Origin of the sequence: Pseudomonas serbica, from assembly GCF_028823535.1 — a bacterium.
In the GTDB taxonomy this organism is placed as follows: Bacteria; Pseudomonadota; Gammaproteobacteria; order Pseudomonadales; family Pseudomonadaceae; genus Aquipseudomonas; species Aquipseudomonas serbica.
This window is the reverse complement of sequence record NZ_JAQIYM010000004.1, coordinates 168,292-282,263: the sequence shown is the minus strand read 5'-3', so window position 1 is coordinate 282,263 and position 113,972 is coordinate 168,292. Positions and strand designations below refer to the sequence as shown.

The window sequence follows — 113,972 nt, the reverse complement described above, 5'->3', positions numbered from 1 at the left end:
CCGGGGTGCAACTTCAGCACGATCTGGTTCAGCTCTTCCAGCGGCTTGATCTTGCCATCCTTGGCCAGCTGAGGGATCTGGTCTACGGGTACGTCTTTGGCCTGGGCCAGGCCCGCGGTGAGGGTCAGGGCGGCAGCAGTGAACAGAGCGGTCAGGGTTTTCATGAGGTTCTTTCCTTGGGTGAGCTGTCTAAGTGGGATCAGATTAATTGTGGCAACTTAATTCACGCTTAAATTCCCTTGAATCGAACAATCAATACCCATTATTGCGCAGCACCTGCGCCACACTCGCCGGCGCCGGACGCTTGTAGAACTTCAGCAATTCGCTGGCACGGTTGGTGAAAATGCCGTCGACGCCTGCCTCCATGACCTTCTGGTAATCCACCGCCTCATCAATGGTGTACGCGTGCACCAGCAGACCTTGATCGTGGGTGTACTGGTTCATCCACGGTTGCACCAGGTCGGCGTAGCTCTGATCGCCACCCTGGGTCAGCGCGGCGGACGGTCCGGTGCCGATTGCGCCCTGGGTCTTGGCGTAGTCGACCCAGCGCTGGAACTCGGCTTTATCCTTGGGTTGTTGTTTGGCGTAGTAAGCGGCTTTGTCCTTGGCGCCGGACTCGGCAAAGCTCACGGTCGATTGTGGCTCGATGTTGCCTTCGCCGACCCACAACAGCAGGATCTTCGGTACCTGTGGCATTTCCTTTTGCAGCAATTCGAGGCTGCTCTTGTCGAAGGTTTGCAGCACCACCTTGCCTTTGCCCTGGCCGACGCGCAGTTCGCTTTTGGCCAGTTTCGACCCCGCCGGGCTCAGCCAGCCTCGATCCTGGAGTTTTTCCTTGAGGTCATGCTCGATACCGGGAAACTGCTTGGGCTCCTTGGTTTCGATGTACAGGCCAGGCTTGTGCAGCGGATTGCCCTGGGCGATGTCGATGATTTCATCGAGGGTGAGGATTTTCAGGCCGGCAAACGCAGGCTGCCCGCGATCGGGGTAGGCCGCGTTGAACCAGCTGCCGGCATCCAGGGTTTTCAGTTCGGCCATGGTGAAGGCATTGGCGGGGCTGTCCTTGCGCTCGGGGAACTTGCTGGCGACATCGGTGGTGCGTTGCAGGTTATTGTCGTGCAGGGCGAACAGCACGCCATCCTTGCTGCGCTGCAGGTCGAGCTCCAGGTAATCGGCACCCACGTCGCGTGCCAGTCTGTAGGCGGCGGCGGTGGATTCCGGGGCATCGAAAGACGCGCCACGGTGAGCGATCACCGCCGGGTGTGGAATGCCCACACGGGTGGCCAGCGCGGCGGGGCCGGGCTCGCTGGCGGCCTGGGCCTGGCCGAGGCCAAGCAGCAAACTCAGGAGCAGGGCGCTTTGGGTGAAGGTGGCCGGCATGGTCGAGATCCTTTCGTGACAGGTTTCAAAGAGTCTCTTTTAACAACTGAGCGATGCCAGCGCTATCACGAGACCGACATAAACGTGTTGAAAGCTGATGCGGGTCAGCGCTTTTGTGCGCTTGTCTGCATTATTCTTGGCCCAGGCAAATTCCCCGGCAGAGGGAAAACCATTCGCTGGCCACGCGTGTAAACCATCGATCATTTATTGTGAGGTTTGCGTGCGCATCACTTCCCAGCTCATCTGCCAGGCCGCTGACCAACTCAACGGCTTCGTTGGCCTCAATCGCAAGACCGGCCACTACATCGTCCGCTTCAGCGAGGACGCCTTCGGCATGGACGTGGCTGACGACGGCATCATTCCCTCCAGCGAATTCGTCTGGGCTGCCGGCCCTGAGCAAACCATGACCCTCAAGCGCGAGTTGATTCAGCTGTTACTGGATCAGAACATCGACGACCGAATCAACATTACTGAACCGCTGCGGGTATACATGGACAGGCGGGAAGTGCCGGAGATTTCGGCGGTGAGGCGTTTGGTGCGAGGTTGATGGTCGTGCGGTGATGCACCGGCCTCTTCGCAGTGTAGGCGTCGGCTGCCTTAGGCTTTTCAGGTCTTTGGCCCGTCAATTTTTGCATCCATCCGGCAGGTCGTCCCATAAACACCTCGATCAAGGTGTTGCGACGACCGGTTGAATTCGCCCTATAGCCTCGGTGCGGGTTTCATTCTGAAACACATTTTCACCGTGCACATCAGAGCGACCAATCCTGCGACGCCGCCGTCGAGATTGTCGTTTATTGCACCTGATAGCAGGCCAGGAACATGTCCAGCGCCGACTCCACCACGGTACTTTGCATCTCGATCGACAAAGCCGGCAGCCCCATGGAAATCTGCGGCCAGAATGCAAAGGATTTGAGCAGGCCATGGACCTGTTGCGCGGCAAATTCCGGGGCGACCGCTTTCAGACGTCCATCAGCCTGGGCGGCACGAATCCACAGGGTCAGGTTTTCTTCACGCTCACCCATCCGGGCCACCATGCTTTGTGCGCGCTCGGGGGAGTGGATGGTGGCAGCGATAGCCACCCGCGCCAGATCGAGCAGGTTCTCATCGCTCAACATCTGCAGCTTTACCGTCAGCAGGTGCCGCATCTGGTCACGCAAGGGCAGGTCCGGACGGTAAGGCGCTTCCTGTTCCGCCGTTACCCGGACCCATAGTTGATTGAGAATTTCGGCGAACAATTCTTCCTTGCTGGGGAAGTGGTTGTACACCGTGCGCTTCGACACACCGGCGGTGGCAGCAATCCTGTCCATGCTGGTGATGTCGAATCCATTGGCACGAAATTCGACAATCGCCGCCTGAATGATCGCTTCGCGTTTACGGTCGGTGAGGCGCTGTGGAGCTGTCATAAATACGCTTCGGCAAGAAGAAAGGAAAATTACACTTGGTAGTTTACTTGTGATCGGCTTTGCTGCAACCTTGAAACTACACTGTGCAGTGTAATGTTTTGTTAATCCTGCCCGGTAAAACTAGAGTGCTCGGCTGATGCGTGCGTGTCTCGGCCATTTATCGTCACTGGACGGAGAATCGTGAAGCGGTTTTCCCGGAGTCTTGCCCATGGCCAAATCAACTTCCGCGACGAACAGCGCCTCCAAGCCCGAAGCTTCCCGACAGGCTCAAGGACAGTTTCAAAACCATCGGCCGATCCAGCGTCTAAGCGTTGGCAAAACCTTGCGTATCCTCTGGAGCGCGATGTTTCACAAACCCCGCGACACCCGTCCGACGGCACCTGTACCCGTGCAGTCGCTGACGCAAGCGGCGTTGATGGCTGCGCCGAACCACAGCGTCTATCGCCTTGGTCATTCAACGGTATTACTCAAACTGCGCGACAGATTCTGGATCACTGACCCGGTCTTCGCCGAACGCGCCTCCCCCGTGCAATGGGCCGGCCCCAAGCGTTTTCACCAGCCGCCGATCAGCCTCGATCAATTGCCTCCGATAGAAGCCGTGATCCTGTCTCACGATCACTACGATCACCTGGACTATCGGGCGGTGCTCAAGCTTGCCGACAAGGCCAAGTACTTCCTCACCCCGTTAGGGGTGGGCGATACCCTGATCAAGTGGGGTATCGACCCCAGTAAAATCCGTCAACTGGACTGGTGGCAGTGCACTGAGGTCGAGGGCATCCAGTTCGTCGCCACGCCATCGCAGCACTTTTCCGGTCGTGGCCTATTCGACGGCAACAGCACCCTGTGGGCCTCGTGGGTAATGATCGATGGCGATACGCGCATCTTCTTCAGTGGCGACAGCGGCTACTTCGACGGCTTCAAACACATCGGCGAACAATACGGCCCCTTCGACCTGACACTCATGGAAACCGGCGCCTATAACGTCGACTGGCCCCATGTGCACATGCAACCTGAGCAAACCCTGCAGGCTCACCTCGACCTCAAGGGGCGCTGGTTGCTGCCGATTCACAACGGCACCTTCGATTTGTCGATGCATGCCTGGTACGAACCCTTCGACCGTATCCTGGCCCTGGCCTGGGAGCGCAATGTCTCGATCACCACGCCGCGCATGGGCGAGGCGTTCAATGTGCTGGCTGCGCAGCGCGGTACGGCGTGGTGGTATGAAGTCGAACAGCAGGTTTACCAGGAGCAGCAAAGTCTCGGGTGAAACAACTACAGGACGAAGCGAGTTTTCCTATGTGATTCGGGGGCAAGTGATGACGGACATTTCCGGCCGCGTCTGTAGGCTGGAGAGCGAGTGAACTCATTCACTCGCTACCATAAGGATGTCATTCACATGGATGTAAAGATGAAAGGCTGCATGACGCGGCTGGCCCAGATTGTTCTGCTGTCGATCGCAAGCTGCGCCAATGGGCAAGCCTTGGAGTACTTGAGTGTCGATGAAATCAGCAAGGAAATGGAGCGCGGCCAACTGAGCGCCGAGGCGCTGGTACAACATCTGCTGCAACGCGTCGACAGACTCGATAAAAACGGACCCGGGATCAATGCGATCATTGAGCTGAACCCCGATGCGCTGGCGATTGCCAGGTCGCTGGATCGTGAGCGCGAAACCGGGCATGTTCGCGGCCCCTTGCACGGAATTCCACTGTTGTTGAAAGACAATATCGATACATCAGACCAGATGCAGACCAGCGCCGGGTCAATGGCCATGATCGGGCAACCCGCCGCCAAGGATGCCTTTATCGTGCAACGGCTGAGGGCCGCTGGCGCGATCATTCTGGGCAAGACCAATCTCAGCGAGTGGGCGAACTTTCGTGATGCAGCGCTTCCCGATGGCTGGAGCGGCCGAGGCGGACAAACCAGGAATCCACATCTGTTAAGCCAGACCCCTTGCGGTTCGAGCTCAGGGTCCGGCGCGGCAGTAGCCGCAGGTTTCGCACCCTTGAGTGTAGGGACGGAAACCGCCGGCTCGATTGTCTGTCCGGCATCGCTCAATGGGGTGGTGGGGCTCAAGCCCACGGTGGGGTTGTTGAGTCGCAGTGGCATTGTTCCGGTAACACACAAACTCGACACCCCTGGGCCGATGGCACGCACCGTTCGCGATGCGGCCTTGCTGCTAAACGCCATGACGGGTAATGACGCCGCCGATCCGGTCAGCAAACCGCGAGCCCTCAATGGCTTGGATTACACGGCATTGCTCAGGCCCGGTTCGCTGGTTGGACGGCGCCTCGGTTATCCACTCAAGTTCGATGTGAGTGGTGAGGCAGCTCAGGGCGATCCCCAGTTTTCCCGTGCGCTGGAAGTCATGCAGGCCGCCGGGGCAACAATGATACCCATCGAGCTCAATGACCCTCAGTCGGCGCAGGTGGACGAGGCTCTTTCCATGGGCATCAAAATCCACCTGCCTGACTACCTCGCGAAACGGACCGGTCTGGCAATTCAGAGCCTCGATGACCTTGTGCGTTTCAATCAACACACACCCGGCGTCGAAGGTCATGGGCAAAGCGTCTTGATCGCTGCCAATGACGTGGCGTTTGACCAACGTACCTACGAGCAACTGTGGCAGACAATCCAGCGTGAAAACGCCGCGGTCATCGATGACGTCCTGGCTCGGCACCAACTGGATGCCGTGGTGCTGGATGTTGGCTCACCGGGGTTGAACATCGTTCCGCTGGCGGGATACCCCAGCGTCATGATGCCTACCGGAGCAGACGAGGAAGGGCTGCCCACATCAGCATTGTTCTTCGGTGCACGCTGGAGCGAAGCCAGTCTCCTGGCCTTGGCCTATGGCTATGAACAGGCGTCCCATGCACGGCCAATACCTGCATTCAGGCCGTAGTTTCAGTTCGCTGCAAATCTGGTCGTAACTCGCAAGGTGGAGTTGCGACCTCATTCAACCATCGCAAAATCCGCCCTCGCCATTGGATTGGGCGTAGACCCTTTCACGTTCATCCCTCTGCCCGGCGCAAACCCGGGGAAGAACACCAGCCCTTCCGCTTCAAGCCGGTACGCCAATGCCAGGCGAGTGACATCCAGCACATCCTGCCGCGCCTCGAAGCGCTCGATGGCCTGCACCGAAACCCCGGCTTCGCGGGACAAGGTTTCCACGCTCCAGCCCAGCATCGCTCGGGCCTGGGCGCAGTGGGCCGGGGTGAATTGGAAGAGGGCGATACGTTCCAGGGTGATTTTCATCGCTTGAGAGGCCATGGGGGTTCTCCGGGCTCGAGAGTACTGGTTTTAAATTCACTGTGTTTTTGTACAGTGGTTTTCGATCCGGATCAAACGCATTTTTCGATTTTTGCCGATTCGTACCCCTTGGCCAGACAGAAGGTCAGTGTCTGTGCGGGACGGATGACTAGCCCTCCAGTCCCGGCGCCTCGCGCACGATCAAGTGGTCCAGATTCTCGATATTGGCGCTGAACACTCCGAACGTCTGCTCGGGATTTTTTTTGCTGGGCACCTGCTGCAGCGCCGGCTGGACGCCATAAAAGAAGCAATACAACGGCCGCCCGCTCTCGATGGCGTGCTTGATCTGCGCCAGGAACGCCGTGCGTTTGCGGTAGCTATCGATCAGCTTCTTGTTAAGGTAAACGTTGACTGAGTAGGGTTTTTTCTCGAACCAGACCTTCTTCTCGAAATCGATGCGAAAGCTTTGGGTGTAGTCCTTGATCTGCTTGATCTTGCCCCAGTAGACCAGCCCCTTGTTGTCTTGCAGGTATTCGATCTTCTTGAAAAACGAGGCATACGGCGCCGTGTGCTCGCCAATCTTCAGCGGCATGCGCTTGAGCAGCGCCTTGTCCTCGAAATTCGACACGAAGCACTCCACCGGGTGGGCGAAGACACTGGTCTTGTCCGGTGCCGATTCCCGCCCGGGCTGCTCGACACTGTTGGCTGTCGGAGCCGCTGCTGGTTCAGCTCCTTGCAGATCGGCAGCCACAATCGGGTGCGATGGCTTGCGCAGGTATTCACGCCTGCTCAGTAACAATTCCGACGGGAAATGTTCCTCACGACTGTCATCCGTTTCCTCGCCGGTCGAGGCCGGGGCCTTCAGGCTCACATAAGGACAACCGGCGACATGCCGCGTGCTCGGCAGGTTCTTGAAATGCGGCGTGCGCACATAGTTGACGTTCTTGGCGTTGAACGTGCCCAGCCCGTTCGCCACATCGAACGCCAGGCGACAGGCGTCATTGGGGCATTGGAAATGTTCTTTCGCGGAATCGAACGCCATCGTCTCGTCGAAATTCAGATCGCGCACGTCGTAGATCGACAGTTTTTCATCGAGGCCGAGGCAATAGGCGAGGTCGAATTTCATGGGCTACCACTGCGCACGATGTGAACCCAGTTCAGACGCCGCAAGCGTCCACTGCACGGGTGTCCCGGTGATCTTCAGCGGGACGTGCAGGCGATGTGCCGGGCCCCATGGCGTTTGCTCGACGAGCATCCCCTGGTCCTGTTCATCTTCGGCCCGCAACGGTTCGTCGCTCCCGCGACCCTGGTCGATCAACAGTTTCGCCGTGCGCGCCAGCGACAGCCGCGCCGAACCACCCTGGCCGTTGTTCAAGCGTCCAGCTAACAACTTGATCGCACTGGCCGCCATCAGATACCCGGTGGCGTGATCGAGCGCCTGCAGGGGCAAAGGTGCCGGTTTATCCGCCTGCTGGCTGATCATGCCGGCATGTGCGATGCCGCTGCTCATCTGCACCAGGCTGTCGAAGCCGCGACGGTTCTGCCACGGGCCGCTCCAGCCGTAGGCGTTGAGGCAAACGTCGATCAGGCCTGGGATCCGTCGGTGCCGTTCTGCGGCACCATATCCCAGGCGTTCCAGGGCATCGGCGCGATAACCGTGCAGGACGATGTCGGCGTCCTTGAGCAGGCTTTCGAATACCTCGCGATCGGTTTTGTCGTGCAGGTCCAGGCGTGCGCAACGCTTGCCCAGCGTCATCTCCGGCACCACGCCGGGCTCGTTCCAGGTGGGTGGGTCAATGCGCAGTACGTTGGCGCCAAGGCCAGCGAGAAAGCGGCTGGCGACAGGGCCTGCCAGCACGCGGGTCAGGTCCAGCACCTTGATGCCGGCCAGGGGCTGCGCCACCGATCCCTGCCAGGCGGTGCTGTGCCGGTGGTTGCCGGTGGTGAACTGAACCAGCGGTTCGGCATTGACCGCAAGCCCTTGCGGATGGGCCTGCCACTGTTCCCAACTGCGCATTTGGGCGGCACAGCCCCCGGCATCGACCACGGCCTGCTCCAGGTCGCTCTTGGCCCATCGCACCACTTTACTGGCCATTGCCTTGCGGTCGGCGCAGGCGCCCAGCACCGATTCAGCGGCGGCGCGGTGATGGGGCGCATTGGTGTGCAGGCGGATCCAGCCATCCTTTGTGGCGTAGTCACCTGCGATCGGGTCCCACAGCGGCGGAACCTTCCAGCCAACCGGGCGAATAGAACCGGAGAACCAGAAGGAGGCCAGGCGTCGGTCGACTTCAAGGCCGGGCAAGCGTCCGGTTTGCTGGTGCAGCAATTCGCTGACAGCCTGGCCGGCGGCGGCGATGCTGGCGCACGCCAGGTCGGTGACGGCAAACGCCGAGGGCAGGGCGCCGCTGGAGGTGAACGCAATGGGCGTGTGCGGCATGCCGAGTTCGGCTTGAATGGACGTGAGTAAATCAGTCATCGAAGGGCCCTCCGGAACGAGAGCCCGATTGTAGGAGCGAGACGGGATGAATTACACCCGGAACTGATCCATCAGTTTCATCTGCTGGGTGGTCAGGGCATTGAGCTGGCTGCTGATCTGCGCCGATTCGGTGGCTTGCCCGGTCAGGGTTTCGGTGACGGTGCGGATCGCCGATACGTTGCGGTTGACCTCTTCGGCCACGGCGCTTTGCTGTTCGGCGGCGCTGGCGATCTGCAGGTTCATGTCGCTGATCACCGTGACCGCGTCGCTGATTTTGCCCAAGGCCTGGACCGCTTGCTGGATTTGTCCGGCGTTGCTGTGGGCCTGGGTCTGGCTCGAGTGCATGGTGGCGACCACACCGCGGGTTCCGGTCTGGATGCGCTCGATCACCAGGCGAATTTCTTCCACCGAATCCTGGGTGCGTTTGGCCAGGTTGCGCACTTCGTCGGCGACCACCGCAAAGCCGCGACCGCTCTCGCCGGCACGGGCGGCTTCAATCGCCGCGTTGAGGGCCAACAGGTTGGTCTGTTCGGCGATGCTGCGGATCACCTCCAGTACCGAACCGATCTGCTCGCTGTTGACCGCCAGTGCCTCGACTTCCGTCACGGCCTTGCTGACTTCGTCGGCCAGCTGATTGATGTCACGAGTGCTGCGCTCGATGATCTGCATGCCGTCGCGGGCCGACTGATCGGCACCCTTGGCCGCACTGGCGGCGTTCGACGCGCTGTTGGCGACGTCGTGGGCGGTGGCGCTCATTTCATTGGACGCGGTGGCGACCTGGTCGATTTCACGAAATTGCACCTGCATGCCTTCGCTGGTCTGGCGGGCGATTTCCGAGGACTGGTCAGCGGTGCCGCGGGCATCGGTAATGCTCTGCTTGATCTGTGCGATGGTCGGCTGCAGCTTGTCGAGGAAGCGGTTGAACCAGCTGACCAGTTCGCCCAGTTCATCCTTCTTGCTGTAGTGCAGGCGCTGGGTCAGGTCGCCGTCGCCGCTGGCAATCGCCTTGAGCATCACGGCCACGCTGTTGATCGGCCGGGTCACGCCGGAAGCAGTCAGCCACATCAGCAACAGGCCGAGCAGGCCGGCAACGACGGCGACCAGTATCGCCTTGAGCGTGCCGCTTTGCTGGGCATCGTCGAGCACTGCTTGCAGCTTCACCGAATCGGCCAGCAGCACTTGTTTGGGCAAGTCGATCACCACGCCCCAGGGCTTGGCGTCGGCAATCGGGCTGACCGGGTACACGGCGCGGATCAGGTCGCCCTGTTGGAGAATTTTCGGCGCACCGCTACCCAGCGATTGCTGGATGTCTTTACCTTCGGCGCCCAGGGTGTCGCCGATGCTCTTGCCAACCTTGCCGGCGTCGACACTGTAGGCGGCGAGCACGCCGCTGCCGGAGACGATCAGCATGTGCCCGGCGTTGTTGAACAGCTCGCGCTGGGAGTCGACGGCGGCGGCCTGCAAGGTGTCGAGGGCGATATCGATACCGACGACGCCGATGGCCTTGCCGTCCACCAGCAGCGGTATGGAAATGGTGGTCATCAACACTTCCTTGTCCGCGACGGTGTCGGCGTACGGGTCCAGCAGGCAGGTCCGCTTGCTGTCCCGGGGGCAGGTGTACCACACGTTGTAAGGCGTGCCGCTGAGGTTCAGGGTAGTCTTGGTCATGTCTTCTTCGACCATGATCGTGTTCAGCGCGGTCCCTGCGGCACGGCTCCAGTAGGTGGCGAAACGACCGGCTTCGTTGGACTGGCGCGCGGCGTCACCGACGAATTCGCTGTCCTTGCCATCCAGGCCGTCGGGTTCGAACGCCAGCCAGATCCCCAGCACCTTGCTGTTGCGCTCGAAGGCGGTTTTCAGGCTCTGGTTGAGCTCCTCGCGCAGGGTGCCGGCCTCCAGCGAACGCTTGGCGGCCATGGTGCGCATGTCCTTGATCTGGTCCGCCAGGGCGGTCACCACCGTCAGGGTTTCACCGAACGTCTTCTGCACCCGCACCGCTTGCTCGGCCGCCTTGGCCTGGAGCAGGTCCTGCACACTGTCGGTAAGCATTCTGCTGCTGGAGGCGCTGACCAGTTCATCGTTCTGATTGGTCTGGTAGAGGTTCATGCCTACGATCGATGCGACCACGCCAAGCAGGCAAAGGCCGGACAACAGGACGATTTTCAGGCGGATGGACAGTGAGTCGAACATGGGGCGAGCTCGCGAATGGATGAGGGGTGGCTGTGAGCCATTGCGGCTCGACACGCCAAATCCATTTAGCGCCATTCCAGCTCATCGGCGCGGGGCACAGAATGCATGAGGGGGCTGCCGACGAACGGTCATGTTTAAACGTTTGCGCGGGAAAAAGTGCCGGAAAGCGGATGAAAAACGGGGAAGTTTATCGGCGTTGCGCCAGGGATTCCGGTCGCGACCAGATCCACAAGTTGCCCAGGCCCATGCCAGCAATCGCCAGGTAGATCGGCCAGCCGTGATCAAGCATCACCAACATGAGTCCGGCGCATGACAGCATGCTGACAGTGGCGCTGATTTTTGCCCGGCGCGCGATGATCTTGCCGTTGCGCCAGTTACTGAGAATGGGGCCGAACAGCCGATGGTTTTCCAGCCAGGCGCTCAGGCGCGGCGAACTTCTCGTGGCAGCCCACGCGGCCAGGAGGATGAATTCGGTGGTCGGCAGGCCGGGTATGACGATGGCGACCAGGCCGATGCCGAGGCTGACGTAGGCCAGCAGGCCGAAGAGGAGGCGGGCGAGTTTGGAGGAGGTGGGCATGGGCTCAAAGTAAACTGGCGATCTTGCGGGCACAATCGGCCCCTTGTAGGAGCGAGCTTGCTCGCGAAGACGGCGGCACATTCAAAAACAATGTGCCTGACACACCTTCGCGAGCAAGCTCGCTCCTACAAAGGGCGGTGGGGTGTCAGGCGGTTTCCGGGGTGCTGGCGTAAGCCTGTTCCAGCAACACCGTGAAGCGGTTGAAGGCGTCGATGGCGCCTTTATCCAGCTCGGCTTCTTCCTCGGCGCTGAGTTCCAGTTCATCGAGGGTCTTGACGAAATTTTTCCAGCCTTGCGCGCGGCCACCTTCAGGTTCGCCAAGATGGCGGGCGCCGAAGGTTTCGCTCAGGCCCAGGCCCACGGCACGCTTGATCAGGAACGCCGCACCCAGCTTCGAGCCTTCGGAGACGAAGATCCAGCCCAGGGCCCGGGCTTTGCCTGGGTTCTGCAGCGCACCGGCAACCGGCGCCGGCACTTCGCTGTCGAGGTCCGCGAGGTCTGCCTTGGCCGCATCGGCACGGCAGCGCGCCGGCAGGTCCGGGACGATGGCCGTCAGTTCGGCATCGTTGTACAGCGCCACCAGTTCCGACTGGAACAGGTATTGCGCCACCACGAACCGGGCAAAGCTGGCCTGGGTTTCAAAGGGGGCATGGGCCTTGACCAGTGCATCGAGCTTGCTGTGCGGCTCGTTGGTGACCTGGTTCAAGCGTTGTGAACGCAGGGTGGGGCGTTGGGCGGTGTCCTGGGTGGTCATGGCAAATCCTTGGAAAAGAAGAGGCGCTTGGTAACGAGACGAATGAGCAGGCGCATGACAGTAAAAAAACCTCACCGGGCGGCTGTTACAGCAACGCGCGGCGAGGTGCTCAGGTTCAGATGTCCCAGACCAGGTTGATCGCGAAGTTGCGTCCAGGCTGAGTCAGGCGATCGAGGTTGGCTGGCTGCGTTACCGAGGCTTCGCCGACGCTGTCATAGCCGCGTACGTCATCCCACTGCCAGTATTTCTTGTCGGTCAGGTTGTACAGGCCGGCGTTGACGGTCAGGTCGTCGCTTACCTTGTAGAAACCGGCCAGATCAAGCACACCGTAACCCGGTGTCTTGAATTGGGTGCTGGTGCCGTCCGGCGTGTTGAAGCTGGTGCTGTCGACGCGGGTCTTGCGCTTGACCAGGGTCCAGTTCAGCAACGCGCCGTATTGGTCCTGGTCATAACCGAGGCCGAACACGCCGGTCAGCGGATTGACGCTATTGAGCGGCTCACCGCTGTCATCGTTGCGACCATACAGGTAGGCCACGGAACCCTGGGTGTACAGTCCGTTTGGCGCACCGAAGCTATCCAGGTTCAAGCGGCCCTTGAGTTCCAGGCCCTTGATGGTGGCGTGCTTGATGTTGTTACTCTGGAAGGTCGTCTCGGTGTAGCCGGGGGTAATGGCGTTCTCGTCGATGAAGTCGCGGTATTTGTTGTAGAAAACAGCGACATCGAAGGTGCCGGCCTCGAACTGCCCACGCAGGCCGGTTTCATAGCTTTTGCTCTTTTCCGGTTCGAGATCGGGGTTGGGCGCGACCTGATAGCCACCCGCCAGGTTTTCGAAGCGGCCATACAGGGCCTTGGCGGACGGTGTGCGGAAGCCCTCGGCGTACTGGCCATACCAGGTGTAGTTGTCGTCGAAGCGGTAAGTGGTGCCGAACTTCGGCGACAGGCGATGCCAGGTCTTGGTGTCCTCGTTGACCTCGCCGTTACCACTCTGGTCGGCCGTCACCAGGAACTCATCGGTCAGGTGCGGCTTGAGCTGGGTGTAGTCGTAGCGCAGGCCGGGCACGAAGGTCCAGTCGTTCCAGGCGATCTGGTCCTGGGCGAACAGGCTGTAGGTGTTGATGGTCGGGTCCGGGAAGTCGCTGGCCGGGGTCAAGGTGTCGGCAGGGCTGGCGGCGCCGACGACACGGCACGTACCGGCCACGGTCAGGCAGGTACCGCTACCGGTGCGTAGGCCGGTGACTTTGTCCTGCTTGATGGTGGTGCCGTAAGTGACGACATGGTCGGTGTCGGCAATGGCAAACGCCTTGTCAGCCTGGGCATCGAATACCCATTGGCGGTCCTTGTAGGTGGTATCGCGGTTACGCAGCACCGTGCGCGACGGCGCATAGATTTCTTCCGTGCTCTGGTCGGTCTTGGCGATCTGGTAATTCAGTGTCCACTTGATGTTGTCGGCCAGCAGGCTGTCCAGGGCGAAGCGGTGTTCCAGGCCAAAGCGCTCGCGGGTAATGGTGTCGTTGCCGGTGCGCGATTGGTAGAAACCGAAGCCGCGTCCCGCGTTGAAGGGTCCACCCACGGCGCTCAGTTGATTGGTATCGCGATCGTCCTTGTAGTGCTCGTAAGTCAAGCCGAAGCGCGCATCGTCAGCGTAGTTCCAGCCCAACTTGGCCAGCACGTTGGTGGTGCGCACGTCCTCGGGGTTGGCTTCAGTGCGGTTCAGGCCGGTTCCACCGGTCTCGCCGTAGGACTCGGTTTCATGACCATTGCGCTGGCTGAGGTGCAACAAACCGTCGAAGTCGCCGGTGCGCCCGGCCACGGTGCCTGAGGTGAGCCAGCTATCATCGGCCGAACTGTAGCCGGTCTTCAGGCGGGCACCGACGTCCTGGCCTGGTTTGATGATGTCGTCCGGGTCCAGGGTGTAGTAGCTGACGGCGCCGCCAATGGCGTTGCTGCCGTACAGCACCGACGCCGGGCCACGGAGGATTTCCACGCGTTTGACGATTTCCGGGTCGACGTAATTGCGGTTGGTCTGGGCGTACGGGCCATTGAAAAAGCCGTCGGGCACTTGCACGCCGTCGACCTGGGTCAACACACGGTCGCCGTCGATGCCGCGGATGTTGTAGCCGGAAAGCCCCGCGCGTGTACCGGCACCGCCCACCGAAACGCCTGGCTCGTAACGCACCAGATCCTTGATGCTGTTGACGTTGTTGCGGTCGAGCTCTTCGCGGGTGTGGACGGTGACAGTGCTGGGCACGCTGCTCACGTCCTGCTCCTGACGCGTGGCGCTGATGGTGACCTGTTGCAGGTTGAGCGTGCCGGAGTTAATGCGAGGCTCGAGGATGATGTTGTTGCTGCTCAGTTTGCGATAGTTCAGGTGGGTCCCCACCAACAGGCGCTCGAGGGCTTTTTCCGGTGTCAACGATCCGCGCACGCCCGGCGACTCCATGCCTTGAGCCAGTTCGGCGGAAAAGCCGACCTGCCAGCCGGTCACAGCGGTAAAGGCATTGAGCGCCGACACCAGCGACTGCGGCGCAATGGTGAATGCGTAATCGCCCATTTTGCGCGCCGGCTGCTCGGCGGCAGTGGCGGCCATGACCGGTGCAGTACCGGCCATCAAAATGGCGGCGGTCAGCAGCGACAGAACGCGGGAGGGTGAAGAGGCTGGGCGGGTAAGGCGAGAGGACATCGATAGCGCTCCGTGTCGCACGAATCTTTATAGGTGCTGATTGGCATATAGAGATGCGAATCAATTGCATTGGCTATAACGAGACGTACGAGCTTTGGCTATCGAGTAAAAATAATTCTCATTTAGTTCAAGATCACCAGCGCCGGGTATTCCTTGAGCTGTGCCGAGGTGATGTGTGCCAGCGAACGGATCACGTCCAGCGGCTGGTCGAGACGATAATTCCCGGTCACGGCAACATCGGCCAATCGCTCGTTGTTGTTGATGATCCAGCCCGGATAATAGCGGCGCAGCTCCGCCAGCACCTGGCTCAGCGGGCAGTTTTCAAACACCAGGCGACCCTGGACCCAGGCCAGGTCGGTGGCCGCATCCAGTTTGGCCGGGCGGTCGAAACCGTTGGGGCCGATACGGATGCTTTCCCCGGCTGTCAGGCGTACCCGGGCGTCGCCGCCGGTGGCGCGCAAGTCGACATCCCCGCGCTGCACCCGAACCTGAGTCACGCCATCGAGATAACGCACGGCAAACGCGGTATCGCGGACACTCGCCGTGACCCGCCCTGCGTCGATTTCCAGCGGCAGGCCGCGATGGGGCTGCACGTCGAAAAACGCCTCGCCCTGATACAGGCGGGCCATGCGCTTGTGCTCGTTGATGGTGCTGGAGAAGGCCGAGTTGGTGTTGAGCAGCACTTGCGAGCCATCCTCCAGTTGCAGGCGCTGGCGCTCGCCAACCACGGTCAGGTGATCGGCCTGCAGGCGCAGGGGCAGATTACTGAAACTGAACAAACCGAGGATCAGCACGGCGGCAGTGGCCAGGGGTTTGCAGTGCGGACGCAGGCGCGACAGAACGCTGACTTTCGCGGGCTGCGTCGCCAGGCTCTGCGCGCATTGGGTGACGGGTGCACCGTTCCAGATCGCCTGGGCCCTGGCGAACGCTTCGGCGTGCGCCGGGTCGGCCGCGAGCCATTGGTGGAACTGGCGAGTCTGTTCTTCGCTCGGGCTGTCCAGCACGATCAGCCAGTCCAGGGCCTGGTCCATCGCCTCGGCTGTGGCCGGCGCCTGGGCAGGCGAAGGGGCGCGGTGGGTGTCCGTCACGGTGTTTCCTCGGCAGTGTCTGTGCACGGCTGTTTTTTTAGTGAAGCGCAAAAGAGGGCCAAGGGTAGCCCTGATGACCAGGTGCGTCGAGCCAGCGGCGATTCAGTGGTCGTTCAACCGGTCGGCGAGGCCGATACAGATCGTCATGATCAGTTTCAGCTCCTTCTGCACGGTACTGAGCGAGACGTCGAGTTTCTCGGCAATCTCCAGGTAGCTGTGGCCGTGCAGGCGGCTGAGGATGAAAATCTGCTGCTGGCGGGCACTGAGTTGACTGAGGCGCACGTTCAGACGCTCGAGCAATTGTTCGGCATGGGCGGCGTCCTCGGCACTGCTGGCGGGGGCGGCGACGCTTTCCACCACGTCCAGTGGTACGTCATCGACCATGGTCCGCGAGTGGATGCGTCGGGCACGCAAATGGTCCAGTGCCAGGTTGCGGGCCGTCTGGAAAACAAAGGGCTCCAGGTGATCGATGGCCCGCTCGCTGAGCGCTCGGGTCACGCGCAGGTAGGTTTCCTGCAAGAGGTCTTCGGCGGTGCTGTGGTTATTGACCATCCGCTCCAGCGTGCGCAGCAGGGACACTCGCTGGGTGATGAAGACGTCGTTGAAGCGCGATTGACTCACGGGAGGACCTGATCCATTTCGAGTAGATGATAATGCTTATCATCTACTCGAATGGTCAAGTATTGAATTGTGAAGGTTTACGCGCGGCCTTGCAGGTACGTCGCGTAATCCGGAATCCGATGTGGATGCGCCTGATCCATCAGCGGGCTACTGAGCAGGTAGTCGGCGCTGCATTCGTTGCATGCCACCGGGATGTTCCACACCGCAGCAACCCGCAGCAATGCCTTGATGTCGGGATCGTGGGGTTGTGGTTCGAACGGGTCCCAGAAAAATACCAGCATGTCGACCCGTTGCTCGGCGATGCGCGCGCCGAGCTGTTGGTCTCCGCCGAGCGGGCCACTGATCATGCTTTCCACCGGCAGGTCCAGGCGTTGTTGCAACAACAACCCCGTGGTGCCGGTGGCGACCAGTTCATGCCGGGCCAGGCGGTCTTTCTGGCGTTCTGCCCAGTCCAGCAAAAACACTTTGCAGTGGTCGTGAGCGACCAGGGCGATGCGCTTGCGCGCTGTCATGGTCTTTTGGGTGAAGCTGATACCGATCATGGGTTGTTCCATAAACAACGGGGGGCGTCTGGCATGCTGGCGATGGCGATCTCGAGGATGCCTTCGCTGGCAAGTCGGATCGCCGCATCGCAGCGCCTACAAGTAAGCTTCGCTTACTCTGCGTGGCACAGCGCCAGGCAGTTATCGAGCATGCGGTTGGAGAAGCCCCATTCGTTGTCGTACCAGGCCAGCACCTTGAGCAGCTTGCCGCTGGATTTGGTGTGGTTGGCGTCGAAGATCGACGACAGCGGGTTGTGGTTGAAGTCGCTGGAAACCAGCGGCAAGGTGTTGTAGCCGAGGATCTTCGAATGCTGGCTGGCCTGCTTGAGCAGCGCGTTGACCTCTTCAGCCGTGGCTTCTTTTTTCAGCTGCACGGTCAGGTCCACCAGCGAGACGTTGATCACCGGCACGCGCACCGCCATGCCGGTCAGTTTGCCCGCCAGTTCCGGCAGCACCAGGCCGACCGCTTCGGCTGCCCCGGTCTTGCTCGGGATCATGTTCTGGGTGGCCGAACGGGCGCGGTACGGGTCGCTGTGGTAGACGTCGGTCAGGTTCTGATCGTTGGTGTAGGCATGGATGGTGGTCATCAGGCCGCTTTCGATGCCCAGTTCGCGGTGCAGCACCTGGGCCACCGGGGCCAGGCAGTTGGTGGTGCACGAGGCGTTGGAAATGATCTGGTGCGACTGGCGCAGAATGTCGTGGTTGACCCCGTACACCACGGTGGCGTCGGCACCTGATGCTGGCGCGGAGATAATCACTTTGCGTGCGCCGGCCGTAATATGCGCGGCGGCTTTGGTGCGGTCGGTGAACAGACCGGTGCACTCGAACACCACATCGATCTTTTCCGCAGCCCAGGGCAGTTCGGCCGGATTGCGAATGGCGCTCACCGAAATTCGATCGCCGTTGACGGTGAGACTTTCCTGATCATGCTGGACATCGGCTTCAAACGTGCCGTGAACCGTGTCGTACTTGAGCAAATGCGCATTGATAGCGCTGTCTCCCAAGTCGTTGATGGCGACGATCTGCAAATCCTGGCGATAGCCTTGGGTATAGAGTGCTCGAAGGACGTTACGACCAATTCGGCCAAAACCATTGATTGCGATTCGTAGAGTCATTTGTCAGCGCCGCCGTCGTTTTGTTGTTGGAATTACAAGATTATTCGCAAAAAAATAGAAAACAAGCCTTTTTAATGGCAATATTTTATTCAATCTACAACGAGTGACCTGAATCAACTGGTCCAACCGATCAAGAAAACCGTCTGTCATCCCATCGACACCGGCCTTTGATCAGCATAGACAATCAGGTCGCCACATCCGTTAGCCTGGAGTTCTACACATGCATCCCCGCGTCCTTGAGGTCACCGAACGGCTTATCGCCCGCAGCCGCGCCACGCGTCAGGCTTACCTTGCACTGATTCGCGATGCCGCCAGCGACGGTCCGATGCGCGGCAAGCTGCAATGCGCCAACTTTGCCCACGGCGTGGCCGGTTGTGGCAGCGACGACAAGAACAGCCTGCGGATGATGAACTCCGCCAACATCGCAATTGTTTCGTCATATAACGACATGCTCTCGGCGCACCAGCCGTACGAAGTCTTCCCCGAGCTGATCAAAAAAGCCTTGCGCGAAATCGGCTCCGTCGGCCAGTTCGCCGGCGGCACCCCGGCCATGTGCGATGGCGTGACCCAGGGCGAGCCCGGCATGGAGCTGAGCCTGCCGAGCCGTGAAGTGATCGCGCTGTCCACCGCCGTGGCGCTGTCCCACAACATGTTCGATGGCGCGCTGATGCTCGGCATCTGCGACAAGATCGTCCCGGGCCTGATGATGGGCGCGCTGCGGTTCGGCCATTTGCCGATGATCTTCGTCCCGGGCGGGCCGATGGTGTCGGGCATTTCCAACAAGCAGAAAGCCGACGTGCGTCAGCGCTACGCCGAAGGCAAGGCCAGCCGCGAAGAGCTGCTGGAGTCGGAAATGAACTCCTACCACAGCCCCGGTACCTGCACCTTCTACGGCACCGCCAACACCAACCAGCTGCTGATGGAAGTCATGGGCCTGCACTTGCCGGGCGCCTCCTTTGTCAACCCGAACACACCGTTGCGCGACGCGCTCACTCGCGAAGCGGCGCACCAGGTGACGCGCATTACCAAGCAGAATGGCGATTACCTGCCGATCGGCGAAATCGTCGACGAGCGTTCGCTGGTCAACTCCATCGTCGCCCTGCATGCCACCGGCGGCTCGACCAACCACACCTTGCACATGCCGGCCATTGCCATGGCCGCAGGTATCCAGCTGACCTGGCAGGACATGGCCGACCTCTCCGAGGTAGTGCCGACCCTGAGCCACGTCTACCCGAACGGCAAGGCCGACATCAACCACTTCCAGGCCGCGGGCGGCATGTCGTTCCTGATCCGCGAACTGCTGGAAGCCGGGCTGCTCCACGAAAACGTCAACACCGTGCTGGGCCATGGCCTGAGCCGCTACACCCAGGAACCGTTTCTCGACAATGGCGAGCTGGTCTGGCGCGAAGGCATCACCGAAAGCCTTGATGAAAGCATCCTGCGTCCGGTCGCCCGCGCATTCTCGCCAGAGGGCGGCTTGCGGGTGATGGAAGGCAATCTTGGTCGCGGGGTGATGAAGGTTTCTGCGGTGGCCCTGGAAAACCAGATCGTCGAAGCGCCCGCCATGGTATTCCAGGATCAGCAGGACCTGGCCGATGCGTTCAAGGCTGGTTTGCTGGAGAAGGATTTTGTCGCGGTGATGCGCTTCCAGGGCCCGCGCTCCAACGGCATGCCGGAACTGCACAAGATGACGCCGTTCCTTGGCGTGCTGCAGGATCGCGGCTTCAAGGTGGCCCTGGTCACCGACGGGCGCATGTCCGGTGCGTCGGGGAAAATCCCCGCGGCCATTCACGTCAGCCCTGAAGCTTATGTGGGCGGCGCTTTGGCGCGGGTGCAAGAGGGCGATATCATCCGCGTCGATGGCGTCAAAGGCACCCTGGAGCTTAAGGTGGACGCCGAAGAATTTGCAGCGCGCACGCCGGCCAAGGGCCTGTTGGGCAACAACATCGGCACCGGTCGCGAACTGTTTGGTTTCATGCGCATGGCCTTCAGCTCGGCAGAGCAGGGGGCCAGCGCCTTCACTTCTGCCCTGGAGACGCTTAATTGAAACTGGCTTTGGTCGGTGACATCGGAGGCACCAACGCACGTTTCGCGTTGTGGAAGAACCAGCAACTGGAATCGGTCCAGGTGCTGGCGACGGCCGACCACGCCAGCCCGGAAGAGGCGATTGCCCTCTATCTGAGCGGGCTGGGCCTGGCGCCGGGTTCGATCGGCTCGGTGTGCCTGTCGGTGGCAGGCCCGGTGAGCGGCGACGAATTCAAGTTCACCAACAACCACTGGCGCCTGAGTCGCCGGGGGTTCTGCCAGACCTTGCAGGTGGACCGGTTGCTGCTGGTCAACGATTTTTCGGCCATGGCCCTGGGCATGACCCGCCTGCAACCCGGCGAGTTTCGCGTGGTGTGCGAAGGCACGCCGGAGCCGTTGCGCCCGGCGGTGGTGATTGGCCCGGGGACGGGGCTGGGTGTCGGCACCTTGCTTGATCTCGGTGAAGGCCGTTTTGCCGCGTTGCCGGGGGAGGGCGGTCACGTCGACCTGCCGCTGAGCAGCCCGCGCGAGACTCAATTGTGGCAGCACATCTTCAACGAGATCGGGCACGTGAGCGCTGAAACGGCGTTGAGTGGCAGCGGCTTGCCCCGGGTCTATCGGGCGATCTGTGCGGTGGACGGCCACAGGCCGGTGCTCGACACCCCGGAGGCGATTACGGCTGCCGGGTTGGCGGGCGACCCGATTGCCCTGGAAGTGCTCGAGCAATTCTGCTGCTGGCTCGGCCGCGTGGCCGGCAACAATGTGCTGACCACCGGTGCGCGCGGTGGCGTGTACATCGTTGGCGGGGTGATCCCGCGCTTCGCCGATTTCTTCCTCGAAAGCGGCTTCGCCCGGTGCTTTGCCGACAAGGGCTGCATGAGCGATTACTTCAAGGGTATCCCGGTGTGGCTGGTGACGGCGCCGTATTCCGGGCTTGTTGGCGCGGGTGTGGCGCTGGAGCAATCCATTCCGGTTTGAAAATGCGATCAAAATGTGGGAGCGAGCCTGCTCGCGAATGCAGTGTGTCAGTCAACGAATGTGTTGAATGTAAAACCGCTTTCGCGAGCAGGCTCGCTCCCACAGTTATTTCTGTGGTGTTTGCAGTTTCAGTGCTTAAGGCATAATCCGCCCAATTCAAATAACAAGGACGCCTTCCTGTGAGCTCAGTCAACAAGTCGATTTTGTTGGTCGATGACGATCAAGAGATACGCGAGTTGCTGGACACCTACCTGACCCGCGCCGGTTTCCAGGTACGGACCACGCCCGATGGTGCAGGCTTTCGCCAGGCCCTCAACGATGCGCCCAGCGACCTGGTGATCCTTGACGTGATGCTGCCGGACGAAGACGGTTTCAGCCTGTGCCGCTGGATTCGCCAGCACCCGCGTCAGTCACAGGTGCCGATCATCATGCTCACCGCCAGCTCCGACGAGGCCGATCGGGTCATCGGCCTGGAACTGGGGGCCGACGACTACCTGGGCAAGCCCTTCAGCCCACGGGAATTGCAGGCGCGCATCAAGGCCTTGCTGCGCCGGGCCCAGTTCGGCCAGGGCTCCGGCGGCGAAGTGCTGGCCTTCGATGACTGGCGTCTGGATATGGTCAGTCATCGCCTGTTTCACATTGACGGTGAAGAGGTGATTCTGTCCGGTGCCGATTTCGCCCTGTTGAAGCTGTTCCTCGACCACCCCCAGGAAATCCTTGACCGCGACACGATCGGCAACGCCACCCGCGGCCGGGATCTGATGCCCCTCGACCGCATCGTCGACATGGCGGTCAGTCGTCTGCGCCAGCGTCTGCGCGATACGGAAAAACCACCGCGACTGATTCGCACCGTACGGGGCAGCGGCTATCAGCTGGCAGCCAGTGTGGTTGCCGCCAATGGTCACTGATTTCCTGCGCAAACTGGCCGGCCGCGTGCCGGTGCCGCGCTCGTTGCTCGGGCGCATGTTGCTGCTGACCTTGCTCGCGGTGTTGTTCGCCCAGACCTTGTCGAGCGTGATCTGGGTCTCTCAATTGCGTGCGACCCAACTGGAAGGCCTGGTCACCAGTGCGCGCAGCCTCGCTCACTCGATGAACGCCAGCGTCAGTTACCTGCGCTCGTTGCCGGTGGCGTATCGCCCGTTGGTGCTCGACCAGTTGCGCAGCATGGGCGGCACACGGTTCGTGGTGACGCTCAATGACAAACCCCTGGGTATGGAAGTGTTGCCGATCACGCCACGCAAGGAGGCGGTGATCAAGGCCGTGGATCAGGTGCTGCGCCAGTCCCTGGGCCAGGACACCGACATCTCGGTGACCTTTGTCAGTCCCGAAGACCTGCGCATCTTCAACGGCGGTCTCAAGCTCGACGAATTGCCGCGTTCCTGGGCGCACTACGCCCTGACCCTGGAGCCGGTGAACCCGCCGGTGCTGGTCACGCAGATCCAGATGGCGCCAGGTGAATGGCTGTACATCGCCTCGCTATTGCCTGAGCCTTACACCAGCCTTGAAGAACAAGGCCTGCCGGCCCAGCAAGTGTGGTTCATCGTCCTCACCAGCGGCTTTTTGCTGTTGTTCATCGGTCTGCTGGTGCACTGGCAAAGCCGGCCGCTCAAGCGCCTGGCGCGGGCGGCGCGGGACCTGTCGCTGGGCGCCGACGTCGAGCCGGTGGCCGAAGGCGGCGGCAGTGAAGTGGTCGAAGTCGGCCGCGCCTTCAACACCATGCGCGAGCGCATCAGTCGTTACCTGACCGAGCGCAGCCAGTTGTTCAGCGCGATTTCCCACGATTTGCGCACGCCGATCACCCGGCTGCGGCTGCGTGTCGAACTGCTCGAAGACGAAAAGATACAAGCCAAGTTCAGTCGCGATCTGGATGAGCTGGAGTTGCTGGTCAAGGGCGCGCTGCAATGTGTGAAAGACACCGACATCCATGAAAACATCGAGCAAGTGGATCTCAATCATGTGCTGGAGTGCCTGGTCGAGCCGTACCTGTCACCCACCGGCAACGGCCGCGTAACCCAGCACGGACGCGCGCTGGCGGCTTATCCGGGCAAGCCGCTGGCGCTCAAGCGGTGCATCGGCAACCTGATCGACAACGCCCTGAAATACGGCCAGAACGCCCACCTGCACATCGATGACGACGACAGCGCGTTTGTCCTGCATGTCGACGATGAAGGACCTGGGGTTCCCGAGCAACGGCTGGAGCAGGTGTTCGAACCGCACTTCCGCCTGGCCGGGCAGCAGCAGGGGTATGGGTTGGGGTTGGGGATTGCGCGCAATATTGCCCATAGTCATGGCGGTGAGGTGAGTTTGCAGAATTTGCGTGAGGGCGGGTTGCGGGTGACCCTGCAGTTGCCCCGCAGCATTGATTAGCGATACCGCGTTATCGTTCTTCGCGAGCAAGCCCGCTCCCACAGTTGGAATGCATTCCCATGTGGGAGCGGGCTTGCTCGCGAAGTCGTGAGATCATTCAACACAATTCCAAACGATAAATGTCACAACTCGGTGACATAACTCGCCCCCTTCGTTACAAGCTCGCCTCCGCCCGTTGTTTAGACTGCCCCACAGTCATAACAACAAAAAAGGCACCCCATGGACTCCTTTCAACCCGCCTTCAGCAGCTGGCTGAACGCCCCCGCCCATCAGCAATGGCTCGCCGCCGAAGGCTTGCGCCTGCTGGCGTTTGCCAAGGCCTCGAAGCTCCCTGAAGGCTTCGGCAATCTCGACGAGCGCGGTCACCTGCCGGCCGATGCGCAAGCACAAACCATGAACACCGCGCGCATGACCCACAGCTTCGCCATGGCCCACATCCAGGGCCTGCCGGGTTTTGCCGAGCTGGTGGATCACGGCATCCAGGCCCTGCGCGGGCCGTTGCGCGATGCCGTGCACGGTGGCTGGTTCGCGATGGCCGAGCACCGCGACGGCAACACCGGCAAGAACGCTTACCTGCATGCCTTCGTGGCCCTGGCCGCGAGTTCCGCGGTGGTCGCGCAACGGCCCGGCGCGCAGGCCTTGCTCGACAACGCGATCGACATCATCGACAGCTATTTCTGGAGCGAAGACGAAGGCGCCATGCGCGAATCCTTCAACCGCGACTGGAGCGAGGAGGAGGCGTACCGAGGCGCCAACAGCAACATGCACGCCACCGAAGCCTTCCTCGCCCTGGCCGATGTCACCGACGACAATCGCTGGTTGTGCCGCGCCCAGCGCATCGTCGAGCGGGTGATTCATGCTCATGCCGCGGCCAATGACTACCTGGTGGTCGAGCATTTCGACCGCGCCTGGCAACCGCTGCGCGAGTACAACCGCGACAACCCGGCCGACGGTTTCCGTCCCTACGGCACCACGCCGGGCCACGGTTTCGAATGGGCCCGATTGCTGTTGCATCTCGAAGCGGCGCGGGTGCGCGCCGGCATGCTTACGCCGGGCTGGTTGGCCACCGACGCGCAAAAACTCTTCGAGCACAACTGCCGCCACGGCTGGAACATCGATGGGGCGCCGGGCCTGGTCTACACCCTCGACTGGGATAACCAGGCAGTGGTTCGTCATCGCCTGCACTGGACCCATTGCGAAGCCAGCGCCGCCGCCAGTGCCTTGCTCAGGCGCACGGGCGATGAGCAATACGAACACTGGTACCGACAGTTCTGGGAATTCTGCGACAGTCATTTCATCGACCGCGAAAACGGCAGCTGGCACCACGAACTCGACCCGTTGAACCGCCCGAGCGGCGATATCTGGGCCGGCAAACCCGACCTCTATCATGCCTGGCAAGCGCTGCTGATCCCGCGCCTGCCGCTGGCGCCGAGCATGGCCAGTGCGCTGGCGGCGTCGTCCCAGAGCGGTTCTATGTAACCATGCGGTGACATTCGCGCGTCCCTTCGTTACCTGCGAAGGGCCGTCCCCTGTTTAAAATCTTCTGCAGCGCAAGCACCAGACTTGCATGCATAACAACAAGAAAGGTACTTCTCGATGAATGCGATTTCTCGCCTCGCTACTGTCATTTCTCTCGCCTCCCTGTCTGCGCTTCCTCTCAGTGTGCTTGCCGCCGAATCCAAAGGTTCCGTGGAAGTCGTTCACTGGTGGACCTCGGGTGGTGAGAAAGCAGCGGTCGATGTGCTCAAGGCTCAAGTCGAAAAAGACGGTTTCACCTGGAAGGACGGCGCAGTCGCCGGTGGTGGCGGTTCCACGGCCATGACCGTACTCAAGAGCCGCGCCGTGGCGGGTAACCCGCCGGGCGTCGCGCAAATCAAAGGACCGGACATCCAGGAGTGGGGCAGCACGGGCTTGCTCGCCACCGACACGCTGACAGATGTCGCCAAGTCGGAAAACTGGGATGGCCTGCTGTCGAAAAAAGTCTCCGACACCGTGAAGTACGAAGGCGACTACGTGGCCGTGCCGGTGAACATCCACCGCGTCAACTGGCTGTGGATCAACCCTGAAGTGTTCAAGAAAGCCGGGATCGACAAGGCCCCGACCACCCTCGAAGAATTCTATGCCGCTGGCGACAAGCTCAAGGCAGCAGGCTTCATTGCGCTTGCCCACGGCGGCCAGCCTTGGCAGGACAGCACCGTGTTCGAAGACGTAGTGCTGTCGGTCATGGGCGCTGACGGTTACAAGAAAGCCCTGGTCGACCTGGACCAGAAAACCCTCTCCGGGCCGGAAATGACCAAGTCGTTCGCCGAGCTGAAAAAGATCACCGGCTACATGGACCCGAACCGCGCCGGTCGTGACTGGAACATCGCCGCCGCCGACGTCATCAACGGCAAGGCCGGCATGCAGATGATGGGCGACTGGGCGAAAAGCGAGTGGACCGCGGCGAAGAAAGTCGCCGGCAAGGACTACCAGTGCGTGGCGTTCCCGGGCACCGAAAAAGCCTTCACCTACAACATCGACTCCCTGGCGGTGTTCAAGTTGAAAGCCGATCGCAAGGGTGACATCGCTGCCCAGCAAGACCTGGCCAAGGTCGCCTTGGGTACCGACTTCCAGAAAGTCTTCAGCATCAACAAGGGTTCGATCCCGGTACGCACTGACATGCTGAACGAGATGGACAAGCTCGGCTTCGATTCCTGCGCGCAAACCGCGGCCAAGGACTTCCTGGCGGACGACAAGACCGGCGGCCTGCAACCGAGCATGGCGCACAACATGGCCACCTCCCTGGCCGTTCAGGGCGCGATCTTCGACGTGGTCACCAACTTCATGAACGACAAGGACGCAGACCCGGCCAAGGCCAGCGCCCAACTGGCGTCGGCGGTCAAAGCGGCCCAATAACTCCTGACACAGCCTGACCCCATGTGGGATCGGGCTTGCTGGCGAAAGCGGTGTATCAATCGACATTGATGTTGAATGTCAGTCCGCATTCGCGAGCAAGCCCGCTCCCACAGGGGATCACCGTGTCGATTCAATTCTCTTCACTGGATTATCCCGATGAGCTCTGTGGCGGTTTTCAGCAAAGCCTCACCGTTCGATGCGCTGCAACGCTGGTTACCCAAGTTGGTACTCGCGCCGAGCATGCTGATCGTGTTGGTTGGCTTCTACGGTTACATCATCTGGACATTCATACTGTCCTTCACCAATTCCAGCTTCATGCCGAGCTACAAGTGGGTCGGCCTGCAGCAATACATGCGCCTGATGGATAACGACCGCTGGTGGGTCGCGAGCAAGAACCTGGCGCTGTTCGGTGGCATGTTCATCGGCATCAGCCTGGTGCTGGGTGTGTTCCTCGCCGTGCTGCTGGACCAGCGCATTCGCAAGGAAGGCTTCATTCGCACCGTCTACCTGTACCCGATGGCACTGTCGATGATCGTCACCGGTACCGCGTGGAAGTGGCTGCTCAACCCCGGCCTGGGCCTGGACAAGATGCTGCGTGACTGGGGCTGGGAAGGCTTTCGTCTGGACTGGCTGGTGGATCAGGATCGCGTGGTCTACTGCCTGGTGATCGCCGCCGTGTGGCAAGCCTCGGGGTTTGTCATGGCGATGTTCCTCGCCGGCCTGCGCGGTGTCGATCAGTCGATCATCCGTGCCGCGCAAGTCGACGGTGCGAGCCTGCCGACCATCTACCTCAAGATCGTGCTGCCGAGCTTGCGCCCGGTGTTCTTCAGCGCCTTCATGATCCTCGCGCACATCGCGATCAAGAGCTTCGACCTGGTGGCGGCGATGACCGCGGGCGGTCCCGGTTATTCGTCCGACCTGCCGGCAATGTTCATGTACTCCTTCACCTTCAGCCGTGGCCAGATGGGCATCGGTTCGGCCAGCGCCATGCTGATGCTCGGCGCCGTGCTGACCATTCTCGTGCCGTACCTGTACTCCGAGCTGCGAGGCAAGCGCCATGACTAATCAACTCGGCAAACCAACCCTGAGCTTCAGCCGCGTGGCGATCTACGCCACCCTCCTGCTGGCAGCGGCGGTGTACCTGATCCCGCTGATCGTGATGCTGCTGACCAGCTTCAAATCTCCGGAAGACATCCGCACCGGCAACCTGCTGAGTTGGCCGACCGTGATTGACGGCATCGGCTGGATCAAGGCCTGGGACGTGGTCGGCGGCTACTTCTGGAACTCGGTGAAGATCACCGTGCCAGCGGTTCTGATCTCCACGTTTATCGGTGCAATGAACGGCTACGTGCTGTCGATGTGGCGCTTCCGCGGCTCGCAACTGTTCTTCGGCCTGCTGCTGTTCGGTTGCTTCCTGCCGTTCCAGACCGTGCTGTTACCGGCCTCGTTCACCCTCGGCAAGTTCGGCCTGGCCAACACCACGACCGGCCTGGTGCTGGTGCACGTGGTCTATGGCCTGGCGTTCACCACGCTGTTCTTCCGCAACTACTACGTGAGCATTCCGGATGCGCTGGTGAAGGCCGCGCGGCTCGATGGCGCGGGCTTCTTCACGATCTTCTGGAAGATCCTGCTGCCGATGTCGATCCCGATCGTGATGGTCTGCCTGATCTGGCAGTTCACCCAGATCTGGAATGACTTCCTGTTCGGCGTGGTCTTCGCCAGTGGCGATGCCCAGCCAATTACCGTGGCCCTGAACAACCTGGTCAACACCAGCACCGGGGCCAAGGAATACAACGTTGATATGGCCGCCGCGATGATCGCCGGGCTGCCGACACTGCTGGTCTACATATTCGCTGGCAAGTATTTCCTGCGTGGGCTGACGTCCGGCGCGGTCAAGGGGTAGAAGATGGCAACTCTCGAATTACGCAACGTCAACAAGACTTACGGCGCCGGTTTGCCGGACACCCTGAAAAACATCGAGTTGAAGATCGATGATGGGGAATTCCTGATCCTGGTCGGCCCCTCGGGCTGCGGTAAATCCACGCTGATGAACTGCATCGCCGGCCTGGAAACCATCAGCGGCGGGGCGATCCTGGTGGACGACGCCGACATCAGCGGCATGAGCCCGAAAGATCGCGACATCGCCATGGTGTTCCAGTCCTACGCGCTGTACCCGACCATGAGCGTGCGCGACAACATCGCCTTCGGCCTGAAGATCCGCAAAATGCCGACCGCCGAAATCGACGAAGAAGTCGCCCGGGTGTCCAAGTTGCTGCAGATCGAACACCTGCTCGGCCGCAAGCCCGGGCAACTCTCCGGTGGCCAGCAACAGCGCGTGGCGATGGGCCGTGCGCTGGCGCGGCGGCCGAAGATCTATCTGTTCGACGAACCGCTGTCCAACCTCGACGCCAAGCTGCGGGTCGAGATGCGCACCGAAATGAAACTGATGCACCAGCGCCTGAAAACCACCACGGTCTACGTGACCCACGACCAGATCGAAGCCATGACCCTGGGGGACAAGGTGGCGGTGATGAAGGACGGGATCATCCAGCAGTTCGGCACGCCGAAGGACATCTACAACAACCCGGCCAACCTGTTCGTGGCGAGCTTCATCGGCTCGCCGCCGATGAACTTCATCCCCCTGCGCCTGCAGCGCAAGGACGGTCGCCTGCTGGCGCTGCTCGACAGCGGCCAGGCCCGTTGCGAGCTGCCGCTGGGCATGCAGGACGCAGGCCTTGAAGACCGCGAAGTGATCCTCGGCATGCGTCCGGAGCAGATCGTGCTGGCCAATGGCGAGCCCAACGGCCTGCCGAGCATTCGCGCCGAAGTGCAGGTCACCGAGCCGACCGGGCCGGACACCCTGGTGTTCGTCAATCTCAACGACACCAAGGTCTGCTGCCGCCTGGCGCCGGACGTGGCGCCGCAAGTGGGCGAGACCCTGACGTTGCAATTCGATCCGGCGAAAGTGCTGCTGTTCGATGCCAAGACCGGGGAGCGCCTGGGGGTGGCTGGCGCGCCGAAAACCGAATTACACAGCGCCAACGTAGCCCAGTTCAAAGGCCGCTGAAGATCATTGTAGGAGCCGGCTTGCCGGCGAAGGCGGTGTGCCTGATACGCCGCGTCGCCTGCTTCGCTGGCAAGCCAGCTCCTACAGGGGGTAACCGTCGTAACCGCGTTAGAAAAACAAAAGTTAATAACAATAAGACGAGGATGTAGGGATGAAAAAGAACAACAACGCTCAGCGAATCTGCCGGTTGTCAGCGATTGCTGCGCTGAGCCTGGCCGGTAGCGTGCACGCGGCTGAAGCGTTTAGCCCGGATTCGGAGTGGATGACGGGCGACTGGGGTGGCGAGCGGACCAAGCTGATCGAGCAGGGCATCGACATCAAGATGGACTACGTCGGTGAAGTGGGCGGTAACCTCCACGGCGGCTTCAACGATGACAAGACCGCTCGCTACAGCGACCAGTTTGGCCTGGGCGCGGCACTGGACCTGGAGAAACTGTTCGGCTGGGACAACACCCAGGCCAAGATCCAGCTCACCAACCGTAACGGCGAGAACATCTCCAATGATCGTATCGGCGACCCGCGTGCCGGCACGTTGAGCTCCTCCCAGGAAGTCTACGGCCGTGGGCACATGGTCCGGCTGACCCAACTGTGGATCAAGCACCAGTTCTTCGACAACAAGCTCGACATCAAGGCCGGTTACTTCGGTGAAGGTGAAGACTTCAACACCTTCCCGTGCGAATTCCAGAACCTGGCGTTCTGCGGCTCCCAGGTGGGCAACTGGGCCACCAACATCTGGTACAACTGGCCGGTCAGCCAGGCCGCGATCCGCGTGAAGTACAACTTCTCGCCTGAGTGGTATGCGCAGATTGGCGCGTACAACCAGAACCCGAGCCAACTGGAGCACGGCAACGGCTTCAAGCTTAGCGGTAGCGGTACCGAAGGCACCGTGCTGCCGGTGGAGTTGGTCTGGTTGCCTAACCCCAACAAACTGCCGGGCGAATACCGTGTCGGTTACTACAAAAGCACGGCCAGCGCCGACGATGTCCTTGAAGACGACAACGGCAACAATGCGGCCACCAGCGGTAACGCCTATCGCAGCCACAGCAGCAAGCACGGCTACTGGTTCGTGGCGCAACAGCAACTCACCAGCCACAACGGTGATGCCACCCGCGGTCTGAACATCGCCGCCAACGCCACGTTCCACGACAAGGACACCAACATCGTCGACAACTACCAGTCGCTGATGTTTGTGTACAAAGGCCCGTTCGATGCGCGTCCGAAAGATGACATGGGGATCGGTTTCGCCCGTATCCATGTCAACGACGACGTGAAGAAAAACGCCCAATTGGTCAACGCCTCCAATGGCGTCAGCGACTACAACGATCCGCTGTTCTCGCCGCTGCGCGACACCGAATACAACTACGAACTCAACTACGGCTTCCACGTGACCAACTGGCTGACCGTGCGTCCCAACCTGCAGTACATCACTCACCCAGGTGGCGTGGATGAAGTCGATGACGCTTTGGTCGCCGGCCTGAAAATTCAGTCGGTGTTCTAACGCGACTGCGATAAGCTCCTCTCCCTGTGCGCATTTTGCGGACGGCCATGGCTGTCCGCTTTTTTTTGCGGGCCGCGCACCCCGGTAACAGATGATTTTCAGGACCGTGGCACATGCTTGAGCATCCGCTACAACGCTTCTTCAAATCCTTGCGTGAACGGCCGGTGTTTGCGTGGGAGCGCTATCAGAAGCGCGACGTGTTGGTGATCGATCATCCGCTGTGTCAGGCGGTGTTCAGTCGCCAGGGCGCGCAGTTGCTGCACTTTCAGCCCAAGGGCCAGAAACCCTGGCTGTGGTGCGCGGCGAAGTGGCCGCAGGTCGGGGCCATTCGCGGTGGCGTGCCGGTGTGCTGGCCATGGTACGGCCGTCATCCGAGCGAAAACGCCTGGCCGTCCCACGGGTGGGCGCGTTTGCTCGACTGGAAATTGATCGACAGCCGTAGCGATGACGATGGCGTGCGCCTGCATTGGCAGCTGGAGCTGTGCGACTGGCAGGTAGACCTGCACGCGCTCCTGGGTGAGCGCATGGATCTGCGCCTGAGCACCGAGCATCAGGACGACATGCCGTGCCAGTTGAGCCAGGCTTTGCACGCTTACTGGCGTATTGGTGACGTCGGTGAGGTAGCGCTGTCTGGGCTCGATGGCGCGCAAGGTTACGACCAGTTGAACCGGCAGGTTTGCCAGCAGGAAGGCGAGTTGCGCGTCGACGGCGGCTGCCAGCGGGTGTTCCAGCATGACGGCGAATTGCAGCTCAACGATCACGCCTGGGAGCGGGCGTTGTGCATCGATACGGGCGCCAGCGCCGACACCGTAGTCTGGCATCCGGGCTCACGGCCACTGTTGGGCGTGAGCTGGAACGAGATATCCGAATTCGTTTGCGTGGAGGCTGCGAGTGGTGGCACCGATAGCCTGTGCCTGAAGCCAGGGGAGCGGGCGCATTTGAGTTTGCAGGCGCGAGTGGGGGTTTAGCTCTGGATCTTGGGGTGTCCGGGCTGGCCCCCTCGCTGGCAAGCCAGCTCCTACAGTGTCCATGTCGGGCACAAAAACTGCGACCGACGCTGAACCTGTAGGAGCGGGCTTGCCAGCGATGAGGCCAGGTCCGGCAATAGGGATCTAATTGAACTCGTCACCTACCGGATACCGGCTGGCATTCAAGCTCTCCTTGATCTTGCGCAAATGCGGCTGGAAATCCACTCCGCGACGCAAGGTCATGCCTGTGGCGAGCACGTCCAGCACGGTCAGCTGAATGATCCGCGAAGTCATCGGCATGTAGATGTCAGTGTCTTCCGGCAGCGGGATGTTCAGGCTCAAGGTACTGGCCTTGGCCAGGGGCGAGTTCTCGGCAGTCAGGCCCAGCACCGAAGCGCCGTTTTCCCGAGCGATGCGCGCCACTTCCACCAGTTCGCGGGTGCGGCCGGTGTAGGAAATGATCACGAACAACTCGCCCGTGTGCGCCACCGAGGCAATCATGCGCTGCATGAGCACATCGGCATGGGCGGTCACGGCCAGGTTGAAGCGGAAGAACTTGTGCTGTGCGTCCAGCGCCACCGGGGCCGAGGCGCCGAGGCCGAAGAAGTGGATCTGCCGGGCCTGGATCAACAGGTCGACGGCGCGGCTGATCAGGTTCGGGTCCAGCGCCTGCAGGGCACTGTCCAGGGAGGCGATGGCGCTGCCGAAAATCTTCTTGGTATAGGCTTCAGGATTGTCATCAGCCTCGACCGCACGGCTGACATAGGCCGCGCCACTGGCCAGGCTTTGGGCCAACTGAAGCTTGAGCTCGGGGTAACCGCTGACGCCGAACGAACGGCAGAAACGGTTGACCGTCGGTTCGCTGACGGACGCCGCCTGGGCGAGGGCGGCGATGCTGAAGCGGGTGGCCTGCTGTGGATTGAGCAGGATCACCTCGGCCACTTTGCGTTCGGCCTTGTTCAGCTCTTCAAGGCGACTCTGGATTTGCTCCAGCAAATTTCGCACGCGGTCCATATAAGTATCCTTTACACCTGCGCCGATAAGCGCGCGGCTAATGCAAAAAGGGCCTTTGGTGAGGCCCGTAACGGTGGCCTATCCTACTGATGGCTCCGACCGACCACCACACGGAATCTGTATTTTGCGAAAATGTTGTGGTTATTACTACATTTTCCCTTGAGTGATGCCTTGAAAAAAGGTATTTGTAGCTTAACTTGATAAAAGAACAAACATCATGCCTTCGATTACGGTTGAACCGTGCACCTTCGCCTTGTTCGGCGCCCTGGGCGATCTGGCCCTGCGAAAGTTGTTTCCTGCCCTCTATCAACTCGATGGCGCAGGCCTCTTGCACGAGGACACGCGGATCATCGCGCTGGCCCGGGAGCCTGGCAGCGAGCAGGAGCACCTGGCGTTCATCACGTCCGAACTGCGCCGCTACGTCGGTGCTAAGGAGCTGGACGAAGCCGTGCTCGAGCGCTTCCTCGCACGCCTGAGCTACCTGCACGTCGATTTCCTCAAGTCCGAAGACTACGTGGCCCTGGCTGAAGCAGCCGGCAGCGCACAACGGGTCATTGCCTATTTCGCCACGCCGGCAGCGGTCTACGGCGCGATTTGCGAAAACCTGGCCAAGGTCGGCCTGGCGGAAAACACCCGCGTGGTGCTGGAAAAACCCATCGGTTCGGACCTGGAATCCTCGCGCAAGGTCAATGACGCCGTGGCGCAGTTCTTCCCGGAGAACCGCACCTATCGCATCGACCACTACCTGGGTAAAGAGACCGTCCAGAACCTGATCGCCCTGCGTTTTGCCAACAGCCTGTTCGAAACCCAGTGGAACCAGAACTACATCTCCCACGTGGAAATCACTGTGGCCGAGAAGGTCGGTATCGAAGGCCGCTGGGGTTACTTCGACAAGGCCGGCCAACTGCGGGACATGATCCAGAATCACCTGCTGCAGCTGCTCTGCCTGATCGCCATGGACCCGCCGGCCGACCTGTCCGCCGACAGCATCCGCGACGAGAAAGTCAAAGTGCTCAAGGCGCTGGCACCGATCAGCCCGGAAGGCCTGACCACCCAAGTGGTGCGCGGCCAGTACATCGCCGGCTACAGCGAAGGCAAACCGGTACCCGGTTACCTGGAAGAACCCAATTCCAACACCCAGAGCGACACTGAAACCTTCGTCGCCCTGCGTGCCGACATTCGCAACTGGCGCTGGGCCGGCGTGCCGTTTTACCTGCGTACCGGCAAGCGCATGCCGCAGAAACTGTCGCAGATCGTCATCCACTTCAAGGAACCGTCGCACTACATTTTCGCTCCCGAGCAGCGCCTGCAGATCAGCAACAAGCTGATTATCCGCCTGCAACCGGACGAAGGCATTTCCTTGCGCGTGATGACCAAGGAGCAAGGCCTGGACAAGGGCATGCAGCTGCGCAGCGGTCCGTTGCAGCTGAATTTTTCCGACACCTGGCGCAGCGCACGGATTCCCGATGCCTACGAGCGGTTGTTGCTGGAAGTGATGCGCGGCAATCAGAACCTGTTTGTCCGTAAAGATGAAATCGAAGCCGCGTGGAAGTGGTGTGACCAGTTGATCGCCGGGTGGAAAAAATCCGGTGATGCGCCCAAGCCGTACGCGGCCGGGTCCTGGGGGCCGATGAGCTCCATTGCTCTGATCACGCGGGACGGGAGGTCGTGGTATGGCGATATCTGATTTGAAACTGCCCCAGGGCGTCAGCGGGCATGCGTTCAAGAGCCCGGTGCTGCTGGCCGAAAGCCTGGCGCTGAATGTGGCCAAGCACTTGGGTGATGCCATTGAAGCCCAAGGCACGGCGACCCTGGTGGTCTCCGGTGGCCGCAGCCCAGTGGCTTTTTTCCAGCATCTGGCCAAACAGCCGCTAGACTGGTCGAACGTGGTGGTCAGCCTGGCCGATGAGCGCTGGGTGCCGGTCGAGCACGCCGACAGCAATGCCGGTTTGCTGAAGAAATACCTGTTGCAGGGGCCGGCGGCCAAGGCTCAGTTCCTGAGTTTGTACAGCGCCAGCGCCAACCTTGAACAAGCCGCCGATCACGCCGACCGCTTGCTGTCCGAGCTGCCGGTGATTGACGTGCTGGTGCTGGGCATGGGTGACGATGGCCACACGGCGTCGCTGTTCCCCGGCAGTCCGAACCTGGCCGAAGCCCTGCAGGCGGACGGCAGCCGGCGCTGCTACCCGATGCTGGCGCCAACCGTGCCGCGTCAGCGCCTGACCATGAGCCGTGCGCTGCTGGCTTCGGCCAAACACAAGATCCTGTCGATTTCCGGTCAGTCCAAGCTGACCACCCTCGATGAGGCACTGGCCGGTGATGATGTCGCCGCATTGCCGATTCGCGCCTTTCTGCAACCCACGTTAGAGATTTACTGGTGCCCATGAGCCAAGGAACAGCCGCTATGACAAACCCATCCCCGACCGTTTCCATGGCGGACAAAGTTGCCCTGATCGACAGCCTCTGCGCCAAAGCGCGGATCCTGCCGGTCATTACCATTGCTCGCGAGCAGGACATCCTGCCGCTGGCCGACGCCCTCGCCGCCGGTGGCCTGACCGCCCTGGAAGTCACCCTGCGTTCGCAGTTCGGCCTCAAGGCTATCCAGGTCCTGCGTGAACAGCGTCCGGAGCTGGTGACCGGTGCCGGCACCGTGCTGGATCGGCACATGCTGGCGGCAGCGGAAGCAGCGGGCTCGCAGTTCATCGTCACGCCAGGCATCACCCGTGACCTGCTCGAAGCCAGCGTCGCCAGCCCGATTCCACTGTTGCCAGGCATCAGCAATGCCTCGGGCATCATGGAAGGCTACGGCCTGGGCTATCGCCGCTTCAAGCTGTTCCCGGCGGAAGTCAGCGGCGGCGTCGCGGCCATCAAGGCCCTGGGTGGCCCGTTCGGCGAAGTGAAATTCTGCCCAACCGGCGGCGTGGGTCCGGCTAACATCAAGAGCTACATGGCATTGAAAAACGTCATGTGCGTGGGCGGTAGCTGGATGCTTGATCCGGAGTGGATCAAGAACGGCGACTGGTCCCGCATTCAGGAATGCACCGCCGAGGCTTTGGCGCTGCTGGACTGATCCGCTTCAACTGACACTTCGTTGTGTGCTTTACGGCTTTACGGTGCGCTTGGTCGGTGCACCGTTTTTTTTTGCCCGCAAAAAAACGTGTGGGAGATTCTATGCTGCGGGCTCGCTCCCACAGTAATCTCAGCGCAATTGCGTCAACGCCGACGTCAACACCATCATATCCGCCGCCGTAGTCGTCAGCCCCGGCGTGATACGGATACACGGCCCACAGGCCGCACCGCTGCGCACCACGGTGAACAGGTTGTAGTCGTTGAGCAGGCGTTCGACCAGCGGCTGTTGGTCGGCGTGTGCGTTAAAACGCATCGAGGTGATGCCGCAGTACAACCGTGGGTCATCCGGCGTCATGACTTCGATGCCCGGCAGCTCGCGTGCAGGCTTCACCCACAGGTTGCGCAAGTAATTGAGTCGCGCACCCTTGGCGGCGGATCCGCCCATCGCATGATGTTCCTCGATGACCAGCGGCAGGGTCAGCAAGGCCGGTATGTTCGGCGTGCTGTGCGGCGTGCGGGCGCGGATGTCGGTGACCGGGAAATGCATTTCGCCCATGTCCGGGTCGATGTCGGCAAGGCGCTCTGGAGCGATATGGATGAAGCCCAGGGTCAGCGGCGCACCGATCCACTTGTGCAGGTTATAGGCGGCGAAGTCGATGCCCAGCTCTTTGAGGTCGAACTCGAACTGACCCAGCGCATGGGCACCGTCGAGGATCACGTCGATGCCGTGTTCCCTGGCGGCGCCGGCAATCGCCTGGACCGGCATCACCAGGCCAGTGCGGTGGGTGACGTGGGTCAGGGCCATCAGCTTGAGTCGCGGGTAACGCTTGAAGGCTTCGCGGTAGGTGCCCAGCAGGCTGTCGAAACTGGCGGGATGCCGGTGTTCGATCTCGATGACTTCAACGCCGCGGTAGCGCGCCAGCCAGCGCATGGCGCTCTTGACCGTGTCGTATTCCAGATCGCTGAACAGCACCTGGTCACCCGGTTGTAAAAGGTTGTAGTTGCGGATCAACGATTGCAATCCGTCCGTCGCGTTGCGGGTGAGGGCGACGCTTTCTGCGGCAACGCCGATCAACCCGGCCACCAGCGCGCTGATCTTCTGGCTCTCGCCCTGTTCGAAACGCTGGCGCACGTAGACCGAGTTGCTGCGGTTGATCAGCTCGATGTTGCGTTGATATTCCTCGACCACCGTGCGCGACATGCGCCCGAAGTAACCGTTTTCCAGGTTGATCGGGCCAGGCTGGACAGCGTAGCGGTCGGCGAAGGTGCGCCAAAAGGCTTCATCACGGGCGCGGCGGGTGTTATCGGGCATGGGTTACTCGTTCAATGACGGGGTGCAGGTTTGCCGTGTTTGGCGCGCAAGGGTTCGAGCAGCTCGGACAAGCCGTTGTGATCGATTTCCTGCATCAGGGCCAGTAACCCGCCCAACTCGCCGTGGGGAAAACCCTCCCGGGCGAACCAGTTGAGGTAGGGACCTGGCAGGTCGGCGATGATTCGCCCCTTGTATTTGCCGAAGGGCATCTGGCGGGTAATCAATAGTTCGAGCTTTTCAGGGTTCATCAATCGGCCGTCTTGAATCAATCAGTCTGGAAAATACAGGCATTCTGCATGCAGGCCAAATGACAGATCATGCAAATAAAACGGATACAGATTTTTGCCTTAATTATAAGTTATTGAAAAATAACGAATTAATAATGAATTCCAAGCTGGCATGACCAGTGCAATACCTATTGCATCTTTCATCAACCCGCGAGGAATTGAAAATGACCGACATGAATAAAGAAGCGATTTCTGTACTCAACGACCTGATCGAAACCTGCAAGGACGGTCAGGAGGGGTTCAAGACTTGCGCTGAAGACATCAAGCACCCTGAACTCAAAACCCTGTTCGTGCAACGTTCGGCCGATTGCGCAAGCGCGGCTGCTGAATTGCAGGGCCTTGTTCGCTCGATGGGTGGCGATCCGGAAACGTCCACCAGTGTCAGCGGTGATCTGCACCGTCGCTGGGTCGACGTGAAGTCGATGTTCACCGGCAAGGACGAAGAGGCTGTACTGAACGAAGCCGAGCGTGGTGAAGACCATGCGATGAAGGCTTACAGAGACGCCATGGAAAAGATCAACAAGCACAACCTGGTGGGCATTCGCGATGTCGTTGAGCGTCAGTACCACGGCGTACAGCGCAATCACGATCAGGTAAAAGCCCTGCGTAACCAGGCTCGCGCACGCTCTTAAGCGTTCGTTAGCTGTCAAAAACGCCAGCCAGCCTGGCGTTTTTTTGTGCCGGGGATTTATTGCTGGACGGGAGATAGATAGCTAGCTAATAATTTGTTTTTTCAAGTTGCCCGGCGTAAGCCGTCTATCGTTAAACCGTCTTATCAAGAGTCCAATTCGTGCCTATCACCCTGCAGGCTTTGTTCGCGCCTGACCGTCGCGCCGTGCAATTCGCGATCAAGACCCTGATCGGCGGGGGCGTTGCGCTGTGGCTCGCGTTGCGCTGGGGCCTGGAGCAGCCGGCATGGGCGTTGATGACAGCTTTCATCGTGGCCCAGCCGTTGTCCGGGATGGTCCTGCAAAAAGGCCTGGCGCGGCTGCTGGGCACACTGGTCGGGACCATCATGTCGGTGGTGTTCATGGGCGTCTTCGCCCAGACACCCTGGCTATTCCTGTTAGCCCTGGCGTTGTGGCTGGGGCTGTGTACCGCCAGTTCAACGTTGTTGCGCAGCGCCTGGTCCTATTCATTTGTGCTGGCCGGCTACACGGTGGCGATCATTGCCTTGCCGGCCATCAATCATCCACTGACAGTGTTCGATCAGGCGGTGGCGCGATGCACGGAAATCAGCCTGGGGATTATCTGCGCCACGGCCAGCAGTGCCTTGCTCTGGCCCCTGCGGGTCGAACGCCAGTTGGCGGACCAGGCCCGGGCAGCCTGGCAAAGCGGCATCAATGCCGCGCGGGCGACACTGGCCGGCGATGGTCAGGCGCGCAAGGGCTTGTTGGAAATTCTCGGTAGAATCGTCGCGGTGGACGCCCAGCGTGAACACGCCTGGTTCGAAGGCGGCCGAGGCCGGCAGCGCGCGCGGGCCATCAGCGGCCTGAGCCAGAAACTGTTGATGCTGTTGCGCATTGCCCGTTCGGTGCGCCGGCAGTGGAAGCAGTTGGAGCCCCAGGAGTCCGAGCAATTATTGCCGTGGATGAACGAGGTGCAGGAGGCGCTGGGCAGTGCCGATGGCGCGACCCTGCAAGCCTTGCGCCCGCGGTTGCTCGATGCCTCCCATGATCCGCACATCAGTTCTGCGCAGAGCTACTGCCTGGTCCGTTTCACCTTGTTGATGGATACCGCCATGGCGGCGAACGCGGCGTTGAAAGCGGTGGAGCAGGGCAGTGAAACACTCGACCCGCCAAGAACCCTGGCACCGCATCGCGATCTGTCCCTGGCCCTGGTCTTCGGTGCCCGCAGCGCCTTGGCTTTCCTGGTGGTGTCGTGCTTCTGGCTGGCCACCGCCTGGCCCGCCGCGGCCGGTGCCCTGGTGTTGACCTGCGTGGTCTGCAGCTTGTTTGCCAGTCGTGAGAACGGTGCGCAGATCGGCATGAGTTTCATGCGGGGTATTTTCCTGGCCATTCCGGCGGCGTTTATCGTCGGGCAGATTCTGCTGCCGCAATGGAGCAGTTTCGCCATGCTCTGCCTGGGCATGGGGGTGCCGCTGTTTTTCGGCGCGCTGGGCATGGCCAAGCCGCAGATTGGCGCCACGGCCACTTCGTTCTGCCTGCATTTCATTGTGCTCGTGGCACCGCTGAACCAGATGCAGTTCGACGTCGCGACCTTCTTCAACAGCGCCCAGGCCATGGTGATCGGCGTTGGTGCGGCGGTATTGGCGTTCCATTTGCTGATCCTGCGCAACCCGACCTGGCATGGTCGACGTCTGCTGGCGGCTACGCTTGACGACCTGGTACGCCTGACAAGGCGCAACCTGGCCGGCGCCGAAAGCTGGTTCGGCGGGCGCATGGCCGACCGTTTGCTGCAGCTGGCCCGGCACTATCCGGAGCTGCCGGAACCGGCCCGCAGTCGTTGGGACGACGGCTTGCTCGGCCTGGACATCGGCGACGAATTGCTGCATCTGCGCTTGAGTCTGGCGGTGGCGCAGGTACCGGTCACGGCGCCACAGCGGCGGTATCTCGACGATCTGGAAAATGTCCTGCGCCAAGGTCCGGCGGGCAGTCGCGCCGAGGCCTTGGCCGAACCCAGCGAAGCGTTGCTGCAAACCCTGTACGCGTTGCCCCCCAGCGATGCGGTGAAGCTGGCCCAGGGCGCGGTGCTGCAATTGCAAAACAGCTGGCGTGCCTGGTGCCGCCAGCAGGAGGAACTTCATGGGCTTGCGTGAGTGGTCGGTGGGCGGCGTGCTGCTCAGTCCGTTCCTGATTTACCTGGTGCTGGCACTGCTGGTGACTGGCGCCTTGCGCCTGTTGTTGCGCCTGACCCCGGTGAGCCGCTGGATCTGGCATGAAGCGTTATTCGATTGTGCCTTGTACGTCTGTGTATTGACCGTGATCACCGTCGTCCTCGGACCTTTATAAGGAGTTGAACATGCGTACCCCCGTACGTGTCGCCGTCACCCTGTGCCTGGTGGCCGTGGCGATTTTTGCCGGCATCCATTTGTGGCAGTACTACATGCTGACCCCCTGGACCCGCGACGCGCGCATCCGCGCCGATGTGGTGGTGATTTCCCCGGATGTGTCGGGGTGGGTGCGTGAGCTCAAGGCTTACGACAACCAAGAGGTCAAGGCTGGCGATCTGTTGCTGAGCATCGACCGCGACCGCTTCGAGGCCGCGCTGGAGAAGGCCCAGGCGGTGGTGCAGACGCGCCAGCAGCAACTCAATCTACGCGAGCGCGAAGCCAGCCGACGCGCCAGCCTCGGGCCGCAGGCGATCAGTGCCGAGCTGCGGGAAAACGCGCAGATCAACGCCGGTATCGCCCGGGGTGAATTGCGTGAAGCCCAGGCCGAAGCCAAGGCCGCGCAAATCAACCTGGATCGCAGCCAGGTCCACGCCCCGCGCAACGGGCACATCACCAACCTGCGCCTGGCCCAGGGCAACTATGTGAATGCCGGGCAGTCGGTCATGGCCTTGATCGACGACTCGACCTTCTATGTGCAGGCGTATTTCGAAGAAACCAAGCTGCCACGGATTCGCGTCGGCGACCCGGTGAAAGTCTGGTTGATGAGCGCCGGGGATGCCTTGCAGGGGACGGTGGAAAGCATCAGCCGGGGGATTACCGACCGCAACACCACGCCGGATGGGCAGCTGCTGGCGGAAGTCGAGCCGACGTTCAACTGGGTTCGGCTGGCGCAACGGATTCCGGTGCGAATCAAGCTGGACAAGGTGCCCGAAGGGCTCAACCTGAGTGCAGGGATGACGGCGAGTGTGCAGGTGCAGGAGTGATCGTTCCCACGCTCTGCGTGGGAATGCAGCCCGGGATGCTCCGCGTCCCTTCAACAGCCGAACGCGGAGCGTCCGTTGAGGCATTCCCACGCGGAGCGTGGGAATGATCACTCTTAACCGATGCTGATGGGCGGCAACTCGGTCAAGGTCACCGACTGTTGCTTGCGTGGCGCCAGGATCTCTGCCTCGCCATCCACCACCAGCTCATCGCGCTGGTTGAACACGCGAGTGGCAATGCGCACACGAAACTTCGGCAGCTTCTCGAGGATTTCCAGGCGCACCGTCAGGGTGTCGCCAATCTTCACCGGCTTCTGGAAGCTCATCTGCTGACCGATGTAGATGGTGCCCGGCCCAGGCAGCTCGCAGGCGACCGCGGCACTGATCAGCGCGCCGCTGAACATGCCGTGGGCGATACGCTCCTTGAACATGGTGCTGGCGGCGTATTCAGCGTCCAGGTGCACCGGGTTGTGGTCGCCGGACATCGCGGCGAACAGCTGGATGTCGCGCTCCTCGACGGTTTTGCTGAAGCTGGCGGTCTGGCCGATTTCGAGGGCTTCGTAAGGGGTGTTGGTAACCTGGGTCATGTGTCTGGATTCCTGTGACGAATTAAAAAATTCACAAAAAACTATTCGGTTCGGTGTGGTCGCGGGTTGCTCAACGTCTGGTTGAGCCAGGCCAACACGTCGCTCGTCACTTCATCGCGGTTGATGTCGTTGAACAATTCGTGCCGTGCCTGCGGGTAAACGGTCAGTTGCAGGTTCTGGCTGCCAGCCTCGCGCAGCGCGTTGGCCAGATCATTCAGACGTTTGCCTTCACTCACCGGATCACATTCGCCGCCAATCACCAGCAACGGCAGGCCCGGATCAATCTGGGCGAGATTGGACGCTTTGCTGATTTGCTGCAAGCCGCCGAGTAAATCGATCCACAGTTGGTTGGTGCAGCGAAAGCCACACAGCGGGTCGTTGGCGTACAGGTCGACCTCTGCCGGGTCACGGCTGAGCCAGTCGAAGCGGGTGCGCGCCGGTTTGAATTTTTTGTTGAACGAGCCGAAGGACAGCCATTCGATCAGGGCGCTGCGGCCCTTGGGGCCCTGGCGCAGGCATTCGATACGCGCGATCTGGCGGGCTGCACGATACAGGGCCACGGGCTGGAAGTTCGAACCGCTGAGGATGGCCCCGTGCAGGCTGGCGCTGTGGTGCAACAGATACGCCTGGGCGATGTAGCTGCCCATGCTGTGTCCCAGCAATACGATGGGGACGCCGGTGTGCTGCTGTCCGATGTGCTGGTTGAGGCACGCCAGGTCGCCCACCACCTTGGCCCAGCCGTCGCTGTCGGCGAAATGGCCGAGCGTCCCGTTTTCGGCAGTTTTGCCATGTCCACGCAAGTCCGGCGCGTAGACGCCGTAACCCTGCTCGCAAAGTCTTTCCGCCAGGCGCGCGTAGCGGCCGCTGTGTTCCGCCATGCCGTGGGCCAGCAGGATCACGGCCTTTAGCCTGCCAGCAGGGAGCCATTGGTTGACGAAGAGCCGGCTGCGGTCACTGGCGGTCAGCCAGAACGTATCGTGGATCATGGCGATTCCTTTCCATGCAGGGGGGCACGAGGTGTTGCATTGTATAGCGCATTACGACGTTGGCATCAGCCCACGCCACGGCGGGAAGATTCACACGGTCTATGACGCCTTTGCTCATATTTGCCTGATTCGCCATAGCTGCTAGTGTCCGTGAAGCTCCGTGGTCTGTTATTGAGAAATGACAGATCAGCGGCCCCGGATAGGTTCAGGTAAAGAGGACAAGAACAATGCAACCTGATTTCTGGAATGACAAACGCCCGGCCGGCGTACCCCTGGACATTGATGTCGCTGAATACAAGTCGGTCATCGAGGTGTTCGAGCGTTCCTGCAAGAAGTTCGCTGATCGCCCGGCATTCACCAATATGGGCGTCACCCTTACCTACGCTGAACTGGAACGCTACAGCGCGGCGTTCGCCGGTTTCCTGCAGGCCCATACCGACCTGGTACCGGGAGATCGCATTGCGGTGCAGATGCCCAACGTCCTGCAATACCCCATCGCCGTGTTCGGCGCCTTGCGTGCCGGGCTGATCGTGGTCAACACCAACCCGCTGTACACCGCGCGGGAGATGCGTCACCAGTTCAAGGACTCCGGTGCCCGGGCACTGGTGTACCTGAACATGTTCGGGCAGAAAGTCCAGGAAGTGCTGGCCGACACCGATATCCAGTACCTGATCGAAGCGAAGATGGGCGACCTGATGCCGGCCGCCAAGGGCTGGCTGGTCAATACGATGGTGAGCAAGGTCAAGAAGATGGTCCCGGCCTATTCCTTGCCCCAGGCGATCTCTTTCAAGACGGCGTTGCGCCAGGGCCGAGGCCTGGGCATCAAGGGGTTGAAGGCGGACCTCAATGACATCGCCGTGCTGCAATATACCGGTGGCACCACCGGCCTGGCCAAGGGCGCGATGCTGACCCACGGCAACCTGGTGGCCAACATGCAGCAGGCCCGGGCCTGCCTCGGCCAGTTTGGTGCCGACGGCCGGCCGCTGCTGCGCGAAGGCCAGGAGGTGATGATCGCACCGCTGCCGCTGTATCACATCTATGCGTTCACGGCCAATTGCATGTGCATGATGGTGACCGGCAATCACAACGTGCTGATCACCAATCCCCGGGACATCGGCGGATTCATCAAGGAGCTGAAAAACTGGCGGTTCTCGGCACTGCTGGGGCTCAACACGCTGTTCGTCGCGCTGATGGATCACCCGGACTTCAAGACCCTGGACTTCTCCAGCCTCAAGCTCACCAACTCCGGCGGCACCGCGCTGGTCAAGGCCACGGCCGAGCGCTGGGAGCAGATGACCGGTTGCCGCATCACCGAAGGCTACGGCCTGACCGAAACCTCGCCGGTGGCCTGCACCAACCCCTATGGCGACCAGTCGCGCATCGGCACGGTGGGCTTGCCGGTGCCGGGCACCACGCTGAAGGTCATCAACGACGAGGGCGTCGAGCAGCCCTTGGGCGAGCGTGGCGAGTTGTGCATCAAGGGCCCGCAGATCATGAAGGGCTACTGGCAGAAACCCGAGGCGACCAACGAAGTGCTGGATACCGAGGGCTGGTTCAAATCCGGCGACATCGCGGTGATCGACCCGGACGGCTTCGTGCGTATCGTCGATCGCAAGAAGGACATGATCATCGTCTCGGGTTTCAACGTGTACCCGAACGAAATCGAAGACGTGGTCATGGCTCACCCGAAGGTCGCCAACTGCGCGGTGATCGGTGTGCCGGACGAGCGTTCGGGCGAGGCGGTGAAATTGTTCGTGGTGGCCCGCGAGGCGGGGGTCAGCCTTGAAGAACTGAAAGCCTACTGCAAGGAAAACTTCACGGCGTACAAAGTGCCCAAGCACATTGTCTTGCGTGAGTCGTTGCCGATGACACCGGTGGGCAAGATTCTGCGGCGGGAGTTGCGGGATATCGCCTGATGGGTGAATAGCCGCGCTTCGCGCGGATCGCGAGCAGGCTCGCTCTCAAGGTTCAGTGGTGAACCTGTGGTAGCGAGCCTGCTTGCGTTTTTTTTGCAGAATCCCCCCGAATTACAAGGCTCTCAGGGCTTTATAGAATTTTTACTCTAAAATGACCGGTTTGTATTCTTGAGTCACAATTGTGACTGTAGAGGCCGCTTTTGGCTCTAGGCGACCCTAGGCAAAGCTGCTACTCTCGGCGCGTTTTGTGCTTCTCGGCCTGTATGAAAGCCCAGATTCACCAATAACCAAACACCAATAATAATCGCATCAAATGCGGTGTTGAATTCGCGTTGCTGAGGAGTGGGCTTCCATGATCGAAGACTTTTGGAAGGATAAGTACCCAGCTGGAATTGCTGCCGACATCAATCCAGACGAATACCCGAATATTCAGGCAGTGTTGAAGCAGTCCTGCCAACGCTTCGCCAACAAACCGGCATTCAGCAACCTGGGCAGGACCATCACCTACGGTGAGCTGTATGAACTGTCCGGTGCCTTTGCCGCGTACCTGCAACAGCATACCGATTTGCAGCCCGGCGATCGAATCGCCGTGCAACTGCCTAACGTGTTGCAGTACCCGGTCGCCGTCTTCGGTGCCATTCGCGCCGGGTTGATCGTGGTCAACACCAACCCGCTGTACACCGCGCGGGAAATGGAACACCAGTTCAACGATTCCGGTGCCAAGGCCCTGGTTTGCCTGGCCAATATGGCGCACCTGGCTGAAACCGTGGTGCCCAAGACCGGGGTCAAGCATGTCATCGTCACGGAAGTGGCCGACCTGTTGCCACCGCTCAAGCGTCTGCTGATCAACAGCGTGATCAAGTACGTCAAGAAGATGGTGCCGGCCTACCACTTGCCAAAAGCCGTAAAGTTCAACGACGTGTTGAGCAAGGGCCATGGCCAGCCCGTGACTGAAGCCAGCCCCGCCAGCAGCGACGTTGCGGTGTTGCAATACACCGGCGGCACCACTGGTGTGGCCAAGGGGGCGATGCTGACCCATCGCAACCTGGTGGCGAACATGCTGCAGTGCAAGGCACTGATGGGTTCCAACCTCAATGAAGGTTGCGAGATCCTGATCACGCCGCTGCCGCTGTACCACATCTATGCGTTCACCTTTCATTGCATGGCGATGATGCTGATCGGCAACCACAACATTCTGATCAGCAACCCGCGCGACCTGCCGGCGATGGTCAAGGAACTGTCGAAGTGGAAGTTCAGCGGTTTCGTCGGCCTCAACACCCTGTTTGTGGCCCTGTGCAACAACGAAGGCTTCCGCAAGCTGGATTTCTCGGCGTTGAAAGTCACCCTGTCCGGCGGCATGGCCCTGCAACTGGCGGCGGCGGAGCGCTGGAAAGCGGTCACCGGTTGCGCGATCTGCGAAGGCTACGGCATGACCGAAACCAGCCCGGTGGCCACGGTCAATCCGATCCAGAACATCCAGATCGGCACCATCGGCATTCCGGTGCCGTCGACCCTGTGCAAAATCGTCGATGATGCCGGCGTCGAACAGCCAATGGGCGAAATCGGCGAGCTCTGTGTGAAAGGCCCGCAAGTCATGAAGGGCTACTGGCAGCGCCAGGATGCCACCGATGAAATCCTCGACAGCGAAGGCTGGTTGAAGACCGGTGACATCGCGCTGATCCAGCCTGATGGTTACATGCGCATTGTCGATCGCAAGAAGGACATGATCCTGGTCTCCGGTTTCAACGTGTACCCGAACGAGCTGGAAGACGTGCTGGCGACCCTGCCGGGCGTGCTGCAATGCGCGGCCATCGGTGTGCCGGACGAGAAGTCGGGGGAGGCGATCAAGATTTTCATCGTCGCCAAGCCGGGCGTGACCCTGACCAAGGAACAGGTGATGGAGCACATGCGCGCCAACGTCACCGGCTACAAGGTCCCGCGTTCCGTGGAGTTCCGCGATGCGCTGCCGACCACCAACGTCGGCAAGATCCTGCGTCGGGAATTGCGCGATGAAGAGTTGAAGAAGATCAAGGCGAAGAACGCCGCGTAAAACAAAAAGCCCCGCAGATGCGGGGCTTTTTGTTGGGGTGCTTTTATTGGCGGAACGGCGCGAAATTGACGTTGGTGCCCGCCGGGCGCATGTCCTGCAGGAACGAGTCCTTGTCGGCGCTAAGTTCCAGGCTCAACGCCGCCTTGCGCTTGCCTTCGTTGCGCACCACCAGGCCTTCGAGCTTCTCGCGCAGGAACACGGTCGGCACCTTCAGGTGCAGCAATTCGTCGGTGTCTGGGGTGTGCATCAGCAGGTGAATCCACTCGTACTGACCCACGGCCAGGCGCGCCACCGGGATATCGAACCACCAGATGTTGCGGTTGCGGTTCAGTTCGGTGAAGTGGCAGTTGTTGACGCCAAGCACAGCACCGCCGAGTTCCAGGTTTCTGCGGGCAATGGCCTGCTTTTTATCGAGTTTCATAACATTCCTACAAAATTGGATCTTCAGCGCCAGGGCCTGAATACGTTGCGCATTCTCGGGGGTTGGCCGGTAAACATAAAGCCCAACCTGCTCGGATCGATGAAATGTCGTGGTAAAAATAAATGAAACTCTGCGCAAAGGCCTCCGGTCAACCTTGTGTAACGACTTTTCTCACCTAGATGTTCACAGGAGAAAGACCATGGGTAGCACTGGCGATAAAGTAAAAGGCATGGCCAACGAAGCAGCCGGCAACGTCAAGCAAGGCGTCGGCAAGGCCACCGGTAACGACAAGATGCGCGCCGAAGGCGTGGTGCAGGAAAAGAAAGGCGAAGCCCAGCAAGCGGTCGGCAAAGCCAAGGATGCCGTCAAGAAAGGTGTCGACAAGGCTTGATTCGGCCTTTGCTGAACTCAAGAGCGGCCATCCACAGATGGCCGTTTTTGTGTCAGCTTGAACTAGATTGCTGAAATTGTTTCAAAGTCGCCAGGTAGACGACTTTACTGAATGAAAGCGACCCCAGGGCCGCCACGATTATTACTCGCTTTTGTTTGCGGCGGACGGAGACGCTAATGATATTCCCGGACATGAGAGGTCTGCCCCTGCACCGTGTGATCATGCGCACGGTCACTGAGTTCGTCGACGACGAAATGTCGACCTATGCCTCGGCGCTGGCTTATCAGATGCTGTTTTCGTTGTTCCCCTTCATTCTCTTCCTGATCGCCCTGATCGGTTTCCTGCACCTGCCTGACTTCTTTTCCTGGCTGCGCCTGCAGTCGGAACTGGTGCTGCCGCCCCAGGCGCTTGAGCAGGTCAATCCGGTGATCGACCAGCTCCAGCAATCCAAGGGGGGGCTGTTGTCGGTGGGTATCGTGATTGCCCTGTGGACTGCTTCGGCCGGTGTGCGGCTGATGATGAGTGCCATGAACGCCGCCTACGATGTGGTCGAAGGCCGTCCGGCGTGGAAACGTTTTCCATTGTCGATCATCTACACCGTCGGCATCGCCGGCATGCTGTTGATCGCTGCCGCGCTGATGGTGCTCGGCCCGCAGGTGATGAGCTGGATCGCGGCGCAAGTCGGTCTCGAGTATTTCATCGTCACCCTCTGGACCATCGCACGCTGGCCGGTGATCGTGATCCTGCTGATGGTCGCCGTGGCGCTGATCTATTACGTCATGCCTGACGTCAAGCAAGAGTTCCGCTTCATCACGCCCGGCTCGGTCCTGGCGGTGGTGGTGTGGATCATCGCGTCGCTGGGCTTCGGTCTGTACGTCAAGGAGTTCGCCAACTACAACGCCATGTATGGCAGTATCGGCGCGATCATTGTGCTATTGCTGTACTTCTACATCTCCGCCGCGGTGTTGCTGCTGGGCGCGGAGATGAATGCGGTGATCGAGCACATGTCGCGAGAGGGCAAGGACCCTGGCGAAAAGGTCGCTGGCGAGCATGGCCCCGTCCATGAGGAAAAACACCACGTATCGGGACTGGGCCGCGATCATTCACAACCGAAACCGACCATTGACGAAACCTGACCATGATTCGTGAAATTCTGAAAATGGGCGATGAGCGCTTGTTGCGCATTGCCCCGCCGGTGCCAGCCGAGATGTTCGACAGCTCCGAGTTGTGGCAACTGATCGACGATATGTTCCAGACCATGGAAAGCGTCGGCGGAGTCGGCCTAGCCGCGCCACAGATCGGCGTCGACCTGCAACTGGTGATCTTCGGCTTCGAGCACAGCGAACGTTACCCGGAAGCCGAAGCGGTGCCGCAGACCATCCTGATCAATCCGCTGATCACGCCGCTCAGTCCGACCCTGGAAGAAGGTTTCGAAGGGTGCCTGTCGGTGCCTGGGCTGCGTGGTGCGGTGGATCGCTATCAACATATCCGCTACGAAGGCGTCGACCCCAAGGGCGAGCCGATCGTGCGTATCGCTTCGGGCTTTCATGCTCGGGTGGTGCAGCATGAGTGCGATCACTTGATCGGTCGGTTGTACCCGTCGCGCATCAGCGATTTCAGCAAGTTCGGGTTTACCGAAGTGATGTTCCCGGATCTCGATCCCAACGCAGACGACTGACCGGTCTACCGCTCCAGGCCCATGGCAATCATCGGCTTGCTGCGCGCGTATCGACTCAGGCGCTCGACCATGGCGTAGGGCATCGGCGGATCGAAGACAAAACCACGACGCTGATAAAAATCACGCAAGTCCGGATGGCAGAACAGCCATACCGGGCTTTCAATGTGGCCGGTGGCGGCTGCGATCAACGCGGCGGCGACTCCCTGTTCGCGACAGGTCGGCGCGACGAACAGCCCGGTCAACCAAAGCCCTCCCGATACCGGCCGCAAACACAGCGCACCGACGATCTCGTCGCGCCGTGCTACCCACAATTGTGCCTCACGGACCGCTTTCATCGACGATTGGTGGGCGCGATAAAACTTGTTCATCAATGGCCATAAGGGCTCGTCGAGCCGGGTGTACTGGGTGTCGGGCATGGTCAGGGACTGTCGGTGTGCAAAGCCTGCGATTATAAAAGAACACGCCGGCGGCGATAGGTGTATACCTGATCTCACATCCCAATCAGTGGAGTACGCATCATGTCCAAAGGTATGGATTCAAAGAAAGCAGCGAAGAAAAAACCGCTGAAATCCGCGATCGAAAAGCGCACGGAAAAGAAAGCGAAGAAGGTGGGTGTTTTCGGTCATTGATCTGGTGCTGACGTGCAGCTCCCAGGCAGGATGGGAGCTGCATTGCTGCCGATCAGTCGATCAAGCGCCGTGGCACTTCTTGAACTTCTTGCCGTTGCCGCAGGGGCAAGGATCGTTGCGGCCAACGTCTTTCAAGGCGTTGCGCACCGGCTCCTGGTGGGCGTGGCCGCAGTTCGGGCCGTGAACATGGCCATGGTCGTGATCATGCTGGTGATGATCATGATCGTGGTTGCAGTCTGGGCCATGGACATGGGGTTGCTGGGTCATCGAGGTTACTCCGGAATTAGATCGGCGGGGATTATCACGCCATTACGCGCCAGGTGCACGTAGTGGGCGATGAATAAACCGGTTTCCATCTCACCTTCCAGTCGATACGGAACGGCCTGCTCGGGGTTTTTCAGCTGTTTGACCAGGTCCTTGACCTTGGGCCACAGGTTGGTGCGGATCGGCACCTTGTAAAAGCGGCTGCTCTTGGGATTGACGGTGATCCAGTGCTCATGCTCGCCTTCGGCCAGCAGGATATCGCCCAAGTGGATGCGATACTCCAGGCCGCGCACGGTCAGTTCGCTGTCGTTGCGGTTGTCGATGCGAAAATGCAGGACAAACCGTTGCTCCATCAGCTTGGCCCGTACCACCTCGACCCGAACCAGATGCACTTCGGGGTCCGGCTCGTCGGTGCTGAACCAGGACGTGCAGCCACCGAGCCCCAGGCAAAGGGCCAGGGTGAGCAGAAAGCGTTCGAGTCTCTGGGTGATCATCGTACTTCTCCCCTGTAGGAGCTGGCTTGCCAGCGAAGGCGGCGTGGCTGGCATACCGCATCGTATGGTTCGCCGGCAAGCCGGCTCCTACAGATCGGGGTCAGCTACCGAAATACCCCGAACAGCACTTCTTGAATTTGTGCCCGCTGGCGCAAGGGCAGGCGTCGTTGCGTCCGATGTCCAGTTGCACGGTAGGGTCGATGAAGTACCAGCGCCCCGCGTTCTGCACGAACGACGAGCGTTCGCGGTGGCTGTGTTCGCCGCTGCCGTCATGCCAGCGGGCGGTGAAGGTGACGAAGGCATGCTCCGGCTGGCCGCCGAGGACTTCGGAGCTCTCGACTTCAAGGCCCAGCCAGGTGCTCTGGGCGCTCCAGTCGGTGATCGATTGACGGTCGAGCCCGGCCTGCTGGGCGGGCAGGGTGGTTGCCACCAGATAATCGATCAGGCCCAGCACGTAGGCGCTGTAGCGCGAGCGCATCAGGGCTTCGGCGCAGGGCGCCGGATGTCCGGCATGGTAATGGCCGCAGCAGGCGTCGAGCAGGGTGCCGCTGCCGCAAGGGCAAATGGATGTACTCATTGCGTTACCACCAATATTTCCCGAAATTTTCCGGATTGGCCCAGAAACGCGAATTGAGCCAGTCGGGTACTTGTTTGTAGTCAAGCAGATCATAGGTGAACAGGGTCAACACCTGTTCGTCACGCTGGAAGCGTTCGCTGGCTTGCAAAGCCAGGGAGAAAAAATCCGTTTCCTGCCAGCCGCTCGCCGGCAAGTCGGCCAGCACCGCGATGCGGCTGGCGTTGAGGTTGCGAATGCCGCCGAGCAGGTTCAGGCCGTCACGCTTGGGCAAGTGCTCGAGGCAGTCGACCACCAGCGCCAGGTCAAAGCGCCGTGCCGCCAGCTCCGCGGGCAACGCCCCGGGCGCTGCGTGCGCCACACTGCTGTCTGGATGCGCCAGCTTGAAGGCCTCCAGCGCAGGGAATTCGCTGGCGCCTATCAACAACAGGCGCGCGGGGGCGTAACGGTCGAGCAGGGCGGCCAGCGCCTGCTGCGGTGTGCGCGAAGAAATACCGGCAATCATCGAAGTTCCTCTATGAGATTTGCCAAGACTAGCCTGCCCGCCAGTTCGATCCTAGAGCGCGTTTGCCGCAAAAATCACGATCCCCCCCAATCAGCAGACAAAACTGCTATGGCCTATTGCTGGCGGAGATTAAAACTCCGGTCTTTACTCCCTGAATCGGTTCTAAGCCGATCCTTCAGGAGAAAACTAGATGAGCATAGTTCGGACAGCATTACCCCTGGTTCTGCTAACCAGTGTGTTGACTGGTTGCGCAGGTTTGCAGAAAACCGACTGGCCGACCTGTGCGGCGGTCGGTGGTGTCGTAGGTGCGGGTCTCGGTGCAACCGAGAGTTCATCATGGGCCGGTTATGGCGCCTTGGTAGTCGGTGCTACGGCGGCAGCCTATTGCTGGGTTCACGGTGATGGTGACGAAGACGGTGACGGTGTGCTCGACAGTCGCGACAAGTGCCCGGGCACGCCAAAAGGCGTACGGGTCGATGCCGATGGCTGCCCACCACCTGCACCTGCTCCAGTGGTTGAAGAAGCCGTGGTGGTCAAGGAAGAAACCATCGTCATTCGCGATGTCAACTTCCAGTTCGACTCGGCCAAGCTGACAGCCGCCGACAAAGACAAGCTCAACACCATTGCCACTCGCTTGAAACAGGAAGCCGCCAGCGCCCGCCTGACCGTGACCGGTCACACCGACAGTGTGGGCAGCGATGCCTACAACCAGAAACTGTCGGATAGACGCGCCCACTCGGTGGTGGAATACCTGATCGAAAGTGGTGTACCTCGCAGCAGCTTCGTGTCGGTCACCGGTGCCGGTGAAAGCCAGCCGGTTGCAGACAACAAAACCGCTGACGGCCGCGCGATGAACCGTCGTACGGAAATCAAAATCAACCGCTAGACCCCACGCATCCGCGGCTTGTGCAGTCGTGGATGCGGGTCTTTACTCCTGTGTAACCGGCATTGGCCGGTGACACAGGAGCTTTCAGAAATGAGCAATCTCACACGGACCGTCTTGCCGGTTCTGCTGCTTGGCAGCCTGTTGACCGGTTGCGCTACTCACAGCGATGGCACTGCCCCCCTCAATCAACGTACCTGGCCGATCTGCAGCCTTATTGGCGGACTCGTCGGCGGAGGTTTGGGTGCTCTCGAAAGTGGCGGTTGGGCGGCCGGTGGAGCGGCGCTGGGTGTCCTGACCGGTGGCTTGATCTGTTATGCCCAGGACGGCGACGAAGACGACGATGGCGTCTTCGACCGTCGTGATCGCTGCCCGGATACCCCCGCCAATACCCCTGTGGAACATCATGGTTGCCCGCTGCCGCAATACCCGGCGAGCGCGAAGCCTGAACCTGTGCAAGCCGAAGTCATCACCCTGAGCGATGCCGATGATGTGCTGTTTGCCTTCAATAGCGCTGACTTGACCCCTTCCATGCAAAGCAGGCTGGATTCGGTCATGGGCAAACTGCAGGACCCCAACGTCGCGAGCATCAAGGTGGTCGGTCATACCGACAGCGTCGGTTCGGATGAGTACAACCTGGAACTGTCGCAAAAACGTGCGAGCAGCGTCGCCGAATATTTGCTGAGCCAGGGCGTCACGCCGAACAAGGTCACCAGCGAAGGCAAGGGTGAAAGTGAGCCCGTTGCCGATAATGAAACCGAAGAAGGTCGCGCGAAAAACCGCCGTGTGGAATTGAATATCAACCGCTGAACCGCGCAATAGAGCCGTCGGGCGACGATTTACGTCGTTCCGTCGGCATTTGCCGATCTTCATGAAGAATTTTCGGTTGCCCTCTGGCTTATCCCGCGTGGAAGCCGTTACTGTGCGAGCAAATAATAATTCTGGTCGGGGGCGCGTATGAAGGTGATATGGGGGCTGGGGAAGCTGTTGACCCTGGTGTTCTGGCTGGTGGTGCTGGTCAATCAGCTCACGCCATTCATCTATCCGCTGCACCTGCTGGTCAATCTGGCCGGCTGCCTGCTGGCGGGGCTTCACCTGCTGGAGGCGATGTTCTGCTTCCGCACGCTCAGGGGCCGTGCCCACCCTTGGCTCGATCGCCTGAAAATCCTCTTTTTTGGCGTCTTCCACCTGCAAACCATCCCGGCTCCCACTGTGCCTAAGGCTTCCCATGCGTAAACTCTGTCTGCTCGCCGCACTCATCAGCCCATTGGCCTGCGCCCAGGTGGTGAGCGTTGAAACCAACTCGCTGATGCGCCTGCCCAACACCGCCAGCACCCTGCAGCTTGAACGGTTGGAAGTAGCTGACTATGGCACCTTGCTGATTCCCTCGAACGTAACCGAGGTCACCGTCGGAGAACTGCACCTGGGCCGTGACGCGCGAATCACCATCGTCCCCGGCGAACAGGCGCTGGAGCTCAAGGTCAATCGCGCCGAGTTGTCCGAGGGTAGCCAGATTACCGCGCGCGGTGCCCCGGGGACTTACCAGAAAGCCGCCCGTTCCGGGCGCAACCTGAACATGCAGATCAAGGCGCTGAGAGCGCCACAACTACTGGTGGATGCTCGCGGTGGCGCGGGTGCGCCGGGGTTTATCGGCCTCGACGGAGCCAACGGCCAGGCACCGGGTTGCGCCTGGGGCCAGGCGGGTCGCGGTGCCGATGGCAGCGACGGCAGTGATGGCCAGGCAGGTGCGCCTGGCGCGGCGGTCAGGCTGGCCGTACCGCGCGATTACCCGGCAGACAGGATCAAGGTTCAAGTGGCCGGCGGTCCTGGTGGCATGGCCGGACCTGGTGGCAAGCCAGGGGCAGGCGGTAAGGCCAAGGGCTGCCTGGTCTACAAGGCCGATGGCGGCAAGAGCGGCAAGCCTGGTATTGATGGGCAACCGGGGGTGGAGGGGGCTGCGGGGTCGGTGACGGTGCAGCGGTTGTAATCCCCCACAGACTGATCGTTCCCACGCAGAGCGTGGGAACGATCACATCACAACACCGGCCGAACTGCAGCAATCGCCACCAACACCAACCCCACCATCAAATTGATCCCCACCAAGCGGCGAATCCTTCCCAGTACCGCAGCCCCCGCCGGCCAATCCTGGGCCGTCACCGCGGTACGCAGTTCGGGCAACATCAATGCCTGGATCCGGATGAACAACGCGGTCATCACCACATACAACCCCATCATCACCTGCACATACCGCGGGGCGCTTTCAAAGCCGGCGAACTGCAGATGAATCATGCCAACGCCGCTGATCGGCAGCAGCACCACCGCGACCCAGACCCAGCGGAAAAAACCTTGAAACACTTCCAGCCACAGCTTCAGCCGGGCAGGGCCCTCCAGGGCCTTCAAGGCCGCAGGGCGCAAGACCATCCAGGCGAAAAACATGCCGCCGACCCAGACCAGGGCTGCCAGTACATGCAGGCTATAAATGAGGCTAAAAAGTGTCATCGGGTTACTCCGTTCTGCGCGGGATTAATTAGCGGGGTATGATAGCGGCCGAACCGAACCACTGAAAATTTATCCAGCGTTTTTTGCGCCCGACAATCCATGATCAGCACCGAACTCAAAACCACGATCCAGGGCGCCTATTCGCGTTTTCTCGAAGCCAAGAGCCTCAAGCCGCGCTACGGCCAACGCCTGATGATCGCCGAAATAGCCAAGGTCCTCGGTGACATCGACACCGACGACGAAGGCCGGCGCAGTGGCGACCCCGCGATAGTTGCGGTGGAAGCCGGCACCGGTACCGGCAAGACCGTGGCCTACAGCCTGGCCGCCATCCCCACGGCCAAGGCTGCCGGCAAACGCCTGGTGATCGCCACGGCCACCGTCGCCTTGCAAGAGCAGATCGTCTACAAGGATTTGCCCGACCTGATGCGCAACAGCGGGCTGAATTTCAGTTTTGCGCTGGCCAAGGGCCGTGGGCGCTACATGTGCCTGTCCAAGCTCGACATGTTGCTCCAGGAAGGACACGCACAAACCGCCACCGCCCAGTTGTTCGAAGAAGAAGGCTTCAAGATCGAGGTCGATGAGGCCAGTCAGAAGCTGTTCACCAGCATGATCGAGAAGCTCGCCGGCAATAAATGGGACGGTGACCGCGACAGCTGGTCCACCGCCCTGGAAGACGCCGACTGGGCGCGCCTGACCACCGATCACAGCCAGTGCACCAATCGTCATTGCCCGAACTTCGGCCAGTGCGCCTTCTACAAGGCCCGCGAAGGCATGGGCAAGGTCGATGTGATCGTCACCAACCACGACATGGTCCTGGCCGACCTGGCACTGGGCGGCGGTGCCGTGCTGCCCGATCCGCGCGACACCATCTACGTGTTCGACGAAGGCCATCACCTGCCGGACAAGGCCATCGGTCACTTCGCCCACTACACGCGCCTGCGTTCCACCGCCGACTGGCTGGAAACCACTGCCAAGAACCTCACCAAGCTGCTGGCCCAGCACCCGTTGCCGGGTGATCTGGGCAAGCTGATCGAGCAGGTGCCGGAGCTGGCGCGGGAGATCAAGACCCAGCAACAGTTCATGTTCACCGCCTGTGAGCAGATCGCCGACTTCAAGCCCGGCGAAGATGTCGAAGGCCGCGAACGCCCGCGCCACCGTTTCGTCGGAGGGGTGATTCCCGAGCACATGCGCGAAATGGGCAGCGAGCTGAAAAAAGGCTACGCGCGCCTGACCGACCTGTTTACCCGCCTCACTGAATTGCTCAAGGAAGGCATGGACGGCGAGGTCAATATCGGGATCGCCAGCAACCAGGCCGAAGAGTGGTATCCGCTGTTCGGCAGTCTGTTGTCGCGCTCATCCGGCAACTGGGAGTTGTGGGTCGCGTTCACTGCTGAAGACCCGGAAGACAACCCACCCATGGCGCGCTGGTTGACCTTGGCGGAAAGCGGCTCGCTGTTCGATATCGAGGTCAATGCCAGTCCGATCCTGGCGGCGGAAATGCTCCGGCGCAACCTGTGGAACGTCGCCTATGGCGCACTGGTGACGTCGGCCACCTTGACCGCCCTGGGCACCTTCGACCGCTTCCGCATGCGCGCCGGCTTGCCGAAAAAAGCCGTGACCGCCGTGGTGCCCAGCCCGTTTCATCACGCCGACGCCGGCGTGTTGCGGGTGCCGAACCTGAACGCCGATCCGCGGGATGCGGCGGCCCATACCGCTGCAATCATCCGCGATCTGCCGGACCTGGTAGAAGGCTCAAGGGGCACGCTGGTGCTGTTTTCCTCGCGCAAGCAGATGCAGGACGTGTTCGACGGCCTGGACCGCGACTGGCGCAAGCAAGTGTTCATTCAAGGCAACCTGTCGAAACAGGAAACCCTGAACAAGCACAAGGCGCGAGTCGATGGCGGTGATTCCAGCGTGCTGTTCGGCTTGGCGAGTTTTGCCGAAGGGGTCGACTTGCCCGGTGCGTACTGCGAGCACGTGGTGATCGCCAAGATTCCGTTCTCGGTCCCTGATGACCCGGTAGAAGCGGCGCTGGCCGAATGGATCGAGGCCCGTGGCGGCAATCCGTTCATGGAAATTTCCGTGCCGGACGCCTCGCTGAAACTGGTCCAGGCCTGCGGGCGCCTGCTGCGCACCGAAGAGGACCGCGGCACCATCACCTTGCTTGATCGGCGCCTGGTCACCCAGCGCTATGGCAAGGCAATCCTCAATGCGTTACCTCCTTTCCGACGTGAAATTTCCTGATAAACCGGTGGGCAGTTTTGCCCACCGCGTTGTCTATCTCTCTACCATTGCTTTTCCATTGGCCCATTCGGGTCGCCAGGGAGAATTCCGTTCTCATGATTCGCTGTTCGCTACCTGCCGTTCTTGCCCTGATGTTCGCAACGCCCTTGCTGGCCGCACCCGCCGGGCAGCAGACGCTGTTCAACTTTGTACGCCCCGCCGATGTGGTCCAGGTGGCGACCCAGGACGCCAGCCTGCCGCAGTCCAACGCCGAACAGACCCCCGAAGGCGAAGTGCTGCGCCGGGTTACCTTCAACCCGGTTGCCCGACCAACCCTGCGCCTGTCCCCGCAGACCGGCGTCTGGGACTGGTCCCAGTCGGGCGTCATGAGCCTGCGGATCCAGAGCGCCATGAACTGGGCCTTGACCCTGTACGTGACCATCCAGAGCAATGACGGCAAGACCTTGGTCAGTCGCGTCGATCTTCCAGCCGGCCCGGCGCAGACCCTGTTGGTGCCGTTGCTGCCGACTTCACCGCTGAGCCAGGGCCTGAAGGCTGGCCCGCCAATGCCGATGACGGTCGATGGCCAGCGCGTTTTGCTGGCCAGCAGTGCCGGTGAGCTGGACCGCAGCCACGTGGTGTCGGTCAGCTTGTCCATGGATCAACCGAAAGTCGCCCAGAGCATCCTGCTGGAGCGCTTCGGCGTGCAGGACGGTGAAGGTGTGACCCAAACGGTCTATGGCGGTCTGGTGGACGCCTATGGTCAATCGACCCGGGCCAAATGGCCAGAAAAGATCAGCAGCGACGAACAACTGAAAAGCGCCGCCGCCAAGGAACAACAGCAGCTGAAAACCTGGCTGGGTGAGCGCGAAAAGTCCCCCCTGGACACGTTCGGCGGCTGGACCAACGGACCGACGTTCAAGGCCAGCGGCTTCTTCCGCACCGAGAAACGCGACGGTCGCTGGTACCTGGTGACGCCCCAAGGGCATCCGTTCTACTCCCTGGGGGTCAATACCGTTGCCGCGGACGTCAACCAGACTTATGTCGCCGGTCGTGAATGGATGTTCGAATCCCTGCCCAAGACTGACGAACCGCTGGCCAATCACTTCGGTGAAGGCGATAACCGCGGTGGCAACGGCGTCGATCAGGGCCGGGGTTTCAATTCTGGAAGGTGGTATGACTTCTACGGCGCCAACTTGCAGCGCCTGAACGGCGACCCTTGTGCATTGGGTAGCAATACCAAGGCCGGCGTTGCCGAAGCGGCCAAGGCCGATGCGGTAGAGGCGACGGCCGAGAAGGCGGCCGAGACCGCCGTTGTGCCATCAACGGCCGAATCCGGTGTCGCCGAAGCCGCCAAGGCTGGTGCCGTCGATGCGACGGTGGCGAAAGCGGCTGAGCCGGTACCTGCCGAGTCGTGCAAAACGACCTTCGATGAGCAGCGCTGGACCGACCATACCCTGGCGCGCCTGCAAGCGTGGGGGTTCAACACCCTCGGCAACTGGAGCGCACCGGCACTGGGCGAGGCGCAGCGCATGCCGTACACCTTGCCACTGTCGATCGTCGGCGATTATGCCAGCATCAGCACCGGCAGAGACTGGTGGGGCGCGATGCCCGACCCGTTCGACCCACGTTTCGCCATGGCGACGGAGCGCGCGGTGGCCATTGCCGCCCGCGACCACCGCGACGATCCTTGGCTGATCGGTTACTTCGCCGACAACGAACTGGCCTGGGCCGGTCCCGGCGATGACCCGAAAGACCGTTACGCGCTCGCGTACGGCACCTTGAAAATGACCACCGACGTGCCGGCCAAGCGCGCGTTCCTCAAGCAATTGCGCGACAAATACCGTAACCAGGCAGGCTTGTCGAAGGCCTGGGGTATTGATCTGCCAGCCTGGGAGCTGATGGAAGACCCGGGCTTCGTGCCGCCGCTGCCTAGCGCCGAGCACCCGGAAATCGAGGCTGACTTCAAATACTTCCAGAAGGTCTTTGCCGATACCTACTTCAAGACCATTTCCGACTCGCTAGAGTGGCATGCACCGAACCAGCTGTTGCTCGGCGGCCGGTTTGCCATCAGCACCCCGGAGGCCGTCGAGGCCTGTGCGCAGTACTGCGACGTCCTGAGCTTCAACATGTACACCTTGCAACCCCAGGACGGTTACGACTTCGCCAAATTGCGCGGCCTGGACAAACCGGTACTGGTCACCGAATTCAATTTCGGCTCCACCGATCGCGGCCCGTTCTGGGGCGGCGTGACGCAACTGGCGAAGGAAGAAGACCGTGGCCCAGCCTACGCGAACTTCCTGAAACAGGCGCTTGCCGAACCGTCGATTGTCGGTGTGCACTGGTTCCAATACCTCGACCAACCCGTAACCGGGCGCCTGCTGGATGGCGAAAATGGTCACTTCGGTCTGGTGGGCATTACCGATCTGCCGTTCCAGGGTTTTGTCGACAGTGTGCGCAAGAGCAATCTGGCGACAGTCGATCAATTGGCTAAAGAGGCCCAGAAGGCCGCATCCGAGCTCGACAAGGCCAGCCACGACGCCGAGGGCGGGCGCAAGGCCGACGCCGGCAAAGGCCCGGGGAAGGGCGCCGGTGGGCATTCCGGCGAAGGTCATTGAGCCTCGATACGACTGAAATTCAATGTGGGAGCGGGCTTGCCCGCGAGGGCCTCATTACAGACACAAATAATTCTGATCAGTTTTAACGGGCGATTGACCGCCCAGCCCGCCCCTGTTCCCAAAACCCTCAAGGGCTGGAACAATGCGGCCCACTTTATACAAGGTTTTTCCGGGGAGTTGCGGGTGCAGATTCAGGGTCATTACGAGCTTAAGTTCGAGGCAGTGCGTGAAGCGTTCGCGGCGCTGTTCGACGATCCTCAGGAACGTGGCGCCGCATTATGCATCCAGATCGGCGGCCAAACCGTCGTCGACTTGTGGTCCGGCACCGCCGACAAGGACGGGACTGAAGCCTGGCACAGCGACACCATCGCCAACCTCTTTTCCTGCACCAAGACCTTCACTGCCGTCACCGCCCTGCAACTGGTGGCCGAAGGCAAGCTGCAACTGGACACCCCGGTGGCCCGCTATTGGCCGGAATTCGCCGCAGCTGGCAAAGAATCGGTCACCCTGCGCCAGCTGCTGTGCCATCAGGCCGGTCTGCCGGCATTGCGCGAGTTGTTGGCTCCCGAAGCGCTTTACGACTGGCAAACCATGGTCAACGCCCTGGCCGCTGAAGCGCCTTGGTGGACGCCAGGCGAAGGCCACGGTTATGCGGCCATCACCTATGGCTGGCTGATCGGCGAGCTGCTGCGCCGTGCGGACGGTCGTGGCCCCGGTGAATCCATCGTGGCGCGAGTTGCCAAACCCTTGGGCCTGGATTTTCACGTCGGCCTGGCCGATGAAGAGTTTCCTCGCGTGGCGCACATTGCCCGCGGCAAGGGCAATGTCGGCGATGCTGCGGCCCAGCGCCTGCTGCAAGTGACCATGCGCGAGCCAACGGCCATGACCACCCGCGCGTTCACCAATCCGCCCTCGGTGCTGACCAGCACCAACAAGCCGGAGTGGCGGCGCATGCAGCAGCCGGCGGCCAATGGCCACGGCAATGCCCGTAGCCTGGCCGGGTTCTACGCCGGATTACTCGATGGCAGCCTGCTGGAAGGTGAGTTGCTCGATGAACTGACCCGTGAGCACAGCCTTGGCGAGGACAAGACACTGTTGACGCGAACCCGCTTCGGCCTGGGATGCATGCTCGACCAACCGGACGTGCCCAATGCGACCTTCGGCCTGGGCGCGCGCGCGTTCGGTCATCCGGGCGCCGGCGGTTCCGTTGGTTTTGCTGACCCGGAACATGATGTGGCGTTTGGTTTTGTGACAAATACCCTGGGGCCGTACGTCTTGATGGATCCGCGTGCACAAAAGCTTGTGCGGGTACTGGCCACTTGTCTGTAAATCACGCTCAAGGGTTCCGGAACTGGAACCCGACAGCCTTTTCAGTTTCCAAGCGTCTGTTTATGTGGGCCGACCCAGCCTGATTTTCATTACTTCATTTTTTGTGGATATCCAATGTCAACCAAACCAACCCTCGCCTTGGCACTGTGCTTCGCTATTACCGGTTGCGCCCAGAATCCGAAAAGTGATGCAGACGGCGGCAGCTGGTGGCCGTTCGGCTCTTCAGACAAAGTCGCCGCCAAAGACCCGGCTCCGGCCCCGGCCCCGTTGAAGCCTGTTGCAACCGCTCCGGTGGCCAAAGCTGAAAGCTCCAACCCTTGGTACTGGCCGTTCGGCTCCGAAGAAATGCTCGATAAAAAGCCAGAGGTAAAACCTGAGGCCAAGCCGGTCGAAGTGGCCAAGGCCAAGGCCGAGGCCGATGCGGGTGGCAAGTGGTGGTGGCCGTTCGGCGGCAAAGAGCAGAGCACTGCCAAAGTCGTGCCGATGCCGGATCCCAAAGTCACTCAGGCCTGGCTTGACGACTACGAACCTCGCCTGCGTACAGCGATCAAGGACAGCAACCTGCAACTCGAACGCCGTGAAAACGTCCTGGTGGTGACCGCGCCGGTAGAAGGCTCGTTCAACCCGGACCGCCCGGCCATGCTACTGCCGGTCACCCTCGGCCCGTTCACTCGCGTTGCGAAAATCCTTGAAGCCGACCCGAAGACTGCGGTACTGGTACTCGGCCACAGCGATACCTCGGGCGCAGCCCCTGCCAACGTCAAGTTGAGCCAGGAACGTGCCCAGTCGGTAGCTGCGATCTTCCGACTCAGCGGCCTGCAGCGCGATCGCCTGATGCTGCGTGGCATGGGCGGTGAAGCCCCGCGTGCAGCCAATGACAGCGTCGAAGGGCGTTCCCTGAACCGCCGCGTGGAGCTGCTGGTGACCCCGCAAAACACCATGGTCGCGTTGTTGAGCAAGTACAACATGCCAGCCCCGGCGCCCGTGCGCATGGTTGCAGCCCAGGACATCAAGCCGGTTGCCAAGCCTGTGACTCCCGCACCTGCCGATGCGAAGAAAGCGGCTGCACCGGTCGCGAAAAAAGCGCCGGCCAAGAAAGCCGCTGCGAAAAAGACCCCGGCTAAAACGGCAACGCCGGCGAAGAAAACGGCACCGGCCAAAGCCGCCGCCGACAGCAAAAAAGTCGCCGCTGCGGATGCTACAAAGAAGTAATTCGTCAATCATAAGGAATGCGCCATGACCAAGGCCCTGGCTGATATGCGCCGCGACTACACCCGTGATGGCCTGACCGAGGCACAAGCCCCGGCCGAGCCCTTTGCGCTGTTCCACCAATGGTTTGCCGATGCGGTGAAAACCGAGCAGGCACCGGTGGAGGCCAATGCCATGACCTTGGCCACTGTCGACCAGGAGGGGCGGCCGCACTGCCGCATCCTGCTGCTCAAGGGCCTGGACGCCCAGGGCTTCACCTTCTTCACCAACTACGACAGTGCCAAGGGCCAGCATTTGGTTGCGAATCCCTTCGCAGCCATGACGTTTTTCTGGCCGACACTTGAGCGTCAGGTACGGATTGAAGGTCGGGTGGTGAAAGTCACGCCCGAGGAATCCGACGCGTACTATCAGGTGCGCCCGCTGGGTAGCCGCCTGGGTGCCTGGGCTTCGCCGCAGAGCCGGGTGATTGCCGATCGTGGTGAACTGGAGTCACTGCTCAAGGATACCGAGCAACGTTTCAGCGATACCCAACCTCACTGCCCTGAGCACTGGGGCGGTTATCGTCTTCTGCCAGAGCGCATCGAGTTCTGGCAGGGTCGTCCAAGCCGTCTCCATGACCGGCTTAACTATCGCCTGCAGGGCGCCAGCTGGATTCTTGAACGCCTGGCGCCTTAAGCAGTCTACCGCTCCGGATAGCCTGCCGCTGCGGCCTCGAGCCACTGTGGCAGGTCTCGACGCCTGATTTTCTGCGCCTGAGCACTCGCCAGCCGTTCGAGCATGAACGCTTGTTTGCGCTCATCCTTACCGGCCAGCGCCAACGCCAGGTCGCGGTCCATCCAGCGTCTGATCCGCACGTACAGCCACCCATGGAAGTACAGTCCGGCAACCGTAGTAACGAAAATGATAAAGTAATCCATCTGGATTCCCTGGTCAGTGGCGCTGTCTTGCGAGTAGGCCGCCGCTGTTTGGCGAACGTATGGACGGGCCTGTACGAAGGCTGAATCGAAACATTTTTATCCGGGCAATGCCGTGACAGGCGTCAAGCTGCGGAGTTTAATGATTACTTGTCCTTTGGAGTTGATGCTATGCGTAAGTCTGTTCTGCTGGTTGCTTCCTTTTCCACGATGGCGATGTTGCTCACTGGCTGCCAATCGAGTTTGACCGGTGACTCCTATTCCCGTGACGAGGCGCGTCGCGTGCAGACAATTCGCATGGGCACCATCGAAGCCCTGCGTCCGGTGAAAATCGAAGGTACCAAGACGCCAATTGGCGGCGCTGCAGGTGCAGTCGTCGGCGGTGTCGGCGGCAGCGCCATTGGTGGCGGTAAAGGCAGCATCGTCGCCGCGGTCATTGGTGCCGTCGCTGGTGGCCTGGTAGGTTCGGCAGCCGAAGAAGGCCTGACCCGCACCCAAGGCGTGGAAATCACCGTGCGCGAAGACGACGGCAGCATGCGCGCCTACGTGCAACAGGTTCAGGAAAACGAAGTGTTCCGTGTCGGCGAGCGCGTACGCATTTCAACGGTTGATGGTACCAGCCGCGTTTCCCACTAAACGGGAACACGGGAAAAAGAAAACCCCGACCAGGTGACTGGCCGGGGTTTTTCTTTATCGCATCATGTTCCCTACGCGGCTTGCAGCGCAGGCTTGCGACTCGCCGCCGCCGTCACGGCATAACCTATCAAGGCCGCCAGAATCGAACCGGTCAGAATGCCCATGCGATCCATGCCCGCGTAGTCACTGACGCCTGGCTCAAAGGCCAGCGACCCGACAAACAGGCTCATGGTGAAACCAATGCCGCAGAGAATCGCCACGCCCAGTACCTGGCCCCAGTTGGCACCCTGGGGCAGGGCGGCAATCCCGATTTTTACCGCCAGCCAGGTCAGGCCGAACACGCCGACGGTCTTGCCCAGCAACAGGCCAACCGCGATGCCCATTGGCACTGCATGGGTGAAGCTCTCGGCGGTCACGCCACTCAGGGACAGGCCAGCGTTGGCGAAGGCGAACAGGGGGAGGATGCCGTAGGCCACCCACGGGTGCAGGGCGTGTTCCAGTGCCAGCAGGGGAGAGGGTTCGGCGTTTTTCGTGCGCAACGGGATGCAGAAGGCCAGGGTTACACCGGCCAGCGTGGCATGCACACCGCTCTTGAGCACGCAGACCCAGAGGATCAGGCCAATGATCATGTAGGGCCCGAGCTTTACCACGCCGAGCCGGTTCATCCCGATCAGCGCCGCGATGCAGGCGGCGGCCAGTGCCAGGGACAGGGTCGACAGCGCGCCGGAATAGAAAATCGCGATGATGATGATCGCGCCGAGGTCGTCGATGATCGCCAGGGTCATCAGGAACAACTTCAGCGACACCGGCACGCGTTTGCCCAACAGTGCCAGCACACCCAGTGCGAAAGCGATGTCGGTGGCCGTTGGGATCGCCCAGCCGTCCAGGGCCGGTGGGTTGTCACGGTTGAGGAACCAGTAGATCAGCGCTGGTACTACCATGCCGCCAATGGCGGCCGCGCCGGGCAGGACGATCTGCGACGGCCTGGACAGTTGCCCGTCGAGGACCTCGCGCTTGACCTCCAGCCCGATCAACAGGAAGAACAGCGCCATCAGGCCGTCGTTGATCCACAACAGCAGCGGCTTGGCGATTTTCAACGCGCCGATCTGAGCGACGACGGGGGTATCCAGCAGGCCATTGTAGAGCCACGACAGTGGCGAGTTGTTGATGATCAACGCCAGGATAGCGGCGGCGATCAGTAACAGACCGCTGGCAGCTTCCAGCTGAAAGAAACGCGTGAACGTGCTACGCAGAGGCAAAGTCGCTCTCCATCGATAAAGTCAAAAGGTGGCACACCCTAACCCGTACCGTTAGTTGTTAAAACAAAAGTTATATTCTTTTTTGTTATATGTCGTAACAACGCGATTTCCCGGCAAGGACCTGAGCCTAGCAGTTGTCCGGCGGATTGGAACTCAGCTGTACCTGTGTTTGATGTAGGATTTTTCCTAAGCTTGCAGGTTGAGGCTTGTGACAGGGCCGCCTATTGCCTGATCCATCGAGATAACCACCATGAGCAACAACCGACAGTGGTCCCGCGAAGCCATCCGGATCATCGAAGCCGACTTCCAGCGCAGCGCCGACACTCACCTGATCCCCTTGTCGCTGCCAGGTTTTGCGGGCATCGAGCTGTACTTCAAGGATGAGTCGAGCCATCCCACCGGCAGCCTGAAACACCGCCTGGCGCGCTCGCTGTTCCTGTATGCGTTGTGCAATGGCTGGCTCAAGCCCGGCGCGCCGGTGATCGAGGCATCCAGCGGTTCGACGGCGATTTCCGAAGCGTACTTCGCGCGATTGCTGGGGGTGCCGTTCATTGCCGTGGTGCCGGCCAGCACGTCGAGGGAAAAGATCGCTCAAATCGCCTTTTATGGCGGGCAGACACACCTGGTGGCTGATCCGACGCAGATCTACGCCGAGTCCGAACGCCTGGCGCGCGAGCACGACGGCCACTTCATCGACCAGTTCACCTATGCCGAGCGCGCCACCGACTGGCGGGCGAACAACAACATCGCCGAATCGATCTTCCAGCAGATGCGTTTCGAAAAGTACCCGGAGCCGAGTTGGTTGGTGTCCAGCCCCGGCACCGGGGGCACGACGGCGACCCTGGGGCGTTACGTGCGTTATCGCCAGCACGCTACTCGCGTGTTGTGTGCCGATGCCGAGCGTTCGGTTTTTTTCGATTACTACCAGACCGGCGACGCCAGCCTGCGCCTGGATCACGGCTCGCGGGTTGAAGGCATTGGCCGGCCCCGGGTGGAAGCGTCATTCCTGCCCAAGGTCATCGATGCGATGGTCAAGGTGCCGGACGCGTTGTCGTTGGCCGCCATGCATTACCTGGCCGAGCGTTTGGGGCGTCATGTCGGCGGATCGAGCGGGACCAACCTGATCGGCGCCTTGATGGCAGCGCAGCAGATGGCGGCGGCGGGGGAGGAAGGGTCGATCGTGGCGATCTTGTGTGACAGCGGCGAGCGTTATGCGACGACCTATTACGATCAGGCGTGGCTGAAGGCCGAGGGCTTTGAGTTGAGCGGGTTGATCGATGCGGTGGCCGCGACGGTCGAGCGTGGTGAGCCGCTGCCGGCGAGCGTGTTGCGCGCCAATATCTGACCCCCTGCACCTGTAGGAGCTGGCTTGCCAGCGAAGACGAAAGCACATTCAACATTAATGTTGACTGATCCGCCACCTTCGCGGGCAAGCCCGTTCCTACAGTATTACGGTCAGGCTTCGAGGCCGAGGATATCCCGTGCCACCGCTTCCGCAATGCGAATCCCATCGACACCCGCCGACAGAATCCCGCCCGCATAACCCGCGCCTTCACCCGCCGGGAACAGGCCTTTCACGTTCAGGCTTTGCATCGACTCGTTACGCGTAATGCGCAGCGGCGACGAGGTGCGGGTCTCGATCCCGGTCAGCACGGCATCGTGCAGCGAGTACCCGCGAATCTGCTTCTCGAACGCCGGCAAGGCCTCGCGAATCGCTTCAATGGCGAAGGCCGGCAAGGCCAGCGCCAGGTCACCCAGGGCAACGCCCGGTTTGTAGGACGGTTCAACGCTGCCCAACGCCGTGGACGGCTTGCCAGCGATAAAGTCGCCGACCAGTTGCGCCGGTGCTTCGTAGTTGCTGCCACCGAGCACAAAAGCGTGGGACTCCAGGCGTTCCTGCAACTCGATACCGGCCAGCGGACCGCCCGGATAATCGACTTCCGGGGTAATCCCGACAACGATCCCGGAGTTGGCGTTGCGCTCGTTCCGCGAGTACTGGCTCATGCCATTGGTGACCACTCGGTTCGGCTCCGAGGTCGCCGCTACCACCGTGCCGCCCGGGCACATGCAGAAGCTGTAGACCGAGCGGCCGTTCTTGGCGTGGTGCACCAGTTTGTAGTCGGCGGCGCCGAGTTTCGGGTGGCCGGCGTACTTGCCCAGGCGCGCGCGGTCGATCAGCGACTGCGGGTGCTCGATGCGGAAACCTACCGAGAACGGCTTGGCTTCCATGTACACGCCGCGGCCGTGGAGCATGCGGAAGGTGTCCCGGGCACTGTGGCCGAGGGCCAGGATCACGTGTTTCGAATGGATCTGCTCGCCGCCATCGAGTTCGACGCCGACCAGTTGGCCGTCCTCGATCAGCACGTCAGTTACCCGCTGCTGGAAGCGCACTTCGCCGCCCATGGCGCGAATCTGCTCACGCATGTTTTCCACAACGCCGGTCAGGCGGAACGTACCGATGTGCGGTTTGCTGACGTAGAGGATTTCTTCCGGGGCGCCGGCCTTGACGAACTCATTGAGCACTTTGCGCCCGATGAACTTCGGATCCTTGATCTGGCTGTAGAGCTTGCCGTCGGAGAATGTCCCCGCGCCGCCCTCGCCGAATTGCACGTTGGATTCGGGGTTGAGCACGCTTTTACGCCACAGGCCCCAAGTGTCCTTGGTGCGCTGGCGCACTTCGGTGCCGCGTTCGAGGATGATCGGCTTGAAGCCCATTTGCGCAAGCAACAGCCCGGCGAAGATCCCGCACGGCCCGAAGCCGACGACGACAGGGCGTACGCTCAGATCGGCCGGTGCCTGGCCAACCATTTTGTAGCTGACATCCGGTGCCACATTGACGTTACGGTCATCGGCGAACTTGCGCAGTACCGAGGCCTCATCGCGAACATCAAGGTCGATGGTGTAGATGAAGCACAGCTCGGAGGACTTTTTGCGCGCATCGTAGCTGCGCTTGAACAAGGTGAAATCGAGCAAGTCTTCGCTGCTGATGCCCAGGCGCTGCAGGATGGCAGGGCGCAGGTCTTCATCGGGATGGTCGATCGGCAGCTTGAGTTCGGTGATTCGTAACATGGCGGGATCCGGTTCGCGGGGCGCACAACTGCGCCAGGGCGTTTGAAACCGGCGATTATAAGCCCCAAAGGCGCAGGCCCGTGAGGCTTAAACGATCAGTCGTCGCGCGAACCGCCGAAATACCCGCAACCGCGCTGTACCTTGCCATCGATGCGCAGTTCGGCACTCATGTGCTGCAGGCCGCCCGTGCTGGCGTCGATGCAGCGTTGTGGCGCGACCCACAGTTCGATGTGCTGGTTATTGGTTTCGGTGCTGAGGTTGAAGCGACCCTCACCCAGCTGCTCTTCGACGTAGGGCACGGCCAACGGTGGCTGGCCGGCGCGTTCGAGGACCATGCCTTTGCCGGTGACTTTCACGCTCCATTCGGGGGCATGGCCGGCGGCGCGCAGGATCAGCGGCTTGAAGTTCGGATCGGCGCACGCGGTGCCGGAGCGCTCGACGCGGTACAGCGTTTCCACGTCGAGCTGGTCTTCGCCGTTACCCGGAACGATGCGCCCACGTACATCGGCAAACAGCTTGCCCTGGGCATCGGCGAGACCCGCGGCCTGTTGCAGGACGCTGGTGCCACCCGAATCGTTGACCACGTAACGGCGTTGTTCACCGCACGGCTGGAACAGCAGTTTGCCGTCGGCAGCGCTTAACTGGCCCTGCATGCGGGTCTGCCCGACGTGGGAGGCACTTTCACGCGAACCGTCGAACAATTGGCAGGCTGCGAACAGGGGGAGCAGGGCAACAATGACTAAGGAACGGGCAACACGCATCTTGGGGTCTCCTGACAAGTGCCGCCACGTTACGCAGCCTGACCGTTCATCACAAGGTTTTAGCCCACGTGAAAGGTCTGACCTGTCTGCAAGCCTTCGACGCTTTTGGCGTAGGCCAATGCCACATCCTCGGCAGGAACCGGCTTGAAGCCACGGAAATAGGGGGCATAGCTGCCCATGGCTTCGACCAGGACGGTCGGGCTGATCGAGTTCACGCGCAAGCCGCGTGGCAATTCAATGGCGGCGGCGCGGACGAAGCTGTCCAGCGCACCGTTGACCAGCGCTGCCGATGCGCCACTGCGGATCGGGTCGTGGCTGAGTACGCCGGTGGTGAGCGTGAACGATGCACCCTCATTGGCGAACTCACGGCCAATCAGTACCAGGTTGACCTGGCCCATCAGTTTGTCCTTGAGGCCCAGGGCAAAGCTCTCTTCGCTCATTTCGGCCAGTGGCGCGAAGGTCACGTTGCCGGCAGCGCACACCAGTGCATCGAATTTGCCGGTCTGTTCGAACAGTCGGCGAATCGACGTGCTGTCACTGATATCTACCTGAAAATCACCCCTGCTGCGGCCGATGCGGACGATCTCATGGCGCTGGGACAGTTCCTTGTCGACGGCCGAACCGATGGTGCCGCCTGCGCCAATCAAAAGAATTTTCATACTGGCTGATCCTCGATGGTTTGAATGAGGCTTCAGTTTAGAGTGGTTTTTTCTACGGATAAGCGCGCTAATAGGCAACCTTTGGTTTTCAAATGGAAACAATCCGTGAGCGAGATGGATGACCTGGCCGCGTTTGCGGTACTGATCGAAGCGGGGAGTTTTACCTTGGCTGCGCAGCAATTGGGCTGCAGCAAGGGCCAACTGTCCAAGCGCATCAGTCAGTTGGAAGCGCAGTTTTCCGTGGTCTTGTTGCAGCGCACCACGCGACGCTTGAGCCTGACGGCGGCGGGCGCGGCGTTATTGCCCCAGGCCCAGGCGCTGGTGGTGCAGGTCGAGCGCGCGCGCCAGGCCCTGGCACGCCTGAAGGACGACATGGCCGGCCCGGTGCGGATGACGGTTCCGGTGTCGCTCGGGGAAACCTTTTTCGATGGATTGTTGCTGGAGTTCTCCGCCCAGTATCCCGAGGTGCAGATCGAGCTGGAACTCAACAACAGTTACCGTGATCTGTCCCGCGACGGTTTCGATTTGGCAATCCGCTCCGATGTGGCGATTGACCAGCGCCTGGTGGCGCGCCCGTTATTGGCGTGGCGGGAATTGACCTGCGCCAGCCCCGCCTATCTGGAGCAATACGGTGAGCCGCAGACGCCTCAGGCGCTGGCCGAACACCGGTGCCTGCTCAACAGCCACTACAGTGGTCGCGAGGAGTGGTTGTATCACCAACAACACGAGCTGTTGCGGGTGCGGGTTTCCGGTCCCTTCGCCAGCAACCATTACAATCTGTTGAAAAAAGCCGCACTGGCTGGCGCCGGCATTGCTCGTTTACCGTCCTACGCGTTGCCGGAGGAACTGGCCGACGGGCGTTTGCGCTGGCTCCTGCGTGATTATCAGACCCGCAGCATGCCAATGTACCTGGTGCATCCGTACCAGGGGGGGCTGCCGAAACGCACGCAGGTGCTGGCGGATTACTTGATCGGTTGGTTCAAGCGCAGCGGCGAGGCGCTGGATCGACTTTGAATCTTCACACGGACCCGGTAGGCGCTGGCTTGCCAGCGAAAGGGGCATAACATTCAACGACCATGTTGACGGGTACACCGCTATCGCTGGCAAGCCAGCTCCTACAAAGGAAATGCGGTGTTAAGGCAGGCATAAAAAAACGGCCCGCAAAGGCCGTTTTTTGGTTACCGCAAAGGCTTAGCCGCCGAGGTACGCATCGCGCACTTTCGGATCGGTCAGCAACGCTTCACCGGTGCCGGTCATCACTACCCGGCCGTTCTCCAGAACGTAGGCGCGGTCAGCGATTTTCAGGGCCTGGTTAGCATTCTGTTCGACCAGGAACACCGTCACACCGTCCTTGCGCAGCTGTTCGATGATATCGAAGATCTGCTGGATGATGATCGGGGCCAGGCCCAGCGAAGGCTCGTCGAGCAGCAGCAGCTTGGGCTTGCTCATCAGCGCGCGGCCGATGGCGAGCATTTGCTGTTCGCCGCCGGACATGGTGCCGCCACGCTGGCTGAAGCGCTCTTTCAGGCGTGGGAAAAGTCCGAGGACCTTGTCCATCTGTTCCTGATAGTCGCCCTTGGCGGTGAAGAAACCACCCATGGACAGGTTTTCTTCCACGGTCAGGCGGGAAAACACCCGACGACCTTCCGGCACCACGGCAATGCTCTTGCGCATGATCTGCGAAGAATCCTGGCCAACCAGTTCCTCACCCATGTAGCGGATGCTGCCGCTGTGGGCCCGAGGCGAACCGCACAGGGTCATCAGGAGCGTGGATTTGCCGGCACCGTTGGCGCCGATCAGGGTGACGATTTCGCCTTGACGGACTTCGACGTTGACGCTGTGCAGGGCCTGGATCTTGCCGTAGAAAGTGGAAACGTTTTCGAACTGCAGCATTTACGCTTCCCCCAGGTAGGCTTTGATCACTTCAGGATTGTCGCGGATCTGTTCCGGCGTACCGTTGGCCAGGGGCGTGCCCTGGTTGATCACGACGATGTGGTCGGAAATGCTCATGACCAGTTTCATGTCATGTTCGATAAGCAGCACGGTGACGTTGTGCTCCTCACGCAGCACGCTGATCAGCGCCTTCAGGTCTTCGGTTTCCTTCGGGTTCAGGCCGGCGGCCGGTTCGTCGAGCATGAGGATCCGCGGACGGGTCATCATGCAGCGGGCGATTTCCAGGCGCCGTTGCTGACCGTAGGCCAGGGTACCGGCCGGACGGTTGGCGAACTCCTTGAGGTTGACCTTTTCCAGCCAGTACTCGGCGAACTCCATGGCCTCGCGTTCGCTCTTGCGAAACCCCGGGGTCTTGAACAAGCCGGACAGGAAGTTGGTGTTCAGGTGGCGATGCTGGGCGATCAAGAGGTTCTCGACCGCAGTCATGTCCTTGAACAACCGCACGTTCTGGAAGGTACGCACCACGCCCTTGAGTGCGATCTTGTGGCCCGGCAGGCCCTCGATCGGCTCACCATCGAGCAGGATGCTGCCGCCGCTCGGCTTGTAGAAGCCGGTCAGGCAGTTGAACACGGTGGTCTTGCCGGCGCCGTTGGGGCCGATCAGTGCAACCACTTGTTTCTCTTTCACGCTCAAGGCAACGCCGTTGACTGCCAGCAAGCCGCCGAAGCGCATGCTCAGGTTTTCTACTTTAAGGATCTCGCGGCTCATTTGCGCAGCTCCATGTGAGGACGTTGCATGGGCAGCAGACCCTGAGGGCGCCAGATCATCATCAGTACCATCAAGGCACCGAACATCAACATGCGGTATTCACTGAACTCACGCATCATTTCCGGCAGCAGGATCATCACCACCGCCGCCAGGATCACGCCCAGCTGCGAGCCCATGCCACCCAGCACCACGATGGCGAGGATGATCGCCGACTCGATGAAGGTGAAGGACTCCGGCGTCACCAGCCCCTGGCGGGCAGCGAAGAAGCTACCGGCGAAACCGGCGAAGCTTGCGCCCAGGGTGAAGGCCGACAGCTTGATGATGGTCGGGTTCAGGCCCAGTGCGCGGCAGGCGATTTCGTCTTCACGCAACGCTTCCCAGGCGCGGCCCAGGGGCATGCGCAGCAAGCGGTTGATGACGAACAGCGCAGCCAGTGCCAGGAACAGCGCAACCAGGTAAAGGAAGATCACCTTGTTGATCGAGTTGTATTGCAGGCCGAAGTACTCGTGGAAGGTTTGCATGCCTTCCGCGGCTTTACGTTCGAAGGTCAGGCCGAAGAACGTTGGCTTCTCGATGTTGCTGATGCCGTTCGGGCCGCCGGTGATGTCCGTCAGGTTACGCAGGAACAGACGGATGATCTCACCGAAGCCCAGGGTCACGATCGCCAGGTAGTCACCGCGCAGACGCAGTACCGGGAAGCCCAGCAGGAAGCCGAAGGTGGCCGCCATCAGGCCGGCGATCGGCAGGCAGATCCAGAAGCTCAGGCCGTAGTAGTGCGACAGCAGCGCGTAGCTGTAGGCGCCGACGGCGTAGAAGCCGACGTAACCGAGGTCGAGCAGACCGGCCAGGCCGACCACGATGTTCAGGCCCAGGCCCAGCATCACGTAGATCAGTACCAGCGTCGCGATATCCACCGCACCGCGAGAACCGAAGAACGGCCAGACCAGCGCGCCAGCGATCAGCGCGATGATGATCCAGCGTTGTGTGGTCGGCAGGGTCAGGAAGTTGCTGGCCTTGGCCGGAATCAGCGGCATGCCTGGCGAAGAACGCCAGGCCGAGCTGATCTGCTGGTCGAACAAGACACGCAGGAACATCAGCACCGAGCACACCGCGATGGTGATGAGGGTGGCGTCGCTGGTGCCATGAACTTCGAGGTTGATGCCGACGATGGTCAGCTTCAGACCGAGTACCGGGTAGGCCACGGCCCACACCAGCAAGGCGCTGAACAGCGCCTGTTTAAGATTCCTAGTCATACCTTCTCAACCTCCGGACGGCCCAGCAGGCCGGTTGGCCGGAACAACAGCACCAGAACCAGCAGGCCGAACGCCACGACGTCCTTGTACTGGTCGCCGAAGATATCGGCACCAAAGGCTTCCGCCACACCCAATACGAGCCCGCCGAGCATGGCGCCCGGAATGCTGCCGATACCGCCCAGTACCGCTGCGGTGAAGGCCTTGAGGCCGACGAGGAAACCGGCGTTCGGGTTGATCACGCCGTATTGCATGCTCAGCAGCACGGCCGCGATGGCCGCCAGCGCGGCACCGATGACGAAGGTCAGGGCGATGATGTTGTTGGTGTTGATACCCAGCAGGTTGGCCATCTTGATGTCTTCGGCGCAGGCGCGGCAGGCGCGACCCAGGCGAGAGCGGGAGATGAACAGCGTCAGGCCGAGCATGGCGACCAGGGTCACCACGAACACCACGATTTGCATGTAGGAAATCAGCACTTCATGTGCGCCACCTGGCCCAAAGGCAAAATTGCCCGGAATCAGGTTGGGGATGGATTTGTCCTTGGAGTCTTGCGCCAGCAGAACGGTGTTCTGCAGGAAGATCGACATGCCGATGGCGGAGATCAGCGGGATCAGACGGTTGCTGCCGCGCAAGGGGCGGTAGGCGATCCGTTCGATGCTGTAGCCGTAGGCACTGGTGACGACGATGGTTGCCAGGAAAGCGGCGGTCATCAACAGCGGAACGCTGTCGAGTCCCAGCATGGCCAGCCCGGCGATGGCGATGAACGCCACGTAGGAGCCGATCATGTACACCTCGCCGTGGGCGAAGTTGATCATTCCAATGATGCCGTAAACCATCGTATAGCCGATGGCGATCAGGGCATACGTGCTGCCAATGGTCAGGCCATTAACCAGCTGTTGGAAAAAGTGATAGATGTCAGGCATTACAGCGCTCCTAAAAACCTGATACGCATTTCACTGGTGGAGTCATTTTCCCGCCCGGGCCCCGTGGATCTGCATCCACTTCGAATCCGGGGTTTGCCAGCGAACCGCTGATGACGGTTTTGAGATTTTCAGGTGGGGAGACTGGCGGATCACGCCAGCGCGGCCCAGATACGATCGTAAAACAAAGCCCACGGCACGCCGTGGGCTTTGTTGGCAGTCAGTCAGGCAACGCCTTACTGAGGCTTGGCTTCAGTTTTTGGTTTGCCGAAGTGCCACTCGTAAACCACGAATTTGAAGTCTTTCAGGTCGCCTTTCTCGTCGAAGCTCAGGTCGCCGGTCGGGGTCTTGAAGGTGCCAGCGTGGATGGCTTCAGCCACTTTGGCGGAGTCTTCGGACTTGGCAGCCTTGATGCCGTCGGCGATCACGGTCACAGCCGAGTAGGCCGGGAACACGAACGGACCGCTCGGATCTTCTTTCTTGGCCTTGAACGCATCAGCCAGGGCAACGTTGGCCGGGTCCTGGTCGAAGGATTTCGGCAGGGTCACCAGCAGACCTTCGGAAGCGTCCTTGGCGATCTGCGAAATGGAGTCGTTACCCACGCCTTCCGGACCCATGAACTTGGCTTTCAGGCCTTTTTCCGCAGACTGACGCAGGATCAGGCCCAGCTCCGGGTGGTAGCCGCCGTAGTAGACGAAGTCGACGTTGGCTTGCTTGAGCTTGGCGATCATCGAGGAGAAGTCCTTGTCGCCGGCGTTGACGCCTTCGAACACGGCAACCTTGACGCCTTTGCCTTCCAGGGTTTTCTTCACGGCAGAGGCGATACCTTCACCGTATTGCTGCTTGTCGTGCAGGACAGCAACGATCTTCGGTTTTACGAAGTCGGCAATGTAGTTACCGGCGGCAGGGCCCTGGGCGCTGTCCAGGCCGATGGTGCGGAACACCATTTTGTAACCACGGGCGGTGATGTCCGGGCTGGTGGCAGCCGGGGTGATCATGATCACGCCTTCGTCTTCGTAGATGTCCGAAGCCGGTTGAGTGGAGCTGGAGCACAGGTGACCAACCACGAACTTGACGCCGTCGTTGACGACTTTGTTCGCGACCGCTACCGCTTGTTTTGGATCGCAGGCGTCATCGTATTCAACGGCTTCGAGTTTCTTGCCGTCTACGCCGCCTTTGGCGTTGATCTGTTCAATGGCCATCTTGGCGCCGCTGAACTGCATGTCGCCGTATTGGGCTACAGGACCGGTTTTAGGGCCGGCGATGCCGATCTTGATGGTGTCAGCTGCGAACGAATGGCTGGCAACCCCGGCCAGAACCATAGCGGCAAACAGTTTGGAAATCTGCTTAGTAGCCTTAGTCATAGTGCTCCACTCTTACTGTTGTAATTTTTATAGTCCTGGCGCCGTAGGCGGCAGAACCGGGTCAGATATCCACGACATCTCCCGGAAAAGCCCCTCGGCAACTGTACCGGTACAGTGTAGAGCGCCGATTGTCAGCCTGGGAAGCTGGCGCCGGGGGGCAAAACTTGGGGGTGTCGCTTTTTTGAAAGAAAAAGTCAGAATTGCGGCGGGGCTTTGACGGGCTTATAGCCAGATTCGGTGCACTCCTTGGCTTTCCTGCGCTTTTCATTCGGTAATGCCAATTGCTTCTGGGTTTTTCTGCCTGACCACCGACGTTATCATTGCGTCGATTTCTTTTCCGGACCGGAACCCATGACTGAAGAACCTAGCACCCTCTATGCCAAGCTGCTCGGAGAAACCGCATCTATTACCTGGAAGGAACTGGAGCCGTTCTTTGCCAAGGGTGCCCTATTGTGGGTCGATCCAGGCCTGGATTTGATTGCGGCAGCCGAGGCCGTAGCGACCGACGAAGGCGAGAAAGTGGCTGCCTGGCTGGCCGAAGACAAGGTCGCCAAGCTGTCTGAAACGCGGGCGCTGGATCTTTTCGAACGCGATCCACAGCTGTGGGCGGTGGTGGTTTCGCCATGGATTATGATCCAGGAAAGAGCGCAGGGTTAATTGCCTGCACCACGTTGGTGCCATGTCTTGCCGATCGAAAGTGTGTAGCCGAGTAGCGTGATGGCAGGTTGCCGTAGAGAAAGGCCACAGCTTCACGGTGACGTAAACGTAACGGGAACAGTTGGGAGAGCAGCGGAAGGGCTGATCAATTGTTTCTGGATGTTGAATTGGGTGATTTTTGAGGGCGTCATCGCGAGCAGGCTCGCTCCCACAGTTGACTGCATTCTTTCTGTAAGAACACGTTCAACGGTGGGAGCGAGCCTGCTCGCGATTGGGTGCGACGCGGTGCTGCGCCGGCCTTAGTAAGCCGTCTTGCCCGTATGGTTATTCAACGAAATCACCTTCGTCTTGCCAATCCGGTGACGATAGATCTCACGCAAGTACTTGATCGCTTTCTTCACGCAATCGCGTGACAGGCGGATGTCGTTGATCGAGACGAACTTGTCCTTGTCGTTGATCAGCTCGCGATACTTCTTTTCGTACATCGGCTTGATCGCATACCAGTTGGTATCGAGGATTTTCGCCGGATTCTCGAATTCGTTGAGCAGGTCATCGATCAGGTCTTCATCGAACTGTTCATTGATGATGAAGTCCAGGACCGAGTTGTCCAGGGTGTCATCGAAGCGGTAAGGGGTACGGGCAAAGCAGCGCTTGATGAACGCCACGATCAAGGTCAGGAAATCGTCCGACAGGCACGGGCTCTTGGCGATCAGGGTGGTCAGCGACAGGTTGGCCGAGGCGCCGATCACCAGCGCATAACGCTTGAGCGTGGTGTTGGGGAACAGGTTGTTGAGGTGGGTCTTCAAGCGGTTCAGGTCCATGTAGGACAACTTGTAGTCCTTGGGCAGGGACACGATCGACACCACCGACGAGCAGTTCTTGAAGAAGTGCAGGTCGTGCAGGGCAGCCGCGTCGTAGCCCGAGTTCTTGTACTGCTCCAGCGACGCCCGATAACGCTTGGACTCGATGGGCAACAGGCTGATGCCTTCGATGGCCTGGGTGACCTTGTTGAAATGTGGCAGGTCGATCGAGCGGAAGAACAGGTCGTCGATGTTCAGGCGCTGCGGCTCTTTATCGAAGACCTTGAATTTGTCGCTGCTTGGCGGCGGTGTTTCCGGCACCACGGATTCGGCATACGCAATGGCCACTGGGCCGGCGAGGCTCATGAACAGGTCGTTGGCGTCCAGGCGAATGGTTTCGCCGATGTCGATGCCGGCACGGCGGAAATAGTTCTGGTCATAGTCGGTCGTGACAGCTTGCGCGGTCAGGATGTTGAAGATCTGCTGCGAGATGTACTGGTTGGCATGTTTTTCCATCGCATTGACGTCGATGTTCTGGATGTTGCCGTCATCGCTTTCTTCGGCATAACGCATGATGTCGTTGGAGATCAGCATCATCGCGTTCCAGGGGCGGATACGGCCCATGACGCTGGCTTCACTGCTGTCTTCGTTGGCGAAGTTGTAGGAGAAGTCCCATTCTTCCGACAGGTATTTGCACAGCAGGCGGCCGGCGTTGATGTGCAGCGCCTCGGACATTTCGCTGCGGTGATCGGAAATGTTCGGCAGCACGCAGATGCCGCTGGTGAAGATCGGTTCGAAGACGAAGGAGTGACCGCTCTTGCCGTCGTGCTCGTCCATCGGCTTGGTGTCGAACGTCTTGTTCATGTACGAATGCTGCTGGGCCAGGCCGAATTCCGACGCCATGCCTGAACCGGTACCGCCACCGGCACTGAAGATCGAGAAATACAGGCGCGACTGGTTGGCCTTGATGCCGCAGCTGTCAATCAGGTACGAGTGGATCATCTTCCAGTCCGGGCTGGAAAAACGCTGGGTGTCTTTGTTCAGGATGATCTTGGCCAGGTACTGACCGAGGATCGGTGCATTACCGGCACCGCCGGCATGGACTTCCGACAGGTCCATGATTTTCATTTTGCTGTAGTCGCGCAGGAATCCGCTCTTTTCGCCTTTGCGCGAGAAGCGGATACGCCCGGCGATGTCCTTGTCCAGGTCGCCCAGCATCACCAGCGGTTCTACCAGGAACACCGGTTTGGCGGCCTTGCTCGACCCCAGGCGCAGGTTGTTGCGAATCCATTGTGCCGGGCTGTAGCCTTTTTCCGCATAGCGCTTGTCAGGCGAGAGGCGATCTTCGCTGTTGAATTCGTTGAGGTAGAACTTGCGGGCGTTGTAGACCAGTTCCGCAACGTCCAGCGCGATGTTCGAACCGCAGCGGCCCAGGCCAATCAGGCACACCGACGGAAACGCCTGATCGTTGTGCTGATCGTTGTCGCCTTCCAGGTGCGATGGGCGCGGGAACACCATGTCGCGCAGGCCGTCGAGGTTGTCGAGAATGCGATCGGTGTTGGTTTCGGTGAAGTACAGGTATTGCTGGGTCGCGAGCGGGCGTGAAGGCGTCAATGGCTTCGATGGCGCGGGGCTGTTCGCCGCCGGGTTCAGCGTCGGGTCGCAAAGCGCAGGGGCCGTATTGTTTTTAGAAGTCATCGTTCGCCATCTACCTGGGCTGGTCGGTCGGGCAACATACTGTCGTCGACCGTCACGGAATGAGATCTCGCGTCTTTTATCAGCGCGTATTTGACCCGAGCGGGGCATCAGCATGTGCGTCGCTCGGCGGAATCCTTTCCTGAGTCCTGATGAATCGGCCAATATTCGCTGTTCTTTAATCAAAAGGAGGCAAAATGATGTCAACGCTACCGTCCCTGGGTTTTGCCGGAATTGGCCTGATGGGCCTGCCGATGTGCCAGCGTTTGCTCGCCGCGGGTTACCCGCTGACGGTGTGGAACCGTAATCCGGCCAAGTGTGCGCCGCTGGTCGAGGCCGGTGCACGCCAGGTCGCCACACCTGCCGAGTTGTGTCGGCACGCCGAGGTGGTGATGTTGTGCCTGGCGGATACCTCGGTGGTCCGTGAGGTGGTTTTCGGCAAGTCGGGCATCGCCGAGGGGGCGAAAGAAGGACAATTGCTGGTGGATTTGTCCAGCCTGGAACCCACGGCGACCCGGGAAATGGCGACAGAACTCGGCAAGACCGGCATGGGTTGGCTGGACGCGCCAGTGTCCGGCGGAGTGGTGGGTGCCGAGGCCGGAAGCCTGGCGATCATGGTCGGCGGCACCGTGGCTGACCTTGAACGGGTCAAACCGGTTTTGCTGAGCCTCGGTCAGCGGGTGACACACATGGGTGCGGTGGGAGCAGGGCAGGTGACCAAGGCCTGCAACCAGATGATCGTTGCCTGCAATGCACTGGTCATCGCCGAAGTGGTGGCCTTGGCGGAGCGCTCCGGTGTCGATGCCAGCCTGATCGCCGAGGCACTGGCCGGTGGGTTTGCCGATTCAAAACCCTTGCAGTTCCTCGCGCCGCAAATGGCCGAGAGCCGTTTCGAACCGGTCAAATGGCATGTGCGGACCTTGCTCAAGGATCTGGATGGCGCGGTAAAGTTTTCCCGCGAGCAAGGTTCGGCGACGCCGATCAGCGGCCTGGCCGCGCAATTGATGCGCCTGCATGGGAGCCAGGGTTTCCTGGAAAAGGACCCGTCTACATTAGTGCAGATGTACCGTGAGCAAGACTCAGGTGCGTGACGGTGCATGAATGTTTGCGCTGGTTGATTTCGTTCAGCACGGGCCGCAGTTCGCCCAGCGGTACCGGGCGGCTGAGCAGGTAACCCTGGACGAAGTCGCAGCCGTGGCGTTCGAGAAACTGGTATTGCTCGAACGTTTCGACGCCTTCGGTGACCACGTCCAGGTGCAGGGTGTGGGCCATGACGATAATGGCCTGGACGATTTCCATGTCCTGGGTGGCTTTTGGAATGTCCTGGATGAACGACCGGTCGATCTTCAAGGTGTTCAGCGGCAAGCGCTTGAGGTAAGCCAGGGAGGAATAGCCAGTGCCGAAGTCATCGATCGACAGCGATACGCCCAGGGCGCGTATCTGCTGCAGCAACACCAGGGTATCGGCAATGTTGCCCATCAGCGCATTCTCGGTGACCTCCAGTTCCAGGCGATGGGGTTCGACCCCGGCATTGCGCAAGGCGAGTGAGATTTCGTCGCTCAGTTCTTCGCGCGCCAGGGTCAGCGGAGAGCAATTGATGGAGATCTTCAGGTTCGCACACCCCTGGCGTGACAGCTCACCCAGGTCCTGGCAGGCCTTGCGCAGCACCCAATTGTCCAGTTCGGTGATCAGGCCATTGGCCTCGGCGATGCCAATGAAGCGGTCCGGCGCGAGAAATCCGTGGACCGGGTGTTGCCAGCGGATCAACGCTTCGAGCTTGCTGGCCTGGCCGGTCTTGAGGTCGTAGATCGGTTGGTAATAGAGCATCAGCCCGGTGTCTTCGCGCAGCGCATGGCGCAGTTCTTCCTCCAGTTGCAGCTCCAGCATGGCGCGTGCTTTGAGGTTGGCACTGAAGAAATTCAGGCCGTTGCGGCCGCTGTCCTTGGATTGATACAGCGCCAGGTCGGCGTTTTTCAGCAGTTCTTCACAGGTTTTGCCGTCCTCGGGGAACACGCTGATGCCGATGCTGGTGGTCATGACCATGCGCCGTCCGGACAGCTCGATGGGTTCCTTCATTTTCAGCATGATGCGCTGGGCCATCTGGCGCGCCTCTTCACGGTCATGCAGGTCGATGAGGATGCAGAATTCGTCGCCTCCAAAGCGTGCCACCACATCTTCATGGCTGCGCACCGAGCTCTTGATGTGCCGGGCGAGCACCTTGAGCAGTTCATCGCCGGCATCGTGGCCGAGGCTGTCATTGATGCGCTTGAAATGGTCGATATCCAGGAACAGCACCGCGAGCATGCCGCCTGAGTGAGTGCGCTCCAGGAGCTTTTCAGCGAAAAGCTGGTTGAACCCGCGACGGTTGACCAGGTTGGTCAGGGCGTCGTAGTGCGCCACTTGCTGCAGGGACATGCGCGCTTGATCGAGTTGGGTGAGCAGCGAGTTCACCCGCAGCAGGTCACGGTCCTTGTGCTGCAGCTTCTTGTCCGCCAGCGCTGCACTGATGCAGCTGCCGATGATGAGCAGGGTCATGACGGCTATTGTCAGGCCCAGTTGCAGATGGTTGTTTTCACTTGGCTGGGTCAACAGGCTGCCGGTTGGCAGCACCAGGTCGAAGGCAGCCATGCCGGTGAAATGCAGGCTGATGATGCCTGCACCCAGCAACAGGCTGGCGCCGCATTTGCGCAGCTGGTGAAAAATACCCGCACCAGTGCGCAGATAACTCGCTAGCAGTAGTGCCGCCAGACTGACGGCAAAGGCGATCAGGAGCGACAGAATGAACAGCGCCGGTTGGTAATAAGCCGTCGCTTGAGAACGCATGGCGGCCATGCCCACGTAGTGCATGGTGGCTATGCCGAGGCCGATGACGATCGATGCCTTGCAGCATTGCCGCAAGTTCAGGGTTGGCAGGCTGAGGGTGTGCATCGCCAACCACGACGCACACAGTGCAACCAACAGCGACAAGAGCGTGATCGGCAAGTGGTAATGCACGTCTATCGGCGCCTGGAACGCCAACATCCCAATGAAGTGCATGGCCCAGATTCCGCTGGCCAGGCATCCGGCACCGATCCAGCGCCAAAGACGTTGTGACGCCGGTTTTTGTGCCTGGGCAATCCGTTCGGCCATATCCAGTGTGGCAAAGCACCCGGCGCAAGCGACCAGAAAAGCCAGCAGCACCAGAAAAGGGTCATGTACGCATTGGAGTATGACCTGTCCGCTTTCTGCTAGCTGTGTAGTGAAATGCAGACCAAGCCACTCCATAGCATGCCCCGTGTTTGTCTCCCTGGCCGGCAATCAACGCTGGCGAATGCCTTGCAGTATAGAAGGCGTGCATTGAACGCAAGGGATAGTGGCACATTGTCTCCCAATGATTTTGGAATGAGTCTTAGTGCGTTTGGAAATAAAATGTTGCCTGGGCCCCGTCTGTTTCCATGGGTGGGTATCAGCTTTACGAATAATTACAGACAGTGCTGGTCGGCCTGACTAGATTGCAGGTTCCGGGTGGCAGTGAAGCCCCCATAACAATAAAAAGAGATGGACCCATGCAGAACTCGACCCAAGCGGCGAATGCCTGGCGCATTTTGTTCCTGCTGTTCCTGGCCAACCTGTTCAACTTTTTCGACCGTACGATTCCCGCCATCATCATCGAACCGATCCGCATGGAGTGGCACCTCAGCGACTTTCAGCTGGGGATCATCGGTACGGCATTCACCATCGTCTACGCGATCGCCGGTCTGCCGTTGGGCCGTATGGCCGATACGGGTTCGCGCAGCAAGTTGATGGGTTGGGGCCTGGCGGTGTGGAGCGGGCTGACGGCGGTCAACGGAATGGTGGGCAGTTTCTGGAGTTTCCTGATCGTGCGCATGGGGGTGGGTATCGGTGAGGCCAGTTATGCACCGGCCGCCAACTCGCTGATCGGCGACCTGTTTCCGGCGCATCGACGGGCGCGGGCCATGGGCATCTTCATGCTCGGGTTGCCGTTGGGTCTATTGTTGGCGTTCTTCACCATCGGCGCGATGGTCAAGGCATTCGACAGCTGGCGGGCGCCGTTCTTCATTGCCGCCGTGCCGGGGCTGATCCTGGCGATCTTCATGTTCTTCATCAAGGAGCCTAAGCGCGGTGCGGCGGAAAGCGTGCAAGTGTCACAGGAAAAGATCGACCGGCCGATCCGCCGGGTGTTGGCGGTGCCGACCTTCCTGTGGCTTGTGATGGCGGGGCTCTGTTTCAACTTTGCCACCTATGCCTGCAACTCGTTCCTGGTGCCCATGCTGCAGCGTTATTTCCTGATGCCGTTGCAGGAAGCCGCGGTGGCGACCGGGGTGATCGTCGGCGTGACCGGGTTGTTCGGCCTGACACTGGGCGGCTGGGTCGCGGACAAGATCCATCAGCGGGTGGCCAACGGTCGCCTGCTGTTTGCTGCGTTCAGTCTGATCATCTCAACCTTGTGTACTGCCTGGGCGCTGCATTCGGGGCGGATCGAGATCGGCGTGTTCGTGGCCGTGTTCAGCCTGGGCTGGTTGTTTGCCTATAACTTCTATACCTGCGTCTACACGGCGATCCAGGACGTGGTCGAGCCGCGCCTGCGAGCCACCGCCATGGCATTGTTTTTTGCCGGGCTGTACCTGTTGGGGGGTGGTCTGGGTCCGGTGGTGGTTGGGGCGTTGTCCGATCACTTTGCCCACACCGCCATGCTCGCGGCCGGTGCCGAACAGATGACTGAAGCTTTCAAGGCAGTCGGCCTGCATGACGCGATGTACCTGATACCGGTGGCGCTGTTCTTCACCATGGTGTTCCTGGTGTTGGCGTCGCGGTGTTTTGTGCGCGATGCGAAGCGGATGAAGGATGGGTTGGTTGGGGGGGTTGAACCTGAAGGTGTTGCGGCGACTGCTTGATAGCCATCGCCAGCAGGCCATCGGCATCGCCACAAAAATCAGGTAAAAAAAGGCCCGCATCGCTGCGGGCCTCTTTGTTGAAGCGCTGGAGCAGGGGACTTAACCCGCCACCAACACCCGGATCGCTTCCAGTCGCAGCGCCGCCTTGTCGAGCATGGCCAGGCCTTGTTCGCGCTGCTTGCGCAGGGCAACCAGTTCGCTGTCACGTACGGTCGGGTTGACCGCTTGCAACGCGGTCAGGCGTGCCAGTTCTTCGTCGGTATCGGCAGCCAGGCGACGTTGCGCCTCTGCCACGCGTTCGGCGTGACGTGGGTAGATCTTGTCTTCGCCGGCGTTGATCCGTGGCGTCAGCTGATCGCGCTGTGCCTGGATGAACTTGTTGGCGCTGGCGCGGGGCACGCTTTCGAGTTGATCGTTCAAGGTCTCGAACGACACCCGGGCCGACAGGTCATTGCCATTGGCATCGAGCAGGCAGCGCAGGGCGGCCGGCGGCAGGTAGCGGCCCAGTTGCAGAGAGCGCGGGGCAACCACTTCACTGACGTAGAGCAGTTCCAGCAACACGGTGCCGGGTTTCAGCGCCTTGTTCTTGATCAGCGCCACGGCGGTATTGCCCATGGAGCCGGACAGCACCAGGTCCATGCCGCCCTGGACCATCGGGTGTTCCCAGGTAATGAACTGCATGTCTTCGCGAGACAGCGCCTGGTTGCGGTCGTAGGTGATGGTTACGCCTTCGTCGTCGCCCAGCGGGAAGCTGGCGTCGAGCATTTTTTCGCTCGGCTTGAGGATCAGGGCGTTTTCCGAATGGTCTTCGCTGTCGATGCCGAATGCATCGAACAGGGTTTCCATGTAGATCGGCAGGGCGAACTGGTCGTCCTGCTCGAGGATGGCCTCGACCAGCGCCTCACCTTCGCCGGCGCCACCGGAGTTGAGCTCCAGCAAACGGTCGCGGCCGGTGTGCAGCTCGGCTTCCAGGCGCTCGCGCTCGGTACGGGCTTCGTCGATCAGCGCTTGCCAGTCACCGTCATCGGCTTCTTCGAGCAACGGCAGCAGGCGCGGGCCGAACTGATGTTGCAGGGCGTTGCCGGTCGGGCAGGTGTTGAGGAACGCGTTCAGGGCTTCGTGGTACCACTGGAACAGGCGCTCTTGCGGGCTGGTTTCCAGGTACGGCACGTGCAGTTCGATGGTGTGCTTCTGGCCGATCCGGTCCAGACGACCGATACGTTGTTCCAGCAGGTCCGGGTGGGCCGGCAGGTCGAACAGCACCAGGTGGTGTGAGAACTGGAAGTTGCGACCTTCACTGCCGATTTCCGAGCAGATCAGCACTTGCGCGCCAAACTCTTCGTCGGCGAAGTAGGCGGCGGCGCGGTCACGCTCGAGGATGTTCATGCCCTCGTGGAATACCGTGGCCGGGATGCCGGAACGCACGCGCAGGGCGTCTTCCAGGTCCATGGCGGTTTCGGCGTGGGCGCAGATCACCAGTACCTTGGTGCGCTTGAGCATTTTCAACTGGTCGATCAGCCACTCGACCCGTGGGTCGAATTTCCACCAACGCTCTTCTTCATTGGCGTCCGGCTGGGCCTGGAAGCTGACTTCCGGGTACAGCTCGGCGTGATCGCCCAGCGGCAGTTCGAGGTATTCGTCCGGGCACGGCAGCGGGTAAGGATGCAGCTTGCGCTCCGGGAAGCCCTGGACCGCGGCCCGGGTATTACGGAACAGTACGCGGCCGGTGCCGTGGCGGTCCAGCAGCTCGCGCACCAGGCGCGCGCTGGCTTCGGTGTCGCCATCGTTGACGGCGGTCAGCAGGGCTTCGCCTTCGTTACCGAGGAAGCCATGAATGGTTTCGTGGGCTTTCGGTGACAGGCGACCTTTTTCCAGCAGCTCCTGAACGGCCTCGGCCACCGGGCGATAGTTTTCGCTCTCGGCGCGGAATGCCGCCAGGTCATGGAAACGATTCGGGTCGAGCAGGCGCAGACGCGCGAAGTGGCTGTCCTGGCCCAGCTGTTCCGGGGTCGCGGTCAACAGCAGCACGCCCGGGATGGTTTCAGCAAGCTGCTCGACCAGGGAGTATTGCGGGCTGACCTGGTCTTCGTGCCACACCAGGTGGTGGGCTTCGTCGACGACCAGCAAGTCCCAGCCGGCGGCGAACAACGCGTCCTGGGCTTTCTCGTCGTCTACCAGCCACTCCAGCGCCACCAGCGCGAGCTGGGTGTCTTCGAACGGGTTGGATGCATCGCTTTCGATGAAGCGTTCTTCATCGAACAGCGCGACCTGCAGGTTGAAGCGGCGGCGCATTTCCACCAGCCACTGGTGCTGGAGGTTTTCCGGCACCAGGATCAGCACGCGATTGGCGCGGCCCGAGAGCAGCTGGCGATGGATCACCAGACCGGCTTCGATGGTTTTGCCCAGGCCCACTTCGTCGGCCAGCAGGACCCGTGGCGCAATACGGTCGGCCACTTCGCGGGCGATGTGCAGTTGGTGCGCGATCGGTTGCGCACGCACGCCACCCAGGCCCCACAGCGACGACTGCAGCTGGCGGCTGGTGTGTTCGAGGGTGTGGTAACGCAGGGCGAACCAGGCCAGGGGGTCGATCTGCCCGGCGAACAGACGGTCGCTGGCGAGACGGAACTGGATGAAGTTCGACAGTTGGGTTTCCGGCAGGGTGACCACTTCGTTCTGCGCGTCGAGACCGTGATAGACCAGCAGGCCATCGACGTCGTCGACTTCGCGTACGGTCAGTTTCCAGCCTTCGAAGTGAGTGATGGTGTCACCCGGCGAAAACCGCACACGGGTGAGGGGCGCATTCCGTAGCGCGTACTGGCGAGTGTCGCCAGTGGCCGGGTAGAGCACGGTCAACAAGCGACCGTCCTGTGCCAGAACGGTGCCCAAACCCAGCTCCGCTTCGCTGTCACTGATCCAGCGTTGCCCCGGTTGATACTGCTGCGCCATGCTGCCTGACTCCCACCTTGAAAAAGCGGGCTATCTTAACGGAATCAGGTCTCCAGACCAAAGGATTACCTGTGTGGGAACTGCCTTGGGCTGCGAACTCATGATCTTCCCAGGCTGAAGAAATCGTAGCTGCGAAACTTCACGCCGTGCCAATCGGGTCACAGTTTGCGACCGATGGCTCAAGTCGCCGTCACCGCGGCCGACAGCCTGCAGACAGGAGACTGATAAATATGCTGCCACCGATGCTCCCCTTGAGTGCCGTGCCGATCACTTCCCAGCACGACCCGGTCCGCCCGCGCCCGGATATCGCGCCCGTCGTGCCGATGCAGGAAAGCGCCAGCGACAGCACCATCGACCTGCAACAGCGCGATCCGGAAGAGGCCGCGCTGCTGTTGCGCGAGGAACAGCGACGCAAGCAGGAGCAGCAACGCCGCCGTCGTGAAGCCGACGAGGACCCGCAAGCGCACTTGGCGATCCCGGGTGACGAACTCAACGCCGACAACACCGTGCCGGTGGCCCCGTTGATGGAAGACCAGCCTCGCCAGGGCTTGTGGGTCGACATCGAGATTTGAGCCCGTGGCTGGTCAGCGCCGTCGCCAGACCGCATTATTGGCACATCCCTGCCGCGCGAGGCGGCCATTGAACTTCTTTTCAAGCGATGCACTGACGCCATGAGCCAAGATGACAAGCTGATCGACCTGAATGCCGAACGCGCCAAGCGTGTCCATGACCTTAACGACAAGCGCCTGAACGAAGTGCGCCAGGCATTCGAACAGGCCATGCCGTTGGGCAAGGCGAAGAAAAAGCCGAAGAACAAGCCCAAAAAACGTTGAGTGCTCCTGCATCGATTGATGCAGGTCAGTTTTCCTCTCCTTCCGTGCCCGGTCCCGGGCAACATTGATCCCGGTCAATATTCTCTCCTGCCCGATTGGTTACCTTGGCTCCATCGCAACAGGGCAACTGCAGGAGACGCGTCATGTTTTTCGATAACGTGGTGATCGCCGGAGTGCTGACCGTCAGCCTCATGTTTGTGTTTTTTGCAGGGTTCGGACTTTTTATCTGGAAAGACTCGCACAAGCGGAAAAAGCCGTAGGTCTTTCTGGAGGCAATGAGCACGCAAGGCATTTTGGGCAACTTCGGTTGCCCTTTTTTTTTGCCTGCGCAAATGTGTCTGACCCTGCACAACCCTGTGGGGGAAGACGGTGTCTGGAATATTCAGGTAATAAAAAAGGCGCGGTCCTCACGGAGCGCGCCTTTTTTAGTTCGGCTGACTGTCAGCTACCGAGTGCCTTCGACGCCAGCCAGAACAGGCCGGCCGACAGCCCCACGGTGGCCGGCAGGGTCAGGACCCAGGCCAGCAGGATGGTCTGGACGGTGCCGCCCTGCAGGCCGCTTTTGTTGGCGACCATGGTGCCGGCCACGCCCGAGGACAGGACGTGGGTGGTGGACACCGGCAGGCTGAAGATGTTGGCCATGCCGATCAGGCTCGCGGTGGTGATCTGCGCCGACATGCCCTGGGAATAGGTCATGCCTTGCTTGCCGATCTTCTCGCCGATGGTCAATACCACGCGTTTCCAGCCGACCATGGTACCCAGGCCCAGGGCCAGGGCGACCGCCAGGATCACCCAGAAAGGCGCGTATTCGGTGGTCGTGGTCAGGTCCTTGCGCAGCTTGTCCAGGTCAGCCTTTTCTCTTGGGGCCAGGCTTGGCAACTTGCTGACTTTCTTCGCCGTGTCGTCCAGGCAGAGCAGGTAGCGACGCACTTCGATGCGGCTTTCAGACGGCAGCGAGTGGTAGTCGGCTACACCCTTGAGGGTGCCGAGCAGGGCATTGATGGTCGGCTCGGTCTGTTGCGGATTGCAACGGAATTTCTCCGGCAGATCGCCTTCGACGCTTTTACCCAGGGCCAGGAATTCGCCCAGGGTGGCGGCGTTGCGCTGGTAGAACTGGTTCAGGTGCAAGGTGGCGTCGCGGGTACGTTCGATCTGGTAGGTGGTGCTGTTCAGGTCAAGTACGAACTGCGCCGGCACGATACCGATCAGCACCAGCATGATAAGGCCGATACCTTTCTGACCATCATTGGAACCGTGCACGAAGCTCACGGCCATGGCCGAGATCACCAGCACCAGGCGGTTCCAGAACGGCGGGTGTTTCTTGTCGTCGATCTTGCGGCGCTGCTCCGGCGTCTTGTGCATCTTCGACAGCGGGCGCCACCATTTCAGACCGATCAGGATCAGCGCCGCGATCAGGAAACCTGCCATTGGCGAGAACACCAGCGACATACCGATATCGATCGCCTTCTGCCAGTTCACGCCATCGGCCAACGGAATATCGTTGATCAGGGCGTTGGCCAGGCCGACGCCGAGGATCGAACCGATCAGCGTATGGGAGCTGGAGGCAGGGATACCAAAGTACCAGGTGCCCAGGTTCCAGGCGATGGCGGCGGCGAGCAACGAGAACACCATGGCCAGTCCGTGACCGGTGTTCACATTGATCAGCAGCTCCACCGGCAACAGGTGGACAATGGCATACGCCACGCCAACGCCGCCCAGCAATACGCCGAGGAAGTTGAACACACCGGAAAAGAACACCGCCAGATGAGGCGGCATGGCCTTGGTGTAGATAACAGTGGCTACCGCGTTAGCGGTGTCATGAAATCCGTTGATGAACTCGAAGGCGAGGACAAAAGTCAGGGCGAGCAGGAGGCTCACAAGCACCCAAGCATCCAGTCCGCTGAATAAATCGATCATGAAGGTTTTCTGACCCGGTCATAAGGGGGCGCGATTATGCCAGAAAAGACTGGAAATCGATGCACTTGCTGCTCATCGGTAACATTCTTCAACGAATTATTTTGCTTTGGGACCTGAATTTCCTGCGCTTTTGCGGGTCTTGCAAGTACTTGAATTTCTTTGGAAAGCCCGCAGGCACGGGGGTTTGCCACGCCTGGAATGACCGAGCGCGCAGTTGTATGAAATTTCTGAAAAGAGTGTCAGATACGAACCTTTAGCCTTCATCCGGTCGGCAAGGCGGTCGCTGCCCGCTCATAGCGGGCGCAAAAAGGCAACGTCAGTACATCCCGCTTTTAACGGATGCAACACAGAACCCTGCAAGTATTCAAAGCCCGGGCCTTCACGGCTCCTCGGCTTTGAGTTCCTTTTCCATTTTTTCCAGTTCTTGCTTGAATACCTGATCCTGAACGGTGGCGCGTTTACGCCATGGCTTGCGTTCCGGTTCGGGCTGGGCGGCGTAGGTGGTGACTTCCCCGCCATAAACTTCCTTGTAACGTTGTTCCTGGCGCTCAAGTTCCGCGCGCAGTTCGTCTTTTGTCACGGTGCTACCTGATTGAGTTGAGGTGAATTCTGGTGAAACGCACTGCATGATGTATTGGCCGCACTCGTCAAAAGCAAAAAGCCCTTGCAGGCATTTTTTGCGACAGTGTGATCATTACTTCCATGTTGCAGGCGGCCACGACACCAGAGATATACAGCTGACGCAGCATCAGAACCTGTTTCAGCGAGCGCGCTGGCGCGATGCGGATGCAGTCGGCGTCATGGGCTTGCTGTGGAGAGCGGCGATGGAACATCGCGCCACCGGTAGCGGCATCGGTTAATAAAAAACCGAGTTGCTACTGAAATACATTATAGCGAGCGATTGACAGAACACTATCACGATAGAGTTAAAAGTGGATCTTGATGTGTGATTGTTTTTCTCCCCATAACCCTTTAGTGGCAACTAGGGGGCTGGATGATGCCACTGTACGGCGATGCATTTCTGGCGCCATTAAGTCGCACAATTCAAGTCCAGTTAGATTGCGCATGTAAGTCGCGAGAGGCGCCTGGGCAAAAAATCATCGATTGCGATAATCGATCGGCGGTTCGATAATCGCCCAGTCATGTCGGGATCGGGCTTGTGTACCTTGCAGCCAGTCGCCTGTAATAGATTCCGATCCGTCTGGGAAAAGGACCTTGTATGAACGATCAATTGCGCAACTCCTTCGCTTCGGTGGCACCGCCGATCGTTGCTTCGCCTGCCAAACGCATTCAGGCCCTGACCGGCGACCCGGACTTCATGACCTCGTTGGCGCGCGGACTGGCCGTGGTGCAAGCGTTCCAGGAGCGCAAACGGCATCTGACCATTGCCCAGATCAGCCACCGTACGGAAATTCCCCGTGCCGCCGTGCGACGTTGCCTGCACACGTTGATCAAGCTCGGTTATGCCACGACCGATGGCCGCACCTATTCGTTGCTACCCAAGGTGCTGACCCTTGGCCATGCCTATGTGTCCTCGACGCCGCTGGCCGTTTCTGCACAGCCGTACCTGGACCGCATGAGCGAGCAACTCCACGAGGCTTGCAACATGGCCACCCTGGAAGGCGACGACATTCTATACATCGCCCGCTCGGCGACCACCCAGCGCCTGATCTCGGTCGACCTGTCGGTGGGAGGGCGCTTGCCGGCCTATTGCACATCGATGGGCAGGATCCTGCTCGCCGCCCTCGATGACACTTCATTGCACGAGTATCTCGACCACGCCGACCTGCAAGCCAAGACCAGTCGAACCATCCATACCCCCGAAGCATTGCTCGAGTGCCTGCAGGAAGTGCGTCAGCAAGGCTGGTGCATCGTCGATCAAGAACTGGAGCAGGGTCTGCGTTCGATCGCCGTCCCGGTGTACGACGCTTCCGGCCAGGTGGTTGCGGCGCTCAACGTCAGTACCCATGCCGGGCGGGTCAGCCGCAACGAACTTGAACAGCGTTTCCTGCCCGGTCTATTAAGTGCCAGCCGCGACCTCAGTACCCAGCTGTTTACCTAAGCTGTTCGATAATCGCACAGACTCGCGTTTGGCGAATTGACGCTCTTTCCCTTGGCTCATTAATGTCGCGGCAGCGTCATCCGGCGCTGTCGATCTTGATCCGGCACCGGACGACGACCACTAATAATGAGAAGAGGCACCCCCATGCGCACATTCCCCGACTGTCGCTATCCTACCCGGCTATTGCACCGGAACCCGATCGCCTGATCCTGACACCCCCTTTTTCGTGGCAGCCTCTTTAAAGGCTGGCATCTGTTCGACTGCGTTCTTTGCGTGGAAAAAAATAATGAACCAGCCCCAGTCCGCTGTAGGTAACTGCCTCGACGTGCAGTCCTTCATCAATGCCCAACCCATTTCGCGTTATCAGTGGCGAGTGGTGATCCTATGTTTCCTGATTGTTTTCCTAGACGGCCTCGATACCGCGGCGATGGGTTTCATTGCACCCGCGCTGTCCCAGGACTGGGGTATCGATCGTGCCAGCCTGGGCCCGGTAATGAGTGCGGCGCTGATCGGCATGGTTTTCGGGGCGCTGGGCTCCGGTCCGCTGGCTGACCGGTTTGGGCGAAAAATCGTGCTGGTTGGGGCGGTGCTGCTGTTCGGTGCCTTTAGCCTGGCTTCGGCCTACAGCACTAACGTCGACCAGTTGCTGGTGTTGCGTTTCCTGACCGGCCTCGGGCTGGGCGCGGGCATGCCGAACGCAACCACGCTGCTGTCGGAATACACCCCGGAGCGCAAGAAGTCCCTGCTGGTGACCAGCATGTTTTGCGGCTTCAACCTGGGCATGGCCGGCGGTGGATTCATCTCGGCGAAGCTGATTCCGGCCTTCGGCTGGCACAGCCTGCTGCTGATCGGCGGGATCCTGCCGTTGATCCTCGGCGTCGTGTTGCTGATCTGGCTGCCTGAGTCGGCGCGCTTCCTCGTGGTGCGTAATCGCGGCACCGACAAAGTGCGCAAGACCCTGGCGCCCATCGACCCGACAGTGGTGGCCCAGGCATCGAGCTTCAGCGTACCGGAACAGAAAACCGTGAAGGCGCGCAACGTGTTTGCCGTGATCTTCTCCGGCACCTATAGCGTCGGTACCTTGCTGTTGTGGCTGACCTACTTCATGGGTCTGGTGATCGTTTACCTGCTGACCAGTTGGCTGCCGACCCTGATGCGCGACAGTGGCGCGAGCATGGAGCAGGCCGCGTTCATCGGAGCGTTGTTCCAGTTCGGTGGGGTGTTGAGCGCGGTGGGCGTAGGCTGGGCGATGGACCGCTTCAATCCGCACAAGGTCATCGGCACTTTCTACCTGCTGGCCGGCATCTTTGCCTACGCGGTAGGGCAGAGCCTGGGCAACATCACAATCCTGGCCACCCTGGTATTGGTGGCCGGTATGTGTGTCAACGGGGCGCAATCGGCGATGCCGTCGCTGGCGGCGCGGTTTTATCCGACTCAAGGGCGTGCTACCGGGGTTTCGTGGATGCTCGGGATTGGCCGCTTCGGCGCAATTCTTGGCGCATGGATGGGCGCCACGCTGCTGGGGCTGGGCTGGAACTTTGAGCAAGTGTTGACGGCCTTGGTGATTCCGGCGGCATTGGCGACCGCGGCGGTGGTGATCAAGGGGCTGGTCAGTCATGCGGATGCGACCTGATCCATTCCTTTATAGGCGCTGACGCAGGCTGCGATCTTTTGCTGGGTGAGCAAATCGATAGCTGAACAACAATGTGTTCGATAAACGAACACTCAGTCGATTATCGAATTGTTTGCTCCATGTCAGGCGCTTAATCTTTAACCCTTGCGGCGCTGCGCATCGGCGCCTTTTTCATTACGTTGGGCCAAGCACTTGGAGAAGCATGATGCGTGAAGTTTATATCTGCGACGCGATTCGCACCCCCATCGGCCGTTTCGGCGGCGGCCTGTCGGCGGTTCGCGCTGACGACCTGGCCGCGGTGCCAATCAAGGCGCTGATGGAGCGCAACCCGTCGGTGGACTGGTCGGCGGTGGACGAAGTGTTCCTCGGCTGCGCCAACCAGGCCGGTGAAGACAACCGCAACGTGGCGCGCATGGCGCTGCTGCTGGCGGGGCTGCCGGAGACCATTCCTGGCGTGACCCTCAATCGCCTCTGCGCTTCGGGCATGGATGCCATTGGTACCGCGTTCCGTGCCATCGCCAGTGGCGAAATGGAGCTGGCGATTGCCGGTGGCGTCGAGTCGATGTCCCGCGCACCGTTCGTGATGGGCAAGGCCGATGCAGCGTTCTCGCGCAACATGAAACTGGAAGACACCACCATCGGCTGGCGCTTCATCAACCCGTTGATGAAAGCCCAGTACGGGGTGGATGCGATGCCGCAGACCGCCGACAACGTCGCCGACGATTACCAGGTGTCCCGCGCCGATCAGGACGCGTTCGCCTTGCGCAGTCAGCAACGCACGGCCGCCGCGCAAGCTGCGGGCTATTTCGCCGAAGAAATCGTCGAGGTGCGCATTGCCCACAAGAAGGGTGAAACCTTGGTCAGCCAGGACGAACATCCTCGCGCCGACACCACCCTGGAAGCCCTGACCAAGCTCAAGCCGGTCAACGGTCCCGACAAAACCGTCACTGCCGGTAACGCTTCGGGTGTCAACGACGGTGCCGCCGCCTTGATCCTCGCCTCTGCCGAAGCGGTGAAGAAACATGGCCTGACCGCCCGCGCCAAAGTGTTGGGCATGGCCAGCGCCGGTGTTGCGCCACGGGTGATGGGCATTGGTCCGGTACCGGCCGTGCGTAAACTGATTGAACGCCTGGGTGTGGCCATCAACGATTTCGACGTGATCGAACTCAACGAAGCCTTCGCCAGCCAGGGCCTGGCGGTACTGCGTGAACTGGGGATCGCCGACGACGCGGCCCAGGTCAACCCGAACGGTGGCGCCATTGCCTTGGGCCATCCGCTGGGCATGAGCGGTGCGCGCTTGGTGTTGACTGCACTGCATCAGCTGGAAAAAACCGGTGGCAAGAAAGGTCTGGCGACCATGTGCGTCGGTGTTGGTCAGGGTCTGGCCTTGGCGATCGAGCGCGTCTGACGCGCTCTGCCGACTAACAAGAAACTGAGGAAAGCTTCATGACTGACAAGCCTGGTTACCGCCGCCCGCAGGAAGGCACCCAACCGCCATACCTGCACCCGACTTACCAATCCACCAACCTGCGCTCGCCGTCCAAGCCATTGGTGTTCTTGCCGCATTCGCTGTCGGAAATCACCGGTCCTACCATCGGTGCCGAGCGCGTCAATGAGAAGGACAACGACCTGACCGCCCAGCACGAAGGCGAACCGCAGGGCGAGCGCATCATCATCCACGGCCGTGTGCTGGATGAAAACGGTCTGCCGGTGCCGGGAATTCTGGTGGAGATCTGGCAGGCCAACGCCGCCGGTCGCTACAACCATGCCCGCGACCTGCACGACGCACCGCTGGACCCGAATTTCACCGGCACCGGCCGCACCGTGACCGACGCCGATGGCTGGTACCAGTTCCAGACCATCAAGCCCGGCGCGTATCCGTGGGGTAACCACCACAACGCCTGGCGCCCGGCGCACATCCATTTCTCGTTGTTCGGGCCGAGCATCCTCACGCGTCTGGTCACCCAGATGTATTTCCCGGGCGACCCGCTGCTGGCATACGACCCGATCTACAACTGCGTGCCCGATACCCGCGCCAAAGAGCGTTTGATCGCCGCATTCGATCTCGAAAAAACCATCCCTTCCTATGCCCTCGGTTATCGCTGGGACATCGTTTTGCGCGGCCGCGACGCCACGCCGATGGAGAAATAAGATGACGCTGACTGCGACCACGTCCCACACCGTCGGGCCGTACTACCACATCGGCCTGACCTGGCTGAACCGCGAAGACCTCACCGTCGAACAAACCCTGGGCGAGCGCGTGGCGATCACCGGGCAAGTGGTCGATGGCAACGGCGATGTCGTCAACGACGCGATGCTGGAAGTCTGGCAGGCTAACGCCGCCGGCAAGTACGACCATCCCGAAGACGACCAGGACAAACCCCTGGACCCGAACTTCGAAGGCTTTGGCCGGGTGCCGGTGGACGCCGAAGGGCGTTTCCGTTTCACCACCATCAAGCCGGGCACGGTCGAGGGCCTCAAGGGCACGACCCAGGCACCGCACCTGGTCGTGCTGGTCTTTGCCCGTGGCTTGGTGAAGCACTTGCTGACGCGGATCTACTTCGAAGGCGAACCGGCCAATGTGTCGGACCCGTTGCTCGAATGCGTGCCGGCCGAGCGTCGTGGCACCTTGCTGGCGAAGCGGGATGCGTCAGGTGTGTACCAGTGGAACGTTGTTCTGCAGGGTACCGATGCCGAGACGGTGTTCTTCGACTATTAAGAAGCACCCCAAGACCTGTAGGAGCGAGCTTGCTCGCGAAAAGCGCAGGGGCAGACAAAAATGCTTCGCCTGACCCAACGCCTTCACTGGCAAGCCAGCTCCTACAGGGATTTGTGTGTTGCTGATTCATTTGCGGAACGGGACTGTTGCAAAGTGTGTCTAGAATCTCACTGTCCCTATTGAGTGAACAAAACAATGGCAACCCCAACTACAGCTCCTGCGGCGCTCTACACGGGCGAAGAACGCAACAAGCGAATCTTCGCGATTGTCGGTGCTTCGTCCGGCAACCTCGTCGAATGGTTCGACTTCTACGTCTACGCCTTCTGTGCGATCTATTTCGCCCCGGCGTTTTTCCCGTCCGACAACCCCACCGTGCAGTTGGTCAACACCGCGGGCGTATTCGCCGCCGGGTTCCTGATGCGCCCGATTGGTGGCTGGATTTTCGGCCGCGTCGCGGACAAGCACGGGCGCAAGAATTCGATGCTGATATCGATTCTGATGATGTGCTTCGGCTCGCTGCTGATCGCCTGCCTGCCAACTTACAAGGACATCGGCGTCTGGGCGCCAATCATGCTGCTGTTCGCACGTTTGCTCCAGGGCCTCTCGGTGGGCGGCGAATATGGCACCACCGCCACCTACATGAGCGAAGTCGCCCTCAAGGGCCAGCGGGGTTTCTTTGCCTCGTTCCAATACGTTACGTTGATCGGCGGGCAGTTGCTGGCGGTGTCGCTGGTGGTGGTCCTGCAGCAGTTCCTCAGTGAAGACGAATTGCGCGCCTACGGCTGGCGGATTCCGTTCGTGGTTGGCGCCGTGGCGGCGTTGATTTCGTTGTTCCTGCGTCGTTCGCTGAAAGAAACCACCAGCAAGGAAATGCGCGAGAACAAGGACGCCGGCAGCATCGCCGCACTGTTTCGCGACCATAAGGCCGCGTTCATCACCGTACTGGGCTACACCGCCGGTGGCTCGCTGATTTTCTACACCTTCACCACTTACATGCAGAAGTACCTGGTGAACACGGCGGGCATGCACGCCAAGACGGCCAGCTACATCATGACCGGCGCACTGTTCCTTTATATGTGCATGCAGCCGTTCTTCGGCATGCTCGCGGACAAGATCGGCCGACGTAACTCGATGCTCTGGTTCGGTGCCCTGGGTACGCTGTGCACCGTGCCGATCCTGCTGAGCCTGAAAAGCGTCAGCAGTCCGTTCCTGGCCTTTGTGTTGATTACTGTGGCGTTGGCGATCGTGAGTTTCTACACGTCGATCAGCGGCCTGGTAAAAGCCGAAATGTTCCCGCCTGAAGTGCGCGCCCTGGGTGTCGGCCTGGCTTACGCGGTGGCGAATGCGATCTTCGGCGGTTCGGCGGAGTACGTGGCCTTGAGCCTGAAGGCGGTCGGAATGGAAAACTCCTTCTATTGGTACGTGACGGTGATGATGGCGATCGCGTTCCTGTTCAGCCTGCGTCTGCCCAAGCAAGCGAAGTATTTGCATCACGACCTTTGATCTACACAAGCGGGCCCGAACGGCCCGCACCTCCAGGGACTGTTTATGAACGAGCGACCGGGCAATCAATTGTTCGATGCCTATTTCACTGCAAGCGACATGCGTGAAGTGTTCTGCGATCAGGGCCGGGTTCAGGCCATGCTCGATTTCGAAGCGGCGCTGGCCCGGGCCGAAGCTCGGGTGGGGTTGATTCCGTCGAGCGCTGTCGCGCCGATCGAAGCGGCTTGCAGCGCCGGGCTTTATGACTTTGCGGCGTTGGGCGAGGCAATCGCCACGGCGGGCAATTCGGCGATCCCGTTGGTCAAGGCGTTGGGCAAGCAGATCGCCGCGAGCGATGCCCAAGCGGAGCGCTACGTGCATCTGGGCGCCACCAGTCAGGACGTGATGGACAGCGGCCTGGTGCTGCAATTACGCCGCGCGCTGGAATTGATCGACAGCGATTTGGCACAACTGGGCCAAACCCTCGCCACCCAGGCGCAACGTCATGTGTCCACGCCACTGGCCGGGCGCACCTGGTTGCAGCACGCGACGCCGGTTACCCTCGGCATGAAAATCGCCGGTTGGCTGGGTGCGGTGACCCGCAGTCGTCAGCGTTTGCGGGAACTCAAGCCACGTCTGCTGGTGCTGCAATTCGGCGGCGCTTCCGGGACCCTCGCGGCCCTCGGTGAGCAGGCGATGCCCATTGCCCGGGCGTTGGCCGAAGAGCTGCAACTGACGCTGCCCGACCAGCCCTGGCACACCCAGCGAGATCGCCTGGTGGAGTTTGGCTCGGCACTGGGATTGATCGCCGGCAGCCTCGGCAAACTCGGTCGCGACATCAGTCTGTTGATGCAGACCGAAGCGGCCGAAGTGTTCGAACCTTCGGCACCGGGCAAGGGCGGTTCCTCGACCATGCCGCATAAACGCAATCCCGTCGGCGCGGCGGTGCTGATCGGCGCGGCGACTCGCGTGCCGGGCCTGCTTTCGACGCTGTTCAGCGCGATGCCGCAGGAACATGAGCGCAGCCTGGGGCTATGGCACGCCGAGTGGGAAACCCTGCCGGAAATTTGCTGCCTGGTGTCCGGTAGCCTCAAGCAGGCACTGCTGGTGACCGGCGGGTTGGAAGTGGACGCCGCACGTATGGCGCGCAACCTCGATCTGACCCAGGGCCTGGTGCTCGCCGAAGCGGTGAGCATCGTCCTCGCGCAACGGGTCGGCCGCGACACCGCGCATCATCTGTTGGAACAGTGCTGCAAACGCGCCGTGGCCGAACAACGTCATCTGCGCGCGGTACTCGGCGACGAGCCGCAAGTGAGCGCCGAACTGTCGGCGGCTGAACTCGATCATCTGCTGGACCCCGCCCATTACCTCGGTCAGGCCCGTACCTGGGTCGAGCGAGCGGTGGCTGAACATTCTGCGTTAACTGCCTGAAGGAGACTGCTGTGGCTTTCGTTCAACTCGCCGATGGCGAACTGCACTACCAAATTCAAGGGCCGCAACTCGATGGACCGGTCGATGCGCCGGTACTGGTGCTGTCCAACTCCCTGGGCACCGACCTGCATATGTGGGACGCGCAAATTCCGGCGTTCACCGAGCATTTTCGCGTGCTGCGTTTTGACACTCGCGGTCACGGCAAGTCGCTGGTGACGCCGGGGCCTTACAGCATCGAGCAACTGGGCCGCGACGTGCTGGCGCTGCTGGATGCGCTGCACATCGAGCGGGCGCATTTCTGTGGCCTGTCCATGGGCGGGCTGATCGGCCAATGGCTGGGTATCAATGCCGGCGAGCGCCTGAACAAACTGGTGGTGTGCAACACCGCAGCGAAAATCGGCGATCCGTCGGTGTGGAACCCACGTATCGAAACCGTGCTGCGCGATGGTCAAGCCGCGATGGTCGCCCTGCGCGATGCATCGATTGCCCGCTGGTTCACCCCGGATTTCTCCGCAGCCAATCCGGCAGCGGCCAAGCAGATTACCGACATGCTGGCGGCGACGTCGCCTGAAGGTTATGCAGCCAATTGCGCGGCGGTGCGTGATGCCGACTTCCGCGATCAGCTGTCCTCGATCAAGGTGCCGTTGCTGGTGGTTGCCGGGACTGAAGACGCGGTCACGCCGCCCTCCGGTGGGCACTTCATCCAGGAGCACGTGCAGGGCGCCGAGTACGCCGAGTTCCATGCGGCGCACTTGTCCAACGTCCAGGCGGGCGCTGCGTTCAGCGAGCGGGTCCTGGCGTTCTTGTTAGCTCATTGAGGGGATTGTTGTGGACGAGAAACAACGTTACGACGAGGGCATGAAAGTCCGTCGCGCGGTACTCGGCGACGCCCATGTCGACCGCAGCCTGACCACCCTGACCGAGTTCAACTCGGAGTTCCAGGAAATGATCACCCGCCACGCCTGGGGTGACATCTGGACCCGTCCGGGACTGCCGCGCCACACCCGCAGCCTGATCACCATCGCCATGCTGATTGGCATGAACCGTGAGGGTGAGCTCAAGCTGCACCTGCGCGCCGCCGCCAACAACGGCGTGAGCCGTGGCGAGATCAAGGAAGTGATCATGCAGAGCGCGATCTACTGCGGCATTCCCGCCGCCAACGCGACCTTCCACCTGGCTGAGTCGGTGTGGGATGAATTGGGGACTGAATCGCGGGATTAAATGTGTCGCAGGTCTTGAAGATACCGAAGATCTAGTGTGGGAGCGGGCTTGCTCGCGAATGCGGTGTTTCAGTCGACATCATTGCTGGCTGACCGTCCGCTTTCGCGAGCAAGCCCGCTCCCACATTTGTTTTGTGTTTACAACAGGCTGATCGGATAGCTGATGATCACGCGGTTCTCATCGAACTCGTTGTTGCTGTAATCGCGGCGCATGGTCGAGTTGCGCCATTTTACGTTCAGGTCTTTCAGCGCACCGCTCTGCACGGTGTAGCCCAGTTCACTTTCACGACCCCATTCCTTGCCATCGGTGACAGTGCCGGTGTGTACGTTGTCGCCACTGATGTAGCGGTTCATCAGGGTCAGCCCCGGCACGCCAAGGGCAACGAAGTTGTAGTCGTGGCGCACCTGCCAGGATTTTTCCCGGGCGTTGTCGTAGCTGGAGTTGTAGCTGTCGTTGGCCAGGGTCCCGCCGCTGGTGCCGTTGACACGCATCCACGGGCTGTCGCCGGTGAGTTTCTGCAGGCCGACGTAGAAGGTGTTGCCGCCGTACTTGGCCGAGAGCAGGCCGTACAGGGTCTTGTTGTCCAGTTCGCCAGCCCGGGCGCTGCCGTCATCCTTGCCGTAGAAGAACCCGAGATTGGCGCCCAGGGTCCAGTCGCCGATCGGTTGGCTGTGGGTCAGGTTGATGAATTGCTGACTGTAGATGTCCTTGAGTTCGGCGTTCCACACACCGATCTGGGTGCGTTTCTCGTTGAACAGGTACTCGACGCCCTGGAAGTTGAAACGGTCGGAGGTGAACGCGGCTTTGCCGGTCATCGACATGTCGTTCATGCTGCTGTCGTCGCGCGGACTGTTCTGGCGGAACTGGCCGCCGTACAGCGTCAGGCCGTCGAACTCCTTCGAGGTGACCTGACCGCCACGGAAGGTTTGCGGCAGCGAGCGGCCGTCGTCCGAGCGCAGGATCGGCAGCACGGGCATCCATTCGCCCACCTTCGCTTCGGTCTGCGACAGTTTGGCCTTGAACGCCACGTTGGTGCGGCCGAAGTTGTCGGCCGGGCGGCCGTCACTGTCCAGCGGCAGCAACTGGGTACCGCCGGTGCCTTTGCCGCCATCGAGTTTCACCGAGTACAGCCCCAGCACATCCATGCCGAAGCCGACGACGCCCTGGGTAAACCCGGACTTGGCGTCGAGAATGAAGCTTTGCGTCCACTCTTCGGCCTTGCCTTGGGTCTTGGTCGGGTTGGTGAAGTTGCGGTTGATGTAGAAGTTGCGCAGGTTCAGGTTGACCTTGGCCCCTTCGACAAACCCCGACTCTTCGGCCTGGGCGGGCAGGGCTGCGCTCGCCAGGGCGATAGCAATCAGGCTGGGAACGAAATAATGCGCGGGAGAAGGCATGGGCTGGGGTCTCTCTAATTCTTGGGGATGAAACAGGGTGATGCCGCAACCTGGGGTTGCAGACGTGCATGTGGAGTCGGGACAGAAGGGGCGGATCAGCCGGGGAGGGCAGGGCGCGGGGGCATGGCATCGAACCTGTTGTTATTGGTTTTGTTGGCCGAATGGTGATGTGAATGTACTAGGTGGTTCAATCTATGAAGGTAGATTTTGGGCGATTATCGAACATAAGATTGGCTGTGATTTTTGTGCTGTTCTTGCTGGCCTCTTCGCTGGCAAGCCAGCTCCTACAGGGAACCAGGTTTCTGCAGAGATAACGCGATCGAATGTGGGAGCGGGCTTGCTCGCGAAGGGGCCGGATCTGACAACGCATACTTTCCCGCAATCAACAAAAAGCCCACCAATCGGTGGGCTCCTTGTGTTCACAGCGCTATCAGAACAACTTCAACTTCGGCGCTTCTTCTTTCAACGGCTCGTTCTTCGCCGTCTGTTCGTTCCAGCCACCGCCCAGGGCCTTGTACAGGTTGACCTGGCTGACCAACTGCGCCAGACGGTCGGTGATCAGAGCCTGTTGGGCACTGAACAGCTGACGCTGGGCATCGAGGAAGGTCAGGTTGCTGTCGACACCGATGCGGTAGCGACGCTCGGCCAGGCGGTAGTAGTCCTGGTTGGCGTTGACGAAGTCTTGCTGGGCCTGCAACTGCTGGACGTAGGTCTGGCGCGCGGCCAGGCCATCGGCGACTTCCTGGAAGGCCGTCTGGATGGACTTCTCGTAGTTCGCCACGCCAATGTCTTTCTGGATTTTCGAGTAATCCAGGCTGGCACGCAGGCTGCCGGCGTTGAAGATCGGCAGGTTGATCTGCGGCTGGAACAGCCAGGTGCCCGAACCACCCTTGAACAAGCCGGACAGGTCCGGGCTCAGGGTGCCGGCGTTGGCTGTCAGGCTGATGCTTGGGAAGAACGCCGCGCGCGCCGCGCCAATGTTGGCGTTGGCGGCCTTGAGGTTGTACTCGGCCTGCAGGATGTCCGGACGACGCTGCAGCAAGTCCGACGGCAGGCCGGGCGGTACTTCGGCCAGCAGATCGTCGTTCAGCGGTTTGGCCGCTTGCAGGTTGGCCGGGATGCCGGTGCCGAGGAGCAACACCAGGCTGTTCTCATCTTGAGCGACCTGACGGGTGTACTTGGCCAGTTGCGCACGGGCGTTTTCCACCGAGGTGCGCGACTGCGCCAGGTCCAGGGCCGAAGCGACCCCCACTTCGTTGCTGCGCGCGGTGAGCTTGTAGCTCTCCTCGAACGCGGCGAGGGTGTCCTGGGTCAGCTTGAGCAGTTCCTTGTCGGCCTGCCAGGTCAGGTAGGCATTGGCCACGCTGGCCACCAGGCTGATCTGGGTGCTGCGCCGGCCTTCTTCGGTGGCGAAGTACTGCTGCAGCGCTTCTTCGTTCAGGCTGCGAATCCGCCCGAACATATCGAGCTCGTAGGCACTGATGCCGACGGTGGCCGAGTAGGAGCTGCTGATCCCGGCTTCGCCGGTCTGCGAGGCGTCAGCCGGCAGGCGTTGACGGCTGCCGGTGCCATTGGCTGAAACGGCCGGGAACAGATCGGCGCGCGAGATGCGGTATTGAGCCGCAAAGGCGTCGATGTTCAAGGCCGCGACACGCAGGTCACGGTTGTTTTCCAGGGAAACCTGAATCAGCTGCTGCAGCGCCGGGTCATGGAAAAACTGCTTCCAGCCCTGCTCGGCAGCGGCCTGCGCCGGTGCCTGGGCCGGCGAATACGCCGGGCCCTGCGGGTATTGACCTGCCACCGGAGCATCCGGCCGCTCATAGTCAGGTATCAGCGAGCAGCCACTGAGCACGAAGGCGGCGACTGCCAGGGAGAGTAGCGACTTGCTCATTAGCCAGCCTCTTTAGGAGTTTCAGTAGCGTCTTCCTGGTCGACGTTTTTACGCTGACCCATGGCCGACACGGTGACGAAGAACAGTGGGACCCAGAAGATCGCCAGGACGGTTGCCGTGATCATACCGCCAATCACACCGGTACCGATGGCATGCTGGCTACCGGAACCTGCGCCTGTGGAGATCGCCAGTGGTACCACGCCGAGTACGAAGGCGAGCGAGGTCATGATGATCGGTCGCAGACGCATGCGGCAGGCTTCGATGGCCGCCTCGCGCAGGCTGCGCCCCTGTTCGTGCAGCTCCTTGGCGAATTCGACGATCAGGATGGCGTTTTTCGCCGCCAGGCCGATGGTCGTCAACAGGCCCACCTGGAAGTACACGTCGTTGGACAGGCCGCGCAGGCTGGTGGCCATCAGTGCACCGATGATCCCCAGCGGTACTACGAGCATCACCGCGATCGGAATCGACCAGCTCTCATACAGCGCCGCCAGGCACAGGAACACCATCAGCAGCGACAGGGCGTACAGCGCCGGCGCTTGCGAGCCGGACAGTCGTTCCTCGTAGGACAGGCCGGTCCAGGAAATACCGACACCCTTCGGCAGTTTGGCGGCAAGGGCTTCGACTTCGGCCATCGCTTCACCGGTGGAATAACCCGGGGCCGGAGCGCCAAGGATTTCCATCGCCTCTACGCCGTTGTAGCGGGCCAGTTTCGGCGATCCGTAGATCCACTCGCCCTTGGCGAACGCCGAGAACGGAACCATGGTGCCGACGCTGTTGCGCACGTACCACTTGTTCAGGTCTTCGGGGCTCATGCGTGAACCCGGCTGGCCCTGCACGTAAACTTTCTTCACCCGACCCCGGTCGATGAAGTCGTTGACGTAGCTACTGCCCAGGGCAATCGACAGGGTGTTGTTGATGTCGGCGATGGTAATGCCCAGGGCACTGGCCTTCTCGTCGTCGATTTCCAGTTGGAATTGCGGTTCGTCGTTCAGGCCGTTCGGACGCACCTGGGTGAGGATCTTGCTCTGCGCCGCCATGCCGAGGAACTGGTTGCGGGCTTCCATCAGCTTGTCGTGACCGATACCGGCGCGGTCCTGCAGGAACACGTCGAAACCGGTGGCGTTACCCAATTCCAGTACCGCTGGCGGGGCGAAGGCAAACACCATGGCGTCACGGAAGGTGAAGAAGTGCTGCTGGGCACGGGCCGCGACCTTGAACACGCTGTTGTCGGCGTTTCGATCTTCCCATGGGCGCAGCATGATGAACGCCATGCCCGAACTCTGGCCACGGCCGGCGAAGTTGAAGCCGGTCACGGTAAACACCGAGTTCACCGCATCGCCTTCACCGCCATCCTTGCCCGGACGCAGGAGGAATTCACGCATTTCGTCCACGACCACCTGGGTGCGCTGGGCGGTCGAACCGGCTGGGGTCTGCACCTGGGCGAACAGTACGCCCTGGTCTTCTTCCGGCAGGAACGCCGTTGGAATGCGGGTGAACAGCCAGATCATGCCGACAACGATGATGAGGTAGGCCAGCAGGTACGGCGCCTTGTGCGTCAGCATGCTGCCCACGCCACGCTCATAGCTTTTGACGCCACGGTCGAAGTTGCGGTTGAACCAGCCGAAGAAGCCGCGTTTGGGCGTGTGGTGCTCGCCTTTCGGAATGGCCTTGAGCATGGTGGCGCAAAGCGCCGGGGTGAAGATCAGGGCAACCAGTACCGACAGGGCCATGGCCGAGACGATGGTGATCGAGAACTGCTTGTAGATCACACCGGTGGAGCCGCTGAAGAACGCCATCGGCAGCAATACCGCCGACAGCACCAGGGCGATACCGACCAGCGCACCCTGGATCTGGCCCATGGATTTCTTGGTCGCTTCCTTGGGCGACAGGCCTTCTTCGCTCATCACCCGTTCGACGTTTTCCACCACGACGATGGCATCGTCCACCAGCAAGCCGATGGCCAGCACCATGCCGAACATCGTCAGGGTGTTGATGCTGAACCCGGCCGCCGCGAGGATCCCGAAGGTACCGAGCAGTACTACTGGCACTGTCATCGTGGTGATGATGGTGGCGCGGAAGTTCTGCAGGAACAGGAACATCACCAGGAACACCAGCGCAACCGCTTCGACCAGGGTGTGAACCACGCCCTTGATCGATTCGGTCACCACCGGCGTGGTGTCGTACGGGAACACCACTTCCATCCCTTCGGGGAAGAACGGCTTGAGGCTGTCGATGGTCGCGCGCAGCGCCTTGGCGGTATCCAAGGCGTTGGCACCGGTGGCCAGTTTCACCGCCAGGCCGGAAGCCGGGGCGCCGTTGAACTGGGCGTTGATGCTGTAGTTCTCGCCACCCAGGCCGACTTGGGCGACATCTTTGAGGCGAACCTGGGAGCCGTCCTTGTTGACCTTGAGCAGGATCTTTTCGAATTGCTCGGCGGTCTGCAGACGGGTCTTGCCGATGATCGTTGCGTTCAGCTGGGTGCCGGGCAGGGCAGGCAGGCCGCCGAGCTGGCCGGAGGAGACCTGGACGTTCTGTGCGGCAATGGCGGTCTTGACGTCGATCGGGGTCAGGTGGAAGTTGTTCAATTTGGCCGGGTCGAGCCAGATACGCATGGCGTACTGCGAACCGAACACCTGGAAGTCGCCGACACCGGCGGTCCGCGATATCGGGTCCTGCATGTTCGACACGATGTAGTTGGACAAGTCGTCCTTGGTCATGCTGCCGTCACGCGACACCACACCGATCACCAACAGGAAGTTCTTCACTGCCTTGGTCACGCGGATACCTTGTTGCTGCACTTCCTGCGGCAACAGCGGGGTGGCCAGGTTCAGCTTGTTCTGGACCTGGACCTGCGCGGTATCGGAGTTGGTGCCCTGCTCGAAGGTCGCGGTAATGGTCATGGTGCCGTCGGAGTTACTTTCCGAAGACACATAACGCAGATTGTCGATACCGTTGAGCTGTTGCTCGATCACCTGGACCACGGTGTCTTGCACGGTTTGCGCGGAAGCGCCCGGGTAGGCCACGGAAATGGCGATGGCCGGCGGCGCAATGCTCGGGTACTGGTTGATCGGCAGCTTGAGGATCGACAGTGCCCCGACCAGCATGATCACCAGGGCAATTACCCAGGCGAAAATCGGACGGTCGATGAAAAATTTTGACATGAGTTACTCCCCTTTGCCGCTGGCAGCCTGCTCAGCTGGCTTGGCGGGGGCCGGGTTCCTGGCGCCTACGTTGGTCGCGTCAGTGGCCTTGACTTCGATGCCGGGCTTGACGAATTGCAGGCCTTCGGTGATCAGGCGATCGCCGGCCTTCAGGCCGTCTTCGATCAGCCATTGGTTGCCGACGGTGCGGCTGGCCTTGAGCTGACGCAGTTCGACCTTGTTGTCCGGGCCGACGACCAGCGCGGTCGGTGTGCCTTTGAGATCACGGGTCACGCCTTGTTGCGGGGCCAGGATCGCCGCACTGTTCACACCAGCCTGCAACTGCGCGTGGACGAACATGCCCGGCAGCAGGGTGTGGTCAGGGTTCGGGAACACGGCACGCAGGGTCACGGAACCGGTGGTCTGGTCAACCGACACTTCGGAGAACTCCAGTTTACCGTCCAGCTTGTATTCGCTGCCGTCTTCGAGGGTCAGCTTGACCTTGGCGGCGTTGTCGCCAGCCTTCTGCAGGCGCCCGCTTTCCAGTTCGCGCCGCAGTTGCAGCAGTTCGACCGAAGATTGCGTCACATCGACATAGATCGGATCAAGTTGCTGGATCACAGCCATCGCTTCAGTCTGGGCATTGCTGACCAGCGCGCCCTCGGTCACCGTGGAGCGACCGATCCGGCCGGTCAACGGCGCGTAGACCTTGGTGTAGCGCACGTTGATCTGGGCCGATTGCAACGACGCTTCCGATTGCAGGCGGTTGGCCACGGCAGTGTCGTATTCCTGGCGACTGACAGCCTGTTCGTCGACCAGTTGTTTGTAGCGGTCGGAGATCGATTTGGTCGAGCGCAAATTCGCTTCGGCGCTTTTAAGCGTCGCTTCATAGACCGACGGATCGATCTGATAGAGCTGCTGGCCGGCCTTGACGTCACTGCCTTCCTTGAACAGGCGCTTGAGAATGATGCCGTTGACCTGCGGGCGAACTTCAGCAATGCGGAACGCGCTGGTACGACCCGGCAAATCCGAGGTAAGCGTAAACGTTTGCGGTTGCAGGGTAACGACGCCGACCTGAGGCGGTGGTGCTGCCGGTGGAGCTTCTTCCTTTTTGCATCCGCTGAGCAACGATGCGAGGGCGACGGCGGCGACCAGAGCGGTAACAGCTGGCTTGAATTGCATGAAAATCCTCGGGTCAGGCGCGCAAAAAAACGCACAAGAAAAGATGGAAGGTTAAAAAGTGTGGGCCGGGTGGATAAGTAGCATGCTAAGGAATATACTTACATTCACGGCTGTTTGTAAAGACCTTGGGTACGTACCCGGCTCGTTACAAACGCGTTGGAAAAATTGAAATCGTAGGCCCGGGGACGACACCCAAGAGCACTCGCCCCGCTTTTATTCAGCTGATATCCAGACATCGCTGAAGCATCCTGATTGAGGTTGTACTGCCATGGTCCGTCGTACCAAAGAGGAAGCTCAAGAAACTCGCAGCCAGATACTCGAAGCGGCCGAAAAAGCCTTTTTCGAGCGGGGTGTGGCGCGCACGACCCTGGCAGACATCGCGACCCTGGCCGGCGTCACTCGCGGGGCGATCTACTGGCATTTCAGCAACAAGGCGGACCTGGTGCAGGCCATGCTCGACACCCTGCATGAGCCTCTGGATGAAATGGCCAAGGCCAGCGAAAGCACAGACGAACCCGACCCCCTGGGCTGCATGCGCAAGCTGTTGATTCATTTGTTTCATCAAATTGCGCTGGACCCGAAAACCCGACGCATCAACGAAATTCTGTTTCATAAGTGCGAGTTCACCGATGAAATGTGCGACTTGCGCCAGCAACGCGTGGCGGCGAGCCTGGACTGCAACGTACGGATCGGCCTGGCCCTGAGTAACGCGGTGAATCGCGGGCAATTGCCGGAAAACCTCGACACGGCTCGCGCGGCCATCAGCCTGCATGCCTACATCGATGGCATCCTGTACCAGTGGCTACTGGCTCCCGATAGCTTTCAATTGCACCTCGAGGCCGAGCGTTGGGTTGATACAGGATTGGATATGCTGCGCCTGAGCCCCAGCCTGTGCAAATGAAACAAAATTCGTAATTCGCACACACGCTGTCAATAAACGCGGGCGATGGTTATCTCTTCGCCCGCGCAGTCATGCTGGGATGCTTTTATATACGGACGCGCGTCAGGTTGACAGGTAACTCGCTACGTATTTTGTATGGATTTTGTGTCGCAGTAGAGAAATCCTGCTGGTTTCAACCCAGGATGATCACGACGTTATAGCTATAAGGTGCGCCATCAAGGCTTCGGGTAATGCTGGATTTGCAATTGAGCGGGGTATTACCGATGGAGCGAATGTCATGCGATCTGCTTACAGTAACCTGCGGTTCAAAGGTCCAAGGGTTGTAAGGCACTACCAGCTTCAACAGCGTTGAAAAGTCGAATGCCAAGCCGCCGCCCTTATAACTGAAGCCATGTTTTACTTGCGTCGGAAGATTGGACCTGCGGGTGCGACGCGCAGGTGTCTCACTGCTTAGCCTGAAGGACTCAAATTGCCAAGGTGCAATGTCATAGGCTTCTTTTGGATGGATACTGTTATCCCAAGTGGAACTCTCGAGTGCAAAGGTCTCGTCTGTGCCATTGTAAATATAGACCAGTACGGTGGTGTGGGTTTTGACCCGTTTGATGGCTTTCCAGTTTTCTTCTTCGTCTACCTTGGCTTCTTTTGCAAGTTTGTCCAGCCTGTCCTGATGCTTCTGGCGCTCTTTATCCCTGCGTGATTTGTCTTTGTTATGTTCGTGAACGGACTCTATCAAGCCCGACAGGAAGCCGAAATAGGCATTGGCGGCAGTGACAATGGCCTGGTTAAGCTCATTTTTCTCGAAGGATACGTGCTGGATGTCTTCGTATATCTCCTCGTTGTCAGGTGTTCGAATGTCGTTTGTGTCATTGTCTTTTGGATCGTCCATGATATAAGTCTTCGATTGTTAGTTGGAGTTTCTGAAGATAGCAGGGCGATATTTTACTTTCCTGTCAGATGTGTTTTGTTTTATTGCGTGAACTGAGCCAATAAAAAACCCCCAACTCTTTCGAGTGGGGGTTTTTTGTTTTGTCGGGTGATGCTTACAGTGTCGGGTAGTCGATATAACCCACCGGCCCCTTGGCATAAAACAATTCCGGACGCGCTTCGTTCAGCGGCGCATCCGCTTTCAAGCGTGCCGGTAGATCCGGGTTGGCAATGAACGGTACACCAAAGGCGACGGCATCAGCCTTGCCGCTGGCCAGCCAGGCGTTCGCACTGTCTTTCGTGAAGCGTTCGTTGACAATGTACGGGCCGCCGAAGGCTTCCTTGAGCTGTGGGCCGAGGCTGTCGGCGCCTTCTTTCTCACGCGAGCAGATGAACGCGATGCCACGTTTGCCCAGTTCGCGAGCGACGTAGGTGAAGGTTTCGGCCAGGTTGTCATCGCCCATGTCATGGGAGTCGGCGCGTGGTGCCAGATGCACCCCGACACGGCCGGCGCCCCAGACTTCGATCGCGGCATCGGTCACTTCCAGCAACAGGCGGGCACGGTTTTCCAGGGAGCCACCGTAGTGGTCGGTGCGCTGGTTAGTGCTGCTCTGCAGGAACTGGTCGAGCAGGTAACCGTTGGCGCCATGGATTTCCACGCCGTCGAAACCGGCGGCCTTGGCGTTCTCCGCGCCGGTACGATAGGCGTCGACGATGTCGGCGATTTCAGCGGTTTCCAGGGCGCGTGGAGTCGGATAGTCGGCCAGTGGGCGAACCAGGCTGACGTGACCTTTGGGCTGGATGGCGCTCGGTGCAACCGGTGCTTCACCGTCCAGGTACGAAGGGTGCGATACACGACCCACGTGCCACAGTTGCAGGAAGATCTTGCCGCCGGCACCGTGGATCGCCTTGGTCACGTTGGTCCAGCCGCGTACCTGGTCGTTGGACCAGATGCCCGGGGTGTCCGGGTAGCCGACGCCCATCGGCGTGACCGAAGTGGCTTCGCTGAGGATCAGGCCGGCGGAGGCACGTTGTACGTAGTACTCGGCCATCAGGGCGTTGGGTACGCGGCCCTCGTCGGCCCGGCAACGGGTCAGCGGGGCCATGATGATGCGGTTGGCCAACTCGAGGTCGCCCAGTTTGATCGGATCGAAAATAGTCGTCATGAATTACAACCCTCGTGAGGTATCAGTGGGTAGCAGGGGCCAGTTCGGGATTACCGCTCTGACGGAAAGTGATCAGGGTCGCCAGCAGGGCGAGTACCGCCAGTGCCGCTGCTGCGAGGGGCACGCTGGTCAGGCCGAAACCGTGGGCGATGACGCTGCCGCCGACCCAGGCGCCCAGGGCGTTGCCGACGTTGAAGGCGCCGATGTTCAGGGTCGACACCAGGTTCGGTGCCGCCTTGCCGTAGGTCACCACGTTGACTTGCAGGGCGGGCACGGCGGCAAAGCACGCAGTGGCCCAGAGGAACAGGGTGATTTCGGTCGGGATCAGCGCGACGCTGGTCCAGGTCAGCACGGTGGAAACCACGGCCATCGCGATGAAGACGCCGATCAGCGTCGCAGCAAGGCCTTTGTCCGCCAGCTTGCCGCCGATGATGTTGCCCACCGTCAGGCCCAGGCCGATCAGCATCAGGGTCCAGGTCACGCCACGGGGCGACACGCCTGTGATTTCGCCCAGCAGCGGCGCGACGTAGGTAAACAGGGTGAACACCGACGCGGCGAATAATGCAGTCATGCTCAGGGACAACCAGATACCGGCGCCTTTGAGCGCACGCAGTTCGGCGCGCATGTCGAGTTTCTCTTCATCGCGCTTGGCGGGCAGGAAGCGGATCAGGCCGATCAGTGCGATCACACCGATCACGGTCACTGCCCAGAAGGTCGAACGCCAGCCGGCTTGCTGACCGAGTGCGGTGCCCAGTGGCACGCCCAGGACGTTGGCCAGGGTCAGGCCGGTGAACATCAAGGCCACGGCCGATGCGCGTTTGTTGGCTGGCACCAGTCCTGCCGCCACGACCGAGCCGATGCCGAAGAACGCACCGTGACACAGCGCGGTGACCACGCGGGCAAACATCAGCACGTTATAGTCACTGGCCACTGCGCAGAGCAGGTTGCCGATGATAAAGATGCCCATCAACGCGACCAGTGCGGCCTTGCGCGGCAGTCGGGCAGTAGCCAGTGCCATGAACGGCGCACCGATGGCCACGCCCAAGGCATAGCCGGTCACCAGCCAGCCGGCGCCGGGAATCGATACACCGAGGTCGGCAGCCACATCGGGCAGCAGGCCCATGATGACGAACTCGGTGGTACCGATGGCAAAGGCGCTCAAGGCCAATATGAGTAGCGAGAGGGGCATGGGTTAATTCCTTTTCGGCTGGCTGACGTTAAGGGTCAGAGCTCTTTGCTGAAGACTTTGAGGAATTCCTGGATGGTTTCCTCATTGCGTTTGAAAAAGTGCCACTGGCCGACTTTACGGCTGCTGATCAGGCCGGCGCGTTGCAGGGTTGCCAGGTGCGCGGACACCGTGGACTGCGACAAACCGCAACGTTGATCGATCTGCCCGGCACAAACGCCGTGCTCGTTGCTGTGGGACTGGTCTGGAAATTCGACGTCCGGATTTTTGAGCCAGTGCAGGATTTCTCGCCGTACCGGGTGCGCCAGGGCTTTTATTATTTCGTCGAGTTCAAGGTTCATGGTTTGGGGGCTCGTGATGTGTAAAACGCTATATCGCGATGAAGCGAACTTTAAATCGGTATTTCGCGATATACCAATATGATTTCGTTCTGACGACCGAATAAATCGGTATATCGGGTTATAACGATATGCTGGGTGTGCAGACATGGGCGCGGTGCTAAGCTGCGCCCATGAACTATCTCGCACATCTTCACCTCGGTGGCCAGCGTCCCGGTCAATTGCTCGGCAGTCTGTATGGCGATTTCGTCAAAGGACGGCTGCAAGGGCAGTTCGACCCGGAGATCGAAGCGGCCATCCAGCTGCATCGCAGCATCGACGTATTCACTGATCGTCATCCGTTGGTGGATGGCGCGCTGTCGCGGTTTTCCCTGACGCGGCGGCGTTATGCCGGCATCGTGCTCGACGTGTTTTTCGACCATTGCCTGGCCCGGGACTGGGCGATGTATGCCGACCGGCCGCTGGAACTCTTCACCTCGGACGTGTACCGGGTACTGTCCAACCAGCCGCAGTTGCCGGAACGCCTGGCGAAAATCGCGCCGCACATGGTGGCTAATGACTGGTTGGGTTCGTATCAGGAGTTCGAAGTGCTGGAGCAGGTGTTGCGGGGGATTTCGCGGCGCCTGACCCGACCGGAAGAATTGGCCGCTGCGATGCAGGAACTGCGGATGTTGTATGAGCCGTTGAGCGAGGATTTCCGGTTGTTCTATCCGCAGCTTCAGGATTTTGCCCAAAAGCCTCCCGCAACATAAACCCCTGTGGGAGCGAGCCTGCTCGCGATAGCGGTGTGTCATTCAACATCATTGTTGAGTGTTAAACCGAATCGCGAGCAGGCTCGCTCCCACAGGGGGTGTATTTTTTCAGGGCAATTGTCTCAGGCCGCGATGGCGGGGCGCATTGGGACTTGCTGCTTTTGCGGGATCTCACCAAACAACGCCTTTTGCACCGCCTGCTGCGCCTCGAATGCCAGTGCCGCACGTTCGCGACCTTCGCAGGCAATCGGCTTGAGCAGGTGAATCTCCACATCGCCGCGGTCATTGGCAAACAGGCGCATCAGGTGCGACAACAGGTCATCATCGCCAATGAACGGCGCCAGTGTGTCGGGCTCGCCGTTGCGCAGATAACGAATCGCCACCGGTTGCAGCGCCACTTGCGAGTCGATGGCGGCAGACAGCAGGCGACCATGGAAGGTGCGCAGCGAACGGCCGTCGGTGGTGGTGCCTTCGGGGAACATCAGCAGCGGGTGGGCGTGCGCCAGGTGTCGGGTCATTTGCTTGCGGATCAACTGGCTGTCACCTGAACCGCGACGGATGAACAGGCTGCCGGCCTTGGCTGCCAGCCAGCCCGCGACGGGCCAGGTGCGCACTTCGGCCTTGGACAGGAAGGACAGCGGCGTGAGCATCCCCAGCAGCGGAATATCGGTC

Annotated in this window: 105 protein-coding genes and 2 pseudogenes (2 of these 107 only partly in view); 55 read left to right on the top strand and 52 right to left on the bottom strand. The window is 60.6% G+C overall.

Annotation, left to right across the window (positions count from 1 at the left end; all coding sequences use genetic code 11):
- On the bottom strand, positions 1-164 hold the 5' portion of the coding sequence (locus NQL71_RS08295) for a PepSY domain-containing protein (RefSeq protein WP_046816592.1). 145 nt of this gene lie to the left of the window's left edge; only the first 164 of its 309 coding nucleotides appear in the window; the start codon lies at positions 162-164; its stop codon lies beyond the left edge, outside the window.
- Positions 165-252: 88 nt separating this feature from the next.
- Positions 253-1,380: a glycerophosphodiester phosphodiesterase gene (locus NQL71_RS08290; protein ID WP_274642513.1), complete on the bottom strand. Its 1,128-nt coding sequence runs from the start codon at positions 1,378-1,380 to the stop codon at positions 253-255.
- 220 nt (positions 1,381-1,600) lie between these two features.
- On the opposite strand from NQL71_RS08290, the gene NQL71_RS08285 reads away from it, so the two are divergent.
- Positions 1,601-1,927 (top strand): DUF2025 family protein, encoded by a 327-nt coding sequence (locus tag NQL71_RS08285; protein WP_046816594.1) that lies wholly within the window; start codon positions 1,601-1,603, stop codon positions 1,925-1,927.
- A gap of 244 nt (positions 1,928-2,171) precedes the next feature.
- Here NQL71_RS08285 and NQL71_RS08280 read toward each other — a convergent pair whose 3' ends face one another.
- A complete protein-coding gene (locus NQL71_RS08280) occupies positions 2,172-2,783 on the bottom strand; it encodes a TetR/AcrR family transcriptional regulator (protein WP_274642512.1) in 612 nt (203 codons plus the stop codon).
- A 208-nt stretch (positions 2,784-2,991) separates the two neighbouring features.
- On the opposite strand from NQL71_RS08280, the gene NQL71_RS08275 reads away from it, so the two are divergent.
- Together NQL71_RS08275 and NQL71_RS08270 are read left to right on the top strand one after the other, a co-directional pair.
- Positions 2,992-4,050, top strand: a complete 1,059-nt coding sequence (locus tag NQL71_RS08275; RefSeq protein ID WP_077184335.1) for an MBL fold metallo-hydrolase — start codon at positions 2,992-2,994, stop codon at positions 4,048-4,050.
- A gap of 129 nt (positions 4,051-4,179) precedes the next feature.
- Positions 4,180-5,682, top strand: coding sequence for an amidase family protein (locus NQL71_RS08270; RefSeq protein WP_274642511.1), 1,503 nt, complete (start codon positions 4,180-4,182; stop codon positions 5,680-5,682).
- A 50-nt stretch (positions 5,683-5,732) separates the two neighbouring features.
- Here NQL71_RS08270 and NQL71_RS08265 read toward each other — a convergent pair whose 3' ends face one another.
- From NQL71_RS08265 to gap, 12 genes and pseudogenes are all read right to left on the bottom strand, one after another.
- Positions 5,733-6,050: a helix-turn-helix domain-containing protein gene (locus NQL71_RS08265; RefSeq protein ID WP_046816598.1), complete on the bottom strand. Its 318-nt coding sequence runs from the start codon at positions 6,048-6,050 to the stop codon at positions 5,733-5,735.
- 148 nt (positions 6,051-6,198) lie between these two features.
- A complete protein-coding gene (locus NQL71_RS08260) occupies positions 6,199-7,155 on the bottom strand; it encodes a hypothetical protein (RefSeq protein WP_046816599.1) in 957 nt (318 codons plus the stop codon).
- 3 nt (positions 7,156-7,158) lie between these two features.
- Positions 7,159-8,505, bottom strand: a complete 1,347-nt coding sequence (locus NQL71_RS08255) for a CoA transferase (protein WP_046816600.1) — start codon at positions 8,503-8,505, stop codon at positions 7,159-7,161.
- Positions 8,506-8,556: 51 nt separating this feature from the next.
- Positions 8,557-9,084 (bottom strand): annotated as a pseudogene (locus tag NQL71_RS36745) (methyl-accepting chemotaxis protein); the annotation flags it as partial.
- A 330-nt stretch (positions 9,085-9,414) separates the two neighbouring features.
- Positions 9,415-10,422: pseudogene (locus NQL71_RS36740) on the bottom strand (methyl-accepting chemotaxis protein); the annotation flags it as partial.
- 460 nt (positions 10,423-10,882) lie between these two features.
- The gene (locus NQL71_RS08245) at positions 10,883-11,272 is read right to left on the bottom strand and encodes a YbaN family protein (protein ID WP_046816602.1); all 390 of its coding nucleotides are present in this window, start codon (positions 11,270-11,272) and stop codon (positions 10,883-10,885) included.
- Positions 11,273-11,417: 145 nt separating this feature from the next.
- Positions 11,418-12,026, bottom strand: coding sequence for a biliverdin-producing heme oxygenase (locus tag NQL71_RS08240; protein WP_046816603.1), 609 nt, complete (start codon positions 12,024-12,026; stop codon positions 11,418-11,420).
- A 115-nt stretch (positions 12,027-12,141) separates the two neighbouring features.
- Positions 12,142-14,706 carry a TonB-dependent receptor gene (locus NQL71_RS08235; RefSeq protein WP_274642510.1) on the bottom strand — a complete coding sequence of 855 codons (2,565 nt, stop codon included), beginning with the start codon at positions 14,704-14,706 and terminating at the stop codon, positions 12,142-12,144.
- A gap of 122 nt (positions 14,707-14,828) precedes the next feature.
- Entirely contained in the window at positions 14,829-15,794 is a 966-nt protein-coding gene (locus NQL71_RS08230) for a FecR family protein (protein ID WP_274642509.1), read from the bottom strand.
- A gap of 102 nt (positions 15,795-15,896) precedes the next feature.
- Entirely contained in the window at positions 15,897-16,415 is a 519-nt protein-coding gene (locus tag NQL71_RS08225) for an RNA polymerase sigma factor (RefSeq protein ID WP_046816606.1), read from the bottom strand.
- 77 nt (positions 16,416-16,492) lie between these two features.
- Positions 16,493-16,957, bottom strand: coding sequence for a methylglyoxal synthase (locus tag NQL71_RS08220; protein ID WP_046816607.1), 465 nt, complete (start codon positions 16,955-16,957; stop codon positions 16,493-16,495).
- A 113-nt stretch (positions 16,958-17,070) separates the two neighbouring features.
- Positions 17,071-18,072 (bottom strand): type I glyceraldehyde-3-phosphate dehydrogenase, encoded by a 1,002-nt coding sequence (gap, locus tag NQL71_RS08215; RefSeq protein ID WP_274642508.1) that lies wholly within the window; start codon positions 18,070-18,072, stop codon positions 17,071-17,073.
- A 220-nt stretch (positions 18,073-18,292) separates the two neighbouring features.
- Here gap and edd point away from each other — a divergent pair, with 220 nt between their 5' ends.
- The 11 genes from edd to NQL71_RS08160 all read left to right on the top strand — a co-directional run bounded on the left by edd (position 18,293) and on the right by NQL71_RS08160 (position 31,870).
- Entirely contained in the window at positions 18,293-20,119 is a 1,827-nt protein-coding gene (gene edd / locus NQL71_RS08210; RefSeq protein ID WP_046816609.1) for a phosphogluconate dehydratase, read from the top strand.
- On the top strand, positions 20,116-21,075 hold the full coding sequence (locus tag NQL71_RS08205) for a glucokinase (protein WP_046816610.1): 960 nt from the start codon (positions 20,116-20,118) through the stop codon (positions 21,073-21,075). The genes edd and NQL71_RS08205 overlap by 4 nt, the downstream gene beginning before the upstream one ends.
- Before the next feature lie 179 nt (positions 21,076-21,254).
- Positions 21,255-21,983, top strand: coding sequence for a response regulator (locus tag NQL71_RS08200; RefSeq protein ID WP_046816611.1), 729 nt, complete (start codon positions 21,255-21,257; stop codon positions 21,981-21,983).
- Entirely contained in the window at positions 21,973-23,442 is a 1,470-nt protein-coding gene (locus NQL71_RS08195) for an ATP-binding protein (RefSeq protein WP_046816612.1), read from the top strand. The genes NQL71_RS08200 and NQL71_RS08195 overlap by 11 nt, the downstream gene beginning before the upstream one ends.
- Positions 23,443-23,661: 219 nt before the next feature.
- Entirely contained in the window at positions 23,662-24,921 is a 1,260-nt protein-coding gene (locus tag NQL71_RS08190; protein WP_046816613.1) for a D-mannose isomerase, read from the top strand.
- A 117-nt stretch (positions 24,922-25,038) separates the two neighbouring features.
- On the top strand, positions 25,039-26,337 hold the full coding sequence (locus tag NQL71_RS08185) for an ABC transporter substrate-binding protein (RefSeq protein WP_166618477.1): 1,299 nt from the start codon (positions 25,039-25,041) through the stop codon (positions 26,335-26,337).
- A 156-nt stretch (positions 26,338-26,493) separates the two neighbouring features.
- Positions 26,494-27,402 (top strand): carbohydrate ABC transporter permease, encoded by a 909-nt coding sequence (locus NQL71_RS08180; protein ID WP_008032969.1) that lies wholly within the window; start codon positions 26,494-26,496, stop codon positions 27,400-27,402.
- Positions 27,395-28,240, top strand: a complete 846-nt coding sequence (locus NQL71_RS08175; RefSeq protein WP_046816615.1) for a carbohydrate ABC transporter permease — start codon at positions 27,395-27,397, stop codon at positions 28,238-28,240. The genes NQL71_RS08180 and NQL71_RS08175 overlap by 8 nt, the downstream gene beginning before the upstream one ends.
- A gap of 3 nt (positions 28,241-28,243) precedes the next feature.
- Positions 28,244-29,404, top strand: coding sequence for an ABC transporter ATP-binding protein (locus NQL71_RS08170; protein WP_274642507.1), 1,161 nt, complete (start codon positions 28,244-28,246; stop codon positions 29,402-29,404).
- A 151-nt stretch (positions 29,405-29,555) separates the two neighbouring features.
- Positions 29,556-30,902, top strand: a complete 1,347-nt coding sequence (locus tag NQL71_RS08165; protein ID WP_046816617.1) for a carbohydrate porin — start codon at positions 29,556-29,558, stop codon at positions 30,900-30,902.
- A 113-nt stretch (positions 30,903-31,015) separates the two neighbouring features.
- Positions 31,016-31,870 carry a D-hexose-6-phosphate mutarotase gene (locus tag NQL71_RS08160; protein WP_046816618.1) on the top strand — a complete coding sequence of 285 codons (855 nt, stop codon included), beginning with the start codon at positions 31,016-31,018 and terminating at the stop codon, positions 31,868-31,870.
- 144 nt (positions 31,871-32,014) lie between these two features.
- Here NQL71_RS08160 and NQL71_RS08155 read toward each other — a convergent pair whose 3' ends face one another.
- Positions 32,015-32,875: a MurR/RpiR family transcriptional regulator gene (locus NQL71_RS08155; protein WP_173668879.1), complete on the bottom strand. Its 861-nt coding sequence runs from the start codon at positions 32,873-32,875 to the stop codon at positions 32,015-32,017.
- A gap of 226 nt (positions 32,876-33,101) precedes the next feature.
- On the opposite strand from NQL71_RS08155, the gene zwf reads away from it, so the two are divergent.
- The 3 genes from zwf to NQL71_RS08140 are packed head-to-tail and all read left to right on the top strand — an operon-like array spanning position 33,102 to position 35,954.
- A complete protein-coding gene (gene zwf, locus NQL71_RS08150; protein ID WP_046816620.1) occupies positions 33,102-34,571 on the top strand; it encodes a glucose-6-phosphate dehydrogenase in 1,470 nt (489 codons plus the stop codon).
- Positions 34,558-35,271, top strand: coding sequence for a 6-phosphogluconolactonase (pgl, locus tag NQL71_RS08145; RefSeq protein WP_046816621.1), 714 nt, complete (start codon positions 34,558-34,560; stop codon positions 35,269-35,271). Before zwf ends, pgl begins: the two co-directional genes overlap by 14 nt.
- 17 nt (positions 35,272-35,288) lie before the next feature.
- The gene (locus tag NQL71_RS08140; RefSeq protein WP_046816622.1) at positions 35,289-35,954 is read left to right on the top strand and encodes a bifunctional 4-hydroxy-2-oxoglutarate aldolase/2-dehydro-3-deoxy-phosphogluconate aldolase; all 666 of its coding nucleotides are present in this window, start codon (positions 35,289-35,291) and stop codon (positions 35,952-35,954) included.
- A 129-nt stretch (positions 35,955-36,083) separates the two neighbouring features.
- On the opposite strand, the gene NQL71_RS08135 is transcribed toward NQL71_RS08140, so the two are convergent.
- Positions 36,084-37,265 carry an aminotransferase class V-fold PLP-dependent enzyme gene (locus tag NQL71_RS08135; RefSeq protein WP_274642506.1) on the bottom strand — a complete coding sequence of 394 codons (1,182 nt, stop codon included), beginning with the start codon at positions 37,263-37,265 and terminating at the stop codon, positions 36,084-36,086.
- 11 nt (positions 37,266-37,276) lie between these two features.
- Positions 37,277-37,513: a DUF3820 family protein gene (locus NQL71_RS08130; RefSeq protein WP_008056784.1), complete on the bottom strand. Its 237-nt coding sequence runs from the start codon at positions 37,511-37,513 to the stop codon at positions 37,277-37,279.
- A 203-nt stretch (positions 37,514-37,716) separates the two neighbouring features.
- Between NQL71_RS08130 and NQL71_RS08125 the strand changes: the two genes are divergently transcribed.
- The 4 genes from NQL71_RS08125 to NQL71_RS08110 all read left to right on the top strand — a co-directional run bounded on the left by NQL71_RS08125 (position 37,717) and on the right by NQL71_RS08110 (position 41,389).
- On the top strand, positions 37,717-38,184 hold the full coding sequence (locus tag NQL71_RS08125) for a ferritin-like domain-containing protein (protein WP_046816625.1): 468 nt from the start codon (positions 37,717-37,719) through the stop codon (positions 38,182-38,184).
- A 158-nt stretch (positions 38,185-38,342) separates the two neighbouring features.
- Positions 38,343-40,331: an FUSC family protein gene (locus NQL71_RS08120; protein ID WP_046816626.1), complete on the top strand. Its 1,989-nt coding sequence runs from the start codon at positions 38,343-38,345 to the stop codon at positions 40,329-40,331.
- Positions 40,318-40,524, top strand: coding sequence for a DUF1656 domain-containing protein (locus NQL71_RS08115; RefSeq protein WP_046816627.1), 207 nt, complete (start codon positions 40,318-40,320; stop codon positions 40,522-40,524). The genes NQL71_RS08120 and NQL71_RS08115 overlap by 14 nt, the downstream gene beginning before the upstream one ends.
- Before the next feature lie 10 nt (positions 40,525-40,534).
- Positions 40,535-41,389, top strand: coding sequence for an efflux RND transporter periplasmic adaptor subunit (locus NQL71_RS08110; protein WP_046816628.1), 855 nt, complete (start codon positions 40,535-40,537; stop codon positions 41,387-41,389).
- A 113-nt stretch (positions 41,390-41,502) separates the two neighbouring features.
- Here the strand turns inward: NQL71_RS08110 and NQL71_RS08105 are convergent, their stop codons facing one another.
- On the bottom strand, positions 41,503-41,973 hold the full coding sequence (locus tag NQL71_RS08105) for a MaoC family dehydratase (RefSeq protein ID WP_046816629.1): 471 nt from the start codon (positions 41,971-41,973) through the stop codon (positions 41,503-41,505).
- 41 nt (positions 41,974-42,014) lie between these two features.
- A complete protein-coding gene (locus tag NQL71_RS08100; RefSeq protein ID WP_046816630.1) occupies positions 42,015-42,959 on the bottom strand; it encodes an alpha/beta hydrolase in 945 nt (314 codons plus the stop codon).
- A gap of 227 nt (positions 42,960-43,186) precedes the next feature.
- Between NQL71_RS08100 and fadD2 the strand changes: the two genes are divergently transcribed.
- Together fadD2 and fadD1 are read left to right on the top strand one after the other, a co-directional pair.
- Positions 43,187-44,875: a long-chain-fatty-acid--CoA ligase FadD2 gene (gene fadD2, locus NQL71_RS08095; RefSeq protein WP_274642505.1), complete on the top strand. Its 1,689-nt coding sequence runs from the start codon at positions 43,187-43,189 to the stop codon at positions 44,873-44,875.
- A 352-nt stretch (positions 44,876-45,227) separates the two neighbouring features.
- Complete coding sequence (fadD1, locus tag NQL71_RS08090) at positions 45,228-46,925, top strand: long-chain-fatty-acid--CoA ligase FadD1 (protein ID WP_046816632.1); 1,698 nt, start codon at positions 45,228-45,230, stop codon at positions 46,923-46,925.
- 43 nt (positions 46,926-46,968) lie between these two features.
- Here the strand turns inward: fadD1 and NQL71_RS08085 are convergent, their stop codons facing one another.
- Positions 46,969-47,346, bottom strand: a complete 378-nt coding sequence (locus NQL71_RS08085; protein WP_046816633.1) for a hypothetical protein — start codon at positions 47,344-47,346, stop codon at positions 46,969-46,971.
- A 199-nt stretch (positions 47,347-47,545) separates the two neighbouring features.
- Between NQL71_RS08085 and NQL71_RS08080 the strand changes: the two genes are divergently transcribed.
- The 3 genes from NQL71_RS08080 to def all read left to right on the top strand — a co-directional run bounded on the left by NQL71_RS08080 (position 47,546) and on the right by def (position 49,415).
- A complete protein-coding gene (locus NQL71_RS08080) occupies positions 47,546-47,737 on the top strand; it encodes a CsbD family protein (RefSeq protein WP_046816634.1) in 192 nt (63 codons plus the stop codon).
- Positions 47,738-47,913: 176 nt separating this feature from the next.
- Positions 47,914-48,873, top strand: a complete 960-nt coding sequence (locus NQL71_RS08075) for a YihY/virulence factor BrkB family protein (RefSeq protein ID WP_046816635.1) — start codon at positions 47,914-47,916, stop codon at positions 48,871-48,873.
- 2 nt (positions 48,874-48,875) lie between these two features.
- Positions 48,876-49,415 carry a peptide deformylase gene (gene def / locus NQL71_RS08070; RefSeq protein ID WP_274642504.1) on the top strand — a complete coding sequence of 180 codons (540 nt, stop codon included), beginning with the start codon at positions 48,876-48,878 and terminating at the stop codon, positions 49,413-49,415.
- 5 nt (positions 49,416-49,420) lie between these two features.
- On the opposite strand, the gene NQL71_RS08065 is transcribed toward def, so the two are convergent.
- The 5 genes from NQL71_RS08065 to NQL71_RS08045 form a co-directional block, all read right to left on the bottom strand.
- Positions 49,421-49,831, bottom strand: coding sequence for a GNAT family N-acetyltransferase (locus tag NQL71_RS08065; RefSeq protein ID WP_046816637.1), 411 nt, complete (start codon positions 49,829-49,831; stop codon positions 49,421-49,423).
- Between the two features lie 273 nt (positions 49,832-50,104).
- Positions 50,105-50,311: an SEC-C metal-binding domain-containing protein gene (locus tag NQL71_RS08060; protein ID WP_008056806.1), complete on the bottom strand. Its 207-nt coding sequence runs from the start codon at positions 50,309-50,311 to the stop codon at positions 50,105-50,107.
- A gap of 5 nt (positions 50,312-50,316) precedes the next feature.
- Positions 50,317-50,802: an LEA/WHy family protein gene (locus tag NQL71_RS08055; RefSeq protein ID WP_046816638.1), complete on the bottom strand. Its 486-nt coding sequence runs from the start codon at positions 50,800-50,802 to the stop codon at positions 50,317-50,319.
- A 100-nt stretch (positions 50,803-50,902) separates the two neighbouring features.
- The gene (locus NQL71_RS08050; RefSeq protein ID WP_046816639.1) at positions 50,903-51,379 is read right to left on the bottom strand and encodes a YchJ family protein; all 477 of its coding nucleotides are present in this window, start codon (positions 51,377-51,379) and stop codon (positions 50,903-50,905) included.
- A 4-nt stretch (positions 51,380-51,383) separates the two neighbouring features.
- The gene (locus tag NQL71_RS08045; protein WP_046816640.1) at positions 51,384-51,881 is read right to left on the bottom strand and encodes a DUF6231 family protein; all 498 of its coding nucleotides are present in this window, start codon (positions 51,879-51,881) and stop codon (positions 51,384-51,386) included.
- Positions 51,882-52,071: 190 nt separating this feature from the next.
- Here NQL71_RS08045 and NQL71_RS08040 point away from each other — a divergent pair, with 190 nt between their 5' ends.
- The 4 genes from NQL71_RS08040 to NQL71_RS08025 all read left to right on the top strand — a co-directional run bounded on the left by NQL71_RS08040 (position 52,072) and on the right by NQL71_RS08025 (position 54,751).
- On the top strand, positions 52,072-52,767 hold the full coding sequence (locus NQL71_RS08040) for a PA1041 family peptidoglycan-binding anchor lipoprotein (protein WP_046816641.1): 696 nt from the start codon (positions 52,072-52,074) through the stop codon (positions 52,765-52,767).
- Between the two features lie 90 nt (positions 52,768-52,857).
- A complete protein-coding gene (locus tag NQL71_RS08035) occupies positions 52,858-53,574 on the top strand; it encodes a PA1041 family peptidoglycan-binding anchor lipoprotein (protein WP_274642503.1) in 717 nt (238 codons plus the stop codon).
- A 147-nt stretch (positions 53,575-53,721) separates the two neighbouring features.
- Positions 53,722-54,000 (top strand): DUF1145 domain-containing protein, encoded by a 279-nt coding sequence (locus tag NQL71_RS08030; protein WP_046816643.1) that lies wholly within the window; start codon positions 53,722-53,724, stop codon positions 53,998-54,000.
- On the top strand, positions 53,993-54,751 hold the full coding sequence (locus NQL71_RS08025; RefSeq protein ID WP_046816644.1) for a collagen-like protein: 759 nt from the start codon (positions 53,993-53,995) through the stop codon (positions 54,749-54,751). Before NQL71_RS08030 ends, NQL71_RS08025 begins: the two co-directional genes overlap by 8 nt.
- A gap of 47 nt (positions 54,752-54,798) precedes the next feature.
- Here NQL71_RS08025 and NQL71_RS08020 read toward each other — a convergent pair whose 3' ends face one another.
- Positions 54,799-55,263, bottom strand: coding sequence for a CopD family protein (locus tag NQL71_RS08020; protein ID WP_046816645.1), 465 nt, complete (start codon positions 55,261-55,263; stop codon positions 54,799-54,801).
- Positions 55,264-55,362: 99 nt separating this feature from the next.
- Here NQL71_RS08020 and dinG point away from each other — a divergent pair, with 99 nt between their 5' ends.
- From dinG to pdxH, 5 genes are all read left to right on the top strand, one after another.
- Positions 55,363-57,507, top strand: a complete 2,145-nt coding sequence (dinG, locus tag NQL71_RS08015; RefSeq protein WP_046816646.1) for an ATP-dependent DNA helicase DinG — start codon at positions 55,363-55,365, stop codon at positions 57,505-57,507.
- A gap of 95 nt (positions 57,508-57,602) precedes the next feature.
- Positions 57,603-60,104, top strand: a complete 2,502-nt coding sequence (locus tag NQL71_RS08010) for a beta-agarase (RefSeq protein ID WP_274642502.1) — start codon at positions 57,603-57,605, stop codon at positions 60,102-60,104.
- Between the two features lie 183 nt (positions 60,105-60,287).
- Positions 60,288-61,433, top strand: a complete 1,146-nt coding sequence (locus NQL71_RS08005) for a serine hydrolase domain-containing protein (RefSeq protein ID WP_274642501.1) — start codon at positions 60,288-60,290, stop codon at positions 61,431-61,433.
- A 114-nt stretch (positions 61,434-61,547) separates the two neighbouring features.
- Positions 61,548-62,645, top strand: coding sequence for an OmpA family protein (locus tag NQL71_RS08000; protein ID WP_077184288.1), 1,098 nt, complete (start codon positions 61,548-61,550; stop codon positions 62,643-62,645).
- A 24-nt stretch (positions 62,646-62,669) separates the two neighbouring features.
- Positions 62,670-63,317: a pyridoxamine 5'-phosphate oxidase gene (pdxH, locus tag NQL71_RS07995; protein ID WP_046816650.1), complete on the top strand. Its 648-nt coding sequence runs from the start codon at positions 62,670-62,672 to the stop codon at positions 63,315-63,317.
- 5 nt (positions 63,318-63,322) lie between these two features.
- On the opposite strand, the gene NQL71_RS07990 is transcribed toward pdxH, so the two are convergent.
- Positions 63,323-63,559: a hypothetical protein gene (locus tag NQL71_RS07990; protein WP_046816651.1), complete on the bottom strand. Its 237-nt coding sequence runs from the start codon at positions 63,557-63,559 to the stop codon at positions 63,323-63,325.
- Between the two features lie 168 nt (positions 63,560-63,727).
- Here NQL71_RS07990 and NQL71_RS07985 point away from each other — a divergent pair, with 168 nt between their 5' ends.
- Entirely contained in the window at positions 63,728-64,192 is a 465-nt protein-coding gene (locus NQL71_RS07985) for an outer membrane lipoprotein (RefSeq protein WP_027925642.1), read from the top strand.
- A 71-nt stretch (positions 64,193-64,263) separates the two neighbouring features.
- On the opposite strand, the gene nhaA is transcribed toward NQL71_RS07985, so the two are convergent.
- Positions 64,264-65,451, bottom strand: coding sequence for a Na+/H+ antiporter NhaA (gene nhaA / locus NQL71_RS07980; protein WP_248686088.1), 1,188 nt, complete (start codon positions 65,449-65,451; stop codon positions 64,264-64,266).
- A 250-nt stretch (positions 65,452-65,701) separates the two neighbouring features.
- Here nhaA and NQL71_RS07975 point away from each other — a divergent pair, with 250 nt between their 5' ends.
- Positions 65,702-66,796 carry a PLP-dependent cysteine synthase family protein gene (locus NQL71_RS07975; RefSeq protein ID WP_046816654.1) on the top strand — a complete coding sequence of 365 codons (1,095 nt, stop codon included), beginning with the start codon at positions 65,702-65,704 and terminating at the stop codon, positions 66,794-66,796.
- A gap of 110 nt (positions 66,797-66,906) precedes the next feature.
- On the opposite strand, the gene NQL71_RS07970 is transcribed toward NQL71_RS07975, so the two are convergent.
- The 3 genes from NQL71_RS07970 to NQL71_RS07960 all read right to left on the bottom strand — a co-directional run bounded on the left by NQL71_RS07970 (position 66,907) and on the right by NQL71_RS07960 (position 69,940).
- Positions 66,907-68,520, bottom strand: a complete 1,614-nt coding sequence (locus NQL71_RS07970) for an NAD(P)/FAD-dependent oxidoreductase (RefSeq protein ID WP_046816655.1) — start codon at positions 68,518-68,520, stop codon at positions 66,907-66,909.
- 95 nt (positions 68,521-68,615) lie between these two features.
- Positions 68,616-69,281 carry a COG3650 family protein gene (locus NQL71_RS07965; RefSeq protein WP_248686091.1) on the bottom strand — a complete coding sequence of 222 codons (666 nt, stop codon included), beginning with the start codon at positions 69,279-69,281 and terminating at the stop codon, positions 68,616-68,618.
- A gap of 59 nt (positions 69,282-69,340) precedes the next feature.
- Positions 69,341-69,940, bottom strand: coding sequence for a short chain dehydrogenase (locus tag NQL71_RS07960; RefSeq protein WP_046816657.1), 600 nt, complete (start codon positions 69,938-69,940; stop codon positions 69,341-69,343).
- 105 nt (positions 69,941-70,045) lie between these two features.
- Here NQL71_RS07960 and NQL71_RS07955 point away from each other — a divergent pair, with 105 nt between their 5' ends.
- Positions 70,046-70,954 (top strand): LysR family transcriptional regulator, encoded by a 909-nt coding sequence (locus NQL71_RS07955; RefSeq protein WP_046816658.1) that lies wholly within the window; start codon positions 70,046-70,048, stop codon positions 70,952-70,954.
- Positions 70,955-71,131: 177 nt separating this feature from the next.
- Here NQL71_RS07955 and NQL71_RS07950 read toward each other — a convergent pair whose 3' ends face one another.
- From NQL71_RS07950 to NQL71_RS07930, 5 genes are all read right to left on the bottom strand, one after another.
- Entirely contained in the window at positions 71,132-71,833 is a 702-nt protein-coding gene (locus tag NQL71_RS07950) for an ABC transporter ATP-binding protein (protein ID WP_020798122.1), read from the bottom strand.
- Positions 71,834-72,601, bottom strand: coding sequence for a high-affinity branched-chain amino acid ABC transporter ATP-binding protein LivG (livG, locus tag NQL71_RS07945; RefSeq protein WP_046816659.1), 768 nt, complete (start codon positions 72,599-72,601; stop codon positions 71,834-71,836).
- Positions 72,598-73,854 (bottom strand): high-affinity branched-chain amino acid ABC transporter permease LivM, encoded by a 1,257-nt coding sequence (locus NQL71_RS07940; protein ID WP_046816660.1) that lies wholly within the window; start codon positions 73,852-73,854, stop codon positions 72,598-72,600. The genes livG and NQL71_RS07940 overlap by 4 nt, the downstream gene beginning before the upstream one ends.
- Positions 73,851-74,774, bottom strand: coding sequence for a high-affinity branched-chain amino acid ABC transporter permease LivH (gene livH, locus NQL71_RS07935; protein ID WP_007947264.1), 924 nt, complete (start codon positions 74,772-74,774; stop codon positions 73,851-73,853). The genes NQL71_RS07940 and livH overlap by 4 nt, the downstream gene beginning before the upstream one ends.
- A 233-nt stretch (positions 74,775-75,007) precedes the next feature.
- The gene (locus NQL71_RS07930; protein WP_046816661.1) at positions 75,008-76,135 is read right to left on the bottom strand and encodes a branched-chain amino acid ABC transporter substrate-binding protein; all 1,128 of its coding nucleotides are present in this window, start codon (positions 76,133-76,135) and stop codon (positions 75,008-75,010) included.
- 351 nt (positions 76,136-76,486) lie between these two features.
- Here NQL71_RS07930 and NQL71_RS07925 point away from each other — a divergent pair, with 351 nt between their 5' ends.
- Positions 76,487-76,792, top strand: coding sequence for a DUF2288 domain-containing protein (locus NQL71_RS07925; RefSeq protein WP_274642534.1), 306 nt, complete (start codon positions 76,487-76,489; stop codon positions 76,790-76,792).
- 299 nt (positions 76,793-77,091) lie between these two features.
- Here NQL71_RS07925 and NQL71_RS07920 read toward each other — a convergent pair whose 3' ends face one another.
- Complete coding sequence (locus NQL71_RS07920; RefSeq protein WP_077184276.1) at positions 77,092-79,290, bottom strand: hypothetical protein; 2,199 nt, start codon at positions 79,288-79,290, stop codon at positions 77,092-77,094.
- 194 nt (positions 79,291-79,484) lie between these two features.
- On the opposite strand from NQL71_RS07920, the gene NQL71_RS07915 reads away from it, so the two are divergent.
- Positions 79,485-80,378, top strand: coding sequence for an NAD(P)-dependent oxidoreductase (locus NQL71_RS07915; protein ID WP_274642500.1), 894 nt, complete (start codon positions 79,485-79,487; stop codon positions 80,376-80,378).
- Here NQL71_RS07915 and NQL71_RS07910 read toward each other — a convergent pair.
- Positions 80,335-82,551, bottom strand: a complete 2,217-nt coding sequence (locus tag NQL71_RS07910) for a putative bifunctional diguanylate cyclase/phosphodiesterase (protein WP_425520677.1) — start codon at positions 82,549-82,551, stop codon at positions 80,335-80,337. The two genes, NQL71_RS07915 and NQL71_RS07910, sit on opposite strands and share 44 nt — an antisense overlap.
- Positions 82,552-82,832: 281 nt before the next feature.
- Between NQL71_RS07910 and NQL71_RS07905 the strand changes: the two genes are divergently transcribed.
- A complete protein-coding gene (locus NQL71_RS07905) occupies positions 82,833-84,182 on the top strand; it encodes a spinster family MFS transporter (RefSeq protein WP_274642498.1) in 1,350 nt (449 codons plus the stop codon).
- A 99-nt stretch (positions 84,183-84,281) separates the two neighbouring features.
- Here NQL71_RS07905 and rapA read toward each other — a convergent pair whose 3' ends face one another.
- On the bottom strand, positions 84,282-87,128 hold the full coding sequence (rapA, locus tag NQL71_RS07900) for an RNA polymerase-associated protein RapA (protein ID WP_046816667.1): 2,847 nt from the start codon (positions 87,126-87,128) through the stop codon (positions 84,282-84,284).
- 230 nt (positions 87,129-87,358) lie between these two features.
- On the opposite strand from rapA, the gene NQL71_RS07895 reads away from it, so the two are divergent.
- From NQL71_RS07895 to ccoM, 3 genes are all read left to right on the top strand, one after another.
- A complete protein-coding gene (locus NQL71_RS07895) occupies positions 87,359-87,700 on the top strand; it encodes a hypothetical protein (protein WP_046816668.1) in 342 nt (113 codons plus the stop codon).
- A 99-nt stretch (positions 87,701-87,799) separates the two neighbouring features.
- Positions 87,800-87,961: a hypothetical protein gene (locus NQL71_RS07890; protein WP_008016476.1), complete on the top strand. Its 162-nt coding sequence runs from the start codon at positions 87,800-87,802 to the stop codon at positions 87,959-87,961.
- A 143-nt stretch (positions 87,962-88,104) separates the two neighbouring features.
- On the top strand, positions 88,105-88,221 hold the full coding sequence (gene ccoM, locus NQL71_RS36645; protein ID WP_046816669.1) for a cytochrome c oxidase subunit CcoM: 117 nt from the start codon (positions 88,105-88,107) through the stop codon (positions 88,219-88,221).
- 181 nt (positions 88,222-88,402) lie between these two features.
- Here ccoM and NQL71_RS07885 read toward each other — a convergent pair whose 3' ends face one another.
- The 3 genes from NQL71_RS07885 to NQL71_RS07875 all read right to left on the bottom strand — a co-directional run bounded on the left by NQL71_RS07885 (position 88,403) and on the right by NQL71_RS07875 (position 90,711).
- Positions 88,403-89,878: an inorganic phosphate transporter gene (locus NQL71_RS07885; protein WP_077184266.1), complete on the bottom strand. Its 1,476-nt coding sequence runs from the start codon at positions 89,876-89,878 to the stop codon at positions 88,403-88,405.
- Positions 89,879-90,257: 379 nt separating this feature from the next.
- A complete protein-coding gene (locus tag NQL71_RS07880) occupies positions 90,258-90,458 on the bottom strand; it encodes a hypothetical protein (RefSeq protein WP_008056863.1) in 201 nt (66 codons plus the stop codon).
- Between the two features lie 67 nt (positions 90,459-90,525).
- On the bottom strand, positions 90,526-90,711 hold the full coding sequence (locus NQL71_RS07875; protein ID WP_274642497.1) for a hypothetical protein: 186 nt from the start codon (positions 90,709-90,711) through the stop codon (positions 90,526-90,528).
- Between the two features lie 386 nt (positions 90,712-91,097).
- On the opposite strand from NQL71_RS07875, the gene pcaR reads away from it, so the two are divergent.
- The 9 genes from pcaR (at position 91,098) to pcaC (ending at position 100,426) form a co-directional block, all read left to right on the top strand.
- The gene (gene pcaR, locus NQL71_RS07870) at positions 91,098-91,940 is read left to right on the top strand and encodes a pca regulon transcriptional regulator PcaR (protein WP_046816672.1); all 843 of its coding nucleotides are present in this window, start codon (positions 91,098-91,100) and stop codon (positions 91,938-91,940) included.
- Between the two features lie 286 nt (positions 91,941-92,226).
- Positions 92,227-93,573: a 4-hydroxybenzoate transporter PcaK gene (gene pcaK, locus NQL71_RS07865; protein WP_046816673.1), complete on the top strand. Its 1,347-nt coding sequence runs from the start codon at positions 92,227-92,229 to the stop codon at positions 93,571-93,573.
- Positions 93,574-93,775: 202 nt separating this feature from the next.
- Entirely contained in the window at positions 93,776-94,981 is a 1,206-nt protein-coding gene (gene pcaF, locus NQL71_RS07860) for a 3-oxoadipyl-CoA thiolase (RefSeq protein ID WP_248686094.1), read from the top strand.
- Between the two features lie 38 nt (positions 94,982-95,019).
- Entirely contained in the window at positions 95,020-95,724 is a 705-nt protein-coding gene (pcaH, locus tag NQL71_RS07855; protein ID WP_077184260.1) for a protocatechuate 3,4-dioxygenase subunit beta, read from the top strand.
- A 1-nt stretch (position 95,725) separates the two neighbouring features.
- The gene (gene pcaG / locus NQL71_RS07850) at positions 95,726-96,292 is read left to right on the top strand and encodes a protocatechuate 3,4-dioxygenase subunit alpha (protein WP_046816676.1); all 567 of its coding nucleotides are present in this window, start codon (positions 95,726-95,728) and stop codon (positions 96,290-96,292) included.
- A 195-nt stretch (positions 96,293-96,487) separates the two neighbouring features.
- Entirely contained in the window at positions 96,488-97,795 is a 1,308-nt protein-coding gene (locus NQL71_RS07845; RefSeq protein ID WP_046816677.1) for an MFS family transporter, read from the top strand.
- Between the two features lie 45 nt (positions 97,796-97,840).
- Positions 97,841-99,205 (top strand): 3-carboxy-cis,cis-muconate cycloisomerase, encoded by a 1,365-nt coding sequence (locus NQL71_RS07840; RefSeq protein ID WP_248686095.1) that lies wholly within the window; start codon positions 97,841-97,843, stop codon positions 99,203-99,205.
- 11 nt (positions 99,206-99,216) lie between these two features.
- Positions 99,217-100,023, top strand: coding sequence for a 3-oxoadipate enol-lactonase (gene pcaD, locus NQL71_RS07835; RefSeq protein WP_046816679.1), 807 nt, complete (start codon positions 99,217-99,219; stop codon positions 100,021-100,023).
- A gap of 10 nt (positions 100,024-100,033) precedes the next feature.
- The gene (gene pcaC, locus NQL71_RS07830; RefSeq protein WP_046816680.1) at positions 100,034-100,426 is read left to right on the top strand and encodes a 4-carboxymuconolactone decarboxylase; all 393 of its coding nucleotides are present in this window, start codon (positions 100,034-100,036) and stop codon (positions 100,424-100,426) included.
- A gap of 137 nt (positions 100,427-100,563) precedes the next feature.
- Here pcaC and NQL71_RS07825 read toward each other — a convergent pair whose 3' ends face one another.
- From NQL71_RS07825 to emhA, 4 genes are all read right to left on the bottom strand, one after another.
- Entirely contained in the window at positions 100,564-101,820 is a 1,257-nt protein-coding gene (locus tag NQL71_RS07825) for an OprD family porin (protein ID WP_046816681.1), read from the bottom strand.
- 430 nt (positions 101,821-102,250) lie between these two features.
- Positions 102,251-103,711: an efflux RND transporter outer membrane subunit EmhC gene (gene emhC, locus NQL71_RS07820; protein ID WP_077184254.1), complete on the bottom strand. Its 1,461-nt coding sequence runs from the start codon at positions 103,709-103,711 to the stop codon at positions 102,251-102,253.
- Positions 103,711-106,872: an efflux RND transporter permease subunit EmhB gene (gene emhB / locus NQL71_RS07815; protein ID WP_077184252.1), complete on the bottom strand. Its 3,162-nt coding sequence runs from the start codon at positions 106,870-106,872 to the stop codon at positions 103,711-103,713. The genes emhC and emhB overlap by 1 nt, the downstream gene beginning before the upstream one ends.
- Positions 106,873-106,875: 3 nt before the next feature.
- Positions 106,876-108,033: an efflux RND transporter periplasmic adaptor subunit EmhA gene (emhA, locus tag NQL71_RS07810; protein ID WP_046816684.1), complete on the bottom strand. Its 1,158-nt coding sequence runs from the start codon at positions 108,031-108,033 to the stop codon at positions 106,876-106,878.
- Between the two features lie 268 nt (positions 108,034-108,301).
- On the opposite strand from emhA, the gene emhR reads away from it, so the two are divergent.
- Positions 108,302-108,934 (top strand): efflux system transcriptional repressor EmhR, encoded by a 633-nt coding sequence (gene emhR, locus NQL71_RS07805; protein ID WP_046816685.1) that lies wholly within the window; start codon positions 108,302-108,304, stop codon positions 108,932-108,934.
- A gap of 172 nt (positions 108,935-109,106) precedes the next feature.
- Here the strand turns inward: emhR and NQL71_RS07800 are convergent, their stop codons facing one another.
- The 4 genes from NQL71_RS07800 to NQL71_RS07785 form a co-directional block, all read right to left on the bottom strand.
- A complete protein-coding gene (locus tag NQL71_RS07800) occupies positions 109,107-109,820 on the bottom strand; it encodes a hypothetical protein (protein WP_248686099.1) in 714 nt (237 codons plus the stop codon).
- Positions 109,821-109,974: 154 nt separating this feature from the next.
- Complete coding sequence (locus NQL71_RS07795; RefSeq protein ID WP_046816687.1) at positions 109,975-111,024, bottom strand: alkene reductase; 1,050 nt, start codon at positions 111,022-111,024, stop codon at positions 109,975-109,977.
- 22 nt (positions 111,025-111,046) lie between these two features.
- Positions 111,047-112,213 (bottom strand): MFS transporter, encoded by a 1,167-nt coding sequence (locus NQL71_RS07790; RefSeq protein ID WP_046816688.1) that lies wholly within the window; start codon positions 112,211-112,213, stop codon positions 111,047-111,049.
- A gap of 35 nt (positions 112,214-112,248) precedes the next feature.
- A complete protein-coding gene (locus NQL71_RS07785; protein WP_046816689.1) occupies positions 112,249-112,551 on the bottom strand; it encodes an ArsR/SmtB family transcription factor in 303 nt (100 codons plus the stop codon).
- 170 nt (positions 112,552-112,721) lie between these two features.
- Between NQL71_RS07785 and NQL71_RS07780 the strand changes: the two genes are divergently transcribed.
- Positions 112,722-113,300 carry an acyl carrier protein phosphodiesterase gene (locus NQL71_RS07780; RefSeq protein ID WP_248686100.1) on the top strand — a complete coding sequence of 193 codons (579 nt, stop codon included), beginning with the start codon at positions 112,722-112,724 and terminating at the stop codon, positions 113,298-113,300.
- A 122-nt stretch (positions 113,301-113,422) separates the two neighbouring features.
- Here the strand turns inward: NQL71_RS07780 and NQL71_RS07775 are convergent, their stop codons facing one another.
- Positions 113,423-113,972, bottom strand: the 3' portion of a protein-coding gene (locus NQL71_RS07775) for a lysophospholipid acyltransferase family protein (protein WP_274642496.1). It continues 242 nt past the right edge of the window; the window shows 550 of its 792 coding nt (coding positions 243-792); the start codon falls outside the window, past its right edge; its stop codon occupies positions 113,423-113,425.

Coding starts and splice junctions, on each gene's coding strand:
- pcaR (WP_046816672.1), top strand. CDS start 91,098: ATGAACGATCAATTGCGCAACTCCTTCGCTTCGGTGGCACCGCCGATC.
- NQL71_RS08260 (WP_046816599.1), bottom strand. CDS start 7,155: ATGAAATTCGACCTCGCCTATTGCCTCGGCCTCGATGAAAAACTGTCG.
- NQL71_RS08135 (WP_274642506.1), bottom strand. CDS start 37,265: ATGCCCGATAACACCCGCCGCGCCCGTGATGAAGCCTTTTGGCGCACC.
- NQL71_RS07910 (WP_425520677.1), bottom strand. CDS start 82,551: ATGGAGTGGCTTGGTCTGCATTTCACTACACAGCTAGCAGAAAGCGGA.
- NQL71_RS07875 (WP_274642497.1), bottom strand. CDS start 90,711: ATGTTCCATCGCCGCTCTCCACAGCAAGCCCATGACGCCGACTGCATC.
- zwf (WP_046816620.1), top strand. CDS start 33,102: ATGCCTTCGATTACGGTTGAACCGTGCACCTTCGCCTTGTTCGGCGCC.
- emhB (WP_077184252.1), bottom strand. CDS start 106,872: ATGTCAAAATTTTTCATCGACCGTCCGATTTTCGCCTGGGTAATTGCC.
- NQL71_RS08080 (WP_046816634.1), top strand. CDS start 47,546: ATGGGTAGCACTGGCGATAAAGTAAAAGGCATGGCCAACGAAGCAGCC.
- NQL71_RS08030 (WP_046816643.1), top strand. CDS start 53,722: ATGAAGGTGATATGGGGGCTGGGGAAGCTGTTGACCCTGGTGTTCTGG.
- NQL71_RS08055 (WP_046816638.1), bottom strand. CDS start 50,802: ATGATCACCCAGAGACTCGAACGCTTTCTGCTCACCCTGGCCCTTTGC.
- NQL71_RS07970 (WP_046816655.1), bottom strand. CDS start 68,520: ATGTTACGAATCACCGAACTCAAGCTGCCGATCGACCATCCCGATGAA.
- emhC (WP_077184254.1), bottom strand. CDS start 103,711: ATGAGCAAGTCGCTACTCTCCCTGGCAGTCGCCGCCTTCGTGCTCAGT.
- NQL71_RS07885 (WP_077184266.1), bottom strand. CDS start 89,878: ATGATCGATTTATTCAGCGGACTGGATGCTTGGGTGCTTGTGAGCCTC.
- pcaK (WP_046816673.1), top strand. CDS start 92,227: ATGAACCAGCCCCAGTCCGCTGTAGGTAACTGCCTCGACGTGCAGTCC.
- pdxH (WP_046816650.1), top strand. CDS start 62,670: ATGACCAAGGCCCTGGCTGATATGCGCCGCGACTACACCCGTGATGGC.
- NQL71_RS08035 (WP_274642503.1), top strand. CDS start 52,858: ATGAGCAATCTCACACGGACCGTCTTGCCGGTTCTGCTGCTTGGCAGC.
- NQL71_RS07800 (WP_248686099.1), bottom strand. CDS start 109,820: ATGGACGATCCAAAAGACAATGACACAAACGACATTCGAACACCTGAC.
- NQL71_RS07925 (WP_274642534.1), top strand. CDS start 76,487: ATGACTGAAGAACCTAGCACCCTCTATGCCAAGCTGCTCGGAGAAACC.
- def (WP_274642504.1), top strand. CDS start 48,876: ATGATTCGTGAAATTCTGAAAATGGGCGATGAGCGCTTGTTGCGCATT.
- rapA (WP_046816667.1), bottom strand. CDS start 87,128: ATGGCGCAGCAGTATCAACCGGGGCAACGCTGGATCAGTGACAGCGAA.
- NQL71_RS08045 (WP_046816640.1), bottom strand. CDS start 51,881: ATGATTGCCGGTATTTCTTCGCGCACACCGCAGCAGGCGCTGGCCGCC.
- NQL71_RS07930 (WP_046816661.1), bottom strand. CDS start 76,135: ATGACTAAGGCTACTAAGCAGATTTCCAAACTGTTTGCCGCTATGGTT.
- NQL71_RS08165 (WP_046816617.1), top strand. CDS start 29,556: ATGAAAAAGAACAACAACGCTCAGCGAATCTGCCGGTTGTCAGCGATT.
- gap (WP_274642508.1), bottom strand. CDS start 18,072: ATGACTCTACGAATCGCAATCAATGGTTTTGGCCGAATTGGTCGTAAC.
- NQL71_RS08130 (WP_008056784.1), bottom strand. CDS start 37,513: ATGAACCCTGAAAAGCTCGAACTATTGATTACCCGCCAGATGCCCTTC.
- livG (WP_046816659.1), bottom strand. CDS start 72,601: ATGAGCCGCGAGATCCTTAAAGTAGAAAACCTGAGCATGCGCTTCGGC.
- NQL71_RS08220 (WP_046816607.1), bottom strand. CDS start 16,957: ATGATCGGTATCAGCTTCACCCAAAAGACCATGACAGCGCGCAAGCGC.
- NQL71_RS08245 (WP_046816602.1), bottom strand. CDS start 11,272: ATGCCCACCTCCTCCAAACTCGCCCGCCTCCTCTTCGGCCTGCTGGCC.
- NQL71_RS08160 (WP_046816618.1), top strand. CDS start 31,016: ATGCTTGAGCATCCGCTACAACGCTTCTTCAAATCCTTGCGTGAACGG.
- pcaG (WP_046816676.1), top strand. CDS start 95,726: ATGACGCTGACTGCGACCACGTCCCACACCGTCGGGCCGTACTACCAC.
- dinG (WP_046816646.1), top strand. CDS start 55,363: ATGATCAGCACCGAACTCAAAACCACGATCCAGGGCGCCTATTCGCGT.
- NQL71_RS07985 (WP_027925642.1), top strand. CDS start 63,728: ATGCGTAAGTCTGTTCTGCTGGTTGCTTCCTTTTCCACGATGGCGATG.
- livH (WP_007947264.1), bottom strand. CDS start 74,774: ATGCCTGACATCTATCACTTTTTCCAACAGCTGGTTAATGGCCTGACC.
- NQL71_RS07920 (WP_077184276.1), bottom strand. CDS start 79,290: ATGACTTCTAAAAACAATACGGCCCCTGCGCTTTGCGACCCGACGCTG.
- NQL71_RS08180 (WP_008032969.1), top strand. CDS start 26,494: ATGAGCTCTGTGGCGGTTTTCAGCAAAGCCTCACCGTTCGATGCGCTG.
- edd (WP_046816609.1), top strand. CDS start 18,293: ATGCATCCCCGCGTCCTTGAGGTCACCGAACGGCTTATCGCCCGCAGC.
- NQL71_RS08290 (WP_274642513.1), bottom strand. CDS start 1,380: ATGCCGGCCACCTTCACCCAAAGCGCCCTGCTCCTGAGTTTGCTGCTT.
- NQL71_RS07780 (WP_248686100.1), top strand. CDS start 112,722: ATGAACTATCTCGCACATCTTCACCTCGGTGGCCAGCGTCCCGGTCAA.
- NQL71_RS07905 (WP_274642498.1), top strand. CDS start 82,833: ATGCAGAACTCGACCCAAGCGGCGAATGCCTGGCGCATTTTGTTCCTG.
- NQL71_RS08185 (WP_166618477.1), top strand. CDS start 25,039: ATGAATGCGATTTCTCGCCTCGCTACTGTCATTTCTCTCGCCTCCCTG.
- NQL71_RS08020 (WP_046816645.1), bottom strand. CDS start 55,263: ATGACACTTTTTAGCCTCATTTATAGCCTGCATGTACTGGCAGCCCTG.
- NQL71_RS08195 (WP_046816612.1), top strand. CDS start 21,973: ATGGTCACTGATTTCCTGCGCAAACTGGCCGGCCGCGTGCCGGTGCCG.
- NQL71_RS08025 (WP_046816644.1), top strand. CDS start 53,993: ATGCGTAAACTCTGTCTGCTCGCCGCACTCATCAGCCCATTGGCCTGC.
- pcaH (WP_077184260.1), top strand. CDS start 95,020: ATGACTGACAAGCCTGGTTACCGCCGCCCGCAGGAAGGCACCCAACCG.
- NQL71_RS08065 (WP_046816637.1), bottom strand. CDS start 49,831: ATGCCCGACACCCAGTACACCCGGCTCGACGAGCCCTTATGGCCATTG.
- NQL71_RS07895 (WP_046816668.1), top strand. CDS start 87,359: ATGCTGCCACCGATGCTCCCCTTGAGTGCCGTGCCGATCACTTCCCAG.
- NQL71_RS08060 (WP_008056806.1), bottom strand. CDS start 50,311: ATGACCCAGCAACCCCATGTCCATGGCCCAGACTGCAACCACGATCAT.
- NQL71_RS08280 (WP_274642512.1), bottom strand. CDS start 2,783: ATGACAGCTCCACAGCGCCTCACCGACCGTAAACGCGAAGCGATCATT.
- NQL71_RS08010 (WP_274642502.1), top strand. CDS start 57,603: ATGATTCGCTGTTCGCTACCTGCCGTTCTTGCCCTGATGTTCGCAACG.
- NQL71_RS08170 (WP_274642507.1), top strand. CDS start 28,244: ATGGCAACTCTCGAATTACGCAACGTCAACAAGACTTACGGCGCCGGT.
- NQL71_RS08085 (WP_046816633.1), bottom strand. CDS start 47,346: ATGAAACTCGATAAAAAGCAGGCCATTGCCCGCAGAAACCTGGAACTC.
- pcaF (WP_248686094.1), top strand. CDS start 93,776: ATGATGCGTGAAGTTTATATCTGCGACGCGATTCGCACCCCCATCGGC.
- NQL71_RS08040 (WP_046816641.1), top strand. CDS start 52,072: ATGAGCATAGTTCGGACAGCATTACCCCTGGTTCTGCTAACCAGTGTG.
- NQL71_RS07975 (WP_046816654.1), top strand. CDS start 65,702: ATGAGCAACAACCGACAGTGGTCCCGCGAAGCCATCCGGATCATCGAA.
- ccoM (WP_046816669.1), top strand. CDS start 88,105: ATGTTTTTCGATAACGTGGTGATCGCCGGAGTGCTGACCGTCAGCCTC.
- NQL71_RS08100 (WP_046816630.1), bottom strand. CDS start 42,959: ATGATCCACGATACGTTCTGGCTGACCGCCAGTGACCGCAGCCGGCTC.
- NQL71_RS08235 (WP_274642510.1), bottom strand. CDS start 14,706: ATGTCCTCTCGCCTTACCCGCCCAGCCTCTTCACCCTCCCGCGTTCTG.
- NQL71_RS07845 (WP_046816677.1), top strand. CDS start 96,488: ATGGCAACCCCAACTACAGCTCCTGCGGCGCTCTACACGGGCGAAGAA.
- emhA (WP_046816684.1), bottom strand. CDS start 108,033: ATGCAATTCAAGCCAGCTGTTACCGCTCTGGTCGCCGCCGTCGCCCTC.
- NQL71_RS08175 (WP_046816615.1), top strand. CDS start 27,395: ATGACTAATCAACTCGGCAAACCAACCCTGAGCTTCAGCCGCGTGGCG.
- NQL71_RS08105 (WP_046816629.1), bottom strand. CDS start 41,973: ATGACCCAGGTTACCAACACCCCTTACGAAGCCCTCGAAATCGGCCAG.
- NQL71_RS08140 (WP_046816622.1), top strand. CDS start 35,289: ATGACAAACCCATCCCCGACCGTTTCCATGGCGGACAAAGTTGCCCTG.
- NQL71_RS07965 (WP_248686091.1), bottom strand. CDS start 69,281: ATGCGTGTTGCCCGTTCCTTAGTCATTGTTGCCCTGCTCCCCCTGTTC.
- NQL71_RS07890 (WP_008016476.1), top strand. CDS start 87,800: ATGAGCCAAGATGACAAGCTGATCGACCTGAATGCCGAACGCGCCAAG.
- NQL71_RS08190 (WP_046816613.1), top strand. CDS start 23,662: ATGGACTCCTTTCAACCCGCCTTCAGCAGCTGGCTGAACGCCCCCGCC.
- fadD1 (WP_046816632.1), top strand. CDS start 45,228: ATGATCGAAGACTTTTGGAAGGATAAGTACCCAGCTGGAATTGCTGCC.
- NQL71_RS08050 (WP_046816639.1), bottom strand. CDS start 51,379: ATGAGTACATCCATTTGCCCTTGCGGCAGCGGCACCCTGCTCGACGCC.
- NQL71_RS07825 (WP_046816681.1), bottom strand. CDS start 101,820: ATGCCTTCTCCCGCGCATTATTTCGTTCCCAGCCTGATTGCTATCGCC.
- NQL71_RS07795 (WP_046816687.1), bottom strand. CDS start 111,024: ATGACGACTATTTTCGATCCGATCAAACTGGGCGACCTCGAGTTGGCC.
- NQL71_RS07960 (WP_046816657.1), bottom strand. CDS start 69,940: ATGAAAATTCTTTTGATTGGCGCAGGCGGCACCATCGGTTCGGCCGTC.
- NQL71_RS08125 (WP_046816625.1), top strand. CDS start 37,717: ATGACCGACATGAATAAAGAAGCGATTTCTGTACTCAACGACCTGATC.
- NQL71_RS08115 (WP_046816627.1), top strand. CDS start 40,318: ATGGGCTTGCGTGAGTGGTCGGTGGGCGGCGTGCTGCTCAGTCCGTTC.
- NQL71_RS07990 (WP_046816651.1), bottom strand. CDS start 63,559: ATGGATTACTTTATCATTTTCGTTACTACGGTTGCCGGACTGTACTTC.
- NQL71_RS07950 (WP_020798122.1), bottom strand. CDS start 71,833: ATGCTGCAGTTCGAAAACGTTTCCACTTTCTACGGCAAGATCCAGGCC.
- NQL71_RS07940 (WP_046816660.1), bottom strand. CDS start 73,854: ATGACTAGGAATCTTAAACAGGCGCTGTTCAGCGCCTTGCTGGTGTGG.
- NQL71_RS08270 (WP_274642511.1), top strand. CDS start 4,180: ATGGATGTAAAGATGAAAGGCTGCATGACGCGGCTGGCCCAGATTGTT.
- NQL71_RS08000 (WP_077184288.1), top strand. CDS start 61,548: ATGTCAACCAAACCAACCCTCGCCTTGGCACTGTGCTTCGCTATTACC.
- NQL71_RS08110 (WP_046816628.1), top strand. CDS start 40,535: ATGCGTACCCCCGTACGTGTCGCCGTCACCCTGTGCCTGGTGGCCGTG.
- NQL71_RS08075 (WP_046816635.1), top strand. CDS start 47,914: ATGATATTCCCGGACATGAGAGGTCTGCCCCTGCACCGTGTGATCATG.
- NQL71_RS07915 (WP_274642500.1), top strand. CDS start 79,485: ATGATGTCAACGCTACCGTCCCTGGGTTTTGCCGGAATTGGCCTGATG.
- NQL71_RS08240 (WP_046816603.1), bottom strand. CDS start 12,026: ATGACCACCCAGGACACCGCCCAACGCCCCACCCTGCGTTCACAACGC.
- emhR (WP_046816685.1), top strand. CDS start 108,302: ATGGTCCGTCGTACCAAAGAGGAAGCTCAAGAAACTCGCAGCCAGATA.
- NQL71_RS07785 (WP_046816689.1), bottom strand. CDS start 112,551: ATGAACCTTGAACTCGACGAAATAATAAAAGCCCTGGCGCACCCGGTA.
- NQL71_RS08255 (WP_046816600.1), bottom strand. CDS start 8,505: ATGACTGATTTACTCACGTCCATTCAAGCCGAACTCGGCATGCCGCAC.
- pgl (WP_046816621.1), top strand. CDS start 34,558: ATGGCGATATCTGATTTGAAACTGCCCCAGGGCGTCAGCGGGCATGCG.
- NQL71_RS08265 (WP_046816598.1), bottom strand. CDS start 6,050: ATGGCCTCTCAAGCGATGAAAATCACCCTGGAACGTATCGCCCTCTTC.
- NQL71_RS08275 (WP_077184335.1), top strand. CDS start 2,992: ATGGCCAAATCAACTTCCGCGACGAACAGCGCCTCCAAGCCCGAAGCT.
- NQL71_RS07790 (WP_046816688.1), bottom strand. CDS start 112,213: ATGCCCCTCTCGCTACTCATATTGGCCTTGAGCGCCTTTGCCATCGGT.
- NQL71_RS07840 (WP_248686095.1), top strand. CDS start 97,841: ATGAACGAGCGACCGGGCAATCAATTGTTCGATGCCTATTTCACTGCA.
- fadD2 (WP_274642505.1), top strand. CDS start 43,187: ATGCAACCTGATTTCTGGAATGACAAACGCCCGGCCGGCGTACCCCTG.